Raw genomic sequence first — 112643 nt, 5'->3', positions numbered from 1 at the left:
GGCCGCGACCCCGCTTCGGTGCGGCGGCGGATCGAGGCGATGGAGGCGGTGCTGGAAGGGGTGTTCGTCATTCCCGGCACGAACCGGCGCGTGGGGCTGGACAGTCTGGTCGGCCTTATCCCGGTGGTGGGCGATTTGGCGACTGCGGCCATGGGCGCCTGGATCGTATGGGAAGCGCGGAATCTGGGCATGTCGAAATGGCAGCTGACGCGGATGGCGGCCAATGTGGGGTTCGACACGGTCGTGGGGGCGATTCCGTTCGCCGGTGACGTGTTCGACTTTCTGTTCAAGTCCAACACGAAGAATTTGCGGATCATCCGTCGGCATCTGGACAAACACCATCCTTCGACGGTGACGATCGAGGGTTAAGGCCTTCAGGCGAACGCGAAGTCCAGGCCGATGTCGGCGGCGGGGGCGGACTGGGTGAGGCGACCGACGCTGATGTAGGTTACGCCGGTTTCGGCCTTGGCGCGGATGGTCTGGAGGGTGACGCCGCCTGACGCCTCGGTCGGTACGCGGCCGCCGACCAATGTGACCGCGCCGCGCAGGGTGGGCGCGTCCATATTGTCTAGCAACAGGTGGGTTGCCCCGGCGGCGAGCGCGGGTTCGATCTGGTCGACGCGGTCCACCTCGACGATGATGCTTTCGATCCCGGCGGCGGCGGCGCGGCGGACGGCTTCCTCTACCGAGCCTGCGACGGCGACATGATTGTCCTTGATCATCGCCGCGTCCCACAGGCCCATGCGGTGATTGGTCGCGCCGCCCTGACGCGTCGCATATTTTTCGAGGACGCGCAGGCCGGGGATCGTCTTGCGCGTGTCGAGCAGGGTCGCGCCGGTGCCCATGATCGCATCGACATAGGCGCGGGTCATGGTGGCGATGCCGGTCAGATGCTGGACGGTGTTGAGCGCGGAGCGCTCCGCCGTCAGCATCGCGCGTGCCTTGCCCCGGATGCGCATGATGTCAGTGCCTGGCGCGACGCGGTCGCCATCTTGGCGGAGCAGTTCGATCTCGACGTCCGGGTCGAGCGCGCGGAAGAAGGCTGCGGCGATGGGGAGGCCAGCTAGCGTGACTGCGTCGCGGCTGTCCATCACGCCTTCGAAGATCGCGTCGGCGGGGATGACTGCTTCGCTGGTGACGTCGCGGCCTTCGGGGCCGAGGTCTTCGGCGAGGGTGGAGGCGATGAAGGCATCGAGGTCGAAGCCGGGCAAGGTGAAGGTCATGGGCGCTCCTTCGCATCCATATTGAACATCCGTTCGCCCTGAGCCTGTCGAAGGGCTCTACTTCCTTAAGAAGAAGGAGGGGGCTTCGACAAGCTCAGCCCGAACGGAGATTATCTGGTCATTGAGGTGGGCGACTCAGCGATTACCCACATCGCCCTTCCCTACCGTGCCGCTGGCGAGTTCCAGCATGCGGTCGAGGCTCTTCTTCGCGGCGAGGCGGAGGCCCTCCTCCATTTCGATGCGGGGCTGGAGGTCGCGGAGCGACAGGTACAGCTTTTCCATCGTGTTGAGCGCCATATAGGGGCAGACGTTGCAGTTGCAGTTGCCGTCCGCGCCGGGGGCGCCGATGAAGTTCTTTTCCGGCACCGCCTTGCGCATCTGGTGGATGATGTGCGGTTCGGTCGCGACGATCAGCGTGTCGCCGGTCATCGTCTTGGCATATTGCAGGATGCCGCTGGTGGACCCCACATAATCGGCATGATCGACGATATAGGGCGGGCATTCCGGGTGCGCGGCGATGGGGGCGTCGGGATGCTGGGCCTTGAGCTTCAACAGTTCCGTCTCGCTGAACGCTTCGTGGACGATGCAGACGCCCGGCCATAGCAGCATGTCGCGGTTGAACTTGCGCTTCAGGTAGCCGCCGAGATGCTTGTCGGGGCCGAAGATGATCTTCTGCTCGCGCGGGATCTGGGAGAGGATGGTTTCCGCCGAAGAGCTGGTGACGATGATGTCGGACAGCGCCTTCACCTCGGCCGAGCAATTGATGTAGCTCAAGGCGATGTGATCGGGATGGGCCTCGCGGAACGCCTTGAACTGGGCGGGCGGGCAGCTGTCTTCTAGCGAACAGCCGGCGTCCATGTCGGGCAGGACGACGATCTTTTCGGGGCTTAGAATCTTGGCGGTCTCGGCCATGAAGCGCACGCCGCAGAACGCGATGACGTCGGCGTCCGTTTCCGCCGCCTTGCGCGAGAGTTCCAGGCTGTCGCCGACGAAGTCGGACAGGTCCTGAATTTCGGGCTTTTGATAATAATGGCCGAGGATGACGGCGTTGCGTTCCTTGCGCAGGCGGTCGATCTCCGCGCGAAGGTCGGTCCCCTGCGGGATTCCGGTGATGGCGTTCATGTCCCTAACTCCTCACGGCCTTTGAACGCGCCACTAGCGGGCGGCGCGACGGTTGGCCAGTAACTGTTTCCCGCTAGCGCAGTTGCCAGCGGCCATCCCCTGCCACCTCCGCCACGCCCCGGCCGTCGAGGTCAATGAGGTGGGCAAGGACCGAACGCCCGGCGGCAGGATGAAGGCGCGGATCGATGCCCTTGTACATCTCCGCCACCATCGCCGGGATTTCGGATGCGCCGTTGCGCTCAAGGAAGCGCATGATCTGCCCTTCCCGCTGCTTGCGATGGCCCATCATGCCGCGCACCAGACGACGCGGATTGGGAACCGGATCGCCATGGGCGGGATAATAGATCACATCCTCCCGATCGAGCAGCCGCTGCATCGATCGCATATAGTCAGCCATGTCGCCGTCTGGGGGCGAGATGACGCTGGTGGACCAGCCCATGACATGATCGCCGGTGAAGAGGGCATTTTCCTCCACCAAAGCGAAGCAGAGATGGTTCGAGGTGTGGCCGGGCGTGGCGACGGCTTCGAGCGTCCAGCCCTCGCCCGCTACCTGTTCGCCATCGGCAAGGATGCGGTCGGGCGTATAGGAAGGGTCGAAGGCGGCGTCGGCGCGCGGGCCGTCATCGTCCAGCACCAGCGGCGCGCAGCCGATGATGGGCGCGCCAGTCTGTGCCGAGAGCGGCGCGGCGGCAGGGCTGTGGTCGCGATGGGTATGGGTACACAGGATGGCGCGCACGGGGCGGTCTGCGATCGCGGCGAGTAGCGCGGCGAGATGATCGGGATCGGCGGGGCCGGGATCGATCACCGCCACGTCCTCTGACCCGACCAGATAGGTCTGGGTGCCCGTATAGGTGAAGGGCGAGGGATTGGGCGCAAGAACACGGCCGATGCGCGGCGAGATTTGCAGCAGCGTGCCCGTGGGCATGTCGGCCATGTCAGGTGCGGTTGCCATGCGCCTCATGTGCCTATCTGGCCGGGATTTTCAAGGGCCGGTTGATCGGGGGGGATTCCGTTTGGCGGACGTGTACGGTAGGATTGCCATCACAAGCCCTCCGTTCGTGTCGAGCGAAGTCGAGACATGTGGCGCACTTCCGCTTCTCGACTTCGCTCGAAGCGAACGGCGGTAAGGAGTTGGGTGTTGCAGAACCTGGTAGAAGCATGGCGGCAGCATCTGGCACTGGACCGACGGCGTTCGACGCATACGGTGCGCGCCTATATGGCGACGGCGGAGCGGTTGATCGCTTTCCTGACAGAGCATCGCGGGGAAGCGGTGACGGCGGCGGGCTTGGCGCGGGTGGATCAGGCGGACCTGCGCGCGTTCCTGACGGCGCGGCGGATGGACGGGATCGGCAATGGATCGGCGGCTCGGGAATTGTCGGCGGTGCGCGGTTTCCTGAGGTTCGTCGGTGGCGAGGATGCGCGGGTGCCGCTGCTGAAAGGGCCGAAGGTGAAGCGGGGTTTGCCCCGGCCGATCTCGCCTGACGAGGCGGTGGCGCTGGCGGGAGAGATTGCGGAGACGGCGCGGGAAGGATGGATCGGCGCGCGGGACTGGGCGGTGCTGCTGCTGCTGTACGGCGCGGGGCTGCGGATCGGCGAGGCGATGGGGTTGATGGGCGATGTGCTGCCGCTGGGCGACACGCTGCGGGTGACGGGCAAGCGGGGCAAGACCCGGATCGTGCCGCTGCTGCCGCAGGTACGGGCGGCGATCGAGGCTTATGTGGCGGTTTGTCCTTATCCTGTGGAGCGGGATGAAGTGCTGTTCCGGGGCGCGCGGGGTGGTCCGTTGTCGGCGGCTTTGATCCGGCGCGCGGTGCAGGGTGCGCGGGGAAGGCTGGGGCTGTCGGATCGGACGACGCCGCATGCTTTGCGGCATAGCTTTGCGACGCATTTGCTGGGGCGCGGGGCGGACTTGCGGTCGTTGCAGGAGCTGCTGGGGCATGCGAGCCTATCATCGACGCAGATTTATACGCAGGTGGATGCGGCGCATTTGCTGGATGTTTATCGGAATGCGCATCCTCGGGCTTGAGGGGGGCGCGGGACCTGTTCCCCTCCCGTAAACGGGAGGGGTTAGGGGTGGGCGCGAGCGGAGCGAGCCTCCGGCTGTGCCGTTGTAGAAAAGCTTTGACGTTGCGCCAGCCCACCCCCTAGCCCCCTCCCGCCTGCGGGAGGGGGAACAGGCAAGTGTCAGCCCCTCGGCTTCCAGGTTGCCAAGCGCCAGAGGTAGAGCGCGATTGCCCCGACCACGCACGCCGTCGCGGCGGGGCCGACATATTTGTCGATGTCGCGGAAATTCTGGCCGAGGATGTAGCCCGCATAGGCAAGGATGATGTTCCAGACCAGCGCGCCGCCCGCTGTCCAGGCGAGGAATTTGCCATGTCCCATGCGAAACAGGCCCGCCGGGAGCGAGATCATGGTCCGGAAGGCGGGGAGGAAGCGGAATACGAAGACGACGATCTGGCCATATTTGCCGAATATATGGTCGAGTTTCTCCACATCCCGCCATTCCAGCGTGGCCCAGCGGCCGTAGCGGTCCACCAGCGGTTTGAGTCGTGCGAACCCCAATATGTGGCCAATGAGATACCAGAAATAATTGCCCACCGTGGTGCCGATGGTGCCTGCCAGCAGCAGCCATTCCATCGCCATGCGGCCCTGACCGACGCGGATGCCGCCGATGCCCATGATGAGTTCGGATGGAATGGGCGGAAAGACGTTTTCCAGCACCATCAGAGCGAAGATGCCCCAATAGCCGCCTGCGTCGATCAGGTGGAGGACCCAGTCAGTCACTTTTCGTCATTCCAGCGACCCGGAGGGCGGCGTCAGCCAACGCTGGATCTCTTTTGGAGGACACGGCCTGGGGCACGAGGTCCCAGCTTCCGCTGGGATGACAGTTTGGAACCGCGCGGAGTGGCTCAAGCATCCACCCGCGCGGCGAGACGCGCATCGATCGCGTCCCAGATCATGCCGCCTGTGTCGGTGCCGTTGAAGGCGTCGATCGACACGATGCCGGTCGGGGACGTCACGTTGATCTCCGTCAGCCACTCGCCGCCGATCACGTCGATGCCGACGAACAGCAGGCCACGGCGCTTCAATTCCGGTCCCATCGCGGCGCAGATTTCCAGCTCCCGGTCGGTCAGTTCGGTCTTGGCCGCCGATCCACCTACCGCGAGGTTGGAGCGGATTTCGCCTGCGCCGGGAATGCGATTGATCGCGCCTGCGATTTCGCCGTCGATCAGGACGATGCGCTTGTCGCCTTGCGCGACGCCGGGGATGAAGGCCTGAACCATGAAGGGCTCGACCCATGAAGCGTTGAACAGTTCCACCAGCGCGGAAATGTTCGCGCCGGACTGACCGACATGGAAGACCGCGTTGCCCGCATTGCCGTAGAGCGGCTTGACGACGATCTCGCCATGCTGGCCAAGGAAGCTGCGGACTTCGGCCAGGTCGCGGGTGATCATGGTCGGCGGCATGAAGCGCGCATAGTCGAGCACGAACAGCTTTTCGGGGGCGTTGCGGACGGAGGCGGGATCATTCACCACCAGCGTTTCTTCCTGCACCCGCTCCAGCAAATGGGTGGCGGTGATGTAGCTCAGGTCAAAGGGCGGGTCCTGGCGCATGAGGACGACATCGACGTCGCGGCCAAGGTCCAGCTGCTCGGGCTCGCCAAGGGCGAAATGGTCACCTTGGACCTTCTGCACCTTCACGGGACGTGCCTTCGCCAGCACGCGACCGTCGCGATAGGTGAGGTCGGGGGCGAGATAATGATAGAGCCGATGCCCCCTCGCCTGCCCCGCCAGCATGATGTGGAAGGTGGAATCGCCCGCGATGTTGATCCCTTCCATCGGGTCCATCTGCACGGCGACGGTGAGGGGGTTGAGCTCAGTCATCCAGAAAAGGCCTTTTCAACAATCGCCGTTCGTTTCGAGCACCGTCGAGAAACGCCTGTGGAACGCTTTCCACTTCTCGACTTCGCTCGAAGCGAACGGGTGTGGAGCATGAGGCGGGTTTCACCCCCCATGCCAGACATTCGCCAGATGGCGCGGCGGACTGCCCGGCGCAAGGAGGATCACGTCGATCCGCATGTCGTCGCCCGGCTTTGCAAGGTCATAGAAGAGCATTTCGGCGGCGGACGCGACGCGGGACAGGCGCCGTTCGTCTATCGCGAGGTCGAGATCTGCGGCGGTGGCGCGGGCCTTTACCTCGACAAAGGCGAGCATTGCGCCGCGCCTTGCGACAAGGTCCACCTCTCCGACGGGTGTGCGCAGGCGGCGGCCGACTATCTGCCAGCCTTTGAGACGCAGCCACCATGCGGCGATGCGCTCTGCCTGACGGCCGCGCTTTTCGGCCTGTTGGCGCTTCACCCCTTTAGTTCCAGCGCGCGGTCGTAAAGGGCGCGGCGGTCCAGGCCGAGTTTTTTCGCGACTTCTCCGGCGGCCTTGGAGACGGGGAGCCGCTGCATTGCTTCGAGGAGGGCGGCGTCGGCGTCTTCGGCGCTGGCGGCGGGCGCTTCGCCGGGCGGGCCGACGATGACGACGATTTCGCCCTTGGGCGGGGCGTCGGCGTAGCGGGCGGAAAGTTCGCTCAAGGTGCCGGTGCGGGTTTCCTCGAATGTTTTGCTGATTTCCCGGCTGACAGCGGCTTCGCGGTCGCCCAGCCCCTCGGCCATGGCGGCGAGGCTTTCCGACAGGCGCGGGCCGCTTTCGTAGAAGATGAGCGTGGCGCGCAGGGCTGCGACTTCGGCAAGGGCGTCGGCGCGGGCCTTTTGCTTGGGGGGAGGAAGCCCATGAAGAGGAAGCGGTCGGTGGGCAGGCCTGACAGGGTGAGCGCGGCAATGGCGGCGCTTGGGCCGGGCAGCGTTATGATGTTGCGCCCGGCAGCGCGGGCGTCACGGACCAGCTTGTAACCGGGATCGGAGATGAGGGGCGTTCCGGCGTCGGACAAGAGCGCGACCGATTCGCTCGCCATCCTCTCGATCAGGCGGGCGCGGACGCCTTCGGCGCTGTGGTCATGATAGGGGACCATCGGGCGATCTGATCCCGCATGGCGCAGCAAACGTGCGCTCACCCGTGTATCTTCCACGGCGATTACATCGGCACGCGCCAAGACTTCCGCCGCGCGCGGGCTAAGGTCTCCAAGGTTGCCGATCGGCCCCGCAACGATGTAAAGCCCGGGCTTAAGCCCCGAAGTTGTATCTTCCATAAGGACGCCAGATGACAGAGACGGATACCCTCCGGCAAGCGGACATGTTCGCGGCAATGAAGCGCGGTGCGCGTATCCTGTTTGCTGCCAGCGCTTTGGCTCTCGCCGCCTGTCAGTCGGTGGTGCCGCGGGGAGCCGGGCCAGCCCCCGTAGAGCCGACTCCGACGGGCCCCGACGTGACGCAGGGCCTGCCCACCGATACGCTGCGCCATCGCGTGGCGCTGCTGGTGCCGATGAGCGGTCCTAATGCGGGCGTCGGCCAGTCCATCGCCAACGCCACGACGCTGGCGCTGCTGGATACCAAGGCGGACAAGGTGCGCATCACCACCTATGACACCAGCATGGGCGCGGCGGCGGCTGCGAACAAGGCGCTGGCGGAGGGCAATCGCCTGATCCTGGGGCCGCTGCTGGCGGAAGATGCGCGGGTCGTTGGGCCAATCGCGGCGCGGGCGAATGTGCCGGTCATCAGCTTTTCCAACGATGTGAGCGTTGCTGGAAACGGCGTCTACATCATGGGCTACAATCCCAACCAGTCGATCGAGCGCGTGGTCGAGTTCGCCAAGGGCAAGGGGCTGTCGAAGTTCGCGGCGCTGGTGCCCAAGGGCGTCTATGGCGAGCGGTCGGGCACGTCGCTGCTGCGCGCGGTCGAGGGTGTGGGTGGGACGGTCGTGTCGATGCAGACGTTCGACCGGACGGCTGCTTCGATGACGGCGGCGGTCAAGAAATTGCAGGCGTCGTCCAGCTATGACGCGCTGCTGATCGCCGACAGCGGGCGCGTGGCGTTGCAGCTGGCCCCGATCGTGCGGAAGAATGGCGGCGCGACGGCGCGGCTGCTGGGCACGGAACTGTGGAATACGGATCGCGGTCTGGCGTCCGCTCCGGCTTTGCGGGGCGCGTGGTTCGCCAGTGTGTCGGACGGGCTTTATGGGCAATTGGCGGGGAAGTATCGGGCGCGTTATGGCAGCGCGCCGTTCCGGCTTTCAGCGCTGGGCTATGATGCGGTTCTGCTTACCGTGCGGATTGCGCGCGATTGGAAGCCGGGGACGGTCTTCCCGGCGGCGCGGCTGCGCGATTCTGGGGGCTTTTCGGGGATTGATGGCGCGTTCCGGTTCGGACGTGGCGGGGTTGCCGAGCGGGCGTTGGAAGTTTCGGAGGTTGGTGCCGGGACTTATACGGTGGTGGCGGCTGCGCCCAAGGCTTTTGGGGAGTGATATAACCTCCGTTCGCCCTGAGCTTGCTCAACGGCTCTTCTTTCTTCAAGGAAAGTAAGGGGCTTCGACAGGCTCAGCCCGAACGGTTGTGGGGGTAATTAGCTTTTGATCCGCCCGGTCGGGAGTATCAGCGGCCATTCGCCGTCAGCCTCGATGCAAGCCGATATGCCGTATACTTCGGCAAGGCTCTGTTCGGTAAGGACCTCCATCGGCTTGCCCTCGGCAACCAGTCGACCGTTGTCCATCAGCAACAAGCGGTCGCAATAGCGTGCCGCCATGCCAAGGTCGTGCAACACCGTGACCACGAGCGACCCGGCACGCGCTTCGGCCTTCAACAGGTCCATGACATCCAGCTGATGCCCCGGATCAAGCGCCGCGAGGGGTTCGTCGGCGATCAGGGCTGGCGCGCCTACTGCCAGCGCACGGGCGAGGAGGACGCGGGCGCGTTCGCCGCCTGATAGCTCGGTTGCGATTCGGCCTTTCAAATGCAGCACATCGGCGCGAGCGAGCGCGGCATCGACCATCGCTTCGTCCTCGGGCGAGAGGCGGGACAACGGACCCAGATGCGGCATGCGGCCGAGCGCTACCAGTCGTTCGACCAGCAACGGCCAGTGCAGCGTCTGGCCTTGGGGGAGATAGGCGACTCGGCGGGCTATGTCCTTTCGGCTGAGGCTGGCGATCGGAAGGGCGTCGATAGTAACCGCGCCACTTTCCGCGCGGACGAGGCCGAGCAGAGCGCGGATCAGCGTGGATTTGCCAGCGCCATTGGGACCTATGATGCCGATCAGTTGCCCCGGCTCCAGCACCGTGGTGACGCCGGTCACGGCGGCATGGCGGCCAAGGCGAACGGACAGGTCTTGCGTGCGGATGGTCACCATAGCCGCCGCTCCCGCATCAAGTGGACGAGGAAGACGGGGACGCCGAGCAATGCAGTCAGGACGCCGAGCTTTAATTCGCTGCTGGTGGGGATCAGGCGCACGCCAATATCGGCCAGCGTCAGCAGCGCCGCGCCGCCGAGCAGCGAAGGAAGAAGGATGGCCGAAGGCGATCGATCGGTCAGCGGCCGGACAAGATGCGGCACGATCAGCCCGACAAAGCCGATCGCCCCCGACACGGCGACCGCGCCGCCGACGCCGATCGCGACCCCCAGCATCATGCGCAGCCGCGCCTTGCCAAGATCGACGCCGAGCGCCTGCGCGCCCTCCTCGCCCAAGGTCAATGCGTCGAGGCTGCGGCCGTCCGCAATCAACAGGGCAGCGCCGATGAAGACGCAGGGCATCGCGATCCAGACATGGGCATAGCTGCGATTCTCAAGGCTGCCCATCAGCCAGCTCATGATCTCCATCGCCGCGAAGGGATTGGGCGACAGGTTGAGCGACAGGCTGATCCCCGCCCCCGCCAGCGTCGCCACCGCGATGCCCGCGAGGATCAGCGTCAGCGGGCTTTCCGATGGCCCCGCCAGCAGGAACAGCGCCCCGATGGCGACAAGGCTGGTGGCAATGGCGAGGATCGGCAGGATGGCGGGATGCAACTGCGCCAGCCCGAAATAGAGCGCGCACACGGCGCCGAGCGCAGCCGAGTTGGACGCGCCAAGCACCGAAGGTTCAGCCAGCGGGTTGCGCAGATAGCCTTGCAGCGCCGCTCCGGCGAGGCCCAGCATCGCGCCGACGATGAGGCCCAGCAACATGCGCGGCAGGCGCAGGTCGATGAGGATGGCGCGCGCGACCTCGTCACCACCGCCTGAGAGAACGGCCATGATGCGGGCAGGCGAGAGCGGAACCGCGCCGAGCGTGAGAGAGCCGAGCGCTGCCAGCAGAGTCAGCAGGGCCAGGGCCGGGAGCAGCAAGCGATGGCGGCGGGCGCTCATGGCTTGCTTCTCCGCTGCCGCTGGCTAGAGCAGACAAGGTGCCTGCTAAAAAGATCATCGCCGCGCTGCTGGCGCTTGGCCTGACCGGAGCCGCCCCCGCGCCGCCCCGGCGCATCGTGTCGCTCAACACCTGTTCCGATCAATATGTGCTGGCGCTCGCCGATCCGGGGCAGATCGCCGCCTTGAGCCCCTATGGGCATGATCCGGAACTGTCGGCGGCGGTCGCCAAGGCGAAGCGCTTCCCCATATTGAAGCGCCCGGCCGAAGAAGTGCTGGCGCTGCGTCCCGATTTGGTGATCGGCTTTCCCGATGGCGCTGGCGGTGTTGTGGGCGCGCCGGACGGACGATGGCGCAAGCTGGGGCTGGCGAGCGCGGACAGCTTCGCCGCCATCCGCGACCAGATCCGGCAGGCCGCCGCCGCCATCGGCCATCCCGAGCGGGGTGAGGCGATGATCGCGGGCATGGAGCGGGACCTTGCCGCCCTGCCCCGGTCCCGGCGCGGCGGCGTCGCTGCCTATTATCAGCGGCGCGGCTATATGACCGGGACCGGCACTTTGGTCGATGAGCTGATCCGGCGCGCGGGCCTCACCAATCTGGCGGCGAAGCTTGGCAAGCCAGCGCTGGCGCAAGTGCCGCTGGAGGAAATGATCGCGGCTAGGCCTGATTATCTGATCGTGGAAGAAGGCAGCGAGAAGGTCGTCGACCAGGGGACGGAGATGCTCCACCATCCGGTGCTGCGATCCATCCCCCGCATCCGCGTGCCGCAAGCATGGACGGTGTGCGGCGGCCCCGCCTATGTGCAGGCCGCACGCAGCATCATCGCGCAGGCGGATGCCGCAGGCAAAGGCAGGACGCAGCCAAAGGCCGCGCCCCGCTGATAAGGGGCGGTCGCCCACCCCCTTCACCTTCTACCGTCAGAAGCGGACACGCACGCCGCCAAAGGCCGACCGGCCGTAGGTGCCATAGCCATAGGCTGTGGCGTATTCCTGATCGAACAGATTGTCGATCCGGCCGTAGATTTCGAGCCTTTCCGTGAGCGGGAAGGACGCGCGAATGTCCGTGACCGCATAGCCGTCAATCTGCACCCGGTTGCGCGTCACGGGGTCGAGATCGACGCTGTCGCTGACCATCGTCACGGTCGCGCCAGTCGACAGGCCGATGGGCCAGACATAATCCATCGACGTGCTCACCGCATTCGCGGCGCGGCGCAGCAGGCGCTCGCCAAAAGCCGCGCTGCCCGATGAACGATCCCGCGCATCGACATAGCTATAGGCGGCGGTGAAGGTCAGCGCATCGACCGGGCGCAGCGTGAGCATCGATTCCACACCCTTGGCCCGGGTGCGATCCAGATTGCCATAGGTGAAGGTCGTATTGTCGTAATTGAGCTGGTCCCGCGTGTCGCGCCAGAAGCCGGTGACGGACAGCACCGCCCGGTCGCTGCCCAGATTCTGGTCGAAGCCGATGTCGTAGCTCTTCGACCGCTCGGGCTTCAGGTTCGGATTGCCGCTGAATGTATCGTAAAGCTGGTAGAGCGACGGCGCCTTGAAACCCTCGCCATAGCTGAGGCGAATATTGGTCGCGCCGCCATTGGGGGTATAGTTGGCGTTCGCGCCGAAGGTGGTCGCACCCCCGAACTGGCTGTGATCGTCATGCCGCACGCCTGCGGTCATGGACAGGCCTTCAACTGGCTTCACCACCGCGAGGGCATAAACGCTGTCGATATTGGCGCGGTGGCTTTCCTGCGAACCGAAGCCGAAAAACTCATAATCGGGCCGCTCATGCTCATAGCCGAGCAGCAGCTTGACGTCATCCATGGGCTGATAGACGCCTTCATATTCGAAGCGCAGGTTCGTGCCCGAATAGCCGAAGTCCGGGGCGTTGCCGCGCACGAAATAATAGTCGCGATCCTGCTGATACCAGGTAACGGCCGCCCGATTGGTCAGCTTGCCCTCGAACAGCGCGAAGTTGAGGCCCGCATAGCCGATATATTGATTGGATTTAGCAGCATCAGGGCTATCGGTCGGCGCGCCAAAGAAGCTGTCATAGTCAAGATCACCGTTGATATAATAGCCGCGCAGGTCGAGGCTCAGATCATCGGTGAAGGCGATCTTCAGCCGGGCATTGCCAGTGATATTTTCATAGCCGTCCTTTTCCGCGCCACCGAAATCGGAAGAGACAGCGGAGATGCCATCGGTGCGGAAATAGGCGAGCCCAACGCCGCCCGACAATATGCCGCTGGTGCCCGATACATCCGCCTTCGCATTCAGCGTATCGGCATAGCCATAATCGACCGACGCCTTGCCGCCGAACCCTTCGCTCGGGATGCCGGTCATGATGTTGACGACGCCGCCGATCGCCTGGCTGCCATAGGCGATGGAGTTGGAACCGCGCAGCACCTCGATCCTGCGGATGTTGCCGACCAGCAGGTTGCCGAAATCATATTGATCGCCGATGCCGCTCGGGTCGTTGACCTTCACGCCGTCGATCAGCACCAGCGTCTGCGTCGTTTCCGCGCCGCGCACCGATACGCTGGTCACGTTACCCAAGCTGCCGGTGCGGTTGAAACGGATGCCGGGCGTCGTCATCAGCAGATCGACGACGCTGACATTCTGGCGGGTGTCGATCGTCTTCTCGTCGATCACTGTCACCGCCTGCCCGACCTCGTCGGTGGGCTGTTCGATGCCGAGCGCGGTGACGACGATCCCGTCCGCCTCATCATCGGCAAGGGCGGGCGTGGCGGCGAGCAGCGCCAGCAGTGAAATTCCGGTCCTGATCATAGTCTGTCTTCCCTGAGCGCCATGCGACATGAGCCCAGGGCCTGCCGCACAAGCGGCCGGTATGCGGGAAGAAGAGACGCCAGCCCCGTCACGCGCACCGATGCGGCCCTGCGCCGCTTCGTCGCTCAGACGGAAAACACCGTGCCCGGACCTATCCCTGGACCCAAGGCAAGAGCGACCATGCGCCGGTAGGTTTCCTGGCTCGCGGGTCGTCGCGGTGATGCACGCCTTCCCGGACTTTTGGTCCAGTGGCTGGTCCCCCTCGCCTCCCCCTTTGAAGGCTTGCAGGTTTCCCTGTGCATCGCGCTCGCCGCTTACAGTTGCAGGGACAGCCGCGGAGTTGGACGGTGATCCCGTCCGCACCGCATTCCCTTTCCGGCGCGATCTTTCGTGAACGGTTGCCCGTTCACGCGGCGCGCCATAGGGGAAAGTGAGGCTATTGCCAAGGAGTGGATCGATGCGATTGCTGGGCGCGGTGCTGGCGGGTGGGCGATCCAGCCGGTTCGGAAGCGACAAGGCGTTGGCGCTGATGCCGGACGGGCGCACGCTGATGGCGCATGCGGTGGCGGCAATCGCGCCGCATGTGGAGGCCGTGGTGGTCTGTGGGCGGGGCGTCGATGGGCTGACGGGGCTGGCGGATCGGCCTGCGCCGGACCTGGGGCCTCTGGGCGGGCTGAACGCGGCGCTGCATCATGCGCGGACGAAGGGTTATGATGCGGTGCTGACGACGGGGTGCGACATGCCGGTCTATCCGGCGGCGCTGGTGGAGGCGCTTATTGGCGACAGTGGGGCGGTGCTGAAGGGGCAGCAGCTGGCGGGCTTCTGGCCTGCGTCGCTCGCGGACGAACTGAACGCGCATCTGGCGGAAGAGAATAATCGGTCGATCTTTGGGTGGATCGAGCGGGTGGGCGCGCGGGTGGTGGAGCGGCCGGAACTGGTGCTGCCGAATATCAATCGGCCGGAGGATCTGGCGCACTGGCGCGAGCCGAACTGAGCTTGCCGAAGCCCCCTCCCTTCCTTCCAACTAAGGTCAGGGGTGTTCGACAAGCTCAGGGCAAAAGTTGCGCAGAGTCGGCCTTCAAAGCGGAAGAGCGACGCTGGCTGCAACCCCTACAGGCATGGACGTGCCCGCCACCGCTTCGCCGATCAGCAGCAGGGTCGGGTCTTCATCGCTGATCGTGGCGACCAGGAAAGCGAGCGCGGACAACTTGCCGCGGATCAGGCGTTCGGTGGGGAGGGAGACGTTGACCGCCACCATCACCGGCGTTTCGGGATCGCGTCCGGCGGCGATCAGCTGGCGGCTGATCTCTCCGGCGGCGGCGCGGCCCATATAGATGCCGAGCGTGCCGCCGGGGCGGGCGAGCGCTTCCCAGTCGAGCTTGAGCGGCTCTCCGGCTTTCAGATGCGCGGTCACCAGCGTCAGGCCGCGCGCCTTGCCGCGCAGGGTGAGCGAGGCGCTGCCGCTCGCCGCTGCTGCGCTGACCGTGGTGATGCCGGGGCAGATGTGGAAGCGGATGCCGTCGGCGGCCAGATGCTCCATCTCTTCGGACGAGCGGCCGAATACCGAGGGGTCTCCGCCCTTGAGGCGGACGACGCGCTTGCCTGCTTTGGCGGCGGCGAGGAGGAGGTCGTTGATACTTTCCTGCGCCTTGCTGTGGCGGCCGGAACGCTTGCCGACGCTGACCCGCTCGACGCCTTCGGGGATCAGGTCGAGGACGCCGGGGCCGACGAGGGCGTCGTAGAAGACGATTTCGGCCGCCGCGATCAGCTTTTCGGCTTTGCGGGTGAGGAGGTCCGGGTCGCCCGGCCCTGCGCCGACCAGCCAGACTTCACCGGGGGCGATCAATTCATTCGGCTGCATGAAGCGTCTCCTGCGGGATTTGGGCGAGGATGTTGGCGAGCGCGGGGCGGCAGGACCCGCAATTGGTGCCAGCGCCGATCGCCTTGCCGATGGCGGGCACGTCGACCAGGCTCTGGTCGCGGATGGCGGCGACGATCTGATTAAGGCCGATGTCGAAGCAGACGCAGATGGTCGGCCCCTTGTCCGGCTGATTGCCGGGACCGCGCGCGGCGAGGACGGAGGCGCCCACCTCTTCCGCCTCAAGCTGGCCGATGAGCCAGTCGCGCGAGGGGAGCAGGCCGGTGCGGGTGACGAAGAGGACGGCGGCGAGCCTGCCTTCGCGGATGATGGCGATGCGGCGGGTGCCGCGCGTCATGTCCACAGCCTCGACGCGGTCGCCCTTGGGCAGGCTGGCTTCGAGGCGTACCGGATCGCCATTGCCCGCCATCTCGTAGAGCGCGCCCCCCGGCACCGTGACCTTCGTTGCCCAGAGGCATGGGAGCTTCGCCGGCTGCTCACCCCGGACGATGAGGAAACCCTTCCACTCGGTCGCGACACGCTCGACGCTGGCAGGCGTCGATTTGAAACCCGGCTGGCCCGAATGCGGATCGACCAGCGGCCGGGGCAGCAGGCCGGTGCGACCGCCGGTGGAGATTTGGTCGGTCCAGTGGATCGGCGTGAAAATCTCGCCCCGGCGCTGGCCTTCGCTGAATGCCACCCGGAAGATGCTGTTGCCCTGCGCGGTCTGGACGCGGGCAAGGTCGCCGTCGGCAATGCCGAGGTCATCGGCATCGCGCGGGTGGATCTCGACCAGCGGCTCTTCGCGATGGCGGGCGAGCTTTGGCGACAGGCCGGTGCGGGTCATCGTGTGCCACTGGTCGCGATAACGGCCCGTGTTGAGCGTCATCGGCCATGCTTTAAGCGGCTCCTGAAGGTCCATCTGCTTGGTGAGGACCAACCGCGCCTTGCCGTCCGGCGTTGAGAAGCGGCCGTCGGCGAAGGGTTTGTCGCCACCCCAGCGGAAGGGCTCCATCGCCTCATAGGCGTCGTTGCCGATGGTGGCTTGCGCGCGCAGGTTGAGCACGCGCTGGCCGTCATTCTGATAGGCGGTCAGGCGGGCATGTTCGCGCCAGATGTCGGCAGGCCGGTCATAGGCGAAGGCGTTGCGCCAGCCCATGCGGCGGCCGACTTCCTTGATGATCCACCAGTCGGGCTTCGCCTCGCCGGGCAGCGCCAGGAAGGGGCGCTGGCGGCTGATCGTGCGGTCGCTATTGGTCACGGTGCCGTCCTTTTCGCCCCATCCAGCTGCGGGCAGGCGGACGTCGGCATGGACGCTGGTGTCGGTGTCGGCGATGATGTCCGACACGACGAGGAAGGGCACAGATTCCAACGCTTCACGGACGCGGCTTGCGTCGGGGAGCGAGACGGCGGGGTTGGTGGCCATCACCCAGAGCGCCTTGATCCGGCCTTCGTTGATGGCGCGGAAGAGATCGACGGCTTTCAGGCCGGGCTTGGTCGCCATGGTGGGGGCGGCCCAGAAGCGGCCGACCCGCTCCACATTTTCGGGCGCGAAGTCCATGTGCGCGGCAAGGGTCGAGGCGAGACCGCCGACTTCGCGGCCGCCCATCGCGTTGGGCTGGCCAGTGATGGAGAAAGGCGCGGCGCCCGGCTTGCCGATACGGCCGGTGGCGAGGTGGACGTTGATGATCGCGTTGACCTGATCAGTGCCGCGGATCGACTGGTTGATGCCCTGGCTGAACAAGGTGACGGTGCGCGCCGTGGCGGCGAAGAGCTTGAAGAACTGCTCCAGTTGGGCGGGCGCGATGTCGCAGGTTTTGGCGGTCGTCCAGAGGTCGTGGCCGGTGCGGATATGCTCCCAGAAGCCTTCGGGCGCGTTGACGCTATCGGCGATGAAGGCCGGATCGGTGATGCCCTCGGCGTCGCACCACGCGAGCAGGCCGTTCATCAACGCAACGTCCGTCCCCGGCTTCACCGGCAGATGCAGGTCCGCGCCCTCGCAAGTCTCTGTGCGCCGGGGATCGATCACGACCAGCTTGGTGCCGCGTTCGGCGCGCGCGGCCTGGATGCGCTGATAGACGATCGGGTGGCACCAGGCGGTGTTGGAGCCGACGAGGACGATCAGGTCCGCTTGCTCCAGATCGCCATAAGTGGCGGGCACCACATCTTCACCGAACGCACGGTTGTGCCCCGCCACCGCGCTCGACATGCACAGGCGGCTGTTGGTGTCGATGTTGGACGTGCCGATGAAGCCCTTCATCAGCTTGTTGGCGACATAATAATCTTCGGTCAGCAACTGGCCAGAGACGTAGAAGGCGACGCTGTCGGGGCCATAGCGGTCGATGGTTTCCTTAAATTTCTTCGCAACCAGATCCAGCGACTTGTCCCAGCTGGCCCGCTTGTTGCCGATCATCGGGTGCAGCAGGCGGCCAGTCAGCCCCACCGTCTCACCCAGATGCGTGCCCTTGGAGCAGAGGCGCCCGCCATTGGCCGGGTGCGCTTCATCGCCCTTGATCGTGACCGACCGGGGTCCGGTCGGCGTGGCCGAGATGCCGCAACCGACGCCACAATAGGCGCAGGTGGTGCGGATGGCCTCTGTCATGCTCTTACCTCTTCGTCCCGAGGAATAGGAATTGGGTGGAGGCGCTTGCCGCAAGGGATGGCCAACAAGACACCCCCACCCGGGTCCCCGCCGTTGTGGCTAGGGACCGGAAGCTGATTTCCCGCTTCAGGCTGCTGCCTTCATCGCCGCCGGGCGAGCGATCAGGATGCGACCGCCCTCCTCTTTCACGGCGATCGTCGGCGTGCAGCCCTCGTCCGCGCCCTGCGCCTCGCCCGTTTTCAGGGCGATGTTCCAGTTGTGCAGCGGGCAGGCGACGCTGTGGCCATGGACGATGCCCTGGCTCAGCGGGCCCTTCTTGTGCGGGCATTCATTGACCAGTGCGAAAACCTTGTCATCGCTGGTCCGGAAGACGGCGATTTCCTTTTCGCCTGCAATTTGCACCGTGCGAGCGCCGCGCTGGGGAATGTCGGCCAGCGTTCCGATGTCGATCCATGTCGTCATGGTGATTACTCCGCAGCGATGGCGATGGGGTCGAGGTGCTGGTGCAATTCGCTCTCCGCACCGGCTGCGCGCTGCGCCCAAGGGTCCTCCTGAGAGAAGCTCTGCGAGTAGAGGAAGCGGGCGCGCAGAGCCTCGCGGCCTGCTTCGTCTTCCACGATCCGCTGCTTCACATATTCCACACCGACACGCTCGATCCAGGGCGCGGTGCGCTCCAGATAGCGCGCTTCCTCGCGATAGAGCTGGGTGAAGGCGGCGCAATAGTCGAGCGCCTCCTGCTCGGTCGCGACCTTGCACAGCAGGTCGGTGGCGCGGACATGGATGCCGCCATTGCCGCCGACATGCAGCTCGTACCCTGAGTCTACGCAGACCACGCCAAAGTCCTTGATCGTCGCCTCCGCGCAGTTGCGGGGGCAGCCGGATACGGCAATCTTGAACTTGTGAGGCATCCACGATCCCCAGGTCATCCGTTCGGTCTTGACGCCAAGGCCGGTGGAGTCCTGCGTACCGAAGCGGCACCATTCCGAGCCGACGCAGGTCTTCACCGTGCGCAGCGACTTGCCGTAAGCGTGGCCCGACACCATGCCCGCGGCATTGAGGTCGGCCCAGACGGCGGGCAGGTCTTCCTTCTTGATGCCGAAAATGTCGAGCCGCTGGCCGCCGGTGACCTTCACCATCGGCGCGTCATATTTCTCGACCACATCGGCGATCGCACGCAGTTCACGCGGGTTGGTCAGGCCACCCCACATGCGCGGCACCACCGAATAAGTGCCGTCCTTCTGGATGTTGGCGTGCATGCGCTCATTGACGAAGCGGCTCTGCTGATCATCGACATATTCGCCGGGCAGCGCGCAGAGCAGATAATAGTTGAGCGCCGGACGGCAGGACGAACAACCATCCGGCGTCGACCAGTGCAACTTCTGCATCACTTCCGGGATCGAGCGCATATTCTGCGCCACAATCTCGCGGCGGACATCGTCATGGCCGAAGCTGGTGCACTTGCACATCGTCTTGGGGCCAGACTGGACGTCGTCGCCCAGCACCACCGCCAGCAAATTTTCGACCAGGCCGGTGCAGCTGCCGCAGCTGGCCGAAGCCTTGCAAGTGCCACGCACCGCGTCGAGGCTGCATGCGCCCTTTTCGATGCAGGCGACGACCTGGCCCTTGCTGACGCCGTTGCAGCCGCAAATCTCGGCATCGTCCGAGAGCGCCGCAACGGCCGCCTTAGGGTCCAGCGCGCCTCCTCCAGAGGCGAAGGCCTGACCGAAGATCAGCAGGTCGCGAATGTCCGCGACATTTTCCTCGCGCTTCAGCAGGTCGAAATACCAGCCGCCATCGACGGTATCGCCGTAAAGAACGGCGCCGATGATTTTGTCATCCTTGACGACGACGCGCTTGTAAACGCCGCGCGAGGCATCGCGCAGGACGATGTCCTCGCAGCCCTCGCCACCCGAAAAGTCCCCGGCGGAGAAAACGTCCAGACCCGCAACCTTGAGCTTGGTCGAGGTGACCGAACCCTTGTAGCCGCTATGCTGGTCGGTCAGGCCGTCGGCAAGGCTGCGGCACATGTCCCACAGCGGCGCGACGAGGCCATAGACATTGCCATCATGCTCGACGCATTCGCCGACCGCGAGGACATCGGGGTCGCTGGTGACCATATGGTCGTCGACCTTGATACCGCGATTGACTTCGAGGCCGGCTTCGCGGGCCAGCGCGGTCGAGGGGCGGATACCCACCGCCATGACGACGAGGCTCGCGGGGATTTCGGTGCCGTCCTTCAGACGGACGCCCTCGACCTTGCCGTCACCATAGATGGCTTCGGTGTTGGCGCCGGTCAGGATGGTCTGGCCACGCCCTTCCAGCGCGGTCTTCAGCAGCCAGCCCGCCGCCTCGTCCAGCTGACGTTCCATCAGCGTGTCCATGAGGTGGATCACGGTGACCTTCATGCCGCGCAGGGTCAGGCCGTGCGCCGCTTCCAGCCCCAGCAGCCCGCCGCCGATGACCACTGCATTGCCGCCCTTCCCGGCAGCTTCCAGCATGGTATCGACATCCTTCATGTCGCGGAAGCTGATGACGCCCGGCAGGTCCTTGCCCGGAACCGGGATGATGAACGGATCGGAACCGGTTGCGATCAGCAGCTTGTCATAGCCAACAGTGCGACCCAACTGGCTCTTCACCGTCTTGGCAACGCGGTCGATCGCCGTCACCGGATCACCGGCGATCAGTTCGATCTTGTTCTCATCATACCATTCGCGGCTGTTGATGACGATGTCATCGAAGCTCTTCTCACCCGCCAGAACCGGCGAGAGCATGATGCGGTTGTAGTTCACATAAGGCTCAGCGCCGAAGATGGTGACGCGATAGCGCCCCGCATCGCGCGCCAGCAGTTCCTCGACCGCCCGGCAACCAGCCATGCCGTTGCCCACAACAACCAGATGTTCGCGCACATCGTCGGAGGGCACGAAGAGTTCCTCTTCGTTGGCCGTCTCCGGTCCGGCGTTGTTCTGAAAATCCATCCCTTGACTCCAGACAATAAAAAAGCCGCCATCCGGACCCCTGGGCTTTGAACCCAGAGGTCTGGATGGCGGCTTTGCCATCATTCACGCTTTGACGATCCAACCGTGGATCACCGCAGCTATGTCAGTTAAGGACAACCTTGTCCTTCGCAGTGCAGCATAAATGAAACGCAGCTGGGGTCAAGCGATTCGGCGGAAAAGTTAGAAATTGCGCTCAGCTTTCACCTTTTCACCGTTCGCCCTGAGCTTGTCGAAGGGCTTCACTTCTTAGGAAGAAAAGGGCTTCGACAAGCTCAGCCCGAACGGAGGTAGGGCGGTTCTCATTGCCCAAAAACAAGGGCGGCGGCTCCTCTTTCGAGTGCCGCCGCCTCTCCTCTCCGGTAAGCGATGATCAGATGCGCGCGCCGGTGCTCCAGGTCGCGCGCCACTTGGCACGCACCAGCGAGATACCGAGGAATGCCACCACGGCGAGGCCCGCGAAGATCAGGAAGCCGGGCGCGAAGCTGCCGGTGAACTGCTTGGCGATACCCAGCGAGGATGCGAGGTAAAAGCCGCCAATGCCGCCCGCCATGCCGACCAGGCCGGTCATGACGCCGATTTCTTCCTGAAAACGCTGCGGCACCAGCTGGAAGACCGAGCCATTGCCAACGCCCAGCGCCAGCATCGCGGCGACGAAGAAGCCCAGGGCAGAGAAGAGCGTCGGCGCATAGGACACGCCCGCCAGAGCCAGGGCAGCCATGATGTAGACGATCATCAGCGCCTTCACGCCACCGATCTTGTCAGCCAGCGCGCCGCCCATGGGGCGAACCAGCGACCCGGCGAACACGCAGCCCGCAGTGCAGTAGCCCGCAATGATCGGGGTAAGGCCAAACTGGTCGGTGAAGTAGATCGGCAGCGACGCGGCCAGACCGACGAAACCGCCGAAGGTCACCGAATAGAAGCCCATCAGCCACCAGGCGTCGGCGCTCTTGAGCGGGTGGAAATAGTCCACCAGCTTCTTGGGCGCGGGCGCGTTGGGGGCGTTCTTCGCCATGATCAGGTAAAGGAGAAACACGATGGTGAGCGGGATGCAGGCGAGGCCCAGCACGGCGTTCCAGCCGAAGGCTTTGGCCAGCATCGGCGCGAAAAGCGAGGCCAGCACCGTGCCCGAATTGCCCATGCCAGCGAGGCCCATGGCCTTGCCCTGATGCTCAGGCGGATACCAGCGGCTGGCCAGCGGCAGCGCGATGGCGAAGCTTGCGCCCGCAAAGCCCAGGATCACGCCCAGCGCCAGCGTCCCGCCGAAGCTATTCACGCCCATGAACCAGGCGGTGAAAAGTCCAATGATCACGATCACCTGGCTGATCGCACCCGCCTGCTTGCATCCGATGCGGTCGACCAGCAGGCCGTTCACGACGCGCAGCAACGCGCCCGCCAGCGTCGGCACCGCCACCATCAGGCCCTTTTCAGCAGGGGTCAGACCCAGCGTCTTGGAAATGGAGGGCGCAAGCGGCCCGAGCAGCACCCACACCATGAAGGCGAGGTCAAAATAGAGGAAAGCGGCAATCAGGGTCGGCGTGTGGCCAGCTTTCCAGAAGCTGGTTGGCCCGGCTGTCCCCTCGCCGCCCTTCTCGCGATCCCAATAAGCAGTTGCCATGACGAGGTCCTTCAATCCAGGTGAAATGGACACAAAAAAAGCCGCTCTCCGGACGCCCGTTTGTGACGGGACCCGGCCAGCGGCTTTGCTGCAAATAGTGTTTGAGGAGAGCGCGACCCCATCCTTGGGCATGCTCATCCATGAACGCGCTTCGTCGCGCGACCTTGGCCTTATCTAATGATTCGTTTCATGTTGCAAGGCACAATTTTTCGAGCGCCCGCCCCTCAAAAACTCTTCAGGAAATCCTCGATATGTTCGGGATCAAATGTGCGGCCGTCGAAGAAACGATCGGGACCGAGCGTCAATTCTCCCCGCTTCGACCCCACGGCCAAGGGGGATGCGACGGCTCCCTCCACCTTCATGCTGGCGCCCGGAATCGGCACATTGCTTTCGGCCAGCGCGCGGCGGAAGATGTCGGGACGGAAGACCGATCCGGCCTTTGCGGCGTTTTCGGGCGTATGATCCACCATCTTCCAGCGGGCGAGCTGCGAATAGAGCCACAGCGCCTGACTGCGCCAGGGAAAGGGCGTCGCTTCGCGGGAGAAGAGCATGAAGTCGGGCATGTCGAGCGGGGCCATGTCCGGCCGTGCGACAATGCGGCCAGACAGTGCGCGCAGGATAAGGTCGGCGGGCTGATCGACGAAATGCGGTTGCGACAGGAGGTGCGCGAGCGCCTCATGATTGGCCGGGTCGTCGCACCATGCGGCGGAACGGACCAGCGCGCGGATCAGCGCGTCCACGGTTTGCGGATTTTCCTCCAGCCAGGGGGTGCGGAAGGCGAGCACCTTTTCAACGCCGCGCCGCCAGATCCGCTCGCCAATGGCGACAGCTTCGGCAAGGCCTGCTTCCACGGCGGCGCTGCCCCACGGCTCACCCGCGATGAAGCCATCGATCTCGCCCGCGCGCATCGCTTCCACCGTCAGCGACGGCGGCACCACGCGCAGCAGCACGTCGCGATCGGGGTCGACGCCCGCGCTCGCCAGCCAGTAGCGCAACATGATGGCATGGCTGGAAAAGCGGTGAACGACGCCGATCACCGGCTTGCGTTTCCACAGGCCAATGGCGGCGGCGAAGTCGTGGGCGGTGCCGAGCGGATCGTCGAGCCGGGCGGCGACATCAGGGTCGAGCGCCTGCGCGAACTCGCGCGCCATCACCAGCATATTGCCGTTGACGTTGAGCTTATAGGGCGCCGACAGCGGCGCGGGCTGCTGGCTCAATCCCAGCGTCACCGCGATAGCGAGCGGGGCGAGCATGTGCGCGGCCTGCACCTGACCGAAGATCAACCGGTCGCGCAAGGTCGCCCAGCTGACCGTGCGGACGAGATCGAGGGCGATCCCCTCCTCCTCGGCGAAACCCTTTTCCCGCGCCACCGCCAGCACGGCGGAATCGGTCAGCGGCAAATAGGCGATGCGCAGGCAAGTCGTCATAAGCCCCCTCCCAACAGGTCGCTGGCGGTGATGAGTGCCTGGGCGACATCCACGATCTTTTTCCCCTGATTCATCGCACTCGACCGTAACAGCGCATAGGCGTCCGGTTCGCTGATGCCGCGCTGGCTCATCAGGATGGATTTGGCGCGGTCGATGATCTTGCGGTCGGAAAGTTGCGTCCGCGCCTCGTCCAGTTCGGTCTGGAGCCGCGCGAAGGCGTTGAAACGGCGCACGGCGAGTTCCAGCACCGGCTTCACCCGCTCCTTGCGCAGGCCATCGACGACATAAGCGGACACACCCGCATCGATCGCGGCGCCGATCATGGATTCGTCCGATTGATCGACGAACATGGCGATAGGCCGGGCGAGCGCGCGGCTGACGGACAGCATTTCCTCCAACGTGTCGCGGCTGGGGCTGCCCAGATCCATCAGCACGACATCGGGCGCCATGCGTTCGAGCCGCGCGACGAAGCCGCCGCGCGGTGGGACGATGTGGATATCGTCATAGCCAGCCTCACGCAGTCCTTCTTCGAGAACCGTCGCGCGCAGGCCGCTGTCATCGATGATGACGATTCGCATTTGGACCCAGCCCTTTTGGCCCTTCAGTGACGGCGATGCTGCGCCGCGTCAATCGGGGCAGAAGCCGCCGGTTGCCAGTGGAACGGCCCTGCTATATTAGCACAAGCCTGTTTCCGGAGGATCATCATCATGGACTTGCAACTGATCGCACAGCCCCAACGCTCTGCTTTCAGGAAGTTTTTTGTCCATGCCTGCAATTACTCTCTCTCATATCAGCTGGTCCGCGCCTGACGGGACATCCGTCCTTAGCGACCTTGATTTTCGTTTCACTTCCGAGCGGATCGGACTTGTCGGACGCAATGGCGTCGGCAAGTCGACGCTGCTCGCGCTCATTTCGGGAAGGCTGAAGCCCAGCGGCGGCAGCGTTCAGCTGGACGGGACGGTGGCCGAACTGCGGCAAACCGTGCAGGTCGATCCGGGCGAGACGATCGCCGATCTGTTCGGCGTGCGCGCGGCGATGGCGTTGCTCTCCACGGCCGAGCGGGGCGACGCGGACATGGCTGAACTGGAAGCGTGCGACTGGACGCTGCCTTCGCAGATCGAGGAAGCATTGGCGGAAGTCGGGTTGAGTGTCGAACCCGATGCGCTCCTTAGCCAGTTGTCGGGAGGACAGCGGACGCGGGCGGCGCTCGCCGGAGCGATCTTTGCCCGGCCCGATTTCCTGCTGCTGGATGAACCGACCAATAATCTGGATGCGGAAGGCCGGGCGGCGCTGATCGCTCTGCTGGGGCGCTGGCGAGCGGGTGCGATCGTGGTCAGCCATGACCGGGCGCTGCTGGAGGAGATGGAGGCGATTGCCGAGCTGACGACGCTGGGCATCAGCCGTCATGGCGGCAATTTCTCCTCATGGCAGGCGCGCAAGGCGGTCGAACTCGCGGCGGCCGAGCAGGACTTGGCCCAAGCCGAGCGGCATCGCAAGGACATCGCCAAGCGGACACAGGTTGCGGCCGAGCGCAAGCAGCGGCGTGACGCCGCCGGTGCGCGCAAGGGGGCCAAGGGCGACATGCCGCGCATCCTGATCGGCATGAGGAAGGACCGGGCCGAGGGATCAGGCGGCGAGGCGGCGCGGCTGGCCGAGCGTCTCCGGCGGGAAGCCATACAGGCGGCGGAGACGGCGCGGCAACGGATCGAAGTGTTGGAAAGCCTGACTGTCGCCCTGCCCTCCACTGCTGTTCAAACGGGTCAGAGGATCGTGACGCTGGACCATGTCACAGCGGGTCATGATGCCAGCGCGCCGGTCCTGCGAGAGCTGTCCCTGAGGGTCAACGGGCCGGAACGGATCGCGATCACCGGGCCTAACGGCGCGGGCAAATCCACGCTGCTCCATGTGATCGCGGGCAGCCTGCCTCCCTTGGCGGGGAAGGTCGAGCGGCCGGTGGCCTGCGCGCTGCTGGACCAAAAGGTGGAACTGCTCGATCCGGGAGCCAGCATCGCGGATAATTTCGCCCGCTTGCACCCAAACGCGACGCATAATGAAGTGCGGGCGGCGCTGGCGCGCTTCCGCTTTCGGGCGGATCTGGCTTTGCAACAGGCGGATAGCCTTAGCGGCGGGCAGTTGTTGCGCGCCGGGCTGGCCTGTGTGCTGGGAGGCGTCACCTTGCCGCCGCTCCTGATGCTGGACGAGCCGACCAACCATCTCGACCTCGACAGCATCGCGGCGATCGAACAGGGCCTGCAGGGTTATGACGGCGCGCTGATCGTGGTGAGCCATGACGCGGCTTTCCTGCGCGCCATCGGCATCGGCCGGGAGATATGTTTAGTGAGCCCCTGACGTATCCACCCGACCGGTCGGCTTGGGCGCGAACCAGACCAGCGCACCTGCAAGAAACAGGACCAGCGCAGCCACGAAGAAGACATGGTTCATCGACAATATGGTCGCTTGCTGATCGACCAGATTGGAGATCATCTGCGGCGTCTGCTGAGCCGACAGCCCGGAACCGGCCAGCTGCGATCCGACGCCCGGATCAAGGGCCGACACCATTTCATTGCGCGCGGTTCGCTGGCCATTGCCCCAGCCAGTGAGGACGATGGAGGTGGATATCGCCACCGCCAGCGTGCGCAGGAAGCTTTGCATGCCCGCCGCCGACGCGGTCTCTTCCGGCCGCACCGATCCAAGCGTCAGGGTGGTCAGCGGGATCATGAAGAAGGGCATGGCAAAGCCCTGCACGACCTGCGGCATGGCCAAGGTCCAGAAGTCGGCCGTGCTGGTCCAGCCCGATCGCCACATGGTGACCATGCCCATCCAGATCACCGATCCCGATATCAGCAGCCGCACGTCGATCTTGCCGACCGCGCGGCCTGCAAAGGGTGCCGCGAAGATCGCCGTCATCGCCGTAAAGGCGGTAACGAAGCCTGCGGAATAGGCGGGATAGCCCATGGACATCTGAAGCCATTGCGGGATGATCACGATCCCGGCGAAATAGGCGCCAAAGCATAGCGACAATGTCAGCACGCCAGAGGTGAAGCCCACATGGCGGAAGACCCGCAGATCGACGATCGGATGCTCCTCCGTCAGTTCCCAGATGATGAAGACCAGGAAGCCGACCCCGGCCATCACCGCAAGGGCGACGATCATCGGATCGCCGAACCAGTCACGATCGCGGCCAGTATCCAACATGATCTGGAGGCAGCCGATCCAGAATATCAGCAGGGCAAGGCCGATATAATCGATGGGAAGCTTATGCCGTTCCGTTTCGGCAGGGCGCAGCAGCACCATCGCAGCGAACACGCACACCACCGCGATCGGCAGGTTGATGAAGAAGATCCAGTGCCAGCTCCAATTGTCGCTGATATAGCCGCCGACGATCGGCCCCACCGCAGGCCCGGCGAGCGTGGTCATGGCCCACAGGCCCATCACCTTTGCCCGCTGTTCGGCAGGAAAGATGCGCATCAACAAGGTCTGCGACATCGGCATCAGCGGCCCGCCACACAATCCTTGTCCGATACGACAGGCGACGATCATGCCGAGCGTCGTTGAAAGGCCGCAGAGCAGCGAGAACAGTCCAAAGCCGATCATGCCCCAGATGAACAGGCGCACCGTGCCGAACCGCTGGGCGAGCCAGCCGGTAAGCGGCACGCAGATCGCCTCCGCCACGGCATAGGATGTAATGATCCAGGTGCCCTGGTCAGGCGTGATGCCCAAATTTCCGGCGATATGCGGCACCGACACGTTCGCGATCGTCAGGTCCAGCACGACCATGAAATTGCTGAGCGCCAGCACGAGCCCGGCCAGCATCCGCCGCCGGGGGTCCATGAAAAATCTTTCCGCAGCCTCCGTCACCGCGAGGTTCCTCAAGCGCCCGAAAGGTCGATCTCGACCTCGGTCGAGAGGCCTACGCGGAGCGGATGGGCAGCAAGTTCCTTGGGATCAAGCGCGATACGCACGGGCAGGCGCTGAACCACCTTGATCCAGTTGCCCGTCGCATTTTGCGCCGGGATCAGAGCCAAAGACGATCCGGTTCCGCCCGAAAAGCCGACAACCTTGCCATGATAGACGACGTCGCCGCCATAAATGTCAGCAATGACCGTGGCGGGCATGCCGACGCGCACCCGGCGCAGCTGCCGTTCCTTGAAATTGGCATCGACATAGACTTGGCTGAGAGGGACGATGCTCATGATCGGGCTGCCTTGCGCCACGCGCTGGCCGACCTGCACCTGACGGCGCGTCACCACACCGTCGATCGGCGCGCGGATGATCGTGCGGCCAAGGTCGAGTCGCGCATTTTCCAGCTTCGCCTTGGCGGCGAGGACGGCGGGGTCCGTCTCGACCGTCGAGCCACTGACAAGGGCGTCATTGGCGGCGAGCTGACCTTCGGCAGCGCCCTGAGTCGCGCGCGCCGTCGCCACGCCTGCGCGCGCCTGTTCAAGGCCCGCTCTGGCGGCGGCGAATGCCTTGCGCGCGCTGGTGACTTCTTCGCCCGACACGGCACCTTCGGGCGCGAGTGCCTCGCGCCGCTGAAGATCGACGCGCGCCTTGTCATAATCGGCCTGAGCGGCGGCGAGCTGCGCACCCGCCTGCGTGATGTCGGCACCGCGCGCCTTTACCTGCGCGGCGAGCGATGAACTGGTCGCGGCGGTCTGGCGGAAACGGCGGCGCGCCTCGGCAAGGTCAGCCTCCGCCTGTGCGACGGCGATGCGCGCGTTGGTGGGGTCCAGCCGCACCAATATGTCGCCGCGCTTGACCGCCTGCGTGTCGGTCACCCGCACTTCGATCGCCTGCGCGGAGATGAGCGGCGTCACCTGCGCGATCTCGGCATTCACATAGGCATTGTCGGTGCCGACATGATTGCGGCCGATCAGCAGATACCAAAGGGCATAGATCGCGCCGATGACCAATACGGCGACGGCCAGGCGAACCAGCCATTTCTTGCGCTGCTCCATCCGCGCGTTCCGGTCGGCGCTGCCGGTATCGGCGGTGAATTCGGGGGCTGCATCAGCCATTGGGCAGGTCCTTGGACGATGTGCCGCTGGCAGCGAAGCCGCCGCCCAGCGCGCGAATGAGGGCAATGTCAGTGGAAAAGGTCAGCGCTTCAAGCTCCGCGACGGATTGGCGGGCGGAAAGTAGCTGATCCTCGACATTCAGCACGTCGAGGAAGGTGAACAGGCCGCCCCGGTAGCGCTTCTGCGCTATGGCATAGGCCTCTTCCGATGCGGCCAGCGCGGCGCGGGCCTCGGTCAGCCGCTGACCCAATATCCGGCGCCCGGTGACGGCGTCCGCCACGTCGCGATAGGCGCCAAGCACGGTCTTGTCATAATTGGCGACAGCTTCGTCGAAGGTCGCCCGCGCGCCACGATAGCGGCCACGCAGTTCCCCACCATGAAAGATCGGCAGGCTGATCGCTGGCCCGACATTGCCGAACAGCGAATCCTTGCTGAACAGCGTGTCGAGGAAAGAGCGTGGACTCGACGTCGAGGGATCAAGGAAGGATGTGTTGTAGCCGAGCGACTGCACCCCGACGAGGGCGCTGAGGCTGATGGCCGGGAAGAAGTCGGCGCGGGCAACCTTGATACGCTTGGCGGCGGCTTCCGTCCGGGCGAGCGCGGCGGCGACATCGGGGCGGCGCGCCACCAGGTTGGTGGTGACATCGGCGGGCAGGCCCAAATCCGCGACCTTGCCCAGATGCGGCTGCGTGATGGCGAGGCCGCGATCAGGGCCTGCGCCGATTAGCGCCGCAATCTGATGCCGCCGGACGGCGATGGATTGGTCGATGCCCGCCAGCACGGCACGGGCGGCGGAAACGGCCGCATCGGCTTGCCGCACGCTGCCTCGCGTTTCCAGCCCGTTGCGCTGCCGCTCCGTCACGAGTTTCTGGCTGGCGGATCGAATGTCGAGCGCGCGCTGCTGGATTTCCCGCTGGTCGAACAGGCGGGCAAGGTCGGCATAAGCATCGGCGATCCCCGTCGTCAGCGCCAGCCGCGCCTGCTGCGCATCGATGCGCGCGGCCTCCGCCTCCGAAGTTGCGGCGGCCAGCGCAGCGCGGTTGCGGCCCCACAGATCAAGGTCGAAATTCATGTCGAGCGCGACTTGCCCCGTGCCCAGCCAACCTTTGGGCACGAAATCCTTGGGGAAGCCCATATTATAGCTCTGCTTCGTCGCGGCGGCCGATCCGGCAAGATCAACGGACGGCAAAAGCGGGGCTCCGGCCTGCTGCGCCGCGGCGGATGCCTGGCGGAAGCGGGCCGAGGCGGCGGCGATGTCGGGAGAGGCGGCAAGCCCCTCTTCCATCAACGCATCGAGTTGCGAGTCGCCATAGCTTTTCCACCATCCATCGGCTGGCCACGCTGCCTCGCCCTGCCCGAACGTCTGCGATGCCGCGATGCTGGACGGGGTCCGGGGCGCTGGGGCCTTGCCAAGATCGGGCACCGCCGCGCAGGCGGAAAGCGCCAATATCGCAACCGGCAAAAGTCCGGCGTGCGCGGAATTAATGAGACGATGCAGGGACATAAGAAACCGTACCATGTGGTATGAAAACCGCCTTTGCGCCTGCTGCACGGGCTTGTCAACAATATTATCGTACTCTATGGTACGCCTTTATGACTGACGCGATAGACATGTCCACCCCTTCTCGCCGTGAAGCAAACAGGCGTGATCGCCGTGACGCGATCGTCGCGGTCGCCCGTCGGTCGTTCCTGGAAAATGGCTATGCCGCGACCACCATGTCCTCCATCGCTGCCGAATTGGGTGGGTCGAAGGGCACGTTGTGGAGCTACTTTCCCGGCAAGGAGGAACTGTTCGCCGCCGTACTGCACGATGCGACGGAAACCTATCATGCCGGCCTTGCTCAGCTTCTCGATACGGGTGGCCCGCTTGAAGAAAAGCTCATGCGCTTCAGTCATGACCTGTTGCGCAAGGTAACATCGCCTGACGCGATCGCACTGCATCGGCTGGTGGCCGCAGAATCGAGTCGCTTTCCCAAAATGGGGGCGATCTTCCAGGAACTTGCGCCCTTATATACCCGCAACCTGCTGGCCCGTTTTCTGGAGGTAGCGATGGAGCGGGGGCGGTTGCGGCGTGCCGATGCCCAGCTTGCGGCCCGGGCGCTGATCATGCTCACCTTGTCGGGCTGCCACCAGCAGATGATCTGGGGCAATGGCCAGTCACCCACGCCCGAACAGGTGGACGCCGACGTCGCATTCGCGGTCGATTGCTTCCTGCGCGCCTATGCGCCCGAAGCGGAGGCACCTTCACAGGGAAGATCGCATTAACCATTTATTTGCGCACTTATCCTAGATCAGGGCGTGTGAGGAGACGCACGCCATGCAGTTTTTCAAATCCGCTGCGAGGACGCTCAATACCGACAGCGACAAGGCGAAGAGCGCCTGCCCGCTCCGCCGCCGCAGGCTGCTACTGATCGAGGAAGACGACACGGCCCGAGCCGTGATCGCGCGCCGCCTGTCCCATCTCCATTATGACGCGGTGCTGGCTGAAAATGGCTTCGTGGCGCTGAACCGCCTTCTCAGCCGGTCGGTGGACATCATCCTGATCGACATGGGACTGGCGATCCTGCCGGGCATAGCCACCATGAAGAAAATTCGCGCCGCTGGCCTTGCCGGTCAGGCGAGCTTCGTGATGATCGCGGGCAAGCAGGATAACGCCAGCGTCGTGGAGGCTTTGGAAGCAGGCGCGGACGATTATGTCACCAAGCCTTTCGACTTCGATGTGCTGGACGCACGGCTGCGCCATCTGTGCCAGCGCGCCGATGAGTTGAACGCCCTCACCCGGCACAATGCCGAACTCGACGCCCGCATTGCGCGACGCGCCGTGGAATTGGGCGAGACGCGCGACGCGCTTGAGGAAATGCAGATCGATAGGGCGCGGCTTGTCTCATCGATCCAGGCGTTGAATGATGAAATCGCCCGGCTGAACGCTGCCCGCCCCTGAAACGATCAGGACTTCAGCGCTTCAACCAGCGAGTCGCGGTGAACCAGCCGCCGATCCCGATCGCCATCGCGACGCAAACCCCTACCACGCCCCAAAAGGCCCAGGCTTCATGGGCGAAGGGAATGCCGTTGACGTTCATGCCGAGCAGCCCGGTCAGAAAGGTGAGCGGCAGGAAAACCAGCGCCACGACCGATATGATCAACGCCTGCCGGTTCATCTGTTCCGCGCGCAGGTCCGTCAGCTCTTCATGCGCCAGCGCCGATCGTTCGCGCACCGCCTCCAGCTCCTCGGCCATGCGGGCGCAGCGATCCGCCGCTTCCTGCAAATGCAGCCGGTCATCGGGGTGAAGCCAGGGCGCATCCGCCGCCGACAATCTTTCAAGCGCCTGCCGCTGCGGTGAGATGAAACGGCGATAGCTGATTGCCGACGCCCGGATTTCCGAAACCTGCCGCCGGACCTCCGCCGCGCCATTGTCGCTCAGCGTGCTTTCGATTTCGTCCAGATCATCGCCCAGTTGCGCCACTTCCGGATCAAGCGCTTCGGTTATTTCCTGCGCAAAGGCGGCGATAAGGTCGCCCGGATCGCGAATCTCTCCGGCCAGCATCTGCTTCACCACCGGCTCCATCGCCGCCAGCGGACGGTAGCTGACGGTAATCACCCGCGCATGTTCGGCCCACAGGCGGATCGACACCAGCGGATCGCCGCTTGCCTCGGCGTCCGCCCCCAGACCGCGCAGGTTGATGAGCGCACCATGCGCCATCACCGTGCAACGCGGTCGGGTTTCCTGTGCCAGCAGCGCCGACAGCGCCGCATGCGGCATATGGTCGCAGCGCGAGACGATGCTCTGCGCATCCTCCCGCCAGCCATCGGCATGAATCCAGCTGAAAGGCGCATGGTCGGCCTGCGCGCAAAAATCATCGAGGGAAATTTCGCGCGCATGGCCGCCTTCATTGACGAACACCCGGCTCATTGCGGCATCTCCAGCCAGAGCGAGAGCCCCTCCCCCGGTGTTTCCGGCGGCGTGGTGGCGGGAATGCGCACAGCGTCGGCGCGGGCACGGTTCAGGATCGCCGCTGGCACATCGGGCCTGTGATAAATGCGATCGGCCTCCCCCAGCAGGCGCGCCGCCCGGAGCGTCAGGTCATCGGGGTCGCCCGACAGCAGGCGCAGCGCGACAAGGCTGGAAGGTTCTGCATCGCGCTGCTGAGCAAGCCAGCGGGGCACCTCGTTAGCGGCATCCTCGCGCAACGGGTCGATCAGGCCACCAGCCGATAGCCCAGCGTCAATAGCCCGGCGACGGGCGCTGGCATCGGGCCAGCGAGTGCGAATGGCGGCGCGCGCATCGTAGAGCGCAGTGGCGAGCCTGCCCAGTTTCTCCGGCAGCATCGCCTCGATTCGCTGGCGCAGCGCCTTTGCCAGCCCCGCCGACGCACCCCCCGTGCCGATGGCGATCAACACCGGCTCACGATCGATGATGGCAGGCAGAGTGAAATCGCAAAGCTCCGGCCGGTCGGTCGCATTCACCAGCACGCCCCGCGCCTTCAGCCGCGCAACCGTCGCGTCATCGCCATCCGCGACAATCGCGATTCGCGCGTCGCCGTCCTCACCGACGACGCGCGCGCCCGTCCGTTCCAGCAGCCGCCGCTTGGCTTCCGCAGCCTCGCCGCTGCCCGTCAGGATAACGGCCCTGCCCCTCAACACCAGGAAGACGGGCAGGCTTTGCATCAGCCCTGCACCCAGTCGGGAATGCTGTCCGCCTCGATCAGCGCCTCGATCGGCGGACGGGCGCGGACGACGGCCCATTTGTCGCCGGAAACCAGCACTTCGGGCGTCAGCGGGCGGCTGTTATAGGTGCCCGCCATGGTCGCGCCATAAGCGCCCGCCGTCATGAAGGCGACCAGATCGCCCGCCTGCACCACGTCCATGTCACGGTGCATGGCGAAGGTATCACCTGTCTCACAGACCGGCCCCACCACATTGGCGGTCTCCCGCGCGCCCGACGGATCGACGGCGCGAATATCATGCCAAGCGTCATAGAGGCTGGGCCGCATCAGGTCGTTCATCGCCGCATCGACGATGACGAACGGCGCCTGCGCGCCCTGCTTGACGCGCACCACGCGCGACAGCAGCGCACCCGCATTGCCGACGATGACCCGGCCCGGCTCGAACATCAGGCGCACATTCCAGCCCTGCGTCACCCGCGTCACCATTTCGCCATAGGCCTCCGGCAGCGGCGGCAGAGGGAGCGAGGGGTCATAGGGGACGCCGAGTCCACCGCCCAGATCGGCGGTGCGGATGGCATGCCCAGCGGCGCGGAGCTGTTCGATCAGGACGCCGACCTTCGTGAAGGCCGCCTCAAGCGGAGCAAGGTCGGTCAGCTGGCTGCCGATATGAACAGCGACGCCCTGCACATCCAGCCCCGGCAGATCGCGCGCCGCGGCATAGCTTTCCAGCGCGCGGTCGTAGGGAATGCCGAACTTATTCTCCGACTTGCCGGTGGAAATCTTGGCATGCGTACCCGCATCCACATCGGGGTTGATGCGATAGGCAACCGAAGCCTTCTTCCCCATCGACAGCGCCACCCCGGACAGCATCTCGGCCTCCGGCTCGCTCTCCAGATTGAACTGGAAAATGCCATGCTCCAGCGCCAGCCGCATCTCTTCGGCGGTCTTGCCGACCCCGGAAAAGACGATGCGATTGGCCGGAATGCCCGCCGCGATCGCGCGCAGCAGCTCGCCACCCGAAACCACGTCCGCGCCCAGCCCTTGTCTTCCCAGCGTCGCCAGCACCGCGCCATTGGGATTGGCCTTGACCGCAAAGGCGATCAGCGGATCGTCCAGCCGCGACAGGGCATCGCGAAAGACATTGACGTGGCGCGTCAGGGTCGCGGTCGAATAGATATAGACCGGCGTGCCGACCGCCTGCGCGATCTCCGCCATCGGCACCTGCTCCACATGCATGGCGCCGTTCACATAGTCGAAATGGTCCAAGGCTTGTCTGTCCTAGCGAAGCGTATCAGGGCTGGTTTTCAGGCGGCAGGTCGAACGGATCATCCTTGCGCTCCTCCGATTGGGTGAGGAGCTCGACGTTGCGTTCGGGCCGCGCCTGAATGGAGGGAGTCATCAGTTGCTGCGCGGTCGGTGCGGCAGCGGCACCGACCGGCACGGCAGGCATTTTCTGCCCTTCAATGGGCTTCAGAGGCTGGCGTCCACCACAGGCTGCGAGCCCAAGCACCAGCAGCGCAAAGGCGACATTCCGGCTGATGGCGATCTTCATGCCGTCTTCTCCCGCGGCTGTTCCATCCGCGCCTGCGCGATCCGCGCGCGCACCTGATCGGGCGCGGTGCCGCCATGGCTCTTGCGGCTGGCGACCGACGCATCGACCGTCAGCACCGCATAGATGCGCTCATCGATCCGGGCGTCAATGGCTTTCAGCGTCTCGATCGGCAGGTCGGCGAGCGGCGTGCCCGCGCTCTCCGCCGCCGCGACGGCACGGCCAGTGATATGATGCGCCTCGCGGAACGGCACATTGGCTTCGCGCACCAGCCAGTCGGCAAGGTCGGTGGCGGTGGCAAAGCCGCTTTCGGCCAGGCCGCGCATGCGATCGGTGCGGAACGTTACCGTCTCGATCATGCCCGTCATCGCCGCTATCGACAGGCCCAGCAGGTCATGCGCCTCGAACACCGGCGGCTTGTCGTCCTGCATATCCTTGGAATAGGCGAGCGGCAGGCCCTTCATCGTGACGCACAGCGCCGTCATGCAGCCCATGATCCGCCCGGCATGGCCGCGCACCAGTTCGGCGGCGTCCGGGTTGCGCTTCTGCGGCATGATCGAGCTGCCGGTCGAATAGGCGTCGGGCAGCTTGACGAAACCGAAGGGCTGGCTCGCCCAGATGATGAATTCCTCCGCCAGCCGCGACAGATGCAGGCTGCATTGGGTTGCCGCCATCAGATAATCGAGCGCGAAGTCCCGGTCGCTGACGCTGTCGAGGCTGTTGTCGGTCGGCTTGGCAAAGCCCAGCGCCGCCGCCGTCGCATGGCGGTCGATCGGGAAGCCCGTCCCTGCCAGCGCCGCCGCGCCCAACGGGCATTCGTTCAGCCGGTCGCGCGCATCGGCAAAGCGGCTGCGGTCGCGGCGGATCATTTCGAAATAGGCCATCAGATGATGCCCCAGCGTCACCGGCTGCGCGGACTGGAGGTGCGTGAAGCCCGGCATCACCGCATCAACATGCTCCTCCGCGCGGGCCAACAGCGCCTGTTGCAGCGCCTTCAGCCCCGCCTGCACCTCATCAATCGCATCGCGCACCCACAGGCGGAAATCCGTCGCCACCTGATCATTGCGCGACCGCGCCGTATGCAGCCGCCCCGCCGCCGGGCCGATAAGCTCCGCCAGCCGCGATTCCGTGACCATGTGAATATCTTCAAGGTCCAGGTTCACCGGCACGCCGTTCGCTTCATATTCGGCGGCGATGCGGTTCAGCCCCTCGGTGATCGCCTGCGCGTCCTCGCCTTCGACGATGCCCTGTTTGGCCAGCATCGCCACATGCGCCTTGGACCCGGCGATGTCCTGCTTCCACAATCGCTTGTCGAACGGGATGGAGGCATTTATCTCGCGCATGACCGAAGCCGGACCAGCTGCGAAGCGTCCGCCCCACATGCTGTTGGAGCCGTCTCCCGTGCGACCTTCCCCGTCCCGATCAACTTTGCCCTGCGTAATGACACTGCTCCTGCTGGCTGGCCTCGGCGCGTGCGATAGGCAATCGCCGGGCGCGGGGCAAGATCAAGCCAATAGCAGCGCGCCAGTCCCCCCGACAAGCGGCGAGGCAACCAGCCCGGCACAAAGCGGCAAGGGCGCGTTCAGCTTCACGCTCGACCGTTCAAAGGCAGGCACCCCCGCCCCCGATTTCGCCTTCGCCGGGCCGGATGGCAAGGACGCCACCTTGCAGGATTTCGCGGGCAAGCCGTTGCTGGTGAACCTCTGGGCGACATGGTGCGCCCCCTGCATCGCGGAAATGCCGACGCTCGATGCCGTCGCCAAGGCTTACGGGGCCAAGGGTCTGGCCGTGCTGACCATCTCCCAGGACAGCCAGGGCGAAAGCGTGGTGAAGCCCTTCTTCGCCAAGCACGCGCTGCCGCACCTTAAAAGCTTCATCGATCCGGAAAACCAGTTCGGCTTCCACTATGCGACCGGCATGTTGCCCACGACCGTGCTGTACGACCGGGAAGGCAAGGAAATGTTGCGCGTGATCGGCGCGATGGACTGGAACAGCAAGGAAGGCCGGGACCTGATCGAGGCGGCTTTGGAGTCTTAGAGTAATTGTACTTTCAAATCCTCCCTGCGCGAAGCGTGGGGAGGGGGACCATGCGAAGCATGGTGGAGGGGAAATTGGCAAGACCTGCGCGTTTTTCCCCTCCACCACCGCCTATGGCGGCGGTCCCCCTCCCCATCTTCGATAGGGAGGATTTTTAACTCAGCGATCTCGCTTCCCGCACCACTAACACCGGCACGCCATCGCGCACCGGAAAAGCCAAACCGGCCGCATCCGACACCAGCTCGCTCCTTTCCGCATCCCACCGCAACGGCGCCCGCGTCACCGGACACACCAGCTTCGCCAACAGATAAGAGTCCGGCGAAATCATTGCATCGTCGCCCCGCCATCAGGCTCCATCCGCCCGACGATCTGCATCAGCTGAATGATGCGGTCGCAACGCTCACTTAGGCTGTCCGCTTCCAGCAAGGTCTGCTTGGCGGCCGGATCGAACGGCGCGATCTGGGCGATGCCGTTCACCAGCGATGTGTCGTCGAGCCGGGACACGGCGGTCCAATCCACAACATAGCCCAATGCTTCGGCAAAGCGCCGCGATTCCTGTTCCAGCGCCGCGCGTTCGACGGAGTGCAGCACCTCATCCTCCGGCGCCTGCTCGACATCGGCCTCAATCTGGCGAAAGGCGGTGGTGACGTCGAGTTCGCGGATCACCCGGAAACGCGCCAGTCCTTCCAATATGATGTTGAAACGGCCGTCATCCAGCACTTCGAATTCGCTGATCCGGCCCAGGCATCCGACATCGTACAGGGCGGGCTTGATCCCCTCCCCGCGCGGCTGGATCATGCCGATGCGCCGGTCCCGCGCCATGGCGTCATGGATCAGCGCCCGGTAACGCGGCTCAAATATATGCAGCGGCATGTCCATGCCCGGCAGCAACAGCGCCCCGGACAGCGGAAAGATGGAGACGCGGGCGCGGTTCACCGGCCGCGCCGTCAGGAAAAGAGGATCTGCGACAATTTCCGCCGCTGCCCCGCGACCCAAGGGTCTTCAAGGCCGGTAGCCTCGAACAGCTTGAGCAGTTGCGCCTTTGCCGCGCCTTCATTCCATTCGCGGTCGCGGCGGACGATCTCCAGCAATTCTTCGGCGGCCCGGTCCCGCTCGCCATTCGCCATCAGGCCGCCCGCCAGTTCGAAGCGCGCCTCATGATCGTCGGGATTGGCGGCGACTTTCGCCTCGACCCCGGACAGGTCGGCAACGGGCTTTGCGTCGCGCGCCAGAGCAAGGGCTGCGCGAGCGCGGTCGATCGCCTGATCCTTGGCAACATCGGCGGGCAGAGCGGCCAGCACCCCCTCCGCCTCGTCCAGTCGGCCAAGCGCCACCAGCGCGCGGGCATGGCCCGAGGCAACCTCACCATTGTCCGGCACCATCTGGCCGATCTGCTCGAACACCGAAAGCGCCCGGTCGGGCTCCCCACCCGCCAGCATTTCCTCGCCCATTTCGATGAGCGGGGCGATTTCCTCCAGCTGCGTCTTCTCGTCCGATTCGATCGGCAACTGCGCCAGCAACTGGTCGAGATATTGCTTCAACTGCCCCTCGGTCCGCGCCTGGCTCAGGTCAGCGACCGGCTGGCCCTGGAACACGGCATAGACGGTCGGGATCGACTGGACGCGGAACTGGGCGGCGATGAACTTATTCTCATCGACGTTGATCTTCACCAGCTTCACGCCCTTGGACGCATAGTCGGCGCAGACCTTTTCGATGACCGGCGTCAATTGCTTGCAGGGGCCGCACCATTCCGCCCAGAAATCGACGATGACAAGGCTGGTGCGCGACGGGTCTACCACGTCACGGCGGAACGCCTCCACCGCTGCCTTATCGGTGTCGCTCATTCCTAGGGTCGCCACTGCCATATTCTCCTGCCTTGTTGCGCTTGGGTGCCGCGTCCATACAGCGCCTTATGTGGGGCGTCACCCTATCCGCACAAGATCAGAAGGTATAGCCAACGCCGACCGCGCCGATCCATTGGTTCTTCGACCCTGCGATGCTCACGATGGGCGAGTCCGCATAGTCGCCCAGCATCCGTGAATAGCCGCCCAGCGCGAACAAGGCCCAGCCTTTACGAATATCGCCCGACAATGACAGGCCCCCGGTCAGGTTGACGCCAACCTTCTTGAAACCCGACCCATCGCCCGCGCGCGAATATTCCGGAAGACCGGATGCCAGCGCCCCGGCGGCATCAACATCATAATAATAGCGGCCATATTTCTTGCCCACATAATCGGCCGACACGCCCAGACCCACGAAGCTGCGCGTGGAAAGCGGGGTGAAATATTCGATCGCTGGCGTCACGATGAAGCTTTCATGCGCGCCCGCGACATCCTTGGTCACGGCCACGCGCACCGACAGATTGTCGTAGGCGCTGGTGATGATGCCGGTCTTGCCGATGCCGACAAAGCCGCCCAGTTCCACCGCCTTATCGCGCTTACCAAGCGCGCGCACCGCGTCATCCTTGATATTCTTGATGCTCGACCGATCGAAACGGACGCCCGCCACCGGCCCCATTTGCAGGTCGATGTCCTGCCCCCGATTGGGGATCACATCGAAATACAGACTCGGCCCGCGCGTCCAGAAGGCGAAATCGCTCACCTTGCCGCGCAGTTGGGGGACGGGGATCACCCGATAGTCATCCGACCCTTCATAGCTGGGAATGACGGCGGCGCCGATCCCGACGGTCAGCACATTGCTATCGTTCGTCTGGGCAAAAGCCGTGTCAGCGGCACCCAGCGCAATAAAGGCAAGGCCCGCGAACAATATCTGTCGATGGTTCATAAATCCCCTGTTCCATCAATATGGTCAGCTTTTAGAATGTTTCGCTGCCATTACAGTTCCGGCGGCGCGCAGTCAGAGGAAATATTTGACCTTTATGTCCTGACGCATCGCCGATCCGGTCACGGTGAATTGCGCCGAACGGAAGCTGGGCGCGCCGAACCTTATGGCCGGGTTCCGGGAAAAGCCCACGCCCTCGCGCGGGATGCCGACGAAAGTGTCGAGCTTCCCATTGCCATTTTCATCATGAATGATCGCAACGCCATAGATCCCCGGCGCCAGATCACCCAACGGGATCGCCTCTGATGTGGCGGCGACGACCAGATGGCGCTTATCGGGATCATGGCTGCAATCGGGAAAATAGGCGGGCGACCGGGCGACGCAGACGAGCAGGTTGCCCTTGAGCGATCGCAGGCCTTCAACCCCGATGCTGATCGGCTGCGGCTGGCCCACCGGCGCGGCGCCGGGCAGGGTCAACATGGCCCCGGCCGCGAGCAGCAATTTTCCCTTCATCCGTGCGCCTTCCTAAAATCGCCCAGTCCCCGGTCGGTCCCGCACAGCCGGTCCCAGACACGGAAATAAAGCCCGTAATTGCAATTATATTGTTCATGATGCCGCTGATGATGGCTGGCGGTGATCAGCCAGCGGCCCGCCGGTCCCTGCACCATCCAGCGCGGAAACATCTCCCACCCCATATGGTTGGACACGCCCATCACGGTCATGACCGTCAGCACGCACCCCAACGCCCCGACATGGATCGGGATCAGGAAAACCAGCGCCGGAATGACGATGGCACCGCTTAACGCCTCCCATGGATGAAAGCTCATCGCTGCCCAGGCCGTTGGCGGTCGGCTCGCATGATGCACGGCATGGGCGGCGCGGAACAGGCGCGGCCGGTGCATCCAGCGATGCGTCCAGTAAAACCAGCTGTCATGCGCCGCGAGGTATAGCAGCACGGATATAGGCAGATACCAGAGCGGATAGGCAGCGGCATCCGTATAGATGCGCGTCCACCCCTGCGCCTGCCATCCCCAGGCGACCACGCCCGCCGGAATGCCGTAAATCAGCGCCGATGCCAGCGACCACGCAATCTCCCGCCGGATCTGCGGGTCCAGCCCGGCATAGAGTCCCGGCTGCCGAACACGCGTCGCCAGCGCGAAACCGCCGCTGGTGAGCAGATAGCGCACCGCCACGATCGCGCTCATGGCAAGAGCGGAAAGAAGGATCGCGGCCAGCATGGGATCGACTATAGGCAGCAGCGCCCGGCCCGTCACCCCATCAGGTCCCCCCATCACCTCCGTGGCCGCGCCTGACGATAGCTGCCCAGCATGCGCACCCACTTGCTGTGGAATTCCAGTTCGGCGAGCGCACGATCCACGGCGGGGTCGCCCGGCATGCCCTCAATGTCGCAGAAGAACTCCGTCGCGGCGAAGCTTGCGCCCCGCTGGTAGCTTTCCAGCTTCGTCATATTGACGCCGTTCGTCGCAAAACCACCCATCGCCTTGTACAGCGCGGCGGGGACATTCTTCACCTCAAACAGGAACGTCGTCATTACCGGCCCATCATCGGGTTCCGGCATGGTCGGCTCGCGCGACAGCACCAGGAAGCGCGTCATATTGTCGTCGCTATCCTCGATATTCTCCGCCACCATCTTCAGGCCATAAAGCTCGGCCGCCAGATAGGGCGCAACGGCACCCTCCCCCGGCTTGCGCGATTCCGCGACCAGCGCCGCAGCCCCCGCCGTGTCGGCATAGGTAACCGGCTGGATACCCCGCTCGCGCAGATAATGACGGCATTGGCCCAGCGCCTGAGGATGGCTGATCGCGCTTTTGACCGGGCTGTCATCGACCGCCATCAGGCAGTGGCGGATGCGCAGGAAATATTCATCAACGATGTGCAGCCCCGATTCGGGCAGCAGGAAATGCATGTCGGCGACCCGGCCGTGAAGGCTGTTTTCGATCGGAATGATCGCCCGCGCCGCCAAACCATTGCGCACCGCATCGATCGCATCTTCAAAGGCAAAGCAGGGCAGCGGCACCCAATCGGGCGCATAGCCAAGCGCGGCAAGGTGCGAATTGGCGCCCGGCGCGCCCTGATAGGCGATGGCGCGCGACGGGTCGGCTGCGGCCTTTTCGGCGAGTTCCGCGACCAGCGCGCGGGCGGGGGCAGGATAGTTTTCCATGGATGAAGCGCGCTTAGGCACTCCTCCCCGCGCGCGCAAGCGTGTCGAAATCCCCGACTGACACCGACGAAGGCGTTACAGCTTCCAACCATGCTTGCACGTTCGCTCTTGCCTCATTATGGCAGCGCGCTAGAGGGGGCGCGGAAACCAAGCCGCCAGAACAGAAATTCAAGGGAATCCAAGCGAAATGAGTGATCGTTTCAACACCATTGCAGGCTGGGCGTTGTTTGCGGGGATCATTGCGCTGGGTGGCGGCATCGTCAGCTCCAAATATTTCCATGACGAACGGCCCGAAAAAATGGGCTACGCGATCGAAGGCGTGGAGGCCGAGGGCGCAGGCGCTGCTGCTGGTCCGGGCCTGAACACGCTTCTCGCCAGCGCGGACGTCGCCGCCGGTGAAAAGGTCTTCGCCAAGTGCGCCGCATGCCACACCGTCAACCAGGGCGGCGCCAACGGCATCGGTCCCAACCTGTTCGCGACCGTTGGCGAACCGATCGGTCAGGGCAAGGCTGGCTTCGCCTTCTCCGACGCGCTCAAGAGCAAGGGCGGCAACTGGACCTTCGAGAATCTGGATCACTGGCTGACCAGCCCGCGTGAATTCGCGCCCGGTACCAAGATGACCTTCGCGGGCCTCGGCAACCCGGTCGACCGCGCCAACCTGATCGCATGGCTCAACACGCAGGGCTCCAACCTGCCCCTGCCAGCCGCCGATGCCGCACCCGCCGAAGCGAGCGCAACGCCAGGCGAAGCCGCCGCCAACGCCACGAACGCCGCCGAAAGCGTCGAAGGCAAGGCTCCGGCCAACGCGGCTCCGGCGACCGGCCCGGCTGCTGCTGGCAAATAACATCGGAGGGGTCAGCCCCTCCTGTTGAACCTGACGGGCGCGGCAGTGAATGCCGCGCCCGTTGCGTTTGGGAAATGCGCCTTTTTGAAACTCGGCTCGTCTCAGGGCTTTACGACTTCACCATCCTCCTTGGTGAATCGATCGGGCTGGCGGTCCAACAGGGTCAATACGACCTCTGACGGACGACACAGCTTTGTGCCCAGGGGAGAGACAACAATGGGGCGGTTTACAAGGATGGGGTGTTCAACCATCGCGGCGAGGATTTGATTATCCGTGGCATCCGCGCCCATCAAGCCGAGCTCTGCGGCAGGCGTGCCCTTTTCTCGCAACAGATCACGCGGCGACGCGCGCATGTCGGCGATCAGTTGCTCCAGTAGGGAACGGGTCCAGCCGATGTCGCGATACTCAATGACCGTGGGAAGGTAGCACGCAGCCCGGATCATCGCGAGCGCGTTACGCGAAGTGCCGCAATCGGGATTGTGATATATCGTAATGGGAAAGGCATCAGGCACGATGCGGGTCCTCCTGTAAAAGCCAGCCGAACACCATCAGCGCGACGATGGCGCCTGCACTTTGGCCGCCGATGAACAAGGGGATCGATGATGGCGCGATCCCCGCAAAGCTGTTCGTAAGACCGCGAGCCACCGTCACGGCAGGATTGGCAAAGGATGTGGATGCCGTGAACCAATAAGCGGCCGTGATGTAGAGCCCTACCGCCGTCGGGGTGAACTCGGGTCGGGACCGCTGCGTCGTCAATATCGTTCCAATCAGGCCGAAGGTTGCGACGGCCTCCGCAAAGCATTGCGCCCAGCCGTCCCGCAATTTGGTCGAGATTTGCAACACCGGCTCGGCGAACATCGCGTGCGCGGTCCATACGCCAACAACGGCGCCGCAAATCTGGGCGACCACATATTGCAATGCCTTTTGGGGGGTGACTTCACCCCGCAACAGGAAAACAAGCGTTACCGCCGGATTGAAATGTGCGCCTGACAGCGGCGCGAACATATGGATCAGGACCACCAGCCCCGCCCCGGTCGCCACGGTGTTCGCCAACAACGCAATCGCATCATTACCGGCAGCCAGTCGCTGCCCCATGATGCCCGACCCCACGACGACGGCGAGCAGCATGGCTGTACCCAAGGCTTCGGCGGCAATGTTGCGGACGGCTGTCATTGAGGCGAACAGCAATTTGCGGTGTCCACCATGGCGACCAAAGGCGCGCAGATTTCCGGACGTCCTGCGCAGCAGTCGGCAACGAGGAACTTCAAAAGATCACCCATCCCCTCATAATCGGCGGAGTAGATCACTGACCGCCCCTCGCGTCGGGACTGGATCAGGCCAGCATGCCCCAGAATAGTGAGATGCGTGGAGAGCGTGCTTGGCAATGCGCCCACTTCGCGCGCTATTTCTCCGGCCGGAATACCTGAGGCACCCGCACGAACAAGCAGGCGGAAGACGGCCAGCCTGTGACTATGTGCCAGCGCAGACAGTGCCTCGACGGCGTCGGGTAACGACATCTGCTGAGTTTCACCTGCCACGGACGGCGACCTTCCGATTCGACTATTCGATAAAATCCGAAATATCGAATTATTTCGCCCAAGCCAATGGGTGCGTTCGCCTATCGGAACCAAGCGTCCCTATGACCGGCCTTGGTCCTTAGTCGCCGTCCCCTATTCCGTCATCCCAGCGGATATGGCATTCCGCTCGATAGCGTTCAGCCTGGCCTCCCGAGATCCCTGCTTGCGCTGGGATGACGGAGGTGGGTGGTTAGCGGACTGACGGCTGTTGAACCGCAGGTTGTGGATTCGAGACTAGCGGCTTACGGAAGTGGAAGCGCGGCTGAGAGTGCTACAATGGAGGAAGCGACGATTCCTCAACGCACTGCTCACCTTTACGGCTGGTTCTAACGATCGAGTAGGCTCGCCTGAATTCGAGCGGATGTAATTGCTGTTTATCGTCTGGGTCGAATGTTCGAAAATCAAAGCTACAATGCACTTGGGGATGGAGCCAACCCTGCTTAGTGCAAGACTCATTGCTGACGACCTTGAGTTCCGATGTCGGTTCGATCAGGATACACAAGCCACCATTAGCGCATTCACAGGTCGGGCCGAGAACCGCATACGGACCTTGTGGTGCCTCTGAGCAAGACGCCAGAAATAGGCTCGCAGTGAAAATTGCCACCCTCATTCGATGCGCCTTAGCACGGATGCATTGTCGATCAATGACCGGTGTCGGAATGTCATTATTGGCGTCCAAACGGCAACAAATGGTCACACGCCGACCCGAACCTCCTGCAACGTCGCCGGAAGGCCCTTCTAACGCTCCGCCACCAGCAGCTTATCGATCTTGCGCCCGTCCATATCGACGATCTCAAATCGCCACCCCTGATCGTCGATGAAATCACCGACTTCGGGCAGGCGCTTGAGCAGCCACAGGGCATGGCCCGCGACCGTGGCATAATCGCGGTCCTCGGGCAGGTCGATGCCGATCCGGTCCGCGAGCAGGTCAACCGGCATCTGGCCCGACACCAGAAGGCTGCCGTCCTCCCGTTCGACAAGGTCGGGTTCATCATGCACGTCGCGATCGGAAGCGAAATGACCCGCGATGGCGGAGAGCAGGTCAGCAGGCGTCGCTATGCCTTCGAAATGGCCATATTCGTCATGCACCATCACCATCGGCACGTCCGCGCGGCGCAGCACTTCCAGCGCGTCCATGGCATCGACCTGATCGGGCACGACCTCCACACGGCGCATCAATGACTCAAGGTTCAGCCGCTCTCCCCGGAACAGCGCGGTCATGATGTCGCGCGCCTGCACGACGCCGATAATATCCTCAACCGTTCCCCGCCCCACTGGCAGGCGGGTATGCGGCGTTTCGAGCAGCCTCGCCCGGATGGTCTCATCATCCGCGCCGATGTCGATCCAGTCCACATCCATGCGCGGCGTCATGACTTCGCGCACCGGCCGGTCCGCCAGCCGCACGACACCCGAAATGATCGCGCGCTCGCTTTCCTCGATCACGCCAGAGCGGCTCGCCTCCGCGACGATCAGGTGCAATTCCTCGGCCGTCACATGATGTTCCGATTCCCGCGTCATGCGCAGCAGGCGGAAAATGAGCGCGCTCGACCCGTCCAGCACCCACACGATCGGCGCGGTGATCTTGGCGAGCCAGAGCATCGGCGTCGCCATCAGCACCGCAATGGGTTCAGGCGAGCGCAGGGCAAATTGCTTGGGCACCAGTTCCCCGATGATCAGTGAGGCATAGGTGGTCAGGCCAATGACCAGCGCAAAACCCAGATTCTGCGCGCTGTTGGGCGACAATCCAAGTTGCTGGAGCCGCTCGCCAACGGGTCCGCCAAGGCTCGCGCCGGAATAGGCGCCCGCGATGATGCCGATCAGGGTGATGCCGATCTGGACCGTGGACAGGAACTTGCCAGGATCGCTCGCCAGCATCAGCGCCGTGTGCGCGCCCCGCCGCCCCGCCTTCTCCATCGCCTGCAACCGGGGGCGCCGCGCCGACACGATCGCCAGTTCCGACATGGCAAAAACGCCATTCAGCGCAACCAGCGCCAGAATGATGACGAGGTCTGCCCAGGGAAAGGGCGTCGGAGCGTGCGGGGGGATCGTGGCCATGGTGGTCAGCTACGCCCTATAACCCTGTTCCTTACAGTTTCACAACCGTCCCATCACCTGCGGTTCAGTTCGCCTGTGGAACAAAAGGCGGGCTTTGACGATTGGGGCCTGCATCCGCGCTTTCGGGTGCAAGACAAAAAGGGAATTGAATCTATGCGGATTTCTCATCGCATCATGGGTGCGGCAGGCCTTGCTGCCATGCTTGCCACCGCCGCCTGCACGACGGACCCGAACACGGGGCAGCGCCAGATTTCGAAGGCCGCGATCGGCGGCATCGGCGGCGCGCTGGGCGGTTATCTACTCGGCGACCTGGTCGGCGGCAAGCGTGACCGCACCGAAAAGATCCTGGGCGCGGGCATCGGCGCGGTCGCAGGCGCGGGCATCGGCGCATACATGGACGCACAGGAACGCAAGCTGCGCGCGGAAACCGCCGGCAGCGGCGTGGACGTGATCCGCGATGGCGACAATCTGGTGCTGCGCATGCCGTCGGGCATCACCTTCACCACCGACAGCGCCGCCGTACAGCCGCAATTCCGCCCGACGCTGGACGAAGTGTCTTCCGTCCTCGCGCAATATCCCAAAACCTATATTGACGTGTACGGCCATACCGACAGCGACGGGGCCGACGCCTATAACCAGACGCTGTCCGAACGCCGCGCCCAGTCGGTCGCCGACTATCTGACAACCCACGGCGTCCAGTCAGCCCGCATCGCAACGCGCGGCTTTGGCGAGACCCAGCCTATCGCCTCCAACGCCACGCCCGAAGGCAAGGCGAGCAACCGCCGCGTAGAAATCAAGATCGCGCCGGTCATGGAAAGCGACGTCAGGGCTTAAGCCTGCCGCCACTACCAACGGAGCCGGGACGCGCCGCAAGCGCTCCCGGCTTCTTTTTTAGCGGGCATTCGGGGCGTCTTGTCGCAACGATCCTAAAGCATGATCATATGTGAGTGATCGTCACCCCGGACTTGATCCGGGGTCCCGCTTCTTTTCTGACGCTGCCGAGGCAGCGGGACCCCGGGTCAAGCCCGGGGCGACGCAGCGGAGCCTAAATGCGGATGCTCCAGCTTACTATCGCGCTCTAAAAACTCGCCTTCAACCCATCAATCACAAACTGCGCAGCCAGCGCCGCCAGCAGCACTCCCAGCAAGCGCGTAATCACCGCCTCGATCTTGCTGCCCAGCCGCGCCATGATCGGCCCCGCCGCCAGCAGCGCGCCCAGCATCAGCACCAGCGTCACCAGCACCGCGCCCATGACCACCAGCCGTTCGCTCAGCCCTTCGGCCTGCGACATCAGCAGCATCACCGTGGCAATCGATCCCGGCCCGGCGATCATCGGCATCGCCATCGGGAATACAGACACATCCTCGACCTCAGGCGTCTCGGCGATCTTGTGCGCGCGGTCCTCGCGCCTTTGGGTCCGTTTTTCGAACACCATGTCCATCGCGATGATGAACAGCATGATCCCGCCCGCGATCCGGAAACTGTCGAGCGCGATGCCGAGCACGCCCAGCAGCTGCTTCCCCCACAGCGCAAAGATAAACAGGATCACCGCCGCGATGCCAACGGCGCGGATCGCCATCGCCCGCCGCTGCGCATGGCTCGCCCCGGTCGTCAGGCTGGCATAGATGGGCGCGCAGCCGGGCGGATCGATGACCACGAACAGCGTGACGAAGGCGGAAATGAACAGTTCGATCATGCTCCGGGCGCCGCTACCCTGTCGTCGATCACTACGTCATACCCCGCGCCGTTCCAGACGCGCACCATGACATGGCGGCTTCCATCAGGAGCAGCCTCCGCATTCCATAACAGGCTTTCATCGGCAGGCGGCACCGCCGCGTTCGCCTTGGCGCCCACCACCTCAGGCGCTTTGCCCCGCTTGCAGGTGGCGACCTTCCCCACCAGAAACTCCGACGCGGGGCGCGGCGCGGCCAGCGTATCGCCATGATCCAGCACCCATTCCCACGCGCCCCGCTTGTCCCGTCGCCAGATCGTCGTGAAATAGCCGACAGAGCCATCCGGCCGCTGCCAATTGCCGGTACTCGCCGCCAGATTGCCGTCGCACGACACATATATGGTGGACGGCGTCCAGCTCACCGGCTCGGCCGGATCGGCGCGGCCCTTCAACCATTGCTTGGCCAGCACCCGCTGCGGCACGAACATCACCGCATCATCGGCGGCGGTCTCGCGAAACGCCGTCCACTGCCCCTTGTCCCGCGCCAAACGGTTGAAGGCAATTTCGGCGGCGAAGACGGAACTGGGATCAGGCTGATGCCGCATCGGCGCCCGCGCCGCGACCAGCCCGACAAGGCAAGCCGCGATCAGGACGGCCCGCTTTGCCGTCACAGCCCCTCCGGCTTCGCCAGCCCCGCGCGGGCATGGGCCGCCACCAGCGTATTGCGCAACAGCACCGCGATCGTCATCGGCCCGACACCCCCCGGCACCGGCGTGATCGCCCGCACATGGGCCAGCGCTTCGGCCGTGGCGACGTCGCCGACGATCCGGCTCTTGCCATCTTCCGTATCGGTCACGCGATTGATGCCGACGTCGATCACGGTCGCGCCCGGCTTGATCCATTCGCCCTTCACCATCTCGGCCCGGCCTACGGCAGCCACCACAATGTCGGCGCGGTGCACCACCGACGCCAGATCGCGCGTGCGGCTATGCGCGATCGTGACCGTGCAATTCTCGGCCAGAAGCAGCTGCGCCATCGGCTTGCCCACGATGTTGGACCGGCCCACGACCACCGCCTCCATACCCGACAGGTCGCCCAGCTCATCCTTCAGCAGCATGACGCAGCCGAGCGGCGTGCAGGGGACCAGCGCCTCCTGCCCCGTCGCCAGCCGCCCGGAATTGACGACATGGAACCCGTCCACATCCTTGGCCGGATCGATCGTGCCGATCACCGCCGCCTCGTCGATATGGCCGGGCAGCGGCAGCTGGACGAGGATGCCGTCAACCCGGTCATCGGCGTTCAATTCCTCGACCAGTTCGAGCAACTCATCCTCGCCGATGCTGGCGGGCAGCTTGAACTCAAGGCTTTCCATGCCCGCCTCGACCGTCATCTTGCCCTTGTTGCGGACATAGACCGAGCTGGCCGGGTCCTCACCCACCAGTACGACGGCGAGGCCCGGCTTGCGCCCCATGCGTTCGACAAAGGCGACGACGCCCTCCGCCACCTTCGCGCGCAGCGTAGCGGCGAAGGCTTTTCCGTCGATGATCTTGCCGATGGTCATGCTGCCTCAACCCGTTCCTTGATGATGGCGGACAGGCGCGCCAGCGCGTCTACCCCGCCCTTGATACGAAGCCGCTTTAGCCGGTTGGTGTCACCCGATTCCAGTGAAATCGCGCTGCGTGGCCAGTCCAGCCTTTTGGCAAGCAGCGCAATGAGCGCCGTGTTCGCCCTGCCCTTTTCCGCGACGGCGCGGACGCGCGCGCCCAGCCATTGCGCACCCTTCTCGTCCGTCCAGCACCCGCCAATATCTTCACGCGCCGCGCCTGGCGTCAACCGGACAGACAGCAGCAGGTCGTTACCGTCCTGCCTCCAGACGCTCACACCAGACCGAAGAGCGGCGGCAATATGGCCTGTCGGATGATCAGGATGGCGAGCAGCACGACCATCGGCGACAGGTCGAGCGCGCCAAGGTCAGGCATCACCCGTCTGATCGGATTGTAGATCGGCGCCGTCATCCGGTCGAGCGCCACGATGATCGTGCGCACGATATCGCTGGACGTGTTGATGACATTGAAGGCGATCAACCAGCTCATGATCGCCTGAATGATGATGATCCACCACAGCACATCGAGCAGGATGACAATGATCTGATAGAGCGCGTAGGCCATGCGGTCTCCAAATTGACTGCCGCTGCTCTAGCCGAGGGAGAGGCTCCGCGACAAGCCGGGAGCAGGTGCTTTCCGATGATTGGGATTTTGCGACCCATCCCCGTTCGTATCGAGCGAAGTCGAGATACGGATGCGCATACAGCTTCTCGACTTCGCTCGAAGCGAACGGTCGCTGCTTCCAAAACCCCGGCTCACCGCCGCACTAAAGTACCGGCACCGCGCTTCGTGAAAATCTCCAGCAGCATCGCATGCGGCACGCGCCCGTCCAAAATAACGGCAGCGTCCACGCCACCCTCGACCGCCTTCACGCAGGTTTCCAGCTTCGGGATCATGCCGCCGCTGATCGTGCCATCCTCTTGCAGCACCTTTATCGCCGCCGGGTCGAGATCAGTCAGCAACTGCCCCTGCTTGTCCAGCACGCCCGCCACATCGGTCAGCAGGAAGAAGCGCGAAGCCTGAAGCTCCGCCGCAATCGCGCCCGCCATGGTGTCGGCGTTCACATTATAAGTGTGTCCATCGGCACCGATGCCTACCGGCGCAATGACCGGAATGATGCCGCTTTGGGTCAGCGTGTCGAGAATCGACCGATCGACCTTCACCGGATCGCCGACAAAGCCGAGGTCGACATTGCGCTCAATCCCCGAATTGGGATCGGGCGCCCGCGTATCGCCGACCTTCTCGCACAGGACGAGCCCGCCGTCCTTGCCCGAAATGCCGACAGCCTTGCCGCCCGCGCCGGAAATCCAGCCAACGATTTCCTTGTTGATGGAACCTGCCAGCACCATTTCGGCGATCTGCGCGGTTTCCCTGTCGGTGACGCGCAGGCCGTTCACGAAGTGCGATTCGACGCCCAGCTTCTTGAGCATCGCGCCAATCTGAGGCCCGCCGCCATGGACGACGACCACATTGATGCCGACCGCCTTCATCAGCACCACGTCCTCGGCAAAATCGCGCGCCGCTTCGGGATCGCCCATCGCATGGCCGCCATATTTCACGACGAACGTCTGCCCCGCATATCGCTGCATGTAGGGCAGCGCCTCCACGAGCGTTTCGGCCTTGGCGAGGAGAGCGGGGTCGGGGGCGTGCTTGCTGTTCATGGGCGCGCGCAATAGGGCCTTATAGATGCGGGGGCAAGTTGGCGGAAAAAGGACGTCAATTTCCTCTCCCCTTCAGAGGTCGGCCAGAGGCACGTGACTCTGGCCGAGGTGCCGAGCGTAGCGACGGCGGGAGAGGGGGCTGTAAAGCCGAGAGCGTATTCCCTCTCCCCAACCCTCTCCCCTAAAGGGGAGAGGGAGAGACTTCTCCGCCCCCCTCACCAAGCCATCCGATATTTAACCCCCATGGCCTGCGCCAGATGCCGCTGCCGCCGCTCGACCGCCTCGCCGAACAAGTCCATGTCCACGCCCTTCAGCCGCAGTTCCAGCGTATCGCCATCCATCTCCAGCTTCGACGCCAGCAAGGGCCCTTCGACCCCGCCCGACAGGCGCTGGCCCAGCCGAATCGCCAGCCCCCACAAGGTCGCCCGCTTGAGCGCGGCGGGAGGGGCGAGCCCTGCGATCCCGGCGGGCGGCACGGACGAACCGCCGAAATTACTGTGCAAAGCCTGCGCCAACATCGCCCGCTCGGGCGCAGTGATGCCCACCCAATTGCTGTGCAGGGCAATTTCCACCCCACGTTCCGCCCGGAAATCCGGATTGGCGCGCCAGCCGACATCGGCCAGCAGGCAAGCCGCCCGGCGGATGCGCCGCCATGACGACTCATCATCGCGGAACAGCGGGCCGATCCAGCGGTCGATCATGTCGCCATGGCCCGCAAAGCGCCCCTGCGCCTCGCCCTCCGCCTCCGCAGCCACCAGCAGCGGATCATGCTTGCGAATGTCGGCGGGCAAATCTTCGAATAACAACCCTTCGCGCAGGCCATAGGCCGACACGACCAGTTCACTCGACTTCAACTGCCGAACGACCACCGACAGCAACGCCGCGGCATCGGGCAAAGTCGGCACGCGCGACCCGGTGATCGACGGAATATCCTTCAACCGCGCCCGGCCCACATGGGACACGATCCGCGTCAACTGCTCCGCGCGCGCGGCGGGCATGGCATATTGATGCACCACCGGCAGCGGGAAGTTGGTCAGCTGCATGTCGAACCGGGCAAGCGCGCGCCACGACCCGCCCACCAGATAGAAGGGCAGGTCAGGCCCGGCATTCCATCCCGCCTTTGCCAACATCTTCTTCACCTGCCGTTCCAGAACGGCCGGACCCTTCGCGCGGATCTGCGGCAGGCGCAGCACGCCCAGCGGCAGCGAGATGGTTTCATGCACCGCGCCGTCGCGCACCCGCGCCAGCTCCAGACTGCCGCCGCCCAGATCGCCGACGATGCCATCTGCGCCCGGTATGCCCGACAGCACGCCATAGGCCGCCGCCACCGCCTCCTGCGCTCCGGTCAGTAGTTCGACTTCCAGCCCCATGTCGCGCGCGCGCTGAATGAACTCATCGCCATTGGCGGCATCACGCACGGCGGCGGTGGCGACGCAGCGCACGTCCCGTACCTCCATCTCACGGCACAGATGGGCAAAGCGCCCCACCGCCCGCAATCCGCGCTCCATGGCTTCCGGCTCGATCCGCCCGGTTCGCCCAAGCGATGCGCCCAGCCCCGCCATCACCTTTTCATTGAACAGGATGAACGGAATGCGCCGTGGCCCGTCATAGACAACCAGTCGGACGCTGTTGGACCCGATGTCGATGATCGCCGTGCGCGCCTTGGCATGGGCGGGTGATGTCACCATCGTCTCTGCGATGGCGCGCACCTGGCTCAGCATCGAATTCATGACCGTTCAGGCCCGTCCGCGCAGGCGCAATGTCGGCACCGCCCCGCTGTCCAGCGCCGCGCCCCGGCCCGAAAGCGACGGGTTGGTCATGAAATAGCGGTGCAGGTTGAACGGCCGATCGGTGGGATCGAGGCGGTCATAATGGCCGTCGCTGTCCAGTTCCCAACTTTGTTCAGTGTCGATCAGGTTCGCGACCATCACCTGGTCCAAAATCTGGTCGTGAACGGTCGGGTTCTCCACAGGGGCAAGAAATTCGACGCGCCGGTCGAAGTTCCTTGGCATCCAGTCGGCCGAGCTGATGAACACCTTCGCGCCATTGTTGGGCAGCGCCTTGCCGTTGCCGAAGGCGGTGATGCGGCTATGCTCCAGAAAGCGGCCGACAACCGATTTCACCCGGATATTTTCGGACATGCCCGGCACGCCCGGCCGCAGGCAGCAGATGCCGCGCACGATCAGGTCGATCTGCACCCCCGCATTGCTGGCGGCATAGAGCTTCTCGATGATCGCCGGATCGACGAGCGAGTTCATCTTCGCCCAGATATTGCCGGGCCGCCCGGCGCGGACATGCTCGATCTCCGCGTCGATCAGCTGACAGAGGCGATTGCGCAGATCGCGCGGGCTCATCACCAGCTTTTCCAGCGCCTGGGGTTCGACATAGCCGGTGATATAGTTGAACAGCGCGGCGGCATCCCGACCATAAGCGGGATCGGCGGTGAAGAAGCTCAAATCCGTATAAATGCGCGCGGTGACAGGGTGATAATTGCCCGTGCCGAAATGGCAGTAGGTGCGGAACGCTTCGCCCTCGCGCCGGACGACCATCGACACCTTGGCGTGGGTCTTCCAGTCGATGAAGCCATAGACCACCTGAACGCCCGCCCGCTCCAGCGCGTCGGCCCACATCAGATTCTGCTCTTCATCGAACCGTGCCTTGAGTTCAACGACCGCCGTCACCGACTTGCCCGCCTCCGCCGCGTCGATCAGCGCGCGGATGATCGCCGACTGCTTGCCTGCGCGATAGAGCGTCTGCTTGATCGCCACCACGTCCGGGTCAGACGCCGCTTGTTTCAGGAAGGAAACGACCACGTCGAACGCTTCATAGGGGTGGTGGACGACAATGTCCTTCGCCCGGATCGCCGCAAAGCAATCCCCGCCATATTCGCGGATGCGCTCGGGGAAGCGCGGCGCATATGGCTCGAACTTCAAATCCGGCCGGTCTTCCTCGACAATGCCGCTCAGATCGCCAATCCCGACGAACCCCTCGACCTCGGCAATGATCGCCTCATGCCCCTGAAGCATGTCCTGCAACATTTCCTCGACCGGCTCGGGAATGCGCTCCTCGATCTCCATGCGGATCACGCGGCCCCGCCGCCGCCGCTTGATGGCGCTGCGGAAATAGCGGACCAGATCCTCCGCCTCTTCCTCAATCTCGATATCGCTGTCGCGGATGATGCGGAACACGCCGCTGTTGCGCACCCGATAGCCGGGAAAGAGATCGCCCGAAAAGCGACGGATCACCGCCTCCAAAGCCATGTAGCGCGCAGGCGTGCCCGGCATCCGCACAAAGCGGGCGAGCGAGGACGGGATCATCACCAGCTCGCGGATCGGCTGCTTGTCCGACAGCCGTTCGAGGTCGAAGACGATCGACAGCCCCTGATTGGGGATGAAGGGAAAAGGATGCGCCGGGTCCAGCGCCTGCGGCGTCAGAATCGGGAAGATCTGGCCCAGGAAATGCTCCCGCAGCCATGTCTCGCATGACGGATCGAGCGGGCTCGACGGGCCGATAACCTCGATCCCAACCTGAACCAATTCGCCATGCAGCGCGCCCCAGACCTTCTGCTGCGCTGTCATCAGCCGCGCGGTTTCGTCGGTGATCGCCGCAAGTTGCTGCGCAGGCGTCAGCCCATCGGCCGACCGCATGTCGACATCCTGCAACTGCTGGCCCTTGAGCCCCGCCACGCGCACGCTGAAAAATTCATCCAGGTTCGCGCCAGAAATCGACAGGAACCGCAGCCGCTCCAGCAGCGGATGCGCGCGGTTCATCGCCTCTTCCAGCACGCGCTGGTTGAACGCCAGCCAGGACAGCTCCCGGTTGAAATAGCGGTCGGTGGGCAGTGTCAGGCTGGCGGACGGATCGGCTTCGGCCACGTCTCTCTCACTATGATGAGGGGTGCGGATCGTCCGCCACTATAGGCAAGAAACCAGCCGCTTGCAGACTCTCTTTGGCCATAGCGACAGAAATCTTACGTCCCGATGACAATGCCGCTTCATTGAGCAGGCGAACAGCCTCCGCGATCGCGGCATAGCTGCGCTCGATCCGGCGCAGCAGCCACTCCGGCAAATCCTGCGCATAACGCGAACCGGCCCGGCCAAGCGCCCGTTCGACAAGCGCCAGGGCGAGCGGCTCGTCAGGCTGCTCGATCGCGACATGCGGCGCGGCGGCCAGGCGCGATCGCAGGTCCGGTAGAGGCACGTCCCATAACGTCGGCGCGCTGTCCCCGATCAGCAGCAGCGGCTTTCGGTTCGTCTGCGCATCGTTCCAGGCGTTGAACAGGAGCCGATCATCCTGCCCCTGCGCATCATCGATCACCGTGCCGCCGCTCATCGCCGCAAAACGCCGCCCCAGCATCGACCGGCCCGACCGCGCCGGGCCACTCAACACGCTGATCGCCAAGGGCCATTCGCGCCAATTTTCCAGATGGCGGACGGCGACATGATTGGCGTCGCTGACCAGGAAGTCATCGTCCGTCCCCTGCCCTGGCCATTCGAACGGCAGGCTGATCTGGCTCATTGCGGCGCTGCTGTCCCCGCTGCGGCAGGCGCAGCGCCCGCCCGCCTGATACGCAGCGTATTGCCGGAACCCGAAACAGTGAAGCCCCGCGCCTGAAGCCCGGCGCGCAAGGCATCGACGCTGCCGTCAAAGCTCACTTGCATCACCGAAGTCCCACCCAGAGCAAGACTGCTGGTCGCCGCCGACCTGACGCCCAGGATGGACCGCACCGCCGCCTCGCCCTGCGCAACAGAGCCGACATCGGGCGTGTCGAACTGGATCGAAACGCTGCTGGTAGTCGCAGATGACGTCGGCGTGTCGAGCGTCTCCAACGGCAGCTCGGTCGCATTTTCGATATCGAGCGCGTCCGGATCGACGGGCTCTTCAATGATCAACGACGGATCGGGCCGCAAACGGCCGTCATTAAGGGCGGCGGTGTAAAGCTGATCGATTCGCCGCGCCGCTTCATCCAGCATCTGCGGAATCGCGCTTTCAGCCGACGCGCGCAGGGAAAAGCTGCCGATCAACGTATCGTCCGGCCCATAGCGCGCCGTAAAAGTGCCCCTCACCGGACCACCGGGATATTCCCGCTGAAGGCGCGCGATCGGCACCACCACATCGGCCGCGCCATATTGGTCCAGCAGCACGCGCCACCACAGCCGCCCGCGCCGCCCCACCTGACCCGCATTCAGCAGGATGGGATCAGCGATCGATCCGCTCACCCGCACATAGTCGATCGCGCTGTCGCCAGTGCGGAACCGCGCCCAGGCCTTCTGCCACTCATTGATCCGCTCATAGGAAACAGCGGACCCGCCATCCCACATCACCGGAATCACCAGCAGCGGCGGCGAACGCATGACATGGCCGGACACGCCCAGCAGCTGCCCCGTCCGCGCGCGGTCAAACAAGATGCCCAGCGTCGCTATGTAACGGGTCGGCCCGACTTGCTCATATTCGATCTCCACGCCGGAGATCATCGCTTCCAGCTGCGAATCGGACAGGTTCGGCACCCCGGCCGCGCCATGGGTGCGCGTCCACAGCATCCGCCAGCCCTGCCGCTGCGCCAGCCGCCAGCCCGCGAGGCGCGCGCTATTGGCGTCCTTGCCCAGCACATCGACCTTGATGCCGCTGACCTGATAATCGCCCCCGCTCGCGATCGGCGGCACGCCGCGTTCGCCCTCCATCTGCGCGAACAAGGCTGCGGCAGCGAGGCCCAGCATGATCGCGCCAAGAATCTGGATCGGCCGCGACAAGCGACGAAGCAGCGACAAAGGCCGGAAAGTCTGGCTTTGGAAGGCAGTGGACAGGCTCACGCGCGCCCTTTTGGCGGGATTTCCCCCATCTGCCAAGCGGCAACCCATTTGCCGTTCCGTTTTCCGCATCATTGCTATAGTGGCGCGGGCATGAGCGACACCGAATCCTACAGCTACGCCAAGGCTGGCGTCGATATCGCCGCGGGCAATGCACTGGTCCGCGCCATCGCCCCCTTGGCCAAGGCGACCCGCCGTCCTGGCGCTGATGCAGAACTGGGCGGCTTTGGCGGTTTCTTCGACCTGAAGGCCGCTGGCTATGACGACCCGCTGCTGGTCGCGGCCAATGACGGCGTCGGCACGAAGCTGAAACTCGCGATCGACCATGACCGCCATGACGGCGTCGGCATCGACTTGGTCGCCATGTGCGCCAACGACCTCATCGTGCAGGGCGCGGAGCCACTTTTCTTCCTCGACTATTACGCCACCGGAAAGCTGGAAAGCGGCGTCGCTGAACGCGTGATCGCTGGCATCGCCGAAGGCTGCAAGCAGGCTGGCTGCGCCCTCATCGGTGGCGAAACCGCCGAAATGCCGGGCATGTACGCGGCAGGCGACTATGATCTCGCCGGTTTCTGCGTCGGCGCCGTGGAGCGCAGCAAGGCCCTCACCGGCAACAAGGTGAAGGCAGGCGACGTGCTCCTCGGCCTCACCTCCTCTGGCGTCCATTCCAACGGCTTCTCGCTCGTCCGACGCCTCGCCGCCGACAAGGGCTGGAAGCTCGACCGCCCGGCGATCTTCGACAATGAAGTGCTGCTGATCGATGCGCTGATGGCCCCGACGCGCATCTATGTGAAGCCGCTCCTCCCGCTCGTGCGCAGCGGCAAGATCAACGCGCTGGCACACATCACCGGCGGCGGCCTGCTCGAAAACATCCCCCGCGTTCTGCCCGACGGCTGCCATGTGGTGGTCGACGCCGACGGCTGGGAACAACCGCGCCTGATGGCGTTTCTGCAAGCGCAAGGCCATATCGAACCGGAAGAAATGGCCCGCACCTTCAACTGCGGCGTCGGCATGGTGCTCGCGGTAGACGCTGACGCAGCGGACGCTGTTACCGCCGAACTCGAAGCCGCAGGCGAAACCGTCGTCCGCGTCGGCGTGGTAGAAGCTGGCGAAAAGGGCTGCACCGTCAAGGGAAGCCAGGAGACCTGGAGCGCCAAGGCCGACTGGACCGCCACGCATTTGGGGTGACCACCCACTCATCCGTTCGTTTCGAGCGAAGTCGAGAAACGAAAAGAGCAGGGTTCTCGACTTCGCTCGAACCGAACGGAGATTGTGCAAGTGAAGACAAAAGTTGGCGTTCTCATTTCCGGGCGAGGTTCCAACATGGCGGCGCTGCTCTACGCCGCCAAGCACCCGTCCTGCCCTTATGAGCTCGTTCTCGTCGCCGCCAACGATCCGCAAGCCGCTGGCCTCACCCTCGCCCAAGCGGAAGGCATCCCAACTTTCGCCCAAAGCCATAAGGGCCTGAAACGCGCCGAGTTCGACCAGATCATCGACGCGCAGCTACGCAGGGCAGGCGCGGAATATGTCGCGCTGGCCGGTTACATGCGCCTGCTCTCCCCCGAATTCGTCGCAGGCTGGGAAAACCGGATGCTCAACATCCACCCGAGCCTCCTTCCCAAATATAAGGGCCTCGACACCCACCAGAAAGCGCTCGACGCGGGCGACAGCCATGCGGGCTGCTCCGTCCATGTCGTCACCAGCGAACTGGACGACGGCCCGGTGCTGGCCCAGACGGAGGTCGCCATCCTCCCCGGCGACACCGCCGACACCCTCGCCGCGCGCATCCTCATTGCCGAGCATCAGCTTTATTCCCGCACCCTCGCCGACTTCGTCACGCGCGAGCGCCAGCCCGAATGGCTGCTCGCCAAAGTCCGCGAATGCGCGCTGGCCCTCCCGCAGGCGGATGAGGTGACGTCCCACGGCATGCCCTGCTTCGGCATCGAAAAAGGCAAGAAATTCGCCTATTTCAGCCAAGATCATCATGGCGACGGCATCACCGCACTGCTCGTCAAGACCACAGCGCCTGAAGAACAGGCGATGCTGATCGATAGCGACCCCGCCCGCTATTTCCGCCCCGCCTATTTCGGCGACGGCTGGGTCGGCATCCGCCTCGACCTTGGCGACACCGACTGGGATCATGTTGAAGACCGGCTAGCTAAAAGCTGGCGGGAAATCGCGCCCAGGAAGCTCATGGGCCTGATGGACGTAGCTGACGAGTTTTGAAAGCACCCTGTTCCCCCGCAGGCAGGAACAGGTGACTTTCATTTTCAGCCGTTCCACTCCACATAAGCCGCCATGACCGACAGCTTCGCCCCCGCCCCCATGCCCGCGATCGAGATCACCAACCTCACCAAAGTCTATGCGGGCGGCAAGCGCGCGCTCGACAATATCAACCTCACCATCCCGCGTGGCCAGATCTACGGCCTGCTCGGCCCCAATGGCGCGGGCAAGTCAACGACGATCAACATCCTCGCCGGCCTCGTCAACAAGACTAGCGGCACCGCGAAAATCTGGGGCTTCGACATCGACCAGAACCCCCGCAATGCCAAGAACAGCATCGGCATCGTGCCGCAGGAAATCGTCTTCGACCCCTTCTTCACGCCATTCGAGACGCTGGAGAATCAGGCGGGCTATTATGGTGTGCCGAAAGAACGCCGCCGCTCGATGGAACTGCTGCGCGCCGTCCATCTGGAGGACAAGGCCAACGCCTATGCCCGCACCCTGTCGGGCGGCATGAAGCGCCGCCTGCTGGTCGCAAAGGCGATGGTCCATTCCCCGCCAATCCTGGTGCTGGACGAACCGACCGCAGGCGTCGATGTCCAGCTCCGCCAGCAGCTCTGGGCTTATGTCCGCGAACTCAACGCACAGGGCGTCACCATCGTCCTCACGACGCACTATCTCGAAGAAGCCGAGGAACTGTGCGACCGCATCGGCATCATCAACCACGGCCGCGTCATCACCGACAAGCCTACCCGTGAACTCATCGCCATGGCGCAGGAAAAGGTCGTGCAGGTGACGGTCGATCGCGACATCACCGCCGCGCCAGACGCTCCCTGCTTCGAAAAAGTCGAACTCACCGACCCGCGCACGCTGACCATCACCTATATGAAAGACCGCGCCAATGCCGGTCAGGTGCTGAGCGCTGTCCAGGATAGCGGCCTGTCGATCGTGGACGTCGTCACGCGCGACCCGGATCTTGAGGATGTCTTCCTCAACCTGACGGCAGCGGCGTGACTGGGGACATGCCTGTTCCCCCTCCCGCTGGCGGGAGGGGCGCCTCTACTACTCCCCCTCCCGCAGGCGGGAGGGGGCCGGGGGGTGGGCCAGCGCAACCTTTCCAACCACGCAACACCACCCGCGCCAAAGAGCTGAGAAACGCCGCCCCGACTCCCGAACGCCTGCTATGGCAGCAACTCCGCGCCCGTAAACTCGGCCACAAATTCAGCCGGCAGATGCCGGTAGGGCCCTATTTTGCCGATTTCCTCTGCCGTGAACTCAACCTCATCATCGAGGTCGATGGCGAAACCCATGATCATCGCGCTGCCTATGACAATCGCCGAGAAGATTACTGCCTCGCCCGAGGCTATCAAATCTTGCGCTTTTCCAATGCCGATGTGATGAAAAATCTTGAAGGCGTAATAACGCATATCCAGACCACCCTTGCGCAGGCCCACCCCCGGCCCCTCCCGCAAGCGGGAGGGGAGCAGTAAGAGTAATGCCCACCACAACCCACGACGTCGTCATCATCGGCTCCGGCGCGGCAGGCCTCACCGCCGCCATCAACCTAGCGCAAGACCGCAAGGTCGTCGTCCTGGCAAAAGCCGCGCTCGACAGCGGCTCCACCAACTGGGCGCAGGGCGGCATCGCCGCCGTCCTCGACGCGGGCGACAGTTTCGAAGCGCATGTCAACGACACCATGGTCGCAGGCGCAGGCCTCAACAATCGCGAGACAGTCGAGTTCGTCGTCTCCGAAGCACCCGCCGCCATCGACCGGCTGGCGGAGCTGGGCGTCCCCTTTAACGGCGGCGAAGAATTTGGTGAACGCTGGCACCTGACCCGCGAGGGCGGCCACAGCCACCGCCGCATCGTCCATGTCGACGACGCGACCGGCCACGCCGTCCAGGTCGCGCTGCTGAAGGCCGCCCGCGCCAATCCCAACATCACCCTGCTGGAGGATATGGTCGCCATCGACCTCATCACTTCCCGCCATGGCGAACGCTATTCGGGCGACGGCCATGTCTGGGGCGTCTACGCCTTCAACAAGCGCACAAAGCATGTCGACGCGCTGCTTGGGCGTGCGACGATCCTCTGCACCGGCGGCGCGGGCCGCACCTATCTCTTCTCCACCGCCCCGCGCGGCGCGACCGGCGACGGCATCGCCATGGCTTGGCGCGCGGGCTGCCGCGTCTCCAACATGGAGATGAATCAGTTCCACCCGACATGCCTTTACAATCTGGAGGTCAAGAATTTCCTCATCACCGAAGCGGTGCGCGGCGAAGGCGGCCATCTGAAGCTGCCCCCCGGCGTCCCTGGCGGCGGCGAGCGCTTCATGCCCCGCTTCGACCCGCGTGGCGAACTCGCCCCCCGTGATGTGGTGGCCCGCGCCATCGACCATGAAATCAAGCGGCTCGGCCTCGACTATGTCCATCTCGACATCAGCCACAAGGAACCGGAGTTCGTGCGCACGCACTTCCCGACGATCTACGCCCGGCTGCTTGACCTCGACATCGACATAACGAAGGAACCGATCCCCGTTGTTCCGGCGCAGCATTATACCTGCGGCGGCGTCATCATCGACCTCGACGGGCGCACCGATATGCCCGGCCTCTACGCTGCTGGCGAAGTCACTGAAAGCGGCCTGCACGGCGCAAACCGCCTCGCGTCCAACTCTCTGCTCGAATGCTTCGTCTTCGGCGAAGCCGCAGCGCGCCATATCCGCGCCCATTGGGACGATCTGCCCGCCCCGCCCGCCATCCTTCCGTGGGACGAAAGCCGCGTCACCAATTCCGACGAAGAGGTCATCGTCCAGCACAACTGGAAGGAAATCCGCCGCTTCATGTGGGATTATGTCGGCATCGTCCGCACCACAAAGCGGCTGGAGCGCGCGCAGCACCGCATCGACCTGCTCGCCAAGGAAGTGGACGAATATTACGGTCACTTCCGCGTCACGCCCGACCTCATCGAACTGCGCAACCTGCTGGAAGTCGCACGGCTGGTCGTGCGTTCAGCCCTTCGCCGCAAGGAAAGCCGAGGCCTCCATTATACACTGGATTATCCCGACATGCTGCCTGAAGCCGTGGACACGGTGCTCGCGCCCTGACGGTGGGTGGCTCAACTGGACAGGAATTGCTTCACCGCCGCGCTGAACCGCGCGGGCTGATCCGCCATGATGACATGGCCACCCGGCCCGATCGGCGTCAGCGTCAAATCCTTCTTGGCAGCATAGGCCGCGCGAAAGTTTCGACCGATCTGCGCCGCTTGGGCGGCATCGGACCCGGTGGCATAGACCACGTCCATGGGCACGCTGATCCGGCCAAGCTGTGGACCAAGGTCGATATTGGCAAGGTCGCGAAGGGCATTGGCAATGACGTCCGGGTCACTCCCCCTGGCATCGGGAGCTTGCGCCAATATCTGCGCAAGGTAACTCCGCCCCGCCTTGGTCCCGGTAAAATATTGGCTCAGCTGGTCGGCAAGATAGCCCATGCCCCGCGCGGTTCCGCCCACCATCGCCGCGCCGTCGGGCAGCATATCGACCACCATCAATCGGCCAGCCACGCCCTTCAGCCCCAGCATCATAGCCAGCGTACCGCCCATGGAATGCCCCACGACCGCTGGCCGCCGCAGCCCGGCCGAACTGATGTAGCGCGCAATTTCGTCCGCCAGTGGCTGGATCAGGGGACCGCTCGCATTGGCATCGGCGGCCAAACCCGCAAAGCCACGCACATGGACAAGGTGCCAGCGATAGCCCGGCAAAGCCGCCATCACGCCGTTCCACAGCCCCGGCCCGCTCGCCAGCCCTGCTATCAATATCACGTCGCGGCCGGTGCCCCGCACCGTCACGGCGATCCTGCGCGACGCAAATGGAGCCGCCACAGCAGCGCCGCCGAACATCATCGCGCCCGCCACAGCCGCGCCGCCCAGCAGGAGCGTTCGCCGATCCAAAACCTCTATGTTCATCTCGTCTCCATCCCCGGTCGCGGCTTAACCTTAACTGAGCGCAAGAAGCATTCCGTTCAGACTCCTTACATCGCAATTGTGGAATCATTCGTCGCATGAACCTTGTCAGTCGAAAGGCTCGCGCCACCAAGAGAGGTAGGGAGAGCGCGGGGACGCAGATGAAGAATGGAAATGACGGGCGCGACACGCGTCCTTATGGCGGTTCGGCCCGTCTTGTCTTGTTGATGGCGGCGCTTTCGGCTTGTGTCAGCGCGCCTGTGCAACCCCATGCCCGCGCCGCGCCGCGGGTACAGCCGACGACATCGACCTTTCCGATCAAGCCTGTCGCCAATCCGCCAAAGCCTTTCCAGGCGCTGGACGTCGATCAGCGTGAAACGCCGCCCCCCGCTCTCGTCAGCGTCGTTCGTAACCTGGGCCAGAGCTTTAACGGAAAAGTCGGCATCGCCGTTCGCCGCATCGGCAGTGATTGGACGGTAGCGTGGAATGGCAACTCGCTGTTTCCGCAACAGAGCGTGTCGAAACTCTGGGTATCGATGACGTTCCTCGACGCGGTGGATCGCGGCAAGATTCGCCTGTCCGATTCGGCGACGATCACGCGGAAAGACCTGACGCTGTTCCACCAGCCAAGCGCCGCGTTGGTGGGGAATAGCGGTTGGACGACGACTTATTCCGACCTGATGCGCCGCGCGATGATGCAAAGCGACAATACGGCGAACGACACCCTGCTACGCGCGGTTGGCGGGCCGGAGGCTGTGCGATCCTATCTGTCACGGCGCTACATTAAGGATATCCGATTCGGCCCGGGCGAGCGGCTGTTGCAGGCGACGACCGCAGGTCTGGAGTGGCGGCAGGATTATTCGATCGGCCGCAATTTCTATGCGGCTCGCGCCCGATTGCCGATGGCGGCGCGAACGAAGGCGCTCGACAATTATCTCGCCAGCCCGCCTGATGGCGCAGCGCCCTCTTCGATCGTGCAGGCGCTGGCCAAGCTCAAGGAAGGCAGCATGCTGTCCCCCGCTTCGGCCCAATTGCTGATGTCCATCATGAGCGAAGCCAAGACCGGACCGCAGCGTATCAAGGGTGGGGTGCCCGCTGGCTGGCATTATCTGCACAAGACCGGGACGGGCCAGGAATTGGGCGCGCGCTCGACCGGCTTCAACGATGTCGGCATCATGACGGCGCCAGACGGGACCAGCTATGCGGTTGCGGTAATGATCGGCAGCACGACCGAATCAATCCCGACGCGCTGGCAACTGATGCAGGCGGTGGCGAAGGCCGTGGCCGCGAACCACGAAAAGCGGTAGCGCCTTAGCGATCAAGCATCCTGTCGAGCGCGGCCGCAATCGCCCTCATGCCCGGCAGTGTGGGATGGTACGGCACGCTGACCAGCTTGCCTGGCACGGGATAGCCGTTCATCCACGGGTCCGGTGCACAGACATCGTGACCGACAGTCAGACGCGAGGCCGCAAGGATGGATGAGCCGGTATCCCGCGCCACGCGCGCCGTCAGCGCCGCCAGCCGTTTCGCCATGGCCCGCGCCATATCCGCCTCTTGAGGAGAAACCGGCGTGGCGGCACAGAGGCCTTTCCCCGGAAGCACCACAGGATAATCGACCCATATCAGCTTGGCCTTGGGCGCGCGCTGTCGCACTTCGGCCGCGATCCGGCGGAGCGCGGCTTCCAGCGCCGTCCATCTTTCTTCCTTGGGCGCCAGGGTGGGCGGACAGCGAACCCCGCTCGCCGCATTGACCTGACGGCAGGAAGCCCCCATCAGGCCCCCGATATAACCCACATCATTGCCGCCAATGGTGATGGTGACGAGCCGCGTTTCCGCCGTCAGCGCTTCGATCTGCGGGCGGATGCCTGCCCAACCGTTGAGTACGCCGCTGGTCGTCGCCCCGCTGCAACTGACATCGACCAGTTCCAGCCCACGCCGTTTTGCAAGCTGTTGGGCATAATTGTTTGCCGAGCGGGCGCACATGGCCGGTTTGCTGTTCGCGGATGGCGCGATGCCCGGCCCTGCGGCGAAGGAACTGCCCATCGCGACATAGACCGATCCCGGAGCAATGCCGCCATCGGGCCGAACGCTCTGATCATGCGCGCAGCCGGTGACGGCAGCAACCAACCCCAGCAGGAGAAAGCGAGGCAAGGAAATCCGGGAAAAACGCCGCATCGGCCCTGCTCCTCAATCCAGATTGGGCCGCAACCAACGCTCTGCGGTTTCCAGATCAATCCCGCGCCGCTGAGCATAATCTTCCAGCTGGTCCCTGCCCACCCGCGCAACGCCGAAATATTCGGCCTGTGCGTGACCGAAGTAAAAGCCGCTGACCGCTGCGGTCGGCAGCATGGCGAAGCTCTCCGTCAATGTGATGCCCGTAGCATGATGCGCGTCCAGCATGTCGAACAGCAGCGGCTTCAGGCTATGCTCCGGACAAGCCGGATAGCCGGGCGCCGGGCGGATGCCACGATATTGCTCGCGGATCAGCGCCTCGTTGGTCAGCTGCTCGCCTTCCGCATAGCCCCATAGCGCCGTGCGGACATAATGATGCAGCCGCTCGGCAAAGGCTTCGGCCAGCCGATCCGCCAGCGCCTTCAGAAGAATGTCCGAATAATCATCGATCGCCGCCTTGAACCGCGCGAGATGCGGTTCGATGCCATGGATCGACACGGCAAAGCCGCCCATCCAGTCGCCATTGGGACTGATGAAGTCGGCAAGGCACATGTTCGCCCGCCCCTCGCGCTTGGCGATCTGCTGGCGCAACATCGGCAGCGTGACGTGCTTTTCATCCTCGACATGGACGATGATGTCGTCGCCCTCGCGGCGACAGGGCCACAGGCCCACGACCCCGCGCGCCGTCAGCCATTTCTCGCTGACGATCTTGTCCAGCATCTTCTGCGCGTCGTTGAACAGGCTGGTCGCGCTTTCGCCCACGACCTTGTCCTCAAGGATCGCCGGATAATTGCCAGCCAGTTCCCAAGCGCGGAAAAAAGGCGTCCAGTCGATATAGTTGATCAGGTCCTTGAGGTCCCAATCGGGGAAGCTGTGGATACCCGGCAGCAGCGGACGGGGCGCCTTCAGCGCCTCGTCCATTTCGAATGCGTTGGCACGGGCATCCTCGATCGACAGAAGCTGGCTCTGCCCCTTGCCTTCGCGCGCCTTGCGGACGTGGTCATAATCGTCCTTGGTCTTCTGGACGAAATCGGCCTTTTGCGTTTCCGACACGAGCGCCGTCGCCACGCCAACCGCGCGGCTGGCGTCCAGCACATGGACCACCGGCCCCGTAAACGCCGGATCGATGCGCAGCGCAGTATGCACGCGGGACGTGGTCGCGCCACCGATCAGCAGCGGCATGGTCATATTGGCGCGCTGCATTTCAGCCGCCACCGTCACCATCTCGTCGAGCGAAGGGGTGATGAGGCCGGAAAGCCCAATCATGTCCGCATCATTCTCGTTCGCCGCCTTGATGATGTCCTGCCAGGGCACCATCACGCCCATGTCGATCACTTCAAAGCCATTGCACTGAAGCACGACGCCGACGATGTTCTTGCCGATATCATGGACGTCGCCCTTGACGGTGGCCATGATGATCTTGCCCTTGCCCTTCGCGCCGGGCTCCTTCGATGCTTCGATGAAGGGCAGCAGGTGCGCGACCGCCTTCTTCATGACGCGGGCGGACTTCACCACCTGCGGCAGGAACATCTTGCCTGCCCCGAACAGGTCGCCGACGACATTCATGCCGTCCATCAACGGCCCTTCGATCACCTCGATCGGCTTCACGGCGGCCAGGCGGGCTTCCTCGGTATCCTCGACCACATACATGTCGATGCCCTTAACCAGAGCATGTTCCAACCGCTTGGCAACCGGCCAGCCCCGCCATTCCTCGGCAGCCTTTTCGGACGCCGCGTCCTTGCCCTTGAAGCTTTCGGCAAGCTCCACCAGCCGCTCGCCCGCCTCCGGGTCGCTATTCAGGAGCACATCCTCGCACGCCTTGCGCAGCGCGGGATCGATCGCGTCATAGACGTCGAGCTGCCCGGCGTTGACGATCGCCATGTCCAGCCCCGCCGGAATGGCGTGGTAGAGGAACACCGAGTGCATCGCCCGGCGCACCGGCTCATTGCCACGGAAAGAGAAGCTGAAGTTCGACAGGCCACCTGAGATGTGGACGTGGGGACAGCGCGCCTTGATCTCGCGGCAGGCTTCAATGAAGTCTACGCCGTAATTATTATGCTCCTCGATCCCCGTCGCCACGGCAAAGATATTCGGATCGAAGATGATGTCCTCCGGCGGAAAGCCGATCGACATCAGCAGCTTGTAGGCGCGCTCGCAAATCTCGACCTTGCGGTCCTTCGTGTCCGCCTGCCCGGTCTCGTCGAAAGCCATGACGACCACCGCCGCGCCATAGGCCATGCACAGCCGTGCATGATGCAGGAAAGCTTCCTCGCCCTCCTTCATGCTGATCGAGTTCACGATCGGCTTGCCCGACACGCATTTCAGCCCCGCCTCGATCACTTCCCATTTGGAAGAGTCGATCATCACCGGCACCCGGCTGATATCCGGCTCCGACGTCATGAGTTTCAGGAAAGTCGTCATCGCCTCCACGGCGTCGAGCAACCCCTCGTCCATGTTCACATCGACGATCTGCGCGCCATTCTCCACCTGATCGCGGGCGATATCGATGGCGGCTGCATAGTCGCCCGCCATGATCAGCTTCTTGAACTTGGCCGATCCGGTGACGTTGGTGCGCTCACCGATGTTGACGAAAGTGGCGGTCGATTGGGTCATTTCATTCTCTTCCCCCCTCCCGCAAGCGGGAGGGGCCGGGGGTGGGCTGTCTTGGAGCGGCGCCTGGACCGGCCCACCCCCTAACCCCCTCCCGCCTGCGGGAGGGGGAATATCTTTTACGCCGCGATGTGCATGGGCTCCAGCCCAGCCAACCGCGTCACTACCGGCAGTTCCGGCACAACACGCGGCTTATGCCCCGCCAGCGCCTTCGCCACCGCACCGATATGCGCGGGCGTCGTGCCGCAACAACCGCCGACCATATTGACCAGCCCCTCATCCACCCACTGACGGATGAGCGAAGCCGTCGTCTCCGGCAACTCGTCATATTGCCCCAATTCATTGGGCAGCCCCGCATTGGGATAGGCCAGGATCAGCGTATCGGCATTCTTGGCCAGCTCGCTCAAATAAGGCCGCAGCAAATCCGCCCCGAATGCGCAATTCACCCCGATGGTCAGCGGCTTCAAATGCCGCAGCGAATACCAGAAGGCGTTGATCGTATGCCCCGACAGGTTGCGCCCCGACATATCGGTTATGGTAAAGCTCAGCATCAACGGCACGGGCCGCCCGGCCGCCGCCTCGGCCTCCCGCGCCGCCATGCCCGCCGCCTTGGCATTGAGCGTGTCGAAGCAGGTCTCGACCAGCAGGAAATCCACCCCACCCTCGATCAACGCGTCGCACTGTTCGCGATAGTCGGCCTTCAGCGTGTCATAATCGACCTCGCGATAGGCCGGGTCGTTCACATCCGGCGAGATCGACAACGTCTTGTTGGTCGGCCCGATGGACCCTGCAACAAAGCGCGGACGTCCATCCTTCGCCGTTGCCGCCTCGCAAGCCTTGCGGGCGATCTGCGCAGCGGCGATGTTGATCTCCCGCACCAGATGCTCGCAGCCATAATCGGCCATCGCGATCTTGGTGGAGCTGAAGGTGTTCGTCTCGATCATGTCCGCCCCGGCGTCCAGATAGGCGGTATGAATGCCCTCGACGATGTCAGGCCGCGTCAGGCACAGGAGGTCGTTATTCCCCTTCTGATCCTTCGCCAGATCGAGCGACCCGCGATAATCCGCCTCGGTCAGCCCGTGCTTCTGGATCGACGTGCCATAGCCGCCGTCGAATATCATGATCTTCTCCGCCGCCACGGCGCGGAAGCGTTCCTCGGCGGTCATGCCGTCTTCTCCAAAGTAGCGGGCCTCAAGCCGAGCAAATGGCAGATCGCATAGCTCAGCTCCGCCCGGTTGAGCGTATAGAAATGAAAGTCCCGCACCCCGCCCGCATAGAGCTTGCGGCACAATTCCGCCGCCAGCGTCGCGGACACCAGCTGGCGTGCGGCGGGCAGATCGTCCAGCCCCTCGAACAGCTTGCCCATCCAGCCTGGCACATCGGTATTGCACATGGCCGACATGCGCTGAACCGCCGCAAAATTGCTCACCGGCATGATGCCCGGAATGATGTCCGCTGTAATGCCAGCAGCCGCCGCCGTGTCACGAAAGCGGAAGAAGGTTTCCGGTTCAAAGAAGAATTGCGTGATCGCTCGGCTAGCACCCGCGTCCAGCTTGCGCTTTAAATTGTCGATGTCGCTCTGGGCGCAGGACGCGTCAGGGTGCGTCTCCGGATAAGCGGCCACCGAAATCTCGAACGGGTGACGCTTGCGCAGGCCCTCGACCAGTTCCGCTGCGCCCTTGTAACCCTCAGGATGCGGCTGAAACTTCGTGCCCGCTTCCGGCGGATCGCCGCGCAGGGCGACGATATGGCGCACGCCCGCTTCCCAATAGGCGTCCGCCACCGCGTCGATCTCGGCCTTGCTCGCCGCAACACAGGTCAGGTGCGCAGCAGCCGACAACGGCGTTTCCTTCGCGATCCGCGCCACCGTATTGTGCGTCCGCTCGCGCGTCGAACCGCCAGCGCCATAAGTCACCGACACGAACTTTGGCGCGAGCGGCGTCAACGTCTCGATCGCCGACCACAGCTGCTCTTCCATCTTCTCCGTCTTGGGCGGGAAGAATTCAAAGCTCACATTCAGATCGCCTGCCAGATCGGCGTAGAGCGGCGCTTGCCAAGCCCGCGCGGTCTCTTCGACGGATGGAAAGCTCAAGGTCATAGGGAAACTCGTCCTTCGATGGGCAGGATGCGCGCGCCCCGGCGGCGGCCCAGCCATAATACTACAGTCAATTCCTGGCCGGGCAGCACCTCCACCCGTTCCAGCTCCAAGCCTGCATCCGCAAACCAGCTTTCGATCTGCTCGTCCGAAAAGCCAAGCCGCGCATGTTGATCGCGCAGCCGCAATTCTTCCCGCTCATGCGCCGCGAAATCGGCGATCAGCACCCGGCCCCCTGCCCCGGTGACGCGCGCCGCTTCCGCAATCACTGCTTCGGGCGCCTGCGCATAATGCAGAACCTGATGCAAAACCACGGTGTCCACGCTCCCCGGCTCCAGCGGCAGGGCGCCGAAGTCACCCAGCACCAACGCATATTTGTCACCTGCATCGGCAGGCAGCTTGGCCCGCGCCAGCCGCAACATATCGGGGCTGCGGTCAAGCGCCGTAACCTGATCCGCCGACCGCCCGAACAGCTCGATCATCCTGCCCGTGCCGGTGCCGATATCGAGCAGATGACCGATGGTTTCAGCACTCAAAAGCGCGGTCATGGCCGCTTCGACATCGACATCGGGCACGTGCAGCGACCGGATCGCGTCCCATTCCTCGGCATGTTCCGCAAAATAGCTTTCCGCCGCCCGCGACCGATCCGCACGAACCGCCGCCAGCCGGGCAAGGTCCGCCTTCTGCCACAAATCTTCGCTTTCCGACGGCACCAGCTGATCGAACAGGGTCAGGAAAGGCGCCATGGCCTCGCCCCTGACCAGCCGCAGGAAAACCCAATTGCCTTCCTTGCGCCGTTCGACCAGACCCGCCTCCGCAAGGATACGGACATGGCGGGACACGCGCGGCTGGCTCTGCCCCACGACCTGCGCGATTTCACCGACCGCAAGCTCCATGGCGCGCAGCAGATAGATGATGCGCAGCCGCGTCGGATCGCCAAGGGCGCGAAAGATGTCGAGTGCGGCGCTCATGACATGTCATATAAAGAAATCTTTATATACGTCAATGGGTCTACCGCCCTTCAAACAGGCCTTGGAAGTGTAAGCCCGGAAATTGGCGAGTCGCACTATGGGGATTGCCTTGAGTGATCCAAGGCATTACGAATCGGCCCCGCAGGCGCAATGGGGGGTGAACTTTTCTCCGAGAGTGGTCTGCGACGTTTTTATCTCTGAGAGGGGTTTGCCCATGTCCAAGTCGATTGCTCTTTCGCTCGTTCTCGCCGCTTCGCTCGGCCTCGCTGCTTGCTCGAAGAGCGAAGACAATGCCGCCAATGCTTCGGCCAACGCTGCTGAGAACGCTTCGAATGCTGCTGACAACGCCATGAACGCTGCCGAGAATGCTGCTTCGAACGCCAGCAACGCCGCTTCGAACGCCAGCAACGCTGCATCGAACGCTGCCGCAAACGCGATGTAATTCCCGTCTCGGGATTTTTGGAAACAGGGCCGCCCGGCAACGGAGCGGCCCTTTTCTTTTGGGCCGCGTGGTTTCAATGAAAAGGGCCGCCCTTTTGGGGCAGCCCTATTCTATCCAGCATCGGGTGATTGATCAGCAGTCCCGATCGATCGCCCGGCCAGCCAGCGCACCTACGCCCGCGCCGAGAATCGCGCCCGTGGTGCCATCACCACGGCGGCCGTAGCGGCCACTGCCCTTGCCGATCTCATTGCCGAGCAGGCCGCCGGCGATTGCGCCTATGATCGTGCCGCCCGTGCCATTGTCCCGGCAGCGATAGCCACCACGATAGCCGCCGCGATAGCCACGATAATAATTGTCGCGATAGTAGCGGTCGCCACGATAGCCGCGATAATAATCACCCCGGTATCCACGATAGCCCCGATCGCCGCGATAATAGTCGCCGCGATCATAACGGCCCCAGCCGTCACGGGCCTGGGCCGGCGCGGCGGTTACAGCCAGGGAAGCAACGCCCATTGCCAGCGCGGCCCCCATATTGATCAGAAACTTGGTCTTCATGGCGTGCTCCTCAATCATCTCTTTACCGACTCCGGCGCGTCTCCGCCGCCCCATCGATTGCACCCCTTTTGACCGATTCGCATTGAGCCAAGCCTGAATGGGCGTGTCAGCCACCGTTCAGATAAAAAAGCACCATCCCCAGCCGGTTGCCGCTCATCGAGGGTGGGCCTGGACGCTCATCACCGTAATGGAAAATTGGCCCCTGTCCCGCAAGCGAACAGCGTATATGAACAATCAGCCGTTGGTCCGACAGGCTGGATTGCCTATGGCGGGGCGATGCGCCGTATCCTGATCGTCCTGCTGCTTGCGATCCTGCTTTTGCCGGCGCCGCACAAGAACAAGCCTGAACTATTTGGGCCTGGTCCACTGCTCGTTACCGCGCGCGCCCTGCCACTAAACGCGTCCGATCCGGCTGTTCACAGCATCGGCGCTCTCGATTATCTGGGAGGCTGGCAACTCAGCAGCCCGCACCATGGATTTGGCGGCATCTCATCCCTGCTGGTAGATCAGCAGGGACAGGTGCTGGCGTTGAGCGATTCCGGCACTCTGATGGGTTTCGCGGTCAGACCTGCAATCGACAACCGCCATCCTTTCATCGCCCCCCTGCCAATCAGGGCGCAGGACGCATCTCAGCCGTGGTGGGCGTGGGATTCAGAGGCAATGGCGCATGATCCGGAATCGGATCGCTACTGGGTCGGCTTTGAGATGCTTCAGCGCATCTGCCGCTACGCCCCCGGCTTTTCGCGCGTCGAAAACTGCCGCACCTGGCCGGAGATAGAGGCCTGGCCGGAAACGGGTTCGATCGAATCCATGGTGCGCCTACCCGATGGGCGCTTCCTCGTGATCGCGGAAATGGGGATGACGGCGGATGGAAGCCATGACACGCTGCTCTTTGCCGGAGACCCGGCGGAGCAAAGCACCGCATCGCCCATGCACCTTCGCTATGTAGCGCCGCGAGGCTATCGTCCTACGGATGCCGTCGCTCTGGATGACCGGCACATTCTGGTTCTCAATCGCCGCGTGACGCTGCGCGATCTGTTCACGGCCACTCTGGCCCTCATAGAGCTGCCATCCCATCCGAAATACGGCGATCGGTTGACCGCCCGCACGATCGCCCGTCTTGCTCCGCCCCTGCTGGCCGATAACTTCGAAGGGCTGGCTATCACGCGCGAGGCCGGGCGCATTATCGTGTGGATCGTGTCAGACGATAATCATGAATTTTTTCAGCGCACCCTGCTGCTGAAATTCGCGCTGCGCGGGGCGCCCCGCGACCGTTGAGAAAAAAACGGTATCAGGCAGCGCCGCACATGCGGGAATGATGCGCGGGCGCATCCTCCCGGCACGCAAAAAAGCGGCCCGTTACCAGGCCGCTTCTTAAAGCCGAAACGAATCGAACCGAATCAGGCGGCCGGAGCAGCCTGCTTCTTGACGATGTCGCGCTTCAGACGGCGCGCCTTCAGCGACAGCTTGTCGTCGTTGGTCTTCAGCAGCCAGTTGTCCAGCCCGCCATTATGTTCAACCGAACGCAGGCCATGCGTCGACACGCGCAGCTTGACGGTGGTTTCCAGCGTTTCGGAAATCAGCGACACATTCTGCAAGTTGGGCAGGAACACGCGCTTCGTCTTGTTATTGGCGTGGGAAACATTGTGACCCACCTGGCGGCCCTTGCCGGTCAGCTCGCAAATGCGCGACATAGTCAATCAACCTTGTAGTTCATGTTCGTTCGGAAAGCGGCGCCAGTAGCGGGATTCCGGAAAGCCGTCAACCCGCCCACCGGCCAGATCGGATCGCTTTCGCAACCCTTTCCACGGCTCGGACGTTTGCAGCCGATAGACGAAAGGAGGGCGCAATGCGACTCATTGGTGGCTTGTTGGTGATTGTTTTGCTGGTGCTGGCCGCTGGCATCGCGACCGGCTTCATCGACCTGCAAAAGACCCAGGAGGGCAGCCTGCCCAAAATCGCCGTGGAAGGCGGGCAAATGCCGAAGTTCCAGGCCGACGTAGCCAAGGTCGAAGTGGGCACGCGGAACGAAACCGTCGAAGTACCGACCGTCGATGTGAAGAAGCCCTGATCATTTTATAGACGATAGCTATGCTGTAAGGGCTGGCGGATGGCACCGCCCTTTCCGCTTCCCGAACCCATGCGCCGCGCGCTCGAACTCGCACGCGCGGCCGAACTTGCGGGCGAGGTGCCGATCGGCGCCGTCGTCACGCTCGACGGACGGATCATTGGCGAAGGAGAAAATCGCAACCGGCGCGACTGCGACCCGACCGCCCATGCCGAAATCGTCGCGCTTCGCGCTGCGGCGGAACGGCTGGGCGATTTCCGCCTCACCGGCTGCGATCTTTGGGTAACGCTGGAACCCTGCCCGATGTGCGCGGGCGCCATATCCCACGCGCGCATCGCCCGGCTTTATTATGGTGCTGCCGACCCCAAGGGCGGAGCGGTCGAGCAAGGCCCCCGACTTTTCACCCAGCCCCAATGCCTGCACCGCCCTGAAGTCTATGGCGGACTGGGCGAAGCGGAAGCGTCAGCGCTGCTGCGTGACTTTTTCGCTGCCCGCCGCTGAATAGTCGATGCGATAGAGGGTGTAGGGCAATGTGAAGCCGCTCTTCAACGCCACGGGGTGCAGCCAGCCGGGAACATCGCCCCGCATCAACCCCGCATAAAAGCCGCGCGGGCTACGGGATTGGTAAACCGTCCCTTCCGGAAAGCCGGGGCAGATCAGCAGGTAGGTCGCATGATGCCGCGCGGCGATCGGCCGGAATGCGTCCGCCGATCCGTCGAAGGCATGATGCAGGTCCAGGATAACCGTGCCATTGCGATGATAGGGACCCGCGATCGCGCTATGATGCGTGGTTGCGATCAGGCGCGGCCCCAGGTCCACCATCGTGAAAATGGTAGCGGAAGGAAGCTGGTTCAGCACCTCCAGCGCTGGCAGAGACCGGCAGCGGCCATTGGCCTTGCTGATCGACTGTAGTCGAGTCTTCGCCGCCGGGCGTTGTACTTTGGGCTTCTCACCAGTCACGCTGACCCACAACTGATTGATCTGCGGATAAAGCGGCGTCGCGAACGCTGCTACGGCAAGCAGTGCGGCTCCGACGATGCCGACCACACGCGCAAGAGGCCTGCCGAAGAATATAAGCTGAAGCACACGGTGCGCTGCCCAAGCCGCCGGTGGGATGGCGAGCAGCTGCGCCGCTGGTCCGGCCCGCAACTGCCAAAAGAGAAGCGCCGTCGAGAATAGCATCATCAGCCCGACCGTCGCCCAGGCCCACAGCCGGTCGCTGTCACGCCGCGACTCCCAAAGCGCCCAGATCAGTCCGAACAGCCCCGCAACCGGAATGGCCATCAGCGGCACGATCAGGCTCCACGCCTGAACCGTGATCGGCTTGGCCTCACGAATATTGGCGAGCCACAGCCGCTCCAGTTCCGGCGAAATCTGATAGGCGCCCGTCAGGCATTGCGGCCAATTGAGCCATGCAAAGGCCGCGACGGCGCCCCCCACCAGCACGCCAGCGCACAGCCGGGCCTGCCAGCTGCGTAGTGGCAGCAGCGCCAGCAGTGTCATGCCCGCGCCCACTGCCCCGAATATGGCGACCCAGATAGGCGAGATAGCGTCGCACACCATCTGCCGGTTCGCGTAGCTGGCAAAGAGCAGGAACAGGATGGAAACCGAGCCAGCAAGGCTCAGCGCATAGGGCAGCATCCGCCTCGCCGCGCCTTCCTTGAATACCCAACGAAGCGCTATCAGCGCCCCGCCCGCCGCCAGATAGACGATCATCTCCATGCCGATGGTGATCGACAACGCGCTGCTCACCCCCGCCACGATGCCGCCGCGCAGCCAGTTGCGGTCGATCAGCCCCGCGAGCATCAGTACCGTCAAGGCCAGCTGCCACCCATGATGATCGATCCGCATCGGCAGGAACATGCTGATGCCCATCTGCGCCGCGAAGGGCGCCAGGGCGGCCAGTATCCAGCCATTGCCTCCAGCAAGGCGGCGCGCGATGAAGCCGAGCCCCAGCATCAGCGGCAATAACGGGATCATCGGCGCAATCGCGCAGGCCAGCCGATCCGCCAGCCCCTGCTCCAGAAACGCGCGGAAGAACAGCATCAGCGCCGCGATCGGCAGATCGACCAGCCGTGACCAGTGAATGTTGAACCCGGCAGGCGGATCAAGCCGATATTGCCTCAGATCGTACCAGCCCTGCCCCGCCAGCCAGTCCTTGACCTGCAAGTACCGTATGTTGTCATCGGTATCGTTAAGCGTCAGCCAGTGGATGGCAGGCCAGCGCGAATAGAGCAGCCAGGTCACGGCCGCGACCCAGATGAGGAAGGTCAGCCATTTCCAATGCACCTGCGCCCAGGCAGACGTCCAGACCAGGGCGCGCCGGGATCTTTCCCGCAGGGTGAAGCCGCTTTGCAAGTTCATGGCCGGTGGATTAGAGCGTTCGCATCAAATCGCAACGGGGCCTTCATGAAATTGCTGTCACGTCTGACGCCGGAACGGCAGGCCCTGTTCTGGCAGATCGTGCGATATGGCCTCAGCGGCCTGTTCATCACAGCCTGCCAGGCCACCATCTACTGGACGCTCGCGGCTCTGGCCGGATGGCATCCGCAGCTTGCCAACACGACTGGTTATGTGGCGGCGGTGATGATCGGCTATGTCACCCACAGCCTCTTCACCTTCCGTGATCAGGATAGCGACGGGAACCATGCGGCGCGCGGCGTCAAGTTCGTGGCCGTGTCCCTGCTTAGCTATGCTTTGAACGCCCTCTGGGTCTTCCTCTGCGTCACCCATATGAAATGGCCGGAATGGTCGCCCATCCCGGCCATGATATTCGTGACGCCAGCAGTGGTGTTCGGCCTCAACCGCCAATGGGTGTTCCGCTAGGCGCGCGTCAATGGACGAAGCGGGCCACCACATCCCTGTATGACCGGCTGACCTTCACCTGAGCGCCTGATTCCAGCACCAGGAAGCATTCGCCGTTGGTGTGCGGCTTCACCTGCCGCACTTGGCTGAGGTTCACGATGGTCGACCGATGCACCCGCTGGAAATTGCGCGGGTCGAGCCGCTTCTCCAGATCCTTCATCGTCTCGCGCAGGATGAGCGAATTATCCGCCGTATAGATGCACATATAGTCGCCCGCAGCGTCAATCCGCTCGATCGAGTCGACATCGACGCGGAAAATCTGACCCCGGTCCTTGATGTTGATGAGCTTCTCGAACCGATTTGAAGACGGCGCCTCTTCATCCGCGTTGAAATCGTTCATGGCATCGGGAGCGACCTCCGCCAGCACCTCGCGCAGCTTCTCCGCTTCCTGCACCTGCTTCTTTTCCGACAGGCGCTGACGCACGCGGTCCAGCGCGTCGGCAAGCCGCCCTTCATCCACCGGCTTCATGAGGTAATCCACCGCCTGCGCCTCAAAAGCGCGAATCGCATGATCGCTATAAGCGGTGCAGAAGATGAACAGCGGCGGCTCGACTTCCATAAGGCCCTGAACGACGGAAAAGCCATCGAATCCCGGCATCTGAATGTCGAGGAACACAAGGTCGGGTTTATGCGTCTTTATCGCGCGGATGGCTTCGCGGCCATTCGAGCAGGTTTCAACAATTTCGACATCCTCATGCGCTTCCAGACGGAGCTTGAGGCCTTGAATAGCCAGGCTTTCGTCATCGACGAGGATTGTTCTGATGGTCATGCGGCCACTTTCGATGGTTCATCCAGATTAAGCGGCATTTCGATATGGACCGAAAATCCGCTTGGCGTGGAACGCGTTTCAAAGCTCTGTCGTTCCCCGAACGCCTGAATCAGGCGGTCACGGATATTCGCCAGGCCAACGCCTGTTCCCTCGCTCATGGGGATGTTCGGGCGAGTGAACCCCTCGTTCAATCCCGGGCCGCTATCCGATACGACGATCCGAACATTTTCACCGGCAGGCTGCGCCGTGATGGAGATTTCGGCGCCTTCTTCCTTGGGGGTGACCGCATATTTGATGGCATTTTCCACCAGCGGCTGGAGCAGCAGGGAAGGCAATCGCGACTGCGCGACGGCCGGATCGATGTTGAATACCGGCCGCAAGCGGTCCTCGAACCGCATCTTCTCAATCTCCAGATAGAGTTTGAGCGTTTCAACCTCCTGCTCGATCGTCACCTGCGCCGTGGGTTCATTGATCAGGGTATAGCGCAAAAAGGACGACAGGCGTGAGAGCATCGCGTTGGCGCGATCCGTCTGCTTCAAAAGCACCAGCGTCGATATGCTGTTCAGCGTATTGAACAGGAAATGCGGATTGAGCTGATAGCGCAACATCGCCAGTTGCGCGCTCGACGCCTGATTTTCCAGATGCAGCAGCTGGTCCGCCTGCTCCTCCACCTGAAGGTAGAAGTTGATGGCGTAGTAAAGCGCCGACCAGGCACCCAGCAGCGTTATGCTGAGATAAAAGGCGCCAAGGAAGAGTTGTAGCCCCGCCGTTTCGCTTGCCCGGTTCTGGGTCGAAAAAACCCAGGCGTCGATAAAGGCGACCAGTCCAGCCGCCATTACCACGGTAACGATCGACGCGCCCCAGGTGATGATCGGCCGCTGTCGTTGCAGAAATCGGAAGATGACCGCGATGAGCAGGGTAACCGAATAGCCCGACACGGTGGAAATCATCACCGGGATCAGGCTGGAAAGCGGTTGCCCATTGGCGATGGTGGACGAGCCGCGCAGCAGAAAAGCTCCCGCCCATCCGACAGATTGCAGATTCCAGAAAGCGCGGTTCTTGTCAGCGAAAAAGGGCTGAGGCTGAATAGGTTGAACAGACATCGCCGCCAGCCTAGGCGAATTCAGGTTCAGGGTGAAGCCACCCAAGTTACGCCGCCGTAGCAGCTTCCTGATCCATCGGCGTGACCTCGTCGGGGCAAAGCCAGACAAGGTCCCTTAATTCCAGCGGTCGGCCGTCATGCGCCTGAATCGTCACCCGGCGTATCGGCTGGCCATCGCGCTTGTCGGCCAGCACCTGGCAAGACGGCGATCCGCATCCCCATTTCTCACCCCATTGACGCAATGCGATCATGACCGGGGCCAACTCCTGCCCCTTTTCCGTCAAGCGATATTCGATCTTGCGCCGGTCGCACTGCATCGGCTGACGCAGCATGATCCCATTCTCGACCAGCCGCGAAAGCCGGTTCGCCAGAATGTTGCGCGCAATGCCGAGCGACGACTGAAAATCCTCAAAATGCCGGATGCCCGACAATGCGCCGCGCAGGATGAGAAACGACCAGCGCTCGCCCATCGCTTCCAACGCGCTGGGGAGCGCGCACTGTTCCAGGTCCTGCGCCAGATTATGTTTCATCGTCCGTCTAGATAGCTCAAAGCCACAGCCCATGCAAAAGAGCAGCCATTTTGTCCAAAGATGGGATTTTTTTGTTGCACAGCAAGATGCTTCCCGGACAATCGGGTCACGATGCTGCGTCAATATGAACTTGTTGAGCGGGTGAAGCGCTACGATCCGGATGCGGACGAGGCGATGATCAACCGCGCCTATGTCTTCTCCGTCCAGAAACACGGGTCCCAGAAGCGCGCCAGCGGCGACCCCTATTTCAGCCATCCGATTGAAGTCGCGGGTATTTTGACGGATTTCAGCCTGGACGACCAGACCATCGTCACGGCCCTGCTGCACGACACGATCGAGGACACGCTCGTCACCTATGACGAGATCGAAAGCGCGTTTGGCAAGGACGTCGCCAAGATGGTCGATGGCGTCACCAAGCTGTCGAAGATCGAGGCGATGTCGGAAAATGAGCGGGCGGCGGAAAATCTCCGCAAATTCCTGCTCGCCATGTCGGACGACATTCGCGTGCTGCTGGTGAAGCTCGCCGACCGGCTTCACAATATGCGCACGCTGCATTTCATCAAGAATGAGACCAAGCGCCGCCGCATCGCCCGCGAGACGATGGACATCTATGCCCCGCTTGCAGAGCGGATTGGCATGTACGACTTCATGCGCGAAATGCAGTTGCTCGCCTTCCGGGAGTTAGAGCCGGAAGCCTATGACAGCATCACCAAGCGCCTCGAACAGCTGAAGGAAGGCGGCCACGACAAGGTCGATCGCATCGGTGCGGAGTTGCAGCTGCTGCTCGGCGGCAAGAACCTGTCCGTCACCGTGTCAGGCCGCGAAAAGCACCCCTATTCCATCTGGAAGAAGATGCAGGAAAGGCACATCAGCTTCGAACAGCTGACCGACGTCATGGCCTTCCGCGTCATCACCGAAACAACAGAAGATTGCTACCGCGCGCTCGGGGTCATTCACCAGACCTACAAAATGGTGCCGGGCCGGTTCAAGGATTACATCTCCACGCCCAAGCGCAACGGCTACCGCTCGTTGCACACCACGGTGATCCATCAGGATAACGCCCGGATCGAGGTGCAGATTCGCAGCCGCGACATGCACAACGACGCCGAACTCGGCCTGGCGGCGCACTGGGCCTACAAGCAGAAAGGCGACGCGGCGGATCATCATGCGGCATGGCTGCGCGACCTCGTCGAAATCCTGGAGCAAAGCCAGGATGCGGACGAGCTGCTCGAACATACCCGCATGGCGATGTATCAAGACCGCATCTTCGCCTTCTCCCCCAAGGGCGAGCTGCACCAGCTACCCAAGGGGTCGACGCCGGTGGACTTCGCCTATGCCGTCCATACCTCGCTGGGCAACCAGACGGTTGGCGCCAAGGTAAACGGCCGCGTCGTGCCGTTGCGCACCAGCCTTGAAAATGGCGATCAGGTCGAAATCCTGAAATCGGAAGGACAGGAGCCGCAGCCGGGCTGGCTGACCTTCGCCATCACCGGCAAGGCCCGCGCCGCGATCCGTCGCTATATTCGGCAGAAACAGCGCGGCGAGGAAGTCGCACTGGGTGAGAAGCTCTATGAGGAGATCATCGGCCGCTTCTCGCCCGAACTGGCAAGCGAATTGGGTGACAAGGCGCTGAAGGCCGCCCTGAAACGGCTGAAGCTGGATGATCGCGCGTCTCTGATGGTGGCCATCGCCACCCATCGCCTGCTCGATTCAGAGGTGATGGAGGCTCTTATCCCCGGCTCCACCAGCGTAGATGGGATAGAGGAAGCGCATCCACGCCAGCACGCGCCCGTCTCGATCCGTGGCCTGACGCCCGGCATCGCCTATAATCTGGGCGACTGCTGCCACCCCGTACCCGGCGACCGCATCGTCGGCGTGCGCCGCACGGGCGAGCCGATCGAGGTGCACACCATTGACTGCCGGTCGCTCGAAGCCGGGCAGGATGACGATTGGGTGGACCTCAGCTGGGACAGCAAGTCCAAGGGCGGCACCGCGCGGCTCCAGGTCATCGTCAAGAACCAGCCCGGCGCGCTCGCCGCCGTCGCCAACGTATTCGGGGCGACCAAGGCGAACATCCTAAACCTCCAGCTGGTAAATCGCGAAGGGCCGTTCCACACCGACATCATCGATCTGGAAGTCAACGACGCCCAGCACCTGAACCGCATCCTCTCAGCATTGCGAGCACTGGACGCGGTAGTGCAGGCAGACCGGGTTTAGGACAGCATTACCTCCCCCTCCCGCAAGCGGGAGGGGGCCGGGGGGTGGGCTAGCGCAACGTCAGCGTCGTTTTCCAAGGCCCCCTCTGCCTCGCCCCACCTGTATCCCCCAAACCACACCCCCACAAAAAACCATCCTATTTCCCCGACACCCTCTCAATTCCGCTGTCCTACACAGCCCCAACCTGCCTATCCCCAGCCGTCTTTGAAACGTCGAACCGCTCCCCACGACGCCCACGCGCGCCCGGGCACGCGCGCGCATATGGTGTGAACTTCGGGACAAAAATGGCGCTTTTCCGCCATTCCCTACGTCACTTTCAACTTTCGCGTGACAGGAAACCTCCAATTCTGTACAGGCCCCCGCAGCAGACCCTTCGGGGTCTTCCGTCCGAGACAGTCGGTGAAGGGAATTTGCCCTTCTTAATTTCCGGCCTAGACGGGGAAAAGCTCTTTACCGGCCGGGCCTTGTGCCCTGTCCGGGTCTGCCTGTTCTCCTCAAGGGATACGGGCCAGTCGATCTCTCCCCTTCGGACTTTAAGTGCCCCGCGTTCGCGCGGGTTTTAGTCGTTTGCTGGTTCGCCAGCGAACATGAAGTGGAGAATGGCATGGATCGTAATCAGAAAGCTGAGGTCGTTTCCGCGCTGAACGCACATCTGGCAGAAGTTGGCGTGGTCGTCGTGACCCGCAACCTCGGGCTGACGGTCGCCCAGTCGACCCAGCTGCGTCAGAAGATGCGGGAAGCCGGTGGCACCTACAAGGTTACGAAGAACCGCCTCGCCAAGATCGCCTTTGAAGGCACCAGCTACACCAACCTCAGCGACCTGCTGACTGGTCCGGTTGGCCTCGCCTCCTCTGCCGATCCGGTTGCAGCCGCCAAGGTTGCAGTCGATTTCGCCAAGACCAACGACAAGCTTGAGATCGTTGGCGGCGCAATGGGCGAAGTGCTGCTGAACGCGGAGGGCGTCAAGGCGCTCGCCTCGATGCCGTCGCTGGATGAACTGCGTGCGAAGATCGTTGGGCTGCTCGTTGCACCCGCGACCAAGCTCGCGACCGTCACCCAGGCACCGGCTGCGCAGCTCGCGCGGGTCTTCAACGCCTATGCGGAAAAGAACGCGGCCTAATCGCCGCGGTCCTACCGACAAGACAGGTTATCAACTTTCAATTGAGGGGCTCATGCCCCGCCCAGAAGGGAATATAGTAACATGGCAGACATCAACGCACTGGTCGATCAGCTTTCGGCCCTCACCGTCCTCGAAGCCGCTGAGCTTTCGAAGGCTCTGGAAGAAAAGTGGGGCGTTTCGGCCGCCGCTGCCGTCGCCGTCGCTGGCCCCGCCGCTGGCGCCCCGGCTGCTGCCGCTGCTGAAGAGCAGACCGAATTCGACGTGATCCTGACCGGCGACGGTGGCAAGAAGATCAACGTCATCAAGGAAGTTCGCGGCATCACCGGCCTCGGCCTGACCGAAGCCAAGGCGCTCGTCGAAGGCGCGCCGAAGGCCGTCAAGGAAGGCGTCGGCAAGGACGAAGCCGAGAAGATCAAGAAGCAGCTGGAAGAAGCCGGCGCGACTGTCGAGCTCAAGTAATCGGCTTTGCTCCGCTTCGCGCGGAGCACCGATCCAGCTCAGCTGGAACATGGGCGGCGTCTTCGGATGCCGTCCTTTTTCTATACTGACACAGGCGCAGCAGCCTGTCTGAATGCTTCTGGATCAGTCGACCCTAAACGCGCCAAAGCGCTTCTATCAGCGCCTGCCCAAGCCCCTTTACGGCCGCATCATCAACACCCGCGTCCAAAGCCTCCTCCAACGCGGACGCATGACCGCCAATATCGACATAGCCGAAAATCCCCGCCACGCCCGCCAATCCATGGGCGAGATGCAAAAGGCGGGAGCGATCCCCGGCTTCGAGCGCCGAAATGATGGCACTCCGATCGGACGCGGCCCGCGCATGGAAGCGCTGTCGCAACTTCTGCATTTGCGCTTCGGCATCGCTCATGGCTCCAGCAATGCCCGCACGGTCCCCGCGAGGCTCATCGGGTCGAACGGCTTGGCAAGCACGGCTCGCGCGCCGAGGGCCTTGAGGTTCGTGACGTGCCGTGGATGCGTTTTGGCCGTGATGAATGCGACGGGAATTGTCACGGTGGCGGGGTCGACCTGCAACGCCGCCAAAGTCGCAGGCCCATCCATGCCCGGCATCATCACATCAAGCAGGATGAGAGCAGGCTGCCACTGTCTCGCCTGCTCCAGCGCTTCCGCACCCGAGGCCGCCGTTCGCACCTCGAACTCCGGGTCCAGCTCAAGCGACATCGCCGCGATCTCCCGCAGGTCCGCCTCGTCATCAACATAAAGAATGCGGGTCAACTCGGGCCTTTCTGTCAATTCGGCATCACAGCGGCAATTCGACAATAAACGTCGCCCCTGTTCCCGCCGCGGAATCCAGCGCGATGCTTCCGCCATGCGCCTCTACGATGCCCTTGCTGATCGCCAAGCCAAGGCCAGTGCCCGCATGGCCATGCTGATGCGCACCGTCCTCCTGCTCGAAACGCTTGAATAGCCGTGCGCGAAACTCCGGCGAAATCCCCGGCCCCTCGTCAGCAACGCTGATGCGCGCGACGTCCCCCGCCCGCTCAAGGGAGACATGGACGGTCCCACCCGAGGGCGAGAATTTGCAAGCGTTGGATAAAAGGTTGGCCATCACCTGACACAGGCGATTGCCATCAACCTTCGCGACGACCGCTTCAGCCGGGTGGTCGAATTCAAGCTTAACGCCGAAACGCTCGGCATATGGCCCAATCTGCTCGATCGCCTCGGTCAGCAGCAAGCCCAATTCCCGCTCGTCAAAATGAAAGACCAGCTTCCCGGATTGAAGCTTGTCCATGTCCAGCAGGTCATTGACCAGATGAATCAGTCGTTCCGCATTCTTGCTGCCGATTGCGACCAGTTGTTTGGCCCTGTCAGGCAACTCCCCAGCGGCGCCACCCGCCATTAGTCCCAATGCGCCGGAGATCGCGGTCAATGGCGTGCGCAATTCGTGACTGACGGTCGATACCAGCTCGTCCTTCAGGCGGTTGATCTGCCGCTCCTGCGTCACATCCCGCGCCGTCATGATGAACCGCCCCCCACGTATCGATTCCCGGCGGATATCGAGGATGCGACCGTCCCTGCGCTGAATCTCCAACCGACGACTGTCGCTCGTGCGGATGGACTCGACAAAGCCCGCGACGATCTGATCCGGATCGCCGGGTCCCAGTTCGCCGCGCTGTGCGGTCAGGCGGATAAGCTCACGTGCGTCCCTTCCGCCCGTCACGCTATCGGGAGCATAGTCGAACAGATCGACAAAGGCCTGGTTCCACAGCATCAGCCGCAGGTCCCGATCTACCACCGCGACGCCGCCACTCACATTTTCCACCGTCAGCTTCAGCAACTGGCGTTCGTCATCAAGCTTGCGGCGATGTTCGTCAGCCGCAAATCCTTCGACCCGCAATTCTATCAGGTCGATCACCGTCCTCGCCAACTGGGCGAGCCGCCGCCGATCCTTCTCGCTGAAATCACGCGGTTTGTAGTCGACGATGCACAAGGTCCCGAGCGGCTGACCATTGGCCACCCGCAAGGGCGCACCAGCGTAGAAGCGGACATGCGGCGGCCCCGTGACCAGCGGGTTGCCACGAAACCTCGGATCCTTCGTCGCATCCGGCACCACCATGACGTCCGGTTGCAGGATCGCGAAGGCGCAAAAGGCAACATCCCGCGAGGTATGTGTTTCATCAATGCCGCACGCACCGCGAAAACATTGCGTGTCCGAACCCACGATCGACACCAGCGACATGGGCACATCGAACAGGTCAGCTGCGAACTGGGTTATATCGTCGAACGGGCGTTCCCGCCCGATGCCGCCAAGCCGGTAATGTTCCAGTGCTCGCAACCGATCAGCCTCATCCGCCGGGATGGGAGGCTTCACCACCTCGGTGCCCTTGGGCTGCCGCTCCTGCATCGTTGGCATCGGTCCTCAAGTCCCGCTTATGATCACGGCACCAATCGACACCTTAACTGGAATGAAATCAACACCTTCCTTGAGGATCAATGTTAAAGCGGGTCGGGATCGAGATGATCGCGGGTAAAGCCGGTGCCATTGTGAAGATCGAAAATGAAGGCGGCGCATGGCATGGGGAACGCCGCCTTTGACGGTAAGTTTCACGCTGCTCAAGACGCACACTACATGCGCGCGCCTGGAGCCGACTTTGCTGCTATTTACGCGCCGCGAGGAGGATCGGCCGATCGGCCGCCGCCTGCGCAAAGTGTTGAGCGCGCAAACTGCTCAGCATATTGTCCCTGTCCGTCGCATCATTCGCCACAATCACCCATGCCTCGAACTTCGACCCAGGGCGCACCTCCTGCGGTAAGGGGTAAAGCGATCCCATCGATCGGATAGCGCGCATCGATATGCGATCGACACTGCGGGATGCCGAAGAGCCCGCCAGAGAAATATTTTCCGGCCGCCCTTGTTCTCCCAGACGGAACTGCACGCGGGAATATCCGATCGATGCTCCGTCACGATAAAGGGACGTTGCCTGACGGATGCTCCGAGACAATCTTGATGCTGTCCGATCCGTCCACTTTTCATAGCTTATTGCGCTTTTATCGGGTGCCACCACCGTCAGTTGCCCAGATCCCTGCCTGGCATCTGCCGCCATCGGCACAGCCAAACAGACGCAAAGCGCCGCCATCACAGGCTTGGCATACATAGAGGCCTCCTCTGTTTCTCTAGCAATTTTTACTGAAAAGCCGCTGCGGCAGCGTCGGACCGGCCGAGAGCAGCGGCTGCTTATATATTGCAAAGCCGCCTGCCCGGGTAACAAATTATCACCAATGAAGTCATAGGCATAAAAATTATTTCATCGAAGCTAAATTTATCGATCGAAAGTAACTTGGCCGCTTAACTTGTTTGAGCTTGCTAAAAGACAGCGTTAAACCGCTACCCTCATTGGATTTTGACGGACTTCCCTTACGGCAACGCCGCACGACTCAGGTGGAAATCGCCAAGCCGACGGCTTCCCCAACCTTGATGCCATCAATGGCCGCCGACAATATGCCACCTGCATAGCCTGCGCCTTCGCCAGCCGGGTAAAGTCCGGCCACATTCAGGCTCTGAAAATCCCTGCCGCGTGTGATGCGGATAGGGGATGAGGTTCGAGTTTCGACACCGGTCATGACCGCATCGGGGTGATCATAATTGGCAATCTGTCGGCCAAATGCAGGCAGCGCCTCGCGAAAGGCATCGATCGCAAAGTCAGGCAGGCAGAGGGACAGATCGGTCATGGTGACGCCCGGCTTGTAGGAAGGGACCACTTCCCCCAGCGTCGTGGAGGGACGCCGCGCCATGAAATCGCCGACCTTTTGGCCTGGAGCCCAGTAGGAGGAGCCGCCCGCGACAAAGGCCTGACTTTCCCAATGCCGCTGAAGGTCGATGCCCGCCAAAGGTCCTCCGGGGAAATCACGCTCCGGCTCTATGCCAACCACCAGGCCTGAATTGGCGTTGAATTCCGCACGGCTATATTGGCTCATGCCGTTGGTGACGACACGCCCCTCTTCAGACGTGGCAGCGACCACGCGCCCCCCCGGACACATGCAGAAGCTGTAAACGGTGCGGCCATTCTCGCAATGATGCGCGAGGCTGTAGGCTGCTGCTCCAAGTACCGGGTGACCCGCGCATTTGCCATAGCGGGCTCGATCGATCCAGCTTTGTGGATGTTCGATCCGCACCCCTATTGAAAAGGGCTTGGCTTCGATATGAACACCGCGCCGGTGCAACATCTCGAAAGTCGGGCGGGCGCTGTGTCCGACGGCAAGCACAACATGGTCGGCCTCTATAAAGCTGCCGTCGGAAAGATGCAGTCCGCGCAGGCGCTGCGTTCCGTCGCCTTGCCGCTCCATCTCCAGCTCATCGACCTTGTGCTGCCAGCGATATTCGCCGCCCAGCTGCTCGATCTGGCGGCGCAGGCTTTCGACCATGCTGACAAGGCGAAACGTCCCGATATGAGGGTGCGCTTCGGTCAATATGTCTTCAGGCGCGCCCGCCGCGACAAATTCCTCCAGCACCTTGCGGCCCAGGAAACGCGGATCCTTCACACGGCAATACAGCTTGCCATCCGAAAAGGTGCCCGCGCCACCTTCCCCGAACTGGACATTGCTGTCGGGATTCAGTTCGGCTCGCCGCCAAAGACCCCAAGTATCCTTGGTCCTCTCCCGCACGACCTTGCCACGGTCGAGGATTATGGGCCGGAAGCCCATCTGCGCGAGGATCAGTCCCGCGAAAAGCCCACATGGGCCTGCGCCCACGACGACCGGGCGCTTCCCCGACCAGCCTTGTGGCGCATGCGTGACAAAGCGGTAGTCGGTGTCCGGGCGGCGGCGCACATCGTGGTCGCCCGCCAGCCGTTCAAGCACCGCAGCCTCGTCCATCAACTCGACATCGACAGTATAAACCAGCTGGATCGCAGTCTTTCGCCGGGCATCATTGCCCCGGCGCACGATGACGTGACGGACGAGGTCCGATGCCTCAATTCCCAGCCGCTCGCAAATGGCGGCAGGCATCGCATCGGCCGGGTGGTCGAGGGGCAACTTTAGGCCGGATAGACGCAACATGGCGCCGCCTCTAGCCGCATTTACCGCCCCGCTCCACCCCCTCATGAGGATAGGCCGCTGCCTTTTCAGAGACGCGCGCGCACGCCCGCATAGACCGCCCGGCGTTCGATGGGATAGAAGGCCGCACTGGCCTGGTTCCCAGGCGTAAGGGGATCGTCCGTCTTGTAGCTTACAAGCGCTCCGATATCGCCTATCGCTCGCTTACCCGTCAGATTGCGTGCATCGACGAACAGGCTGACGCCCTTCGTCAACTGCGCCTGCGCCCCGATGTTGAACGTCGCATAGCCATCAACCCGCTTGCTATTGTTATAATCGACCCAGGCACCCTGCGGCACCCATTCCACAGCCGGAGCGATGCTGGCGCGATCGGTTCCCAGCTTGACTTCCGCGCGGTAGAAATGACGTGGCACGACGGGGAGGCGATTGTTGCCGAATTGCGCGTCATTCCGGAAACGGAAGTCGCTATACTGGTAGACCTGCCGCAACGTCGCCCAAGGCGCGAGCTTCAGGTCCAGCGCGGCCTCGATGCCCTGGTGCCGTGTCCGGCCCGCGTTGAATGTTGCCGCCGGAATGACGCCCGGCTGAACATTATATTGCAGCAACTCGCCTTTCAGGTCCGCGCGATAGAGGCTTATGTCCCAATGGGCTGGACCCATGCTGCCACGCGTGCCGATTTCCGCCGTCCAGGCCCGCTGCGCATCGAGTGGCGTGAAGCCGGGCAGCGGTCCTCCTGGCCCAGCCGCAATCTGGCCCAGTTCGATGAAGCCAGGCAACTCCACAGACCGGCTGTAATTTGCGTAGACCTGTACCTTCTGAGAGGATGCATACAGAATCCCGAATTTAGGAGCGAAGCTATCGAACTTCGCCTCGCCGCTTCGTAAAGGCGCTAGGCGATTGTCCAGCCGCCTCTCTCCATGCGTATAGATGCCACCCGCGATCAGCCATAAGCCCTGAACCGGAGCGATCCTGGCCTCCGCATAGCTGTTGATCGTCTGCGCCCGCGCCTTTTGCATGGACGTGAGAGCGCCCGCTTTGCCGTCGATATTAACAAACTGCCGGAAATCACCGTGGCCAAAACGTGCCTGCGTCCCCAGCGTTAGTTCTACCGGGAGCCCCCGCACCTCTCCCGAAAGGTCAAGGCTGGCGAACAGTCCACGATCCTCCGATTTCTGATCGACCACCTGATAAATGGGATGGTTCAGAGCCTTCGCATTGAAATAGGCGCCAAAGGCCAGTCGACCGCCGTCCAGTTCAACCGTGGTGCGGTTCTGAAACCGGATGGAATCGATGTTGCGCGCCTGATCACCTGCGAAATTGCCCTTGATTGGGTCATTCAGCGCATCCACCTCGGTCAGCGCTCCCGACAGCTTCTGCCGGATCGTTTGGGCGCTGACATAGAAACGGGTTTCCACTCGATCGTTCAACTTGATCCCAACATTGCCGTTGAAACGCAAAGCGCGTCTCTCTCCGTGAGCGCGATCCCCATCGGACCTGTCGGCGGTAATCGCTGCCCAGGCGTCACCACGAGCATCGGCATAACCATAGGCCGCCTTCGCACGCAGCGTATCGAACGAGCCCCCATCCATGCGCAACTCCGCGCCCGGCATCGTCCGTCCGGTCGGTGTCACCGCATTGATGGCGCCACCCAATGTCGATCCGCCAAGTCGCAGCGCATTGCCGCCGCGATAGACCTCCAGATGCTGGAACACCTGCGGGTCCAGTTCCTGAAAGTCTCCATTGTCGTCGGCCATGTTGATCGGGATGCCATCCTGCAACAGCGTCAGGCCCCGCATATGGAAGCTCCGCGACAGCCCCGAACCGCGTATCGAAATGCGCACCTCCTGACCAAAGCGCGGTTGCGTGTAGACACCTGCGGAGAAGGCCAGCGCGTCGCGCAGCGATACGGCCAGCTTGTCCTCGAAATCCTTGGCAGCAACGACATCGGCGCCGCCCGCCGTCCGGCTTATATGGGTAACGGCGTCCTCTACCGTAGGACTGGCGGTTACGATGATACGGCCCTCATCGCCAGCTTCATCAGCAAAAGCTGGGGTGGAAAGCGGCGAACAGGCAAGGGCGCACAGCGACACGCTGCGCAAAGCGGTAAATGCAGACATGAATTCATCCTCAAGAAAATCGTGCCGCGCTCAGCGCGGCATAAACGACAGCTTCAGGAGGACAGGGGAGGACCGGATGATGGCGGGGGCGGTGCGGCAAGTCGGGCGATCAGCCCTGTCTTGAGCGCGAATGCGATAGGCCCGAAAACAGTCTGCCACACTGGCAGTGGCAGATCAGCCAGAATCAGCGGAGGAACCACCGGCTGAACCGAGGCGGCAAAGGAGCAATGCTGCTGAACCGGGCCGCCATCATCCTGCGAATGATGTTCTTTCCCCGGCGCTTGTTCGCGATAGACCAGGACGCTGACCGCGCCCTGCCCCGTACAGAGGGTCACCATCATGCCCCGCTCCGTACGAACCGGCATGAAGCCGACGGGCGTAATCAACTGGATGGCCAGGACAAGCAGCGCCAACGCGGCCAGCAAGCCCCGCGCGACCTCCGATTGTCTGATTGCCCCCGTCATCAGGCGCCGCTTAACCTGCCCCCGCGCTTCTGTCATCAGGCCAAATTGCCGCAGATCGCACTTGACGTTAACGTAAAGCTTTCCTAGCTAAGACGCCATGGACCAGCGCAGCAGCATCGCGGGCATCGAACTGCCCGATCACAAGGAACGGCAGAGCTACACGATCACCGACCTGTCGGAGGAGTTTGGCGTCACGGCCCGCGCCCTGCGCTTCTATGAGGATGAAGGGCTGATCGCACCGGAACGTCATGGCCTCGCCCGCATCTATTCGCGCCGTGACCGCGCTAGGCTTGCCTGGATCCTGCGTGGCAAAAGGGTCGGCTTCAGCCTCGCCGAGATCCGCGAAATGATCGACCTTTACGATGCGGATGAGGAACATGAGGAGCAGCGGCGCGTCACAGTCGCCAAATGCAAGGCTCGCATCGAACTGCTCACCCGCCAGAAAAGCGACATAGATGCCGCCATCGCGGAACTTTCGGGCTTTGTCGCGGCTCTCGACAAGCCCTGAACATTCGCGACGAAAAGATAACCGGAGAAGATTGATGCCCAGCTATTCCGCCCCGATTCGCGAAACGCGCTTCATACTCGACCATGTGGTGGGCCTTGATCGCTATACCCATCTGCCCGGCTTTGAGAGCGCGACGCCGGATCTGGTGGATGCCATCCTTACAGAGGGCGCGAAGGTTGCTGAGGAAGTACTCTTTCCGCTCAATGCCGTCGGCGACAAGGAAGGGTGCGTTCGAAACCCGGATGGCAGCGTCACGACGCCACCGGGCTTCAAACAGGCATTCGACACCTATGTCGAGGGTGGCTGGACCACGCTGCACGCGCCGGTCGAATATGGTGGACAAGGCCTACCCAATATCGTCGCTTCGGCTGTCGGCGAATATGTGCTGTCGGCCAATCACAGCTTCGAAATGTATCATGGCCTGACCAGCGGGGCGGTCTCCGCTCTGCTCGCCAAGGGCAGCGAAGAACAGAAGCAGAAATATCTCCCCAACATGGTGTCTGGCAAATGGACGGGCACGATGAACCTGACCGAACCCCATGCGGGCACAGACCTTGGCCTCATCAAGACCAAGGCGGTGAGGCAGGATGACGGCAGCTATGCCATCACCGGCACGAAGATTTTCATCTCGTCGGGCGAGCAGGACCTGACCGAGAATATCATCCACCTCGTCCTCGCCAAGACGCCGGACGCGCCGGAAGGCAGCAGGGGCATATCGCTGTTCGTCGTGCCCAAGTTCATCGTTAAGGACGACGGATCGTTGGGTGAGCGCAACGCGGTGTCGTGCGGATCGCTCGAACACAAGATGGGCATTCACGGCAACGCGACCTGCGTCATGAATTATGACGGCGCCAAGGGATGGATCGTAGGCGAGGAGAATAAGGGCCTCGCCGCCATGTTCATTATGATGAACGCCGCGCGCATGTGGGTAGGCATGCAGGGGCTTGGCCAGGCGGAAATCGCGTTCCAGAACGCGGTCCATTATGCGCGCGACCGGCGGCAAGGCCGTGCGCTGACCGGCCCGCAAGACAAAGACGAAAAAGCCGATACGCTGTTCGTCCACCCCGATGTGCGGCGCATGCTGATGGAGGCGAAGGCGCTGACCGAAGGGCTGCGCGCGCTGATGCTGTGGGGCGCGTTGCAGGTCGATCTGGCGCAGCATGCCGCGAGCGAGGAGGAACGGCAGGCCGCTGATGATCTCGTCCAGCTGCTGACCCCGGTGCTGAAAGGCTATGGCACCGACAAGGGCTTCGACGTTGCGGTCATGTGCCAGCAGGTATTCGGCGGTCATGGCTACATCTGGGAAAATGGCGCCGAACAATATGTACGCGACGCCCGTATTGCCCAAATTTACGAAGGCACCAACGGCGTGCAGGCGATGGACCTCGTCGGCCGCAAGCTGCCGATGAATGGCGGCCGGACTTTGCAGGCTTTCCTGAAGATCGTTGCGGACGAGGTCGCGGAGGCGAAGAGCAACCCGAAACTGGCTGGCGTGGCTGAAGCGCTGGAGATGGCCAGCGGGCAGTTGGGCGCAGCGACCATGTGGCTGATGCAGAATGCGATGCAGAACCCTAATAATGCAGGGGCTGGCGCGGTGCATTATATGCATATCCTGGGCATCGTTTCGACCGGCCTTATGTGGCTGCGCATGGCGAAGGCAGCTGCTGCGCTGCTGGAAGCGGGCGAAGGTGATGCGCGCTATCTGGAGGCGAAGCTGGTCACGGCGCGCTTCTTTGCCGAGCGCATTATGCCCGATGCTGGCGCGTTGAGGCGGAAGATAGAGGGTGGCGCGGAAAGCCTGATGGCGATTGATCCGGATATGTTCCTGCCTGCCTGATCCTGCCTTTCAGGTCCGGCGCCGCAGCAACCGTACGACGCCGCGCTGCGCGGGGGTAAATTGCGCACGCCACAGCGTGCGGTGCTTGTCGCCATCCGTGCCAAGGCCCGTCGGCCCGAAATCGTCGCGCTGCGGACGGTGATAGGTGCCGAAGATGATGTCGAACAGCGGGAAGACATCGGCGAAGTTGCTATCGTGATGGGCGGGATCGACCGAATGATGGATGCGGTGAACCTGCGGCGTCACGAGGATGCGGTCGAGCCAGGGCAGGCGCACCCGGATCGCGCTGTGGTAGAACATGGAAAGCAGGCTGAGGAACAGGCTCGACCATAAAGCCGCCTCGCCCGCCTGCGCCGCATTCATGTCGAACAGCAATCCCAGGGTGAAGGCCGGGAAGAGAGCGATCCACGCGGCTTGGAGGAAATGGTCCCGTGCGTAGGTCGAGCAGTTCATAATCTCGTCGCTATGATGCAGCTTGTGGAACTCCCACAGGAAGCCGAGCCGATGTTCAATCCGGTGAGCCCAGTAGAACCAGATGTCGTGCAGGAGGAGCGGTAGCAGGATCATCGCGGCGATCTTCAACAGCGGCCCTGCCATCGGCAGTGCACCGATATCGTCATAGGAAAAGCCGAAGGGCTGCCACGGCAGATAGGCCCGCAGCGCCTCACCGGCCATTCCCGCTGCGACACCGGCAGGCAGGGCGAGATAGATCGTCGAAAGAGCGATCAGGATGTTGAGACCATAGTCGCGCCATCCGGGCCTGCGGTTCGCTGGCCAAATCTGTTCGGCTATGATGAAGGGGATCAACATGAAGGGGAGCGCGATGATGGCAGGCAGAGCCTCCTGCGCGGCGCGGCTCATGGCTGCGGCGAAGTCCATCCTCATCCCCCTGTGCCGGGGCTTTATCGCCCCAGTGTGCGGCAGGGATCCTAGCAGAGACAAAATCGTACGTAAACGTGTGTTTTTTGATGCCTTTTTGCGATGTGGCGGCCTGTCAGCAGATTGTGCTTTGTCTGAGGGGCTGAGAGGGGCGAGCGGACATTGAAATCCTCCCCACGCTTCGCGCAAGGACGATTTGGGGAAGGTCCGCGTCTGGTCGCCTTCAACCGAAAATATCTGTTCGCCCTGTCAGAACGAGCCACTTGGTTCGGTGCAATGCTGGTAGCGAATCGGCCGTATAAAGAGCCTGAAATATAAAAGCCGGGGCAGTTTGTCCTGCGCCCGGCCCGTCACCAACTCAGCGGTTAGATCGCTCAGTCGCCCCACAATTCCTTGAGCTTGCTGAAGAAGCCTGTCGACTGTGGGCATTCCTCGCCGGTTTCCGTTTCGCGGAAGGCTTCGAGCAGTTCCTTCTGCTTGGCGGAGAGGCGGGTCGGGGTTTCGACATCGACCTGGATGACGAGGTCACCCTGCCCTCGCCCGTTCAGCACCGGCATGCCCGCGCCGCGCTGACGGATTTGCTTGCCCGATTGGATGCCGCTCGGGATCTTGATCTCATGCCGCTGGCCGTCGAGGCCGGGCACTTCGATGCAACCGCCGAGTGCCGCCGTGGTGAAGCTGACCGGTGCGCGGCAGAAGAGCGTCGTGCCGTCGCGTTCGAAGAGTGTGTGCCGCTTCACATGCAGGAAGATGTAGAGGTCGCCCGCAGGTGCGCCGCGCGCGCCTGCTTCGCCTTCGCCCGATAGGCGGATGCGGGTGCCTTCATCGACGCCAGCCGGGATGTTGACGGACAGCGTCTTGGGCTTGTCCACGCGGCCTTCGCCGCGACAGCTGCGGCAGGGGCTCTCGATCACCTGGCCAGCACCGTGGCAACCGGGGCAAGTGCGCTCCACCACGAAGAAGCCCTGCTGCGCCCGTACCTGGCCATGACCGCCGCAGGTGCCGCAGGTCTTGACGCCGGTGCCGGGCTGCGCACCCGATCCGTCGCAGCTTTCGCAGGAGGCGGAGACTTCGATCTCTATCTCGGTCTTCTTGCCATGATAGGCTTCGTCGAGCGTGATCTCCATGTCGTAGCGCAAGTCCGCGCCGCGCCGCTGCGTCTGACGGCCGCCGCCGCCAAAGCCGCTCTGGCCGAAGATCGTCTCGAAAATATCGCCAAGGTCGGAAAAGCCGCCCGCGCCGCCGCGCCCGTTGAAGCCGCCGCCACCGCCGCCATTCTGGGCGTTGGTATAGGCAGCGTGGCCATAACGGTCGTAAGCTGCGCGCTTTTGCGGGTCCTTCAGGCACTCATAGGCTTCGGAGACGGCCTTGAACTTGGCCTCGCCGTCGCTGCATCCCCCGGTCTTATCCGGGTGATATTTCATCGCTAGCTTGCGATAGGCGCTCTTGATCGTGCCTGCGTCTGCCGAGCGCTCGACCTCGAGCAATTCGTAATAGTCCAATTCGCTACTCATTTCGCCCCCGGCGCGCGCACGTCCCTCGGCTTCGCCCGGCACGAACGGCTACCATAACCGTTCGGTTCGAGCGAAGTCGAGAACCGTTTCATCGGGCCTTATGCCTTGTTGTCGTCTACTTCCGAAAACTCGGCGTCCACGACATCGTCATCAGCCTTCGGAGCTTCAGCGCCCGGAGCCGAGGCCTGAGCCTGTTCCTTCTCGTAAATCGCCTGGCCGAGCTTCATCGCGACCTGGGCGAGTTCCTGTGCCTTGGCCTTCATCGCTTCGGCGTCGCCGCCTTCCACAGCAGACTTGGTCGCGGCGATCGCGGTTTCGATCTCGGACTTCAGGCCAGCATCTACCTTGTCGCCATGCTCATTGAGCTGCTGTTCAGTGGTGTGGATCAGGCTTTCGGCATTGTTCTTCGCCTCTGCGCCTTCGCGCCGCTTCTTGTCCTCGTCAGCAAAGCGTTCGGCGTCCTTGACCATCTGTTCGATGTCGGCATCGGACAAACCGCCCGAAGCCTGGATACGAATCTGCTGCTCCTTGCCCGTGCCCTTGTCCTTGGCATGGACGTTGACCAGGCCGTTGGCGTCGATGTCGAAGGTGACCTCGATCTGCGGCACGCCGCGCGGCGCGGGCGGGATGCCGACCAGATCGAACTGGCCGAGCAGCTTGTTGTCCGCCGCCATTTCACGCTCGCCCTGGAACACGCGGATCGTCACCGCCTGCTGATTGTCGTCGGCGGTGGAGTAGACCTGCGACTTCTTGGCCGGGATGGTGGTGTTGCGGTCGATCATGCGCGTGAACACGCCGCCCAGCGTTTCGATACCGAGCGACAGCGGAGTCACGTCGAGCAGCAGCACATCCTTGACGTCGCCCTGCAGCACGCCCGCCTGAATTGCCGCGCCCATGGCGACGACTTCGTCAGGGTTCACGCCGGTGTGCGGTTCCTTGCCGAAAAATTCCTTCACGGCCTCTCGCACCTTGGGCATGCGGGTCATGCCGCCCACCAGCACCACTTCGCTGATCTCGCTGGCGGAGATGCCAGCATCGGCCAGCGCCTTCTTGCACGGGTCCATGGTGCGCTTGATGAGGTCCGTCACCAGACGTTCCAGATCGGCGCGGGTGATGTTCTTCACCAGATGCTTGGGACCATTCTGGTCGGCGGTGATGAAGGGCAGGTTGACTTCGGTCGATTGCGCTGAGGACAGTTCGATCTTCGCCTTTTCGGCCGCTTCCTTCAGACGCTGGAGCGCCAGCTTGTCCTTGGTGAGGTCGATGCCCTCATCCTTCTTGAAGCCCTCGGCCAGATATTCGACCAGCTTCGCGTCGAAATCCTCGCCGCCCAGGAAGGTGTCACCGTTGGTGGACTTCACTTCGAACACGCCGTCGCCGATTTCGAGGATCGAGATGTCGAAGGTGCCGCCGCCAAGGTCATAGACGGCGATAGTCTTGCCGTCCTGCTTGTCGAGGCCATAGGCCAGCGCAGCCGCAGTCGGTTCGTTGATAATGCGCAGCACTTCCAGGCCCGCGATCTGGCCGGCGTCCTTGGTCGCCTGACGCTGGGCGTCGTTGAAGTAGGCCGGAACGGTGATGACCGCCTGAGTGACCGTCTCGCCGAGATAGCTCTCGGCGGTTTCCTTCATCTTCTGAAGCGTGAAGGCAGAAATCTGCGAAGGCGAATAATCCTTGCCGCCCGCCTGGACCCATGCGTCGCCATTGCCACCCTTCACGATGTGATAGGGGACAAGCTCCATGTCCTTCTTGGTGGTCGGATCATCGAAACGGCGGCCGATCAGGCGCTTCACCGCGAAAATCGTGTTGTCCGGATTGGTGACGGCCTGGCGCTTGGCAGGCTGACCGATCAGGCGCTCGCCATCCTTGGTGAAGGCAACGATCGACGGCGTGGTGCGCGCGCCTTCCGCATTTTCGATCACTTTGGGCTTGCCGCCATCCATTACAGCCACGCAGCTGTTGGTGGTGCCAAGGTCAATGCCGATTACTTTTCCCATCTTGTCCTCTTAAACCCCAATTTCATTCAGCGGTTGACGGCCCCATACCTCACGAAAGCGCCAAGGCAAGGCCGTTTGCGGATGGGATATAGGCGTGATCTTTCTTGGCACAAGAAGCGCGGGCGATTACCGTAACAACCGACCGGAAACGAGACAGTCACGAAAGCCTCCTGATGCGCGCACTCTTCAGCCTCTTTGCCCTTGCTGCCCCTTTCACGCTTGCGGCATGCGGCGATCCTGCACCGACCTATATCGACCAGGCCTGGGTCCGCCTCAGCCCCAACAAGGACACGCCATCGGCTGGATATTTCGTGGTGCATGGCGGTGATGCAGCGACGCAACTACGCGGCGTGCTCACCGATTACGCGCTTAAGGTAGAGATGCATGAGAGCATGGATCATAACGGCATGATGATGATGCAGAAGGTCGATTCAGTCGACATTCCCGCCAAGTCGAAAGTCGCCTTCGCGCCCGGCGGCAAGCATTTGATGATCTGGGGAGTCAATGATACGGCTATCAACCGGGGCAAGATGACGCTGACCTTCCTCCTCGCCAATGGCGACCGCCTGCTGGTCGATGCCGCGATCCAGAAGCCCGCAGCGCCAGCTCCCAAAGCCGGGGGAGCCAAATAAGCTTTGACGAGCCGACCCCTGACCTCGGGAGAAGTCACGCTCGCCCGATCAGTGTTCGGCGATGCAATCGCCTATGATCGGGTACTGGCACATAACCGCAAATGGTGGCCGCTTCAGCCCGCCCGCGTGACGATGTCACCGGACGGCCATCTCTGGTTCAACCCCAAGAGCGGCCTCTTCTGCGCGGATTTCTGCGACCAGGGGCTGCACTTGCAGGGCCATTTCATCCACGAGATGACCCATGTCTGGCAGGCGCAAAGGGGCGGAAAATGGTATCTGCCGCTGATGCGTCACCCCTTCTGCCGCTATGGTTACGACATCATGCCGGGGCGGCCGTTCCAACGCTATGGACTTGAACAACAGGCGGAAATCGTTCGCCATGCGTTTCTGATGCTGAAAGGCGCACGCGTGGAGGGGAAGCCACCGCTGCATGTCTATGAAGAGCTACTCCCCTTCAGCCTGGCCTAGTCGTACGACAGGTTTTCTCCGCCAAAATCTGTTATCTTGGCCCGCATGCGGCTGATCGCACCCTTCCTACCGCTGGTGGCCTTCTTCGCCACACCAGCCTTGGCAGAGCCTGCGCCCACTCAGCGTGCGGGCCATTATTATCTTCGTGGTGTCATGGAAACCGGATCTGAACTCATGCTCCGGCCGGACGGGCGGTTTCAATGGTATCTCGTCTATGGCGCTCTGGATCTTTTCGCCGAAGGACGCTGGCAGGAGGTGGATGACACCGTCCGGCTGCTGGCCGAACCGACGAAAGACGTGCCGCAGCCCGGTTTCAATGTGCTGACGCTGACCATCCAGGGCAACGAACTGATCCCGCCCGATGGACGCGGAGCTTACATCCGTCCCTCGGACGAGGCGGACTGAAATCCTCAGCTGACCGCCGCCTCCAGCAAACGGATACTCCCCGCATCAGCATCAATTTCAGCGCGCACGCCCAACGGCAGGCTGAACTGGCTCGCGACATGACCTATGGCAGCGCCTTGAAACGCGGGAACGCCAAGGGGGCCGAAATGCTGCTGTAGCACTTGCGACAAGGTGAAACCGCCATAGGACGGCTCCCGTGCGCCACAGCTTGTGCATTGGCCAAATACCACGCCCGCCACCTTGCCCAGGACGCCTGCCTGCGACAGCTGGGTCAGCATCCGGTCGATCCGGCAGGGTGCCTCATCCACATCCTCCAGAAACAGGATGGCACCCGCAAAGTCAGGTAGCCAGCCCGTGCCCATCATGGCCGCCAGCACGGTCAGATTGCCGCCCAGCAGTCGCCCGCTGGCCCGCCCTGCGCCAAAGGTCCGAATGCGCCCGCCCAATGGAACCAGCCGGTCCTCCTTGGGCTGCGGGTTGATCAAGGTCGGTGTGGCACCTTTAAAGGCAATTGCGCGAAAGGCATCCCAGCTGAATTGCGGCCAGCTGCTTGCGGCATTGGGTCCATGTATCGTCGTAAAACCCGCTCGCGCCGCAAAAGCCATGTGTAACGCTGTTATGTCGCTGAATCCGATCAGCAGTTTGGGGTTCGCGCGAATCGTTGCAAAGTCCAGATAAGGCAGGATGCGCGCGCATCCCCATCCGCCGCGAACAGCAAACACGGCCCGGACCTCCGGATCGGCGAACATCGCGTTCACATCGGCGGCCCGGTCCTCGTCCTTGCCTGCCAGATAGCCATATCGTTCGACCAGATGCCGGGCAGGCTTGGGCTTCAACCCCATCGCCAATATCGTTTCCCGCACGACAGCCAGATCGAACATGTCATCCGTAAAGCCCGCGGGCTCAACCAGCCCCACAACATCGCCCGGACGCAAGCGTGGCGGCTTGATGAGGGCAGAAGCAGGCGCCTTGGCGGCCAACAGGGCGGTCCCCATGCCCGCCAGCATCATCCGCCTATCGAAGCCCGGATAGCCGCTCAAAAAGCGCTCCCATCCTTGCGCCGATAGCTTCCCATCGACCATCGCAAATCAATGTCAGGATAATGCGCGTCTCCCTGCGGCACCCGCCCGAAAGCCAGGAACTCGCAATCGCCATCGCTTTCATTGATCAACTGGTGCCCGTTCGGCTCTCCCTTGGGAAAAGCTGCCATGTCCCCTGCCTGCATCGAAAAGCGACCTTCCTCTTCGATCAGCACGGCCTGCCCGCTCAGCATGACGACGAATTCATCTTCGTCCTCATGCCAGTGCCGCTGCGATGAAGCCGCGCCTGGCTTCAATATTACATGACTGATGCCAAAATCGGCGAGCCCGCAACCATGGCCGAGCTTTCGGACCCAGCGTCCATCGACTGCCCCAGAATAGGGTGCCGGATAACCGGTCCTGTTGTTCTGCTCTATAGCTGCAAGATCGATCTTGGGCATGATCTCTTCCTCCGCTGGCAAAGGCGCTCGGCTTTCGCTAACGCAGCCTCATGAGCATGACCAGCACCAATGCCGACACAGTGGACATAGCACGAAAGCTGATTGCATGTCCTTCGGTAACGCCCGCGCGGGGTGAGGTTTTTGCCGTCCTGGAAGCGATGCTGGTTCCGCTCGGCTTCACGGTCGATCGCTTTATTGTGGGGGAGCAGCCCGACGGTCCGGTCGAAAATATGCTCGCCTGGCGGACAACCGGCGCGGGTCCGCACTTCGCCTTTGCCGGGCATCTTGACGTCGTGCCGCCCGGGGATGGCTGGACAAGCAACCCATTCACGCCCGAGCTTCGCGGCGACCTGCTCTACGGTCGCGGCGCGGTTGATATGAAGGGATCGATCGCTGCATTCGTCGCCGCGCTCGCCAGCATTCCGGAAGATTTGCCGGGTACGGTCAGCCTGATCATCACTGGCGACGAAGAAGGTCCTGCGGTTTTTGGTACGCTGGCGCTCATGGATCGCATGGCTGCTCATGGACTGCGGCCCGACCTCTGCCTGGTTGGCGAGCCTACCTCGTCCCAACGGCTGGGTGACGTCATCAAGGTGGGCCGACGCGGATCGGTGAACATGTGGCTCCGCGTGGAAGGGGTGCAGGGGCATGTCGCCTATCCGCATCTGGCCGACAATCCCGTGCCACGGCTCGTTCGCATTCTTGCCGCCATAGATGCCGTGGTGCTGGACGAAGGCACCGACTGGTTTCAGCCAAGCAATATCGAAATCACGGACCTGGAAGTCGGCAACGCCGCAACCAATGTCATTCCAGCCGCAGCAAATGCGCGCATCTCCATCCGCTTCAATGATCGACATAGTGGCGCGCAGTTGATTGAACGGATCAACGCGATCGCCGCAGCGGAGGGCGGCACCGTCACCGCAAAGATCAGCGGCGAACCATTCCTGACCGAACCCGGAGCCTTGTCCAGCCTTGTCGCAGGAGCGATCAGGGAGGTGACCGGAGTGGAAGCGGAACTTTCCACCACAGGCGGCACTTCGGACGCGCGCTTCCTCTCGCGCCTCTGCCCCGTGGTCGAATTCGGTTTGAACAATGCGACGATGCACAAGCTGGATGAGGCAGTCGCCGTGCAGGACCTGCAAGATCTGACGCGCATATACGCGCTTATTGTCCGCCGGGCGTTAGCGGCCTGACCTTCAAACCATTCGGCGCTGGATGGCCTTTGGTGTAAAGCGGGCCAGATAATCCTGTTCGCTGGTGGGTCGGGCGAAATGATATCCCTGGAACAGCGTGCAGCCGATAACGCGCAGCATTTCCATTTGCGCTTCCGACTCGACGCCCTCGACCACGACCTCCATGCCCAGCCCCTGGATCAGGCCGACAACGGCACTGCAAATGGTACGCGCTTCGGCTGATACGGCGATGTCGCGCACCAAACTCCGATCGATCTTGACCCGATCGACAGGCAGCTCCTTCAGGCGGGACAGGTTGGAATAACCGGTGCCGAAATCATCGATGGCGATCCGCACGCCTTCCTCGCGCAGCGCTTTCAACTGCGCACACACCCGATCGTCCATTCCCATCGCCAGCGATTCGGAAATTTCCAGCTCCAGCATGTGCGGCGGGGTCTGATGCGCCGCCATGGCATGCCGCAACCGCAGGAAGAAATCCGCTTGGGACAGTTCCCGCGACGAGATGTTGACCGCGATGCGCTGCCCGATCTCGGCCTTCGACCAACGCGCCGCCGTTTCGCATACGCGGCTCATTACCCAATCGCCCAACGCCACAATGGCGCCGCTTTCCTCCGCGACAGGCACGAAGAAGCCCGGCATGACCATGTCACGTTCGGGATGTGCCCAGCGGATCAAGGCTTCGGCCGTGACGACCCGGCCACTCACAGCCTCCACCTGTGGCTGGAACTCCAGAATAAACTCATCGCGTTGCAGCGCCAGCAACAAATCCCGCTCCAGTTCGGCGCGGTCGGCGGCTTCCAGCGCCAGTTCGGCAGTGAACATTTCGGCCCGGTTCCGGCCCCGATGTTTGGCATGATACATGGCGATGTCGGCGGATCGCAGCAGGGCAGAGAGGGTATCGCCGTGATCGGGGTAGCAAGCGATGCCGATTGATGCGCCCAATTCTATATGCTGGCTGCCCAGATCAAAGCGCTCGCTCAGCGCGAACTGAATAGCGCGCGCGATCCGGCTCGCAGCCTCGGGACCGGCCAAGCGGGGGAAGAACATCGTGAACTCGTCACCCGCGAGGCGGCCAATGACGGCGTCACTATTGCCAGCACTGACCTGCGCCATGACAACTTCGCGAAGACGGCCCGCAACCCGGGCTAGGATCTGGTCGCCCGCAGCATGGCCCAGCGTGTCATTCACCCCCTTGAAGCCGTCGAGGTCGATGAAGAGCAGCGCCGCCGCGCAGGACTCTTCCCGCTCGGCCAGCAGCCTTTCGACCTGTCGGCAAAAGCTGGTGCGGTTGGCAAGGCCCGTCACCTGGTCAAACAATGCGAGGGTCTGCACATGGTCGAGGTTGGTGCGGACCTGACTGAACAGGCTGGTCATTGCCACCGACAGGTCGGGCAATTCGACGGCGATCTCAGGCGGTACGGACGATTGCAGATCACCATGGGCAGCGGCGATCAGCCTTTCAGTCGCGACATCAATGGCGCTCGCGGTCGTGGCGACCGTCTGGCGGGCCGAGGCCCAGCTGAAGGTGCCGCACAGGATCGCTACGATCAGCGATCTGCCGATGCCCAGGATGTCTTCCGCCTGATCCTGCCCAAGCACAAGCGACAGGATGAACACCAGCGCCCCCGCGGCGCAGGCGAAGGCAGTGGCGCGGCTTTTCAATGTCACGCCCTGCATGTGCCTCCTGCCCAGAGCGCAGCTCGATAATGAGCCACGGATCGGGATGCTTATGGAGGAGGCTGGTTAAGAAAAGGTCAGTGGCAGACCTTGGGGCGGCTATTTTTTGCGCCGCAATATGATGTAGATAGCTCCGTCGCCGCCATGGCGTGGATGCGCCTGTCGGACGCTTGCGATCCGGTCGGAAAAGGGGCTGGTTTCGAGCCAGTGACCGATCTCACCCCGGATTGCGCCCCGTCGGGATTCGCGGTTTGGAACAGCCGCTTTCGGAGGCTTCCCTGTAATCACGAGCAGGATGCGCAAATCACGGGCCAATGCGGAAGAAAGCGCCTGATTCAGCATTGCATGCGCGCTCGAGAGGGTGTGACCGTGAAGGTCGATTGCCATGTCCGGCGCCAGCGTCCCGCCACGGATACGGCGCTCCCACCCATTATCGAGAACCGCCGCCGGGGAGCGGGATGGACGGGTTTCTATAGCCCGCGAAGGAACAGGCGGCAAAGCTTGATTGCCTGGCACCGTTGCGACAGGCTCAGCCATATCGACTTTATGCCGACCGGACCGCAGCGGGCGAACGGATCGAGTAAGAGCGCTCCAAAGCGCCTGTTCCTCGGAGGAAAGATGCCGACGGGCCATCGCCAGCAGCAATTATTGTGACGCCAACCGCGCCGCCGATCCAACGGGCAGCAGGATCAACGCGCTACCGCGTGCCGACATGCCCCCGGCGATCGACCGCGCTCGACTGCCTGCACCCCAGAAACTGTCGAACCGATTGGGGCCTTTGATGGCACCGCCCGTATCCTGGGCAATCCACACGCCATTGGGCTCCGCGCGATCAAGCGAGAGCAGCACCGGCGCCCCCATCGGGACATATCGCGGATCAGCGGCCACGGTCGCCTCAGCCGTCACTGGCACCCCCATGGCGCCAATCGGCCCCGGCCCCGTCAGTTCGCGAAAAAACACGAAGCTCTTGTTTTCATTCATGATCTGCGCGCCCTCCACCGGGTTGGCGCGCAACCATGCCATGATATCCTGCATCGACCCCGCCTGGATCAGTCCGCGATCCTTCATCAGCTTGCCGATGCCAGTGTAATCGCGGCCATTCTGCCCGTCATAGCCTATCCGCATGACATCGCCGCCGGGCAGCAGCAGGCGTCCACTGCCCTGCACCTGAAGAAAAAAGAACTCGACCGGGTCCGCCGCCCACGCGAGTTCAAGCCCACGACCGGCGAGCGTACCGGCGACGATTTGGGAACGCTCGTCAAAGGGGACGAAATTGCTCCCTTGCACCTTGCCGCGTATGGTCTTGCCCTTCAGACTGTCACTGAACGAGCCAAGGTTGACGTCGATCAGCTCGGGCGGACGGCGATAGATCGGGATCTGGTAGCCTGCTTGCTCATTTCGCGACCCGGAGATTTCAGGCTCATAATATCCAGTGACGAACGCTGTGCCTGGGCCAACCTGCACCGCCTCGAAATAGCGGGCGAAAAATTCATTGGCGCTCGCTTCAGGCCAGCTGGACGCGGCAGCGCAGGCGTTGTTCCAGTCCGACCCTTTTGTAAGGCCGCTCTGATCGATGCGCTTCATCAGGGACGGGCAGGAAAGACGAAATGCCTCCAGCGCCTTGCGTGAACGCTCTCCCGCTTCGATCAGTGGCGCAATGTCGGGACCACGCATAACTCCGGCGGCGACCGCCGTTAAATTGTCGGCAGCCTGCGGCGATGGCGTCGCGGACGGCAAAGCTGGGCGCGGCGTCGCGGGAACTACGCTGACCGGGGTCTCGGACCCGCGCACTGGCCTTGAAGGGGCAGGACCTGTGGCTCCCGGTGGGATGACACCGCCCGCGCATGCCGACAAGAGCAGCGCAGCCGACAGCGCTGCCCACGGCTGCCTGAAGTTCATGCGGCCTCGTCGGTTTCGCTGAGCTTCCAGTTGGGATCGGTGCTGCGCAAGTCGCGCGTGAATGTCCAAATATCGTTGGTACTTACTGCATCAGTGAGCGAACCAGCGACGACATTGCCGTCCTTGTCCCTCGTCACCGCTGCGATATCGGCCTCGAACCGAAGCGAAACTTCGGCAACACGTCCATCGACGCTGGCGCCGACGATCTGCGCCTTTTCGATCCGAACAAGCCGATTGTCGAGGACATGACCAGCCGCCTCACGCTGTGCGATCGCTTCCTCAAAAGAGGTTAGCACCTCTGTATCGCACAACCATTCCAGTTCGGAACGATCGCCCCGCCAGAATGCCTCCAGCACCATCTTGTAGGCTGCTTTCGCACCCTCGACAAATTGCGGGACATCGAAATTCCGGTCGGCCGCGATCAATGCGCGCACGCCAGCTTCGCCACCTTGGGTGATCAAGCCATCAGCCAATCGCACCGAATCACCGGCCATGTCCGTCATCGTGCGAGGCTGAAGGACAGTTACCTTCGCCCTTTCCTCAGCCGGACGCAACGCAGGTTCCTGCTCATGCCCCGTCCGCTTTCCCAGTACGGAGTAGAGCCGCAACGCCAGAAAACCGGCGATGAGGGCGAGGATCACGATTACATACACGGGGCAAAGGACCCTTTAGACTAGATCTGAAAACGACAACGCAATCAACATAGGCATGTTTCCGCCCATATTCAAATGGCGCCTTTCGGCGGCAGCATTGCCCTGCCCCGCCGCCCCTGCTAAGCGCACGGGCCAACGTCTTGGGGCTTGTTGTCCCCGGACCAACAGGAAATTCAGGGAACTCAAATGGCCGACGAAGCCGACACCATCCAGACCAGCGCAGGTAACGGCGCCGACACGAGCCCACAGATCGCGCTCATCAGCCAATATGTGAAGGATCTCTCGTTCGAGAACCCTAATTCGCCCGCCGTTTATCAGTGGCCGGACCAGCCGCAAATCGATGTTCAGTTCAACATCGGGGCTGACAAGGTCGGTGATGAAGTCGTGGAAGTTTCCTTGAAAATTGAGGTGAAGGCGCTCGCTCCGCAGGGCACGGCTTTTGCCGTCGAACTGTTGTACGCGGCGCTCTTCGGCATGCGCAATGTGCCGGACGAACAGCTTCAGCCGTTCATGCTGGCAGAAGCGCCGCGCCTGATCTTCCCCTTCGCCCGCCGCGTGCTGGCCGATGCGATCCGCGATGGCGGTTTCCCGCCACTGTTGCTGGACCCGATCGATTTCGGTGGACTTTACGAGCAGCAAGCTCAGGCGATTGCACAAACCGCAGGCGAACCGGCTGGTCACGCCTGAAGCACATATGAGGTCGCACTCCGCTCCCGCTGGGCTCGCCAGGCTTGCGGTAAGCGGAGTAAGCGAACTGCCCTGCGCTTCGGCCGTAGGCAGAACGGGCCAGCCCAACCTCGCGCGGCGGGAGAGATAACCCCATGAAGTTGGTCAAGGCGCTTGGCTCGGTAGGCGGGCTGACGCTCGCCAGCCGGGTGCTGGCGCTGGTCCGTGACTCATTGGCCGCGCGCTATGTCGGTGCAGGCTTTGCGTCGGACGCCTTCAATGGCGTAGCTTTTCGCCTGCCCAACATGTTTCGCGCCCTGTTTGCGGAGGGCGCTTTTTCCGCAGCCTTCATTCCGATGTTCAACCGCAAGGCGGCAGGGCCGGGTGGAATCGCGGATGGCTATCATTTCGCCGAACGTGCGCTTGCCGTCCTGCTTCCGGTGCTTATTCTTTTCACCGCCATCCTGATTGCTGCGGCCTACCCCATCACCTGGCTGTTGTCCGGCGGTTTCTCGCGCCAAAACCCGACGCCGGAGCAGTTTGCCTTCGCAGTGCTGCTGTCGCGCATCACCCTGCCCTATCTCGCGCTGATCAGCCTTGCTTCGTTGCTGGGCGGCATACTGAATTCGCTCGATAAATTCTGGGTAAATGCCGCAGCGCCCATATTGTTGAATGTCGCCATGATCGCCGGCCTGTGGCTTTTCCACGGGACGGACGAATATGAAACGGCTCGTGTCCAGGCCATGTCGGTCACTGTGGGCGGAGCGCTGCAACTCTTATGGCTGATCTGGGCCTGCCGTCGCGCAGGCGTTTCGATGAAGATCAAACGCCCCCGTCTTGACGGTGACGTGCGTGAGTTGCTGCGTCTTATCGTGCCAGCTGCCGCCGGTGCTGGCGCTTCACAGATCAACCTGCTCATTTCCACGGCCTTGTCCGGTTGGCTGCTAGCCTCCGGGTCGATCACCTACATCTATTATGCCGATCGGTTGAACCAACTGCCGCTCGGACTGATCGGGATTGGCCTTGGCACCATATTGCTGCCGACCATTTCCCGGCTTCTGTCGACGGGGCAGGAGCAAGTGGCCATGGAAACGCAAAACCGCGGAGTCGAGTTGGCTCTCTTTCTCACATTGCCAGCGACGATCGCCTTCATCACGGTCGCCGAACCGATCGTTCGCGGCCTTTTTCAATATGGCCTTTTCACCGTTGAGGATGCGCGTCGCTGTGGCTGGGCATTGTCCGCCTTCTCGATCGGCCTCCCCTCCTACGTTCTCGTGAAGGTTCTGACACCCGGCTATTATGCACGCGGCGACACCAAGACCCCCGTGCGTTATGCGATGCTGTCGATCCTCATCAACATCATCGGCAATATCGCACTAATTCCCCTGCTCGGCCATGTAGGCCCGCCGCTGGCGACTGCGATGTCTTCGACCGTCAATGTCGCCATGCTTTATGCAACGCTGGTAAAGCGCGGCCATTTCATCGCTGATGCGCAGCTGCGCCGACGGCTTCCTCGACTCGCGCTGGCGGCGCTGGTCATGGGCGGTGCGCTCATCGCGGGCGAAAGCTTTCTTGAACCATGGTTGGGCGGGGCAATGATCCAGCGTTATCTTGCGCTGGCCGTGCTTGTCGGCGCGGGGATAGCGCTTTACGGGATAGCCTGTTTCCTGACGGGCGCCTATCGGGTGTTCGACCTTAAGGCACTCATGCGCCGACGGGGCTCAACCACAACCCAAGAGAATGGATAGAAGAATGCGCGTCCTTTCCGGCATCCAACCGACCGGTAATCTGCACCTGGGCAATTATCTGGGCGCGATCCGCAATTGGGTTCGGATGCAGGACGAGATGGATGCGGCAAGCCAATGCTTCTTCTTTCTGGCCGACATGCATTCGATCACCGTGCATGAGGGGCGCGAGCAGCGCATCCGTAATGTCCGCGATATGGCGGCGGCGCTTGTCGCTGCGGGGATTGATCCCGATCGCTCTGTACTGTTCAATCAGGCACGGGTCCCCGCCCATGCGGAGCTATGCTGGTTGCTGAACGGCACGGCGCGGATTGGCTGGCTGAACCGCATGACGCAGTTCAAGGACAAGGTCGGTAAGGATCGCGAAGGCGCCTCGATCGGCCTGTTCGTCTATCCGGTGCTGCAGGCGGCCGATATCCTCGTCTATAACGCTACGCATGTGCCTGTGGGCGAGGACCAGAAGCAGCATCTCGAACTGGCCCGGGACATCGCCACAAAGTTCAACACGGATTTCGGGGTCGAGCTGTTTACCTTGCCTGATCCGATCATCCCCAAGGAATCGGCGCGCATCATGTCCTTGCGCGATGGCACTGCAAAGATGTCGAAGTCCGATCCGTCGGACATGAGCCGCATCAACCTCACCGATGAGGATGACGCGATCATGCAGAAGGTGAAGAAGGCCAAGACTGATCCGGAACCATTGCCCGAAACGGCAGAGGGTCTGCAGGGTCGACCGGAAGCGAATAATCTGATCGGCATCTACGCGACCTTGACTGGAAGAACGGCAGACGCCGTGTGCGCCGATTTTGCAGGCAAGGGTTTTGGGGCTTTCAAACCTGCCTTGGGCGAACTGCTGGTTGAAACGCTCCGGCCTATCCGTACGCGCTTCCTGGAACTGCGCACGGATGACGCGGCGCTCGACGCTATATTGGAAAATGGTGCCGCCAAGGCGCGCGCCGCAGCGGAGCCGACCCTGCGCGCTGCCTATGATGCGATGGGACTGATGCGCTGAAACGCTACCCGTCATCGACGGAATAACGATCGCCGTGACGTCTTGCTTATAGCTGGCATAATTGCGTCCGCCCGCCTTGTTCGAGCGTTCAAATGATGTTCAGTTGCGTTCTGCTATTGTCGGGCGCAAGGTTGCATTGGCTCTCTGCCTTAGGGACGCAGGAATATGAAACTTATCAAAAAGATTGGTATGGTTGCGGCGCCGACGTTGGCGCTGGTCGCCCTTTCTGGCTGTGCTTCATCCTTCAAAGCGAATGTCGCGCGCTTCCAGCAATTGCCTGCACCCGCCGGGCAGAGCTTCACCATCGTTGCCGATGACCCCCGTCTCGCCGGTGGCCTTGAATTTTCGCAATATGCAGGGATGGTAGGTCAACGCCTGGCGCAGACCGGCTACACTCCCGCATCTGATCCGGCCCGCGCTGACCTCATCGTCCGCGTCGCCTATCATGTCGATAATGGGCGTGAGAAGGTGCGCTCCACGGGCTTCGGCCCACCCGACCCCTATTTCTATGGCGGCTGGGGCTGGCGCGGCCGCTGGGGTAGGCCGTGGGGCTACGGCTTCTATGACCCGTGGCTGTTCGGCCCCGGTTACAGCGACGTCACCAGCTATACCGTATATACCAGCGATCTCAGCATGAAGATCGATCGGGCGGCCGACAATAGGCGGCTGTTCGAAGGCAAGGCTTCCGCCCAGTCCCTGTCGAACAGGTTGACCTATCTCGTCCCCAACTTGATCGACGCGATGTTCACCGGCTTTCCGGGGCAGAATGGAGAGGATGTGAAGATCACCCTGCCGCCCGAACGGAAGGGCTGACCTCGGACGAAAGGCTCGTCGGCGGTCTTCGCTTCGGAGCAGGAGGCCGCCGAATTTCTCTGCTCGGCAAGATCAGGGAAGCCGACGGGCTGTCGTAATCCTTATGGATTGCTGAAGCATCTGCCCCTTCATAACGCCCTCGCCCGCAGTCGGCGACTTTGGTGCCGACAAAATCGCGCGGACCACGTCCATACCCTCCACCACATGGGCAAACACAGCAAAGCCCTGATTATCGCCCGGCGACGACGGGGCTTGCGCGTCCATGCTGGGCATCTTGCCAAGGACGATGAAGAAATCCCCGGTGGCGCTTCCCGGCGCATAGCGTGCCATGGAAAGCGCGCCTTCATCATGGGTAAGCCCGGTTTGCGTGGTGGGTTCATGGGCGATGGGTGGGAGTGTGCGGGCGGGATCATTCTGCGTTCCGCCCTGGACGAAGCCATAATCGGCTGTCCCCACGGCACGGTAGAATGCGGTGCCGTCCAGCCGCTTCTGATCGACGTATCGCAAGAAGTTGCGCGCGGTGATCGGCGCCTTGGCTTGATGGACGGCGACGATAATGCGGCCAGCATTTGTATCGAGCACGACCTGCACATCCTGTGAAGGAGCAGAAGCCGTAACCTGAGCGGCAGCGGCCGTGAAGGAAAGTAGAGCAGCGAGCAGAAGGGCGACATATCGGATCACCGCTGCACCCTAATCCATCGCCTCATTGCTGTCAGCGTCAGTTTTCCAACTGGCGCAGGAGGGTACGGACGTCGGCGTCGATATCGGCGTTCGTCTGCCGCAGTTCCTCGATCGTGCGCACGGCGTGGATGACGGTGCTATGATCGCGGCCACCGAAAATGCGTCCGATTTCGGGCAGCGACCGGGGCGTCATCTTCTTGGCAAGATACATGGCCACCTGACGGGGTCTTGCAACAGCGCGAGCGCGGCGCTTGGACCGCATCTCCGAAGCGTCGATCTTGTAGTGGGCCGCGCAGACCTTCTGGATCTCGTCTACCGTGATGCGACGCGCGTTGGCGCGCACGGCGTCGGCGAGCATGCTTTGGGCAAATTCCAGATCGACGGAGCGGCCGGTGAGTTGGCCGTAGGCGATCAGTTTGTTGAAAGCGCCTTCTAACTCACGAATGTTTGAGCGAATTGAACGCGCCAGGAAATCGACGACCGCGTCAGGGACCGGCGGGTCGCCGGCGATGGCGCGTTTGGCTTCCAGGATGGAGAGGCGGAGGTCAAGGTCGGCCGGGCGGATGTCCGCGACCAGGCCGCCAGCGAGACGGGACAGGATCCGGGCGTCGATCGAATCGAGCAGTTGGGGCGCGCGGTCGGCGGTCACGACGATGCGGGCGCCAGAGTCAATCAAGTCATTGATAGTGTGGAGAAATTCCTCCTGCGTCGAGCCCTTGCCCGCGATGAACTGGATATCGTCGATCAGCAGCAGGCGGGCGGCGCGCAGGCGCGCCTTGAACATCATGGTCTCGTTCGCGCGCATCGCGTTCACGAACTCCATCATGAACCGTTCCGCCGACATGTAGAGCACAGGCGCGGCCGGTGAATGGGTGGAGAAGTCCTGGGCGATGGCGTGGAGCAGGTGCGTTTTGCCCTGTCCCGTGCTGCCATGGATGAAAAGCGGGCTGAAGCGGGGCTGCGCCTCTGCCGCGATCGCCTGCGCCGCGGAAAAGGCGAGATGGTTGGATTCGCCGGTTACGAAATCGGCAAAGCTGTGGCGCGGCTGGAAATTGCAGGCGGGGGCGGCATCAAGGGCGACCGGATCAACAACAACGGCGGTGTCCTCCACCGGTGCGGCTTCGAGCAGGCGCGGGCCGATGGCGTTAGGCGCGCGGCGGAGCCTCACCTCGCGAACGCCCACGCCAGCGCAGCGCCAAGCCATGCAAAGGCGGTCACCAAAATGACCCGAGACGAAATTGGCCGTGAAGTCGGAGGCGAACAGCAGGTCCAGCGTCTGGGATTCGGGGCAATAGTCGCCCAGCCGGGCGGCCTTCAGCCACTGATCGAACATGCGCGGGCCGATGTCGCGGCGAAGCCCGGCGCGGATCGCATCCCACGCCGATTCCAGACGCGCATCATCATGCGATGCCTGAACGCTCAAACTATCCGCCACTGCCTTGAAACCCTTCAT

Annotated in this window: 110 protein-coding genes, 1 pseudogene and 1 riboswitch (1 of these 112 running past the window's edge); of the genes and pseudogenes, 35 read left to right on the top strand and 76 right to left on the bottom strand. The window is 63.1% G+C overall.

The genetic code is table 11. The annotated features are described in order from the left end of the window. On the top strand, window positions 1-369 hold the 3' portion of the coding sequence (locus IZV00_RS00555; RefSeq protein ID WP_196225311.1) for a DUF4112 domain-containing protein. Its footprint begins 54 nt before the window's first position; only the last 369 of its 423 coding nucleotides appear in the window; its start codon lies off the left edge, out of view; the stop codon is at window positions 367-369. Between the two features lie 5 nt (window positions 370-374). On the opposite strand, the gene nadC is transcribed toward IZV00_RS00555, so the two are convergent. From nadC to IZV00_RS00540, 3 genes are all read right to left on the bottom strand, one after another. Then, complete coding sequence (nadC, locus tag IZV00_RS00550; protein ID WP_196225310.1) at window positions 375-1223, bottom strand: carboxylating nicotinate-nucleotide diphosphorylase; 849 nt, start codon at window positions 1221-1223, stop codon at window positions 375-377. Window positions 1224-1358: 135 nt separating this feature from the next. Next, on the bottom strand, window positions 1359-2345 hold the full coding sequence (gene nadA / locus IZV00_RS00545; RefSeq protein ID WP_196225309.1) for a quinolinate synthase NadA: 987 nt from the start codon (window positions 2343-2345) through the stop codon (window positions 1359-1361). 73 nt (window positions 2346-2418) lie between these two features. Then, window positions 2419-3297, bottom strand: a complete 879-nt coding sequence (locus IZV00_RS00540; protein WP_196225308.1) for an MBL fold metallo-hydrolase — start codon at window positions 3295-3297, stop codon at window positions 2419-2421. Window positions 3298-3483: 186 nt separating this feature from the next. Here IZV00_RS00540 and IZV00_RS00535 point away from each other — a divergent pair, with 186 nt between their 5' ends. Further along, the gene (locus IZV00_RS00535) at window positions 3484-4371 is read left to right on the top strand and encodes a tyrosine recombinase XerC (protein ID WP_443020053.1); all 888 of its coding nucleotides are present in this window, start codon (window positions 3484-3486) and stop codon (window positions 4369-4371) included. Window positions 4372-4529: 158 nt separating this feature from the next. Here the strand turns inward: IZV00_RS00535 and IZV00_RS00530 are convergent, their stop codons facing one another. The 4 genes and pseudogenes from IZV00_RS00530 to rsmI all read right to left on the bottom strand — a co-directional run bounded on the left by IZV00_RS00530 (window position 4530) and on the right by rsmI (window position 7541). Next, entirely contained in the window at window positions 4530-5129 is a 600-nt protein-coding gene (locus tag IZV00_RS00530) for a DedA family protein (RefSeq protein WP_196225306.1), read from the bottom strand. Between the two features lie 125 nt (window positions 5130-5254). Beyond that, window positions 5255-6229: a glutathione synthase gene (gene gshB, locus IZV00_RS00525; RefSeq protein WP_196225305.1), complete on the bottom strand. Its 975-nt coding sequence runs from the start codon at window positions 6227-6229 to the stop codon at window positions 5255-5257. 120 nt (window positions 6230-6349) lie between these two features. Continuing rightward, a complete protein-coding gene (locus tag IZV00_RS00520) occupies window positions 6350-6703 on the bottom strand; it encodes a YraN family protein (protein ID WP_196225304.1) in 354 nt (117 codons plus the stop codon). After that, a pseudogene (rsmI, locus tag IZV00_RS00515) lies at window positions 6700-7541 on the bottom strand (16S rRNA (cytidine(1402)-2'-O)-methyltransferase). Before rsmI ends, IZV00_RS00520 begins: the two are co-directional and overlap by 4 nt. 11 nt (window positions 7542-7552) lie before the next feature. On the opposite strand from rsmI, the gene IZV00_RS00510 reads away from it, so the two are divergent. Further along, entirely contained in the window at window positions 7553-8752 is a 1200-nt protein-coding gene (locus tag IZV00_RS00510; protein ID WP_443020052.1) for a penicillin-binding protein activator, read from the top strand. Between the two features lie 98 nt (window positions 8753-8850). Here the strand turns inward: IZV00_RS00510 and IZV00_RS00505 are convergent, their stop codons facing one another. Both IZV00_RS00505 and IZV00_RS00500 read right to left on the bottom strand, forming a co-directional pair. Then, on the bottom strand, window positions 8851-9630 hold the full coding sequence (locus IZV00_RS00505; protein ID WP_196225303.1) for an ABC transporter ATP-binding protein: 780 nt from the start codon (window positions 9628-9630) through the stop codon (window positions 8851-8853). After that, window positions 9624-10619, bottom strand: coding sequence for a FecCD family ABC transporter permease (locus IZV00_RS00500; protein WP_196225302.1), 996 nt, complete (start codon window positions 10617-10619; stop codon window positions 9624-9626). Before IZV00_RS00500 ends, IZV00_RS00505 begins: the two co-directional genes overlap by 7 nt. Before the next feature lie 38 nt (window positions 10620-10657). On the opposite strand from IZV00_RS00500, the gene IZV00_RS00495 reads away from it, so the two are divergent. After that, window positions 10658-11497 carry an ABC transporter substrate-binding protein gene (locus IZV00_RS00495; RefSeq protein WP_196225301.1) on the top strand — a complete coding sequence of 280 codons (840 nt, stop codon included), beginning with the start codon at window positions 10658-10660 and terminating at the stop codon, window positions 11495-11497. 36 nt (window positions 11498-11533) lie between these two features. Here the strand turns inward: IZV00_RS00495 and IZV00_RS00490 are convergent, their stop codons facing one another. Next, complete coding sequence (locus IZV00_RS00490) at window positions 11534-13396, bottom strand: TonB-dependent receptor plug domain-containing protein (protein WP_196225300.1); 1863 nt, start codon at window positions 13394-13396, stop codon at window positions 11534-11536. Window positions 13397-13566: 170 nt separating this feature from the next. Then, window positions 13567-13826, bottom strand: a riboswitch (cobalamin riboswitch). 27 nt (window positions 13827-13853) lie between these two features. Here IZV00_RS00490 and mobA point away from each other — a divergent pair. Next, window positions 13854-14390, top strand: coding sequence for a molybdenum cofactor guanylyltransferase (gene mobA / locus IZV00_RS00485; protein WP_196225299.1), 537 nt, complete (start codon window positions 13854-13856; stop codon window positions 14388-14390). An 84-nt stretch (window positions 14391-14474) separates the two neighbouring features. On the opposite strand, the gene cobA is transcribed toward mobA, so the two are convergent. From cobA to IZV00_RS00450, 7 genes are all read right to left on the bottom strand, one after another. Then, window positions 14475-15257, bottom strand: a complete 783-nt coding sequence (gene cobA / locus IZV00_RS00480) for a uroporphyrinogen-III C-methyltransferase (protein ID WP_196225298.1) — start codon at window positions 15255-15257, stop codon at window positions 14475-14477. After that, a complete protein-coding gene (locus IZV00_RS00475) occupies window positions 15244-17856 on the bottom strand; it encodes a nitrate reductase (protein ID WP_196225297.1) in 2613 nt (870 codons plus the stop codon). The genes cobA and IZV00_RS00475 overlap by 14 nt, the downstream gene beginning before the upstream one ends. 126 nt (window positions 17857-17982) lie before the next feature. Beyond that, a complete protein-coding gene (gene nirD / locus IZV00_RS00470) occupies window positions 17983-18318 on the bottom strand; it encodes a nitrite reductase small subunit NirD (RefSeq protein WP_196225296.1) in 336 nt (111 codons plus the stop codon). 5 nt (window positions 18319-18323) lie between these two features. Further along, complete coding sequence (nirB, locus tag IZV00_RS00465; RefSeq protein ID WP_196225295.1) at window positions 18324-20831, bottom strand: nitrite reductase large subunit NirB; 2508 nt, start codon at window positions 20829-20831, stop codon at window positions 18324-18326. A gap of 391 nt (window positions 20832-21222) precedes the next feature. Continuing rightward, entirely contained in the window at window positions 21223-22467 is a 1245-nt protein-coding gene (locus IZV00_RS00460) for a nitrate/nitrite transporter (RefSeq protein WP_196225294.1), read from the bottom strand. Between the two features lie 224 nt (window positions 22468-22691). Further along, on the bottom strand, window positions 22692-23894 hold the full coding sequence (locus tag IZV00_RS00455; RefSeq protein ID WP_196225293.1) for a CmpA/NrtA family ABC transporter substrate-binding protein: 1203 nt from the start codon (window positions 23892-23894) through the stop codon (window positions 22692-22694). Next, complete coding sequence (locus IZV00_RS00450) at window positions 23891-24472, bottom strand: ANTAR domain-containing response regulator (protein ID WP_196225292.1); 582 nt, start codon at window positions 24470-24472, stop codon at window positions 23891-23893. Before IZV00_RS00450 ends, IZV00_RS00455 begins: the two co-directional genes overlap by 4 nt. 187 nt (window positions 24473-24659) lie before the next feature. Here IZV00_RS00450 and IZV00_RS00445 point away from each other — a divergent pair, with 187 nt between their 5' ends. Next, entirely contained in the window at window positions 24660-26243 is a 1584-nt protein-coding gene (locus IZV00_RS00445) for an ABC-F family ATP-binding cassette domain-containing protein (RefSeq protein WP_196225291.1), read from the top strand. Here IZV00_RS00445 and IZV00_RS00440 read toward each other — a convergent pair. Genes IZV00_RS00440 through IZV00_RS00430 form a run of 3 tightly spaced genes read right to left on the bottom strand, consistent with a single transcriptional unit; the run spans window position 26229 to window position 30416 of the window. Then, window positions 26229-27725, bottom strand: coding sequence for a DHA2 family efflux MFS transporter permease subunit (locus IZV00_RS00440; protein WP_196226435.1), 1497 nt, complete (start codon window positions 27723-27725; stop codon window positions 26229-26231). The genes IZV00_RS00445 and IZV00_RS00440 overlap by 15 nt on opposite strands. Window positions 27726-27763: 38 nt before the next feature. Next, complete coding sequence (locus IZV00_RS00435) at window positions 27764-28912, bottom strand: EmrA/EmrK family multidrug efflux transporter periplasmic adaptor subunit (protein WP_196225290.1); 1149 nt, start codon at window positions 28910-28912, stop codon at window positions 27764-27766. Continuing rightward, window positions 28905-30416 (bottom strand): efflux transporter outer membrane subunit, encoded by a 1512-nt coding sequence (locus tag IZV00_RS00430; protein WP_196226434.1) that lies wholly within the window; start codon window positions 30414-30416, stop codon window positions 28905-28907. The genes IZV00_RS00435 and IZV00_RS00430 overlap by 8 nt, the downstream gene beginning before the upstream one ends. Window positions 30417-30505: 89 nt before the next feature. On the opposite strand from IZV00_RS00430, the gene IZV00_RS00425 reads away from it, so the two are divergent. Both IZV00_RS00425 and IZV00_RS00420 read left to right on the top strand, forming a co-directional pair. Then, window positions 30506-31177 (top strand): TetR/AcrR family transcriptional regulator, encoded by a 672-nt coding sequence (locus IZV00_RS00425; RefSeq protein WP_230463239.1) that lies wholly within the window; start codon window positions 30506-30508, stop codon window positions 31175-31177. Between the two features lie 52 nt (window positions 31178-31229). Beyond that, window positions 31230-31853, top strand: a complete 624-nt coding sequence (locus IZV00_RS00420) for a response regulator transcription factor (protein ID WP_196225289.1) — start codon at window positions 31230-31232, stop codon at window positions 31851-31853. Window positions 31854-31866: 13 nt separating this feature from the next. Here the strand turns inward: IZV00_RS00420 and IZV00_RS00415 are convergent, their stop codons facing one another. The 5 genes from IZV00_RS00415 to argH are packed head-to-tail and all read right to left on the bottom strand — an operon-like array spanning window position 31867 to window position 36508. Next, the gene (locus IZV00_RS00415) at window positions 31867-32823 is read right to left on the bottom strand and encodes a zinc transporter ZntB (RefSeq protein ID WP_196225288.1); all 957 of its coding nucleotides are present in this window, start codon (window positions 32821-32823) and stop codon (window positions 31867-31869) included. Beyond that, window positions 32820-33578 carry a precorrin-2 dehydrogenase/sirohydrochlorin ferrochelatase family protein gene (locus IZV00_RS00410; protein WP_196225287.1) on the bottom strand — a complete coding sequence of 253 codons (759 nt, stop codon included), beginning with the start codon at window positions 33576-33578 and terminating at the stop codon, window positions 32820-32822. Before IZV00_RS00410 ends, IZV00_RS00415 begins: the two co-directional genes overlap by 4 nt. Continuing rightward, entirely contained in the window at window positions 33578-34843 is a 1266-nt protein-coding gene (gene lysA / locus IZV00_RS00405) for a diaminopimelate decarboxylase (protein WP_196225286.1), read from the bottom strand. Before lysA ends, IZV00_RS00410 begins: the two co-directional genes overlap by 1 nt. A 25-nt stretch (window positions 34844-34868) precedes the next feature. After that, window positions 34869-35129 carry a hypothetical protein gene (locus IZV00_RS00400; RefSeq protein ID WP_196225285.1) on the bottom strand — a complete coding sequence of 87 codons (261 nt, stop codon included), beginning with the start codon at window positions 35127-35129 and terminating at the stop codon, window positions 34869-34871. Next, window positions 35126-36508: an argininosuccinate lyase gene (argH, locus tag IZV00_RS00395; protein WP_196225284.1), complete on the bottom strand. Its 1383-nt coding sequence runs from the start codon at window positions 36506-36508 to the stop codon at window positions 35126-35128. The genes IZV00_RS00400 and argH overlap by 4 nt, the downstream gene beginning before the upstream one ends. Before the next feature lie 58 nt (window positions 36509-36566). Between argH and IZV00_RS00390 the strand changes: the two genes are divergently transcribed. After that, entirely contained in the window at window positions 36567-37163 is a 597-nt protein-coding gene (locus tag IZV00_RS00390) for a TlpA family protein disulfide reductase (RefSeq protein ID WP_196225283.1), read from the top strand. A gap of 154 nt (window positions 37164-37317) precedes the next feature. Here the strand turns inward: IZV00_RS00390 and IZV00_RS00385 are convergent, their stop codons facing one another. From IZV00_RS00385 to IZV00_RS00355, 7 genes are all read right to left on the bottom strand, one after another. Further along, window positions 37318-37491, bottom strand: a complete 174-nt coding sequence (locus tag IZV00_RS00385; RefSeq protein ID WP_196225282.1) for a Trm112 family protein — start codon at window positions 37489-37491, stop codon at window positions 37318-37320. Beyond that, window positions 37488-38099 carry an LON peptidase substrate-binding domain-containing protein gene (locus IZV00_RS00380; protein ID WP_196225281.1) on the bottom strand — a complete coding sequence of 204 codons (612 nt, stop codon included), beginning with the start codon at window positions 38097-38099 and terminating at the stop codon, window positions 37488-37490. The genes IZV00_RS00385 and IZV00_RS00380 overlap by 4 nt, the downstream gene beginning before the upstream one ends. Before the next feature lie 11 nt (window positions 38100-38110). Continuing rightward, window positions 38111-39022, bottom strand: coding sequence for a tetratricopeptide repeat protein (locus tag IZV00_RS00375; protein WP_196225280.1), 912 nt, complete (start codon window positions 39020-39022; stop codon window positions 38111-38113). An 82-nt stretch (window positions 39023-39104) separates the two neighbouring features. Continuing rightward, window positions 39105-39947: a MipA/OmpV family protein gene (locus IZV00_RS00370; protein ID WP_196225279.1), complete on the bottom strand. Its 843-nt coding sequence runs from the start codon at window positions 39945-39947 to the stop codon at window positions 39105-39107. 72 nt (window positions 39948-40019) lie between these two features. Then, window positions 40020-40457 (bottom strand): DUF2141 domain-containing protein, encoded by a 438-nt coding sequence (locus tag IZV00_RS00365; RefSeq protein WP_196225278.1) that lies wholly within the window; start codon window positions 40455-40457, stop codon window positions 40020-40022. Beyond that, window positions 40454-41182, bottom strand: coding sequence for a sterol desaturase family protein (locus IZV00_RS00360; RefSeq protein WP_196226432.1), 729 nt, complete (start codon window positions 41180-41182; stop codon window positions 40454-40456). Before IZV00_RS00360 ends, IZV00_RS00365 begins: the two co-directional genes overlap by 4 nt. A gap of 53 nt (window positions 41183-41235) precedes the next feature. Continuing rightward, the gene (locus IZV00_RS00355) at window positions 41236-42126 is read right to left on the bottom strand and encodes a prephenate dehydratase (RefSeq protein WP_196225277.1); all 891 of its coding nucleotides are present in this window, start codon (window positions 42124-42126) and stop codon (window positions 41236-41238) included. Between the two features lie 187 nt (window positions 42127-42313). On the opposite strand from IZV00_RS00355, the gene IZV00_RS00350 reads away from it, so the two are divergent. Then, a complete protein-coding gene (locus IZV00_RS00350; protein ID WP_196225276.1) occupies window positions 42314-42970 on the top strand; it encodes a c-type cytochrome in 657 nt (218 codons plus the stop codon). 101 nt (window positions 42971-43071) lie between these two features. Here IZV00_RS00350 and arsC read toward each other — a convergent pair whose 3' ends face one another. The 4 genes from arsC to IZV00_RS00330 form a co-directional block, all read right to left on the bottom strand. Then, the gene (gene arsC / locus IZV00_RS00345; protein ID WP_268934769.1) at window positions 43072-43482 is read right to left on the bottom strand and encodes an arsenate reductase (glutaredoxin); all 411 of its coding nucleotides are present in this window, start codon (window positions 43480-43482) and stop codon (window positions 43072-43074) included. After that, window positions 43475-44143 (bottom strand): aquaporin, encoded by a 669-nt coding sequence (locus tag IZV00_RS00340; protein WP_196225275.1) that lies wholly within the window; start codon window positions 44141-44143, stop codon window positions 43475-43477. Before IZV00_RS00340 ends, arsC begins: the two co-directional genes overlap by 8 nt. Beyond that, on the bottom strand, window positions 44140-44487 hold the full coding sequence (locus IZV00_RS00335) for an ArsR/SmtB family transcription factor (protein WP_196225274.1): 348 nt from the start codon (window positions 44485-44487) through the stop codon (window positions 44140-44142). Before IZV00_RS00335 ends, IZV00_RS00340 begins: the two co-directional genes overlap by 4 nt. Before the next feature lie 798 nt (window positions 44488-45285). After that, a complete protein-coding gene (locus IZV00_RS00330; protein ID WP_196225273.1) occupies window positions 45286-46602 on the bottom strand; it encodes a hemolysin family protein in 1317 nt (438 codons plus the stop codon). A 153-nt stretch (window positions 46603-46755) separates the two neighbouring features. Between IZV00_RS00330 and IZV00_RS00325 the strand changes: the two genes are divergently transcribed. Continuing rightward, window positions 46756-47436, top strand: coding sequence for an OmpA family protein (locus tag IZV00_RS00325; RefSeq protein WP_196225272.1), 681 nt, complete (start codon window positions 46756-46758; stop codon window positions 47434-47436). Between the two features lie 244 nt (window positions 47437-47680). On the opposite strand, the gene IZV00_RS00320 is transcribed toward IZV00_RS00325, so the two are convergent. The 10 genes from IZV00_RS00320 to IZV00_RS00275 form a co-directional block, all read right to left on the bottom strand. Beyond that, a complete protein-coding gene (locus IZV00_RS00320) occupies window positions 47681-48298 on the bottom strand; it encodes a MarC family protein (RefSeq protein ID WP_196225271.1) in 618 nt (205 codons plus the stop codon). After that, window positions 48295-48945: a hypothetical protein gene (locus IZV00_RS00315; protein ID WP_196225270.1), complete on the bottom strand. Its 651-nt coding sequence runs from the start codon at window positions 48943-48945 to the stop codon at window positions 48295-48297. Before IZV00_RS00315 ends, IZV00_RS00320 begins: the two co-directional genes overlap by 4 nt. After that, window positions 48942-49835 carry a bifunctional methylenetetrahydrofolate dehydrogenase/methenyltetrahydrofolate cyclohydrolase FolD gene (gene folD, locus IZV00_RS00310; protein ID WP_196225269.1) on the bottom strand — a complete coding sequence of 298 codons (894 nt, stop codon included), beginning with the start codon at window positions 49833-49835 and terminating at the stop codon, window positions 48942-48944. The genes IZV00_RS00315 and folD overlap by 4 nt, the downstream gene beginning before the upstream one ends. Further along, complete coding sequence (locus IZV00_RS00305) at window positions 49832-50155, bottom strand: DUF167 domain-containing protein (RefSeq protein ID WP_196225268.1); 324 nt, start codon at window positions 50153-50155, stop codon at window positions 49832-49834. The genes folD and IZV00_RS00305 overlap by 4 nt, the downstream gene beginning before the upstream one ends. Further along, window positions 50152-50442, bottom strand: a complete 291-nt coding sequence (locus IZV00_RS00300) for a YggT family protein (RefSeq protein WP_196225267.1) — start codon at window positions 50440-50442, stop codon at window positions 50152-50154. Before IZV00_RS00300 ends, IZV00_RS00305 begins: the two co-directional genes overlap by 4 nt. Window positions 50443-50633: 191 nt before the next feature. Next, window positions 50634-51539 carry an acetylglutamate kinase gene (gene argB / locus IZV00_RS00295; protein ID WP_230463238.1) on the bottom strand — a complete coding sequence of 302 codons (906 nt, stop codon included), beginning with the start codon at window positions 51537-51539 and terminating at the stop codon, window positions 50634-50636. A 215-nt stretch (window positions 51540-51754) separates the two neighbouring features. Further along, on the bottom strand, window positions 51755-53269 hold the full coding sequence (locus IZV00_RS00290; protein ID WP_196225265.1) for a Ppx/GppA family phosphatase: 1515 nt from the start codon (window positions 53267-53269) through the stop codon (window positions 51755-51757). A 6-nt stretch (window positions 53270-53275) separates the two neighbouring features. Beyond that, entirely contained in the window at window positions 53276-55414 is a 2139-nt protein-coding gene (locus IZV00_RS00285; RefSeq protein ID WP_196225264.1) for an RNA degradosome polyphosphate kinase, read from the bottom strand. A gap of 10 nt (window positions 55415-55424) precedes the next feature. Next, complete coding sequence (locus tag IZV00_RS00280) at window positions 55425-56057, bottom strand: chromosomal replication initiator DnaA (protein ID WP_196225263.1); 633 nt, start codon at window positions 56055-56057, stop codon at window positions 55425-55427. After that, entirely contained in the window at window positions 56054-57256 is a 1203-nt protein-coding gene (locus IZV00_RS00275) for a heavy-metal-associated domain-containing protein (RefSeq protein ID WP_230463379.1), read from the bottom strand. Before IZV00_RS00275 ends, IZV00_RS00280 begins: the two co-directional genes overlap by 4 nt. Before the next feature lie 183 nt (window positions 57257-57439). Between IZV00_RS00275 and purM the strand changes: the two genes are divergently transcribed. The 5 genes from purM to nadB all read left to right on the top strand — a co-directional run bounded on the left by purM (window position 57440) and on the right by nadB (window position 62669). Next, the gene (gene purM, locus IZV00_RS00270; RefSeq protein WP_196225262.1) at window positions 57440-58534 is read left to right on the top strand and encodes a phosphoribosylformylglycinamidine cyclo-ligase; all 1095 of its coding nucleotides are present in this window, start codon (window positions 57440-57442) and stop codon (window positions 58532-58534) included. Between the two features lie 90 nt (window positions 58535-58624). Further along, complete coding sequence (gene purN, locus IZV00_RS00265; RefSeq protein ID WP_196225261.1) at window positions 58625-59572, top strand: phosphoribosylglycinamide formyltransferase; 948 nt, start codon at window positions 58625-58627, stop codon at window positions 59570-59572. 72 nt (window positions 59573-59644) lie between these two features. After that, window positions 59645-60583, top strand: coding sequence for an ABC transporter ATP-binding protein (locus IZV00_RS00260; RefSeq protein WP_196225260.1), 939 nt, complete (start codon window positions 59645-59647; stop codon window positions 60581-60583). Between the two features lie 8 nt (window positions 60584-60591). Then, complete coding sequence (locus IZV00_RS00255; protein WP_196225259.1) at window positions 60592-61059, top strand: endonuclease domain-containing protein; 468 nt, start codon at window positions 60592-60594, stop codon at window positions 61057-61059. Window positions 61060-61064: 5 nt separating this feature from the next. Then, window positions 61065-62669, top strand: coding sequence for an L-aspartate oxidase (gene nadB / locus IZV00_RS00250; protein WP_196225258.1), 1605 nt, complete (start codon window positions 61065-61067; stop codon window positions 62667-62669). A gap of 11 nt (window positions 62670-62680) precedes the next feature. On the opposite strand, the gene IZV00_RS00245 is transcribed toward nadB, so the two are convergent. Further along, window positions 62681-63526, bottom strand: a complete 846-nt coding sequence (locus IZV00_RS00245; protein ID WP_196225257.1) for an alpha/beta fold hydrolase — start codon at window positions 63524-63526, stop codon at window positions 62681-62683. A 158-nt stretch (window positions 63527-63684) separates the two neighbouring features. Here IZV00_RS00245 and IZV00_RS00240 point away from each other — a divergent pair, with 158 nt between their 5' ends. Then, complete coding sequence (locus tag IZV00_RS00240; protein WP_196225256.1) at window positions 63685-64830, top strand: serine hydrolase; 1146 nt, start codon at window positions 63685-63687, stop codon at window positions 64828-64830. A gap of 4 nt (window positions 64831-64834) precedes the next feature. Here IZV00_RS00240 and IZV00_RS00235 read toward each other — a convergent pair whose 3' ends face one another. The 5 genes from IZV00_RS00235 to IZV00_RS00215 form a co-directional block, all read right to left on the bottom strand. After that, window positions 64835-65698: an SGNH/GDSL hydrolase family protein gene (locus IZV00_RS00235; RefSeq protein ID WP_196225255.1), complete on the bottom strand. Its 864-nt coding sequence runs from the start codon at window positions 65696-65698 to the stop codon at window positions 64835-64837. Window positions 65699-65710: 12 nt separating this feature from the next. Beyond that, window positions 65711-68308: a methionine synthase gene (gene metH, locus IZV00_RS00230; protein WP_196225254.1), complete on the bottom strand. Its 2598-nt coding sequence runs from the start codon at window positions 68306-68308 to the stop codon at window positions 65711-65713. A gap of 116 nt (window positions 68309-68424) precedes the next feature. Beyond that, a complete protein-coding gene (locus IZV00_RS00225) occupies window positions 68425-69471 on the bottom strand; it encodes a homocysteine S-methyltransferase family protein (protein WP_196225253.1) in 1047 nt (348 codons plus the stop codon). Continuing rightward, window positions 69468-70403, bottom strand: coding sequence for a methylenetetrahydrofolate reductase (gene metF / locus IZV00_RS00220; protein WP_196225252.1), 936 nt, complete (start codon window positions 70401-70403; stop codon window positions 69468-69470). Before metF ends, IZV00_RS00225 begins: the two co-directional genes overlap by 4 nt. Continuing rightward, complete coding sequence (locus IZV00_RS00215) at window positions 70400-71371, bottom strand: ArsR/SmtB family transcription factor (RefSeq protein ID WP_196225251.1); 972 nt, start codon at window positions 71369-71371, stop codon at window positions 70400-70402. Before IZV00_RS00215 ends, metF begins: the two co-directional genes overlap by 4 nt. Window positions 71372-71585: 214 nt before the next feature. On the opposite strand from IZV00_RS00215, the gene IZV00_RS00210 reads away from it, so the two are divergent. Then, window positions 71586-71813, top strand: a complete 228-nt coding sequence (locus tag IZV00_RS00210; protein ID WP_196226429.1) for a circumsporozoite protein — start codon at window positions 71586-71588, stop codon at window positions 71811-71813. Window positions 71814-71945: 132 nt separating this feature from the next. Here IZV00_RS00210 and IZV00_RS00205 read toward each other — a convergent pair whose 3' ends face one another. Beyond that, window positions 71946-72368 carry a glycine zipper 2TM domain-containing protein gene (locus IZV00_RS00205; RefSeq protein WP_196225250.1) on the bottom strand — a complete coding sequence of 141 codons (423 nt, stop codon included), beginning with the start codon at window positions 72366-72368 and terminating at the stop codon, window positions 71946-71948. Between the two features lie 276 nt (window positions 72369-72644). Between IZV00_RS00205 and IZV00_RS00200 the strand changes: the two genes are divergently transcribed. Beyond that, window positions 72645-73646 (top strand): esterase-like activity of phytase family protein, encoded by a 1002-nt coding sequence (locus IZV00_RS00200; RefSeq protein WP_196225249.1) that lies wholly within the window; start codon window positions 72645-72647, stop codon window positions 73644-73646. A gap of 122 nt (window positions 73647-73768) precedes the next feature. On the opposite strand, the gene rpmB is transcribed toward IZV00_RS00200, so the two are convergent. Continuing rightward, the gene (rpmB, locus tag IZV00_RS00195) at window positions 73769-74062 is read right to left on the bottom strand and encodes a 50S ribosomal protein L28 (RefSeq protein WP_196225248.1); all 294 of its coding nucleotides are present in this window, start codon (window positions 74060-74062) and stop codon (window positions 73769-73771) included. Between the two features lie 155 nt (window positions 74063-74217). Here rpmB and IZV00_RS00190 point away from each other — a divergent pair, with 155 nt between their 5' ends. Together IZV00_RS00190 and IZV00_RS00185 are read left to right on the top strand one after the other, a co-directional pair. Beyond that, window positions 74218-74439, top strand: coding sequence for a hypothetical protein (locus tag IZV00_RS00190; protein WP_196225247.1), 222 nt, complete (start codon window positions 74218-74220; stop codon window positions 74437-74439). Window positions 74440-74478: 39 nt separating this feature from the next. Further along, window positions 74479-74937, top strand: coding sequence for a nucleoside deaminase (locus IZV00_RS00185; RefSeq protein WP_196225246.1), 459 nt, complete (start codon window positions 74479-74481; stop codon window positions 74935-74937). Here the strand turns inward: IZV00_RS00185 and IZV00_RS00180 are convergent. Beyond that, a complete protein-coding gene (locus IZV00_RS00180) occupies window positions 74899-76800 on the bottom strand; it encodes a hypothetical protein (protein ID WP_196225245.1) in 1902 nt (633 codons plus the stop codon). The two genes, IZV00_RS00185 and IZV00_RS00180, sit on opposite strands and share 39 nt — an antisense overlap. Before the next feature lie 45 nt (window positions 76801-76845). Here IZV00_RS00180 and IZV00_RS00175 point away from each other — a divergent pair, with 45 nt between their 5' ends. After that, window positions 76846-77262: a GtrA family protein gene (locus IZV00_RS00175; RefSeq protein WP_196225244.1), complete on the top strand. Its 417-nt coding sequence runs from the start codon at window positions 76846-76848 to the stop codon at window positions 77260-77262. A 7-nt stretch (window positions 77263-77269) separates the two neighbouring features. Here the strand turns inward: IZV00_RS00175 and IZV00_RS00170 are convergent, their stop codons facing one another. Genes IZV00_RS00170 through IZV00_RS00160 form a run of 3 tightly spaced genes read right to left on the bottom strand, consistent with a single transcriptional unit; the run spans window position 77270 to window position 79702 of the window. Further along, on the bottom strand, window positions 77270-78070 hold the full coding sequence (locus IZV00_RS00170) for a LytR/AlgR family response regulator transcription factor (protein ID WP_196225243.1): 801 nt from the start codon (window positions 78068-78070) through the stop codon (window positions 77270-77272). Then, a complete protein-coding gene (locus tag IZV00_RS00165; RefSeq protein WP_196225242.1) occupies window positions 78067-79173 on the bottom strand; it encodes a sensor histidine kinase in 1107 nt (368 codons plus the stop codon). The genes IZV00_RS00170 and IZV00_RS00165 overlap by 4 nt, the downstream gene beginning before the upstream one ends. 46 nt (window positions 79174-79219) lie before the next feature. Then, window positions 79220-79702 (bottom strand): winged helix-turn-helix transcriptional regulator, encoded by a 483-nt coding sequence (locus IZV00_RS00160; RefSeq protein WP_196225241.1) that lies wholly within the window; start codon window positions 79700-79702, stop codon window positions 79220-79222. Window positions 79703-79813: 111 nt separating this feature from the next. Here IZV00_RS00160 and IZV00_RS00155 point away from each other — a divergent pair, with 111 nt between their 5' ends. The 3 genes from IZV00_RS00155 (at window position 79814) to rplL (ending at window position 83498) form a co-directional block, all read left to right on the top strand. Then, window positions 79814-81919: a RelA/SpoT family protein gene (locus IZV00_RS00155; protein WP_196225240.1), complete on the top strand. Its 2106-nt coding sequence runs from the start codon at window positions 79814-79816 to the stop codon at window positions 81917-81919. A gap of 604 nt (window positions 81920-82523) precedes the next feature. After that, window positions 82524-83039: a 50S ribosomal protein L10 gene (gene rplJ / locus IZV00_RS00150; RefSeq protein WP_196225239.1), complete on the top strand. Its 516-nt coding sequence runs from the start codon at window positions 82524-82526 to the stop codon at window positions 83037-83039. An 81-nt stretch (window positions 83040-83120) separates the two neighbouring features. Beyond that, the gene (gene rplL / locus IZV00_RS00145; RefSeq protein WP_196225238.1) at window positions 83121-83498 is read left to right on the top strand and encodes a 50S ribosomal protein L7/L12; all 378 of its coding nucleotides are present in this window, start codon (window positions 83121-83123) and stop codon (window positions 83496-83498) included. Between the two features lie 133 nt (window positions 83499-83631). On the opposite strand, the gene IZV00_RS00140 is transcribed toward rplL, so the two are convergent. The 7 genes from IZV00_RS00140 to IZV00_RS00110 form a co-directional block, all read right to left on the bottom strand. Then, on the bottom strand, window positions 83632-83907 hold the full coding sequence (locus IZV00_RS00140) for an Hpt domain-containing protein (RefSeq protein ID WP_196225237.1): 276 nt from the start codon (window positions 83905-83907) through the stop codon (window positions 83632-83634). Further along, the gene (locus IZV00_RS00135) at window positions 83904-84272 is read right to left on the bottom strand and encodes a response regulator (RefSeq protein WP_230463237.1); all 369 of its coding nucleotides are present in this window, start codon (window positions 84270-84272) and stop codon (window positions 83904-83906) included. Before IZV00_RS00135 ends, IZV00_RS00140 begins: the two co-directional genes overlap by 4 nt. Before the next feature lie 25 nt (window positions 84273-84297). Then, the gene (locus IZV00_RS00130) at window positions 84298-85911 is read right to left on the bottom strand and encodes a GAF domain-containing sensor histidine kinase (protein WP_196225235.1); all 1614 of its coding nucleotides are present in this window, start codon (window positions 85909-85911) and stop codon (window positions 84298-84300) included. Between the two features lie 244 nt (window positions 85912-86155). After that, window positions 86156-86653: an energy transducer TonB family protein gene (locus IZV00_RS00125; protein WP_196225234.1), complete on the bottom strand. Its 498-nt coding sequence runs from the start codon at window positions 86651-86653 to the stop codon at window positions 86156-86158. Between the two features lie 280 nt (window positions 86654-86933). Beyond that, on the bottom strand, window positions 86934-88553 hold the full coding sequence (locus IZV00_RS00120; protein WP_196225233.1) for an NAD(P)/FAD-dependent oxidoreductase: 1620 nt from the start codon (window positions 88551-88553) through the stop codon (window positions 86934-86936). A 65-nt stretch (window positions 88554-88618) separates the two neighbouring features. Continuing rightward, complete coding sequence (locus tag IZV00_RS00115; RefSeq protein ID WP_196225232.1) at window positions 88619-90667, bottom strand: TonB-dependent receptor family protein; 2049 nt, start codon at window positions 90665-90667, stop codon at window positions 88619-88621. A gap of 53 nt (window positions 90668-90720) precedes the next feature. Continuing rightward, window positions 90721-91131 carry a DUF2946 family protein gene (locus tag IZV00_RS00110; RefSeq protein ID WP_196225231.1) on the bottom strand — a complete coding sequence of 137 codons (411 nt, stop codon included), beginning with the start codon at window positions 91129-91131 and terminating at the stop codon, window positions 90721-90723. A gap of 97 nt (window positions 91132-91228) precedes the next feature. On the opposite strand from IZV00_RS00110, the gene IZV00_RS00105 reads away from it, so the two are divergent. Further along, complete coding sequence (locus tag IZV00_RS00105) at window positions 91229-91639, top strand: MerR family transcriptional regulator (protein ID WP_196225230.1); 411 nt, start codon at window positions 91229-91231, stop codon at window positions 91637-91639. Between the two features lie 34 nt (window positions 91640-91673). Beyond that, entirely contained in the window at window positions 91674-93476 is a 1803-nt protein-coding gene (locus IZV00_RS00100; RefSeq protein WP_196225229.1) for an acyl-CoA dehydrogenase C-terminal domain-containing protein, read from the top strand. A 9-nt stretch (window positions 93477-93485) separates the two neighbouring features. Here the strand turns inward: IZV00_RS00100 and IZV00_RS00095 are convergent, their stop codons facing one another. The 3 genes from IZV00_RS00095 to dnaK form a co-directional block, all read right to left on the bottom strand. Beyond that, a complete protein-coding gene (locus IZV00_RS00095) occupies window positions 93486-94355 on the bottom strand; it encodes a sterol desaturase family protein (RefSeq protein WP_196225228.1) in 870 nt (289 codons plus the stop codon). Window positions 94356-94729: 374 nt separating this feature from the next. Beyond that, on the bottom strand, window positions 94730-95869 hold the full coding sequence (gene dnaJ, locus IZV00_RS00090) for a molecular chaperone DnaJ (protein ID WP_196225227.1): 1140 nt from the start codon (window positions 95867-95869) through the stop codon (window positions 94730-94732). A gap of 98 nt (window positions 95870-95967) precedes the next feature. Beyond that, a complete protein-coding gene (gene dnaK / locus IZV00_RS00085; protein ID WP_196225226.1) occupies window positions 95968-97866 on the bottom strand; it encodes a molecular chaperone DnaK in 1899 nt (632 codons plus the stop codon). Between the two features lie 173 nt (window positions 97867-98039). Here dnaK and IZV00_RS00080 point away from each other — a divergent pair, with 173 nt between their 5' ends. Genes IZV00_RS00080 through IZV00_RS00070 form a run of 3 tightly spaced genes read left to right on the top strand, consistent with a single transcriptional unit; the run spans window position 98040 to window position 99371 of the window. Then, the gene (locus tag IZV00_RS00080; RefSeq protein ID WP_196225225.1) at window positions 98040-98498 is read left to right on the top strand and encodes a copper chaperone PCu(A)C; all 459 of its coding nucleotides are present in this window, start codon (window positions 98040-98042) and stop codon (window positions 98496-98498) included. A gap of 3 nt (window positions 98499-98501) precedes the next feature. Next, the gene (locus tag IZV00_RS00075) at window positions 98502-98966 is read left to right on the top strand and encodes a vgr related protein (RefSeq protein WP_196225224.1); all 465 of its coding nucleotides are present in this window, start codon (window positions 98502-98504) and stop codon (window positions 98964-98966) included. Between the two features lie 45 nt (window positions 98967-99011). Further along, window positions 99012-99371, top strand: coding sequence for a hypothetical protein (locus IZV00_RS00070; RefSeq protein ID WP_196225223.1), 360 nt, complete (start codon window positions 99012-99014; stop codon window positions 99369-99371). A 5-nt stretch (window positions 99372-99376) separates the two neighbouring features. On the opposite strand, the gene IZV00_RS00065 is transcribed toward IZV00_RS00070, so the two are convergent. Both IZV00_RS00065 and IZV00_RS00060 read right to left on the bottom strand, forming a co-directional pair. Then, entirely contained in the window at window positions 99377-100381 is a 1005-nt protein-coding gene (locus IZV00_RS00065) for a S66 peptidase family protein (protein WP_230463377.1), read from the bottom strand. Between the two features lie 26 nt (window positions 100382-100407). After that, window positions 100408-100851, bottom strand: a complete 444-nt coding sequence (locus IZV00_RS00060) for a cupin domain-containing protein (protein WP_196225221.1) — start codon at window positions 100849-100851, stop codon at window positions 100408-100410. Window positions 100852-100901: 50 nt separating this feature from the next. Between IZV00_RS00060 and dapE the strand changes: the two genes are divergently transcribed. Next, complete coding sequence (gene dapE, locus IZV00_RS00055) at window positions 100902-102044, top strand: succinyl-diaminopimelate desuccinylase (protein WP_196225220.1); 1143 nt, start codon at window positions 100902-100904, stop codon at window positions 102042-102044. 3 nt (window positions 102045-102047) lie between these two features. Here the strand turns inward: dapE and IZV00_RS00050 are convergent, their stop codons facing one another. The 4 genes from IZV00_RS00050 to IZV00_RS00035 all read right to left on the bottom strand — a co-directional run bounded on the left by IZV00_RS00050 (window position 102048) and on the right by IZV00_RS00035 (window position 106273). Next, window positions 102048-103721 carry a putative bifunctional diguanylate cyclase/phosphodiesterase gene (locus tag IZV00_RS00050; RefSeq protein ID WP_196225219.1) on the bottom strand — a complete coding sequence of 558 codons (1674 nt, stop codon included), beginning with the start codon at window positions 103719-103721 and terminating at the stop codon, window positions 102048-102050. Window positions 103722-103820: 99 nt separating this feature from the next. Continuing rightward, entirely contained in the window at window positions 103821-104354 is a 534-nt protein-coding gene (locus IZV00_RS00045; protein ID WP_196225218.1) for a Smr/MutS family protein, read from the bottom strand. A 12-nt stretch (window positions 104355-104366) separates the two neighbouring features. Then, window positions 104367-105620 carry a murein transglycosylase A gene (mltA, locus tag IZV00_RS00040; RefSeq protein ID WP_196225217.1) on the bottom strand — a complete coding sequence of 418 codons (1254 nt, stop codon included), beginning with the start codon at window positions 105618-105620 and terminating at the stop codon, window positions 104367-104369. Next, window positions 105617-106273, bottom strand: coding sequence for a Tim44/TimA family putative adaptor protein (locus tag IZV00_RS00035; RefSeq protein ID WP_196225216.1), 657 nt, complete (start codon window positions 106271-106273; stop codon window positions 105617-105619). The genes mltA and IZV00_RS00035 overlap by 4 nt, the downstream gene beginning before the upstream one ends. 186 nt (window positions 106274-106459) lie before the next feature. Between IZV00_RS00035 and secB the strand changes: the two genes are divergently transcribed. The 4 genes from secB (at window position 106460) to IZV00_RS00015 (ending at window position 110509) form a co-directional block, all read left to right on the top strand. Further along, the gene (secB, locus tag IZV00_RS00030) at window positions 106460-106960 is read left to right on the top strand and encodes a protein-export chaperone SecB (protein ID WP_196225215.1); all 501 of its coding nucleotides are present in this window, start codon (window positions 106460-106462) and stop codon (window positions 106958-106960) included. 134 nt (window positions 106961-107094) lie between these two features. Next, on the top strand, window positions 107095-108687 hold the full coding sequence (murJ, locus tag IZV00_RS00025) for a murein biosynthesis integral membrane protein MurJ (RefSeq protein ID WP_196225214.1): 1593 nt from the start codon (window positions 107095-107097) through the stop codon (window positions 108685-108687). A gap of 4 nt (window positions 108688-108691) precedes the next feature. Continuing rightward, complete coding sequence (gene trpS, locus IZV00_RS00020; RefSeq protein ID WP_196225213.1) at window positions 108692-109696, top strand: tryptophan--tRNA ligase; 1005 nt, start codon at window positions 108692-108694, stop codon at window positions 109694-109696. Window positions 109697-109861: 165 nt separating this feature from the next. Further along, complete coding sequence (locus tag IZV00_RS00015; RefSeq protein ID WP_196225212.1) at window positions 109862-110509, top strand: DUF4136 domain-containing protein; 648 nt, start codon at window positions 109862-109864, stop codon at window positions 110507-110509. Between the two features lie 72 nt (window positions 110510-110581). On the opposite strand, the gene IZV00_RS00010 is transcribed toward IZV00_RS00015, so the two are convergent. Beyond that, window positions 110582-111190: a peptidylprolyl isomerase gene (locus tag IZV00_RS00010; RefSeq protein WP_196225211.1), complete on the bottom strand. Its 609-nt coding sequence runs from the start codon at window positions 111188-111190 to the stop codon at window positions 110582-110584. Between the two features lie 37 nt (window positions 111191-111227). Continuing rightward, the gene (dnaA, locus tag IZV00_RS00005; RefSeq protein WP_196225210.1) at window positions 111228-112643 is read right to left on the bottom strand and encodes a chromosomal replication initiator protein DnaA; all 1416 of its coding nucleotides are present in this window, start codon (window positions 112641-112643) and stop codon (window positions 111228-111230) included.

The organism is Sphingobium sp. Cam5-1, from assembly GCF_015693305.1.
Lineage (GTDB): Bacteria > Pseudomonadota > Alphaproteobacteria > Sphingomonadales > Sphingomonadaceae > Sphingobium.
The sequence above is the reverse complement of the archived record's forward strand: the minus strand, read 5'-3'. Positions and strand labels throughout refer to the sequence as shown.

What these genes read in the sequence shown, in the direction of transcription:
- nadC (WP_196225310.1), bottom strand. Translation starts at nt 1,223, where the DNA reads ATGACCTTCACCTTGCCCGGCTTCGACCTCGATGCCTTCATCGCCTCC.
- nadA (WP_196225309.1), bottom strand. Translation starts at nt 2,345, where the DNA reads ATGAACGCCATCACCGGAATCCCGCAGGGGACCGACCTTCGCGCGGAG.
- IZV00_RS00540 (WP_196225308.1), bottom strand. Translation starts at nt 3,297, where the DNA reads ATGGCAACCGCACCTGACATGGCCGACATGCCCACGGGCACGCTGCTG.
- gshB (WP_196225305.1), bottom strand. Translation starts at nt 6,229, where the DNA reads ATGACTGAGCTCAACCCCCTCACCGTCGCCGTGCAGATGGACCCGATG.
- IZV00_RS00510 (WP_443020052.1), top strand. Translation starts at nt 7,553, where the DNA reads ATGACAGAGACGGATACCCTCCGGCAAGCGGACATGTTCGCGGCAATG.
- IZV00_RS00505 (WP_196225303.1), bottom strand. Translation starts at nt 9,630, where the DNA reads ATGGTGACCATCCGCACGCAAGACCTGTCCGTTCGCCTTGGCCGCCAT.
- IZV00_RS00500 (WP_196225302.1), bottom strand. Translation starts at nt 10,619, where the DNA reads ATGAGCGCCCGCCGCCATCGCTTGCTGCTCCCGGCCCTGGCCCTGCTG.
- IZV00_RS00490 (WP_196225300.1), bottom strand. Translation starts at nt 13,396, where the DNA reads ATGATCAGGACCGGAATTTCACTGCTGGCGCTGCTCGCCGCCACGCCC.
- mobA (WP_196225299.1), top strand. Translation starts at nt 13,854, where the DNA reads ATGCGATTGCTGGGCGCGGTGCTGGCGGGTGGGCGATCCAGCCGGTTC.
- cobA (WP_196225298.1), bottom strand. Translation starts at nt 15,257, where the DNA reads ATGCAGCCGAATGAATTGATCGCCCCCGGTGAAGTCTGGCTGGTCGGC.
- IZV00_RS00475 (WP_196225297.1), bottom strand. Translation starts at nt 17,856, where the DNA reads ATGACAGAGGCCATCCGCACCACCTGCGCCTATTGTGGCGTCGGTTGC.
- nirD (WP_196225296.1), bottom strand. Translation starts at nt 18,318, where the DNA reads ATGACGACATGGATCGACATCGGAACGCTGGCCGACATTCCCCAGCGC.
- nirB (WP_196225295.1), bottom strand. Translation starts at nt 20,831, where the DNA reads ATGGATTTTCAGAACAACGCCGGACCGGAGACGGCCAACGAAGAGGAA.
- IZV00_RS00460 (WP_196225294.1), bottom strand. Translation starts at nt 22,467, where the DNA reads ATGGCAACTGCTTATTGGGATCGCGAGAAGGGCGGCGAGGGGACAGCC.
- IZV00_RS00455 (WP_196225293.1), bottom strand. Translation starts at nt 23,894, where the DNA reads ATGACGACTTGCCTGCGCATCGCCTATTTGCCGCTGACCGATTCCGCC.
- IZV00_RS00450 (WP_196225292.1), bottom strand. Translation starts at nt 24,472, where the DNA reads ATGCGAATCGTCATCATCGATGACAGCGGCCTGCGCGCGACGGTTCTC.
- IZV00_RS00445 (WP_196225291.1), top strand. Translation starts at nt 24,660, where the DNA reads ATGCCTGCAATTACTCTCTCTCATATCAGCTGGTCCGCGCCTGACGGG.
- IZV00_RS00440 (WP_196226435.1), bottom strand. Translation starts at nt 27,725, where the DNA reads ATGGACCCCCGGCGGCGGATGCTGGCCGGGCTCGTGCTGGCGCTCAGC.
- IZV00_RS00435 (WP_196225290.1), bottom strand. Translation starts at nt 28,912, where the DNA reads ATGGCTGATGCAGCCCCCGAATTCACCGCCGATACCGGCAGCGCCGAC.
- IZV00_RS00430 (WP_196226434.1), bottom strand. Translation starts at nt 30,416, where the DNA reads ATGTCCCTGCATCGTCTCATTAATTCCGCGCACGCCGGACTTTTGCCG.
- IZV00_RS00425 (WP_230463239.1), top strand. Translation starts at nt 30,506, where the DNA reads ATGACTGACGCGATAGACATGTCCACCCCTTCTCGCCGTGAAGCAAAC.
- IZV00_RS00420 (WP_196225289.1), top strand. Translation starts at nt 31,230, where the DNA reads ATGCAGTTTTTCAAATCCGCTGCGAGGACGCTCAATACCGACAGCGAC.
- IZV00_RS00415 (WP_196225288.1), bottom strand. Translation starts at nt 32,823, where the DNA reads ATGAGCCGGGTGTTCGTCAATGAAGGCGGCCATGCGCGCGAAATTTCC.
- IZV00_RS00410 (WP_196225287.1), bottom strand. Translation starts at nt 33,578, where the DNA reads ATGCAAAGCCTGCCCGTCTTCCTGGTGTTGAGGGGCAGGGCCGTTATC.
- IZV00_RS00400 (WP_196225285.1), bottom strand. Translation starts at nt 35,129, where the DNA reads ATGAAGATCGCCATCAGCCGGAATGTCGCCTTTGCGCTGCTGGTGCTT.
- argH (WP_196225284.1), bottom strand. Translation starts at nt 36,508, where the DNA reads ATGTGGGGCGGACGCTTCGCAGCTGGTCCGGCTTCGGTCATGCGCGAG.
- IZV00_RS00390 (WP_196225283.1), top strand. Translation starts at nt 36,567, where the DNA reads ATGACACTGCTCCTGCTGGCTGGCCTCGGCGCGTGCGATAGGCAATCG.
- IZV00_RS00385 (WP_196225282.1), bottom strand. Translation starts at nt 37,491, where the DNA reads ATGATTTCGCCGGACTCTTATCTGTTGGCGAAGCTGGTGTGTCCGGTG.
- IZV00_RS00370 (WP_196225279.1), bottom strand. Translation starts at nt 39,947, where the DNA reads ATGAACCATCGACAGATATTGTTCGCGGGCCTTGCCTTTATTGCGCTG.
- IZV00_RS00365 (WP_196225278.1), bottom strand. Translation starts at nt 40,457, where the DNA reads ATGAAGGGAAAATTGCTGCTCGCGGCCGGGGCCATGTTGACCCTGCCC.
- IZV00_RS00360 (WP_196226432.1), bottom strand. Translation starts at nt 41,182, where the DNA reads ATGCTGGCCGCGATCCTTCTTTCCGCTCTTGCCATGAGCGCGATCGTG.
- IZV00_RS00355 (WP_196225277.1), bottom strand. Translation starts at nt 42,126, where the DNA reads ATGGAAAACTATCCTGCCCCCGCCCGCGCGCTGGTCGCGGAACTCGCC.
- IZV00_RS00350 (WP_196225276.1), top strand. Translation starts at nt 42,314, where the DNA reads ATGAGTGATCGTTTCAACACCATTGCAGGCTGGGCGTTGTTTGCGGGG.
- IZV00_RS00340 (WP_196225275.1), bottom strand. Translation starts at nt 44,143, where the DNA reads ATGACAGCCGTCCGCAACATTGCCGCCGAAGCCTTGGGTACAGCCATG.
- IZV00_RS00335 (WP_196225274.1), bottom strand. Translation starts at nt 44,487, where the DNA reads ATGTCGTTACCCGACGCCGTCGAGGCACTGTCTGCGCTGGCACATAGT.
- IZV00_RS00330 (WP_196225273.1), bottom strand. Translation starts at nt 46,602, where the DNA reads ATGGCCACGATCCCCCCGCACGCTCCGACGCCCTTTCCCTGGGCAGAC.
- IZV00_RS00325 (WP_196225272.1), top strand. Translation starts at nt 46,756, where the DNA reads ATGCGGATTTCTCATCGCATCATGGGTGCGGCAGGCCTTGCTGCCATG.
- IZV00_RS00320 (WP_196225271.1), bottom strand. Translation starts at nt 48,298, where the DNA reads ATGATCGAACTGTTCATTTCCGCCTTCGTCACGCTGTTCGTGGTCATC.
- folD (WP_196225269.1), bottom strand. Translation starts at nt 49,835, where the DNA reads ATGACCATCGGCAAGATCATCGACGGAAAAGCCTTCGCCGCTACGCTG.
- IZV00_RS00300 (WP_196225267.1), bottom strand. Translation starts at nt 50,442, where the DNA reads ATGGCCTACGCGCTCTATCAGATCATTGTCATCCTGCTCGATGTGCTG.
- argB (WP_230463238.1), bottom strand. Translation starts at nt 51,539, where the DNA reads ATGAACAGCAAGCACGCCCCCGACCCCGCTCTCCTCGCCAAGGCCGAA.
- IZV00_RS00290 (WP_196225265.1), bottom strand. Translation starts at nt 53,269, where the DNA reads ATGAATTCGATGCTGAGCCAGGTGCGCGCCATCGCAGAGACGATGGTG.
- IZV00_RS00280 (WP_196225263.1), bottom strand. Translation starts at nt 56,057, where the DNA reads ATGAGCCAGATCAGCCTGCCGTTCGAATGGCCAGGGCAGGGGACGGAC.
- IZV00_RS00275 (WP_230463379.1), bottom strand. Translation starts at nt 57,256, where the DNA reads ATGCTGGGCCTCGCTGCCGCAGCCTTGTTCGCGCAGATGGAGGGCGAA.
- purM (WP_196225262.1), top strand. Translation starts at nt 57,440, where the DNA reads ATGAGCGACACCGAATCCTACAGCTACGCCAAGGCTGGCGTCGATATC.
- IZV00_RS00260 (WP_196225260.1), top strand. Translation starts at nt 59,645, where the DNA reads ATGACCGACAGCTTCGCCCCCGCCCCCATGCCCGCGATCGAGATCACC.
- IZV00_RS00255 (WP_196225259.1), top strand. Translation starts at nt 60,592, where the DNA reads ATGCCTGTTCCCCCTCCCGCTGGCGGGAGGGGCGCCTCTACTACTCCC.
- nadB (WP_196225258.1), top strand. Translation starts at nt 61,065, where the DNA reads ATGCCCACCACAACCCACGACGTCGTCATCATCGGCTCCGGCGCGGCA.
- IZV00_RS00245 (WP_196225257.1), bottom strand. Translation starts at nt 63,526, where the DNA reads ATGAACATAGAGGTTTTGGATCGGCGAACGCTCCTGCTGGGCGGCGCG.
- IZV00_RS00240 (WP_196225256.1), top strand. Translation starts at nt 63,685, where the DNA reads ATGAAGAATGGAAATGACGGGCGCGACACGCGTCCTTATGGCGGTTCG.
- IZV00_RS00235 (WP_196225255.1), bottom strand. Translation starts at nt 65,698, where the DNA reads ATGCGGCGTTTTTCCCGGATTTCCTTGCCTCGCTTTCTCCTGCTGGGG.
- metH (WP_196225254.1), bottom strand. Translation starts at nt 68,308, where the DNA reads ATGACCCAATCGACCGCCACTTTCGTCAACATCGGTGAGCGCACCAAC.
- IZV00_RS00225 (WP_196225253.1), bottom strand. Translation starts at nt 69,471, where the DNA reads ATGACCGCCGAGGAACGCTTCCGCGCCGTGGCGGCGGAGAAGATCATG.
- metF (WP_196225252.1), bottom strand. Translation starts at nt 70,403, where the DNA reads ATGACCTTGAGCTTTCCATCCGTCGAAGAGACCGCGCGGGCTTGGCAA.
- IZV00_RS00215 (WP_196225251.1), bottom strand. Translation starts at nt 71,371, where the DNA reads ATGAGCGCCGCACTCGACATCTTTCGCGCCCTTGGCGATCCGACGCGG.
- IZV00_RS00210 (WP_196226429.1), top strand. Translation starts at nt 71,586, where the DNA reads ATGTCCAAGTCGATTGCTCTTTCGCTCGTTCTCGCCGCTTCGCTCGGC.
- IZV00_RS00205 (WP_196225250.1), bottom strand. Translation starts at nt 72,368, where the DNA reads ATGAAGACCAAGTTTCTGATCAATATGGGGGCCGCGCTGGCAATGGGC.
- IZV00_RS00200 (WP_196225249.1), top strand. Translation starts at nt 72,645, where the DNA reads ATGCGCCGTATCCTGATCGTCCTGCTGCTTGCGATCCTGCTTTTGCCG.
- rpmB (WP_196225248.1), bottom strand. Translation starts at nt 74,062, where the DNA reads ATGTCGCGCATTTGCGAGCTGACCGGCAAGGGCCGCCAGGTGGGTCAC.
- IZV00_RS00190 (WP_196225247.1), top strand. Translation starts at nt 74,218, where the DNA reads ATGCGACTCATTGGTGGCTTGTTGGTGATTGTTTTGCTGGTGCTGGCC.
- IZV00_RS00185 (WP_196225246.1), top strand. Translation starts at nt 74,479, where the DNA reads ATGGCACCGCCCTTTCCGCTTCCCGAACCCATGCGCCGCGCGCTCGAA.
- IZV00_RS00180 (WP_196225245.1), bottom strand. Translation starts at nt 76,800, where the DNA reads ATGAACTTGCAAAGCGGCTTCACCCTGCGGGAAAGATCCCGGCGCGCC.
- IZV00_RS00175 (WP_196225244.1), top strand. Translation starts at nt 76,846, where the DNA reads ATGAAATTGCTGTCACGTCTGACGCCGGAACGGCAGGCCCTGTTCTGG.
- IZV00_RS00170 (WP_196225243.1), bottom strand. Translation starts at nt 78,070, where the DNA reads ATGACCATCAGAACAATCCTCGTCGATGACGAAAGCCTGGCTATTCAA.
- IZV00_RS00165 (WP_196225242.1), bottom strand. Translation starts at nt 79,173, where the DNA reads ATGTCTGTTCAACCTATTCAGCCTCAGCCCTTTTTCGCTGACAAGAAC.
- IZV00_RS00160 (WP_196225241.1), bottom strand. Translation starts at nt 79,702, where the DNA reads ATGAAACATAATCTGGCGCAGGACCTGGAACAGTGCGCGCTCCCCAGC.
- IZV00_RS00155 (WP_196225240.1), top strand. Translation starts at nt 79,814, where the DNA reads ATGCTGCGTCAATATGAACTTGTTGAGCGGGTGAAGCGCTACGATCCG.
- rplJ (WP_196225239.1), top strand. Translation starts at nt 82,524, where the DNA reads ATGGATCGTAATCAGAAAGCTGAGGTCGTTTCCGCGCTGAACGCACAT.
- rplL (WP_196225238.1), top strand. Translation starts at nt 83,121, where the DNA reads ATGGCAGACATCAACGCACTGGTCGATCAGCTTTCGGCCCTCACCGTC.
- IZV00_RS00140 (WP_196225237.1), bottom strand. Translation starts at nt 83,907, where the DNA reads ATGAGCGATGCCGAAGCGCAAATGCAGAAGTTGCGACAGCGCTTCCAT.
- IZV00_RS00130 (WP_196225235.1), bottom strand. Translation starts at nt 85,911, where the DNA reads ATGCCAACGATGCAGGAGCGGCAGCCCAAGGGCACCGAGGTGGTGAAG.
- IZV00_RS00125 (WP_196225234.1), bottom strand. Translation starts at nt 86,653, where the DNA reads ATGTATGCCAAGCCTGTGATGGCGGCGCTTTGCGTCTGTTTGGCTGTG.
- IZV00_RS00120 (WP_196225233.1), bottom strand. Translation starts at nt 88,553, where the DNA reads ATGTTGCGTCTATCCGGCCTAAAGTTGCCCCTCGACCACCCGGCCGAT.
- IZV00_RS00115 (WP_196225232.1), bottom strand. Translation starts at nt 90,667, where the DNA reads ATGTCTGCATTTACCGCTTTGCGCAGCGTGTCGCTGTGCGCCCTTGCC.
- IZV00_RS00110 (WP_196225231.1), bottom strand. Translation starts at nt 91,131, where the DNA reads ATGACGGGGGCAATCAGACAATCGGAGGTCGCGCGGGGCTTGCTGGCC.
- IZV00_RS00105 (WP_196225230.1), top strand. Translation starts at nt 91,229, where the DNA reads ATGGACCAGCGCAGCAGCATCGCGGGCATCGAACTGCCCGATCACAAG.
- IZV00_RS00100 (WP_196225229.1), top strand. Translation starts at nt 91,674, where the DNA reads ATGCCCAGCTATTCCGCCCCGATTCGCGAAACGCGCTTCATACTCGAC.
- IZV00_RS00095 (WP_196225228.1), bottom strand. Translation starts at nt 94,355, where the DNA reads ATGGACTTCGCCGCAGCCATGAGCCGCGCCGCGCAGGAGGCTCTGCCT.
- dnaJ (WP_196225227.1), bottom strand. Translation starts at nt 95,869, where the DNA reads ATGAGTAGCGAATTGGACTATTACGAATTGCTCGAGGTCGAGCGCTCG.
- dnaK (WP_196225226.1), bottom strand. Translation starts at nt 97,866, where the DNA reads ATGGGAAAAGTAATCGGCATTGACCTTGGCACCACCAACAGCTGCGTG.
- IZV00_RS00080 (WP_196225225.1), top strand. Translation starts at nt 98,040, where the DNA reads ATGCGCGCACTCTTCAGCCTCTTTGCCCTTGCTGCCCCTTTCACGCTT.
- IZV00_RS00070 (WP_196225223.1), top strand. Translation starts at nt 99,012, where the DNA reads ATGCGGCTGATCGCACCCTTCCTACCGCTGGTGGCCTTCTTCGCCACA.
- IZV00_RS00065 (WP_230463377.1), bottom strand. Translation starts at nt 100,381, where the DNA reads ATGATGCTGGCGGGCATGGGGACCGCCCTGTTGGCCGCCAAGGCGCCT.
- IZV00_RS00060 (WP_196225221.1), bottom strand. Translation starts at nt 100,851, where the DNA reads ATGCCCAAGATCGATCTTGCAGCTATAGAGCAGAACAACAGGACCGGT.
- dapE (WP_196225220.1), top strand. Translation starts at nt 100,902, where the DNA reads ATGAGCATGACCAGCACCAATGCCGACACAGTGGACATAGCACGAAAG.
- IZV00_RS00050 (WP_196225219.1), bottom strand. Translation starts at nt 103,721, where the DNA reads ATGCAGGGCGTGACATTGAAAAGCCGCGCCACTGCCTTCGCCTGCGCC.
- IZV00_RS00045 (WP_196225218.1), bottom strand. Translation starts at nt 104,354, where the DNA reads ATGGCCCGTCGGCATCTTTCCTCCGAGGAACAGGCGCTTTGGAGCGCT.
- mltA (WP_196225217.1), bottom strand. Translation starts at nt 105,620, where the DNA reads ATGAACTTCAGGCAGCCGTGGGCAGCGCTGTCGGCTGCGCTGCTCTTG.
- secB (WP_196225215.1), top strand. Translation starts at nt 106,460, where the DNA reads ATGGCCGACGAAGCCGACACCATCCAGACCAGCGCAGGTAACGGCGCC.
- murJ (WP_196225214.1), top strand. Translation starts at nt 107,095, where the DNA reads ATGAAGTTGGTCAAGGCGCTTGGCTCGGTAGGCGGGCTGACGCTCGCC.
- trpS (WP_196225213.1), top strand. Translation starts at nt 108,692, where the DNA reads ATGCGCGTCCTTTCCGGCATCCAACCGACCGGTAATCTGCACCTGGGC.
- IZV00_RS00015 (WP_196225212.1), top strand. Translation starts at nt 109,862, where the DNA reads ATGAAACTTATCAAAAAGATTGGTATGGTTGCGGCGCCGACGTTGGCG.
- dnaA (WP_196225210.1), bottom strand. Translation starts at nt 112,643, where the DNA reads ATGAAGGGTTTCAAGGCAGTGGCGGATAGTTTGAGCGTTCAGGCATCG.